The sequence below is a fragment of the Lentzea roselyniae genome (assembly GCF_039537795.1).
Taxonomy (GTDB): domain Bacteria; phylum Actinomycetota; class Actinomycetes; order Mycobacteriales; family Pseudonocardiaceae; genus Lentzea; species Lentzea atacamensis.
The window spans coordinates 1-99,120 of sequence record NZ_BAABBE010000032.1 but is presented as its reverse complement, the minus strand read 5'-3'; the positions used below and the strand labels follow the sequence as shown (position 1 = coordinate 99,120).

Genomic DNA, 99,120 nt, shown 5'->3' with positions numbered 1-99,120 from the left:
CGCTGCTTCAACCGGCTCAAACAGTTCCGCGCGATCGCCACCCGCTACGACAAGACCGCCCTGTCCTACCAAGCCATGATCGACCTGGCCACCCTCACCCTCTGGCTTTGAGGACGGGCCCTAGCACGTGCAGCTCGCCGCGTGTGGCGATGTGCGAGAAGGTGTGCTCGGGCGGGGGGACCGCCTTTGACGTACGGGGCGCACCGCTGTGTCCACAGTGGATAAAAGGGGAAGTGCCGGGAAAAGTACCGGGAAACCGTGCGTCCGAACGTCAGCACAATCCCAAATTTCCGTCGTAGGTTCACCGTTCGTGCTACGGCGGTTGCACTCTGGGTACGGTACGCGGGCAGTCCGCTGACCGTGCGGGCCCGGCTGCGGTGAGGAGGCACCATGACCGTCGAGCATCCGACGACCGAGTCACCCACCGGACCGCTCGCGGCGAACGTCGTCGGCCGTCGCCGTGAGATCGACCGCGTGTCGCGCGCGCTCGACGCCGCCGCCGAGCACAAGTTCTCCCTGTTGATGTTCGAGGGGCCGCTGGGCGTCGGCAAGTCGACGCTGCTCGACGCCGCCGCGGAGGTCGCCGCGGCGCGGGGATTCCACGGGGCAAGCGCTCTGCTGGCGCCGGAAGGCTCCGGATCACCCCTGCACGTGGTTCACCGGCTGCTCGACGACGTGCTGATGAACGTTCCCGGCGACGTCGTCGAGACGGTGGTGTCGGTCGCCAAGGCGCAGGGTTTCGACCTCGTTCCGTGGTTGACCGAGGCACAGCCGCCGACAGGGCAGGACGATCGGCGGGTGTTCGCTTCCTTGGCGCGGGTGGTGGGAGCGCTCACAGCGCGCGTGCCGCTCTGCTTCGTCATCGACGACCTGCAGTGCGCGGACGCGTCCTCGCTGCGCTGGTTGAGTTATCTGGCGGAGCGGCGACTCCGGTTGCCGGTGGTCTTCCTCCTCGGCCGGACAGCGGGAGCCCCGGTCGAACACGCGCTGGCGCTGGCTGAGCTCGGCATGGCGGCGGAACGCGTGCGGGTGGACGGATTCGGCCTCGGCGACACCGAGAGCTTCTTGCGACGGGTGCTCCGGACCGAGCCCGAACCGGAGTTCGTGTCGACGTGCGCGCGTCTCACCGGCGGCATTCCGCTGCTGTTGAGGTGGTGCGCGGTGCCGTCGGCGGAGGATTTCGCGGTGTGCGGGACGCCGGAACTCGGCATGGCCGTGCTCGCGCGGCTGAACCGGCACTCCAGCGAACTCGTGCGGCTAGTCAAGGTGCTCGCCGTGCTGGAGACGCCGACGCTGGAGCTGTCCGCCGCCGTCACCGGCCTCACCGCGCCCGCGGCCAGAGACGCGGTGGTGCACCTGGTCGGGCTGGGGTTGCTCGCCGACGATGTCAGCATCGCGTTCGCTCACCCGGTGGTGCGGGACTCCATCGCGGCCACCGTGAGCCACCTGGAAGCCGACGGCATGCACGCCCGCGCTGCTCGCCACCTCCACGAGGCCAGCGCACCGGACCTGGTCATCGCGCGGCACGCCGTGCGCACCCATGCGCGCCTCGGCGTCGGCATAGCCGAAGCACTGCTCCGCGCAGCCGACCTGCCGCTCACCGACCGGGATCCCGCACTCGGCACCGCCTTCCTCACGCGGGCGCTGCGCGAGGCACTGCCGCCCGAGCTGCGCCGCCATCTCCTGCTGCGGCTGGCGCGCAGCGAGGTTCACCGGGACCCGCGCAGGGCGGCCGCGCATCTGAGCGAAGCGCTCGACTACGTGGACGACCCCCAGTCGATGTGCACGATCGCCTGCAGGCTGGCGCAGATCCTGCAGTTCGAGGGTCACTACGCCGAGGCCGCCGCGGTGCTCCGGCGTGCGATCACCGACGTCGGTGCGGCGAACCCGGCGGTGGTGGCCCAGCTCCGCCTCGCGCTGCACGCGGTCGTTCCCGGCCGGGCCGCCGAGGGTGCGATGGTGGGGGACTGGCGCAGGTTTCCGGGGGCCGGGCGGGAACTCGCGGCGCTCGTCGCGGGCATCGACGCGACGACGGGCGAGGACCTCGTCCGGGGCCGGGAGGCCGCTCTGGTCGCGCTTTCCCGCGGCGTCAATTCGATCCTGCACGAACCGCACCAGCTGGTGGCGACGATCGACTCCCTGATCCGGGTCGACGAACTGGACTCCGCCCTGCGGCACTCCGTGGAAATGGTGGACGAGGCACAGCGACGGGGCTTGGAGTTGCTCGGCGCGCTCGGGCACACGCTGCGTTCCAGGGTGCACCGCCACCGAGGCGAGCTGCCGGAAGCGATCGCGAACGCCCAGCTCGCGGTGGCCGACGTGCGGCGCGCCGGTGGCGATCCCCGGCACTTCACCTTCGTCTACGCCACCGAGGCGCTGGTTCGTGCCCTGGTGGAGGCGGGTGATCTCACCGGCGCGGCGACCGCGGCGGACGCCGTCGGCCTGACCGGGCTGCTGCCGGACAGCTGGCACCACGCGTGCTTCCTGCACGCCAGGGGAGTGCTGCGGATGCGGCAGGGTGACGTCGAGGGCGCGCTCGTCGACCAGCTCGCGAGCGGCGAGCGGCTCGCCGTGTGGAGCGGTCGCAATCCGCCGCCCCGGTCGTGGCGCTCGAACGCCGCGATGGCGTACCTGCGGCTCGGTCGTGAGCAGGACGCGCGCCAGCTGGCGGTGGAAGGTCTGGAACTGGCGCGGCGGTGGCAGGTTCCGTCGTCGATCGCGCGGGCACTGCTCACCGTGGCCGCCGCGACCCGAGGACCGGCCGCCGAAGCGAGCCTGGCCGAGGCCGAGGCGGTGCTGCGCGGGTCGCCCGCGCGGCTGTTGCACGCGCAGGTGCTGTTCGCACTGGGCACGCATCGGTGGCAGCACGGCCGCAGCGACCTCGCCCGGAGGGATCTGGTGCTGGCGCGGTCCCTGGCCCGCGAATGCGGAGCCACCCCGCTGCTGACCGCGATCGAGGATCTGCCGGCCGACGCACTCCTGCCCGGCGAGGCCGAGGCACCGGTGCTGCCCCGGCGGGCGAGCGTGCTGCTCACCCAGCAGGAGCGCAAGGTGGCCACCCTCGTCGTGGCCGGCGCCTCCAACGACGAGGTGGCGCGCCAGCTCGACGTCACCCGCCGCGGTGTGGAGGCCCACCTCACGAACATCTACCGCAAGCTCGGCGTCCGCAGGCGGACCCAGCTGCAGTCCGCACTCGCCGACTTCGCGAGCTGACCAGTGCGTTCTTCGGAATGACCGGCTGTTTTTGCTTTCTGCTCATTGTGTGCTCGGGTGCGTTTCGCGGTCGAACGACCGGTGATCCGTTTTCACGGTCTCACGAATAGAAATTCGATCTTCCTGGAATTTGCAGCCCGATTGCGGTGGTGCTTGCGCCATTCGTGGCCACTGCACCCTCGCGGTATGCGCTCGGTGGGTCCACGTCCGAATGGTCGCAGGTCGGTGTGCGGCAGACGGGTGACGCAGGGGTCTGTCACTAGCGTGTTCGCGTGACCGTCTTTTCATTTGCGACAAAACTTTCTCGGTACGTTTACCGGACCAGCTGCGTCGGCGGACCTTTGTGCGGCCGCTGAATCTGCTTTCGTCCCTCGATCACACTTGATGTTTTTGGGCAAACTTCACCCGATCGGGGACATTGCGGAGTGGATTCTCTGCGGACTCTCTGCGGCCGCTGTGGAGTTCCACAGTTCCACAGCGGCCGTGAGTTCTAGCCTGGCTTCAGAACGTGATCCACCCCCCGTCACGTTCGAGGCGCACGAAGCGCAAGTGGAAGGACCCTCTAAATGACAGACCTGTTGGCAGCGGAGCGGCGACCCGAGGTCCCGCTGAAAAGGGTCTCGCCCGACGTGGCGGAGTCCAGGGAGCGCAAGGGTGCCGCGACCAAGGTGCTCGCGGTGCTGGAGGCGTTCAGCGCCCAGGGCGGATCGATCTCGCTCGCCGAGCTCACCGATCGGACCGGGCTGCCGAAGTCCACGGCGCACCGGATGCTGTGCTTCCTGCGCGACGCGGAGTTCGTCGAGTCCATCAACGGCCACTACTACCTCAGCAACAAGGTGTCGATGCTGTCGGCGGGCCAGCCGACCGCGCTGTCGCCCGGCGTGCGGGCTCGGCTGATGCCGTACCTCGCCGAGCTGTACGAGCTGACCCACGAGGTCGTGCAGCTGATCGTGCGGGCGGGCAGCAGCGTGCACGTCATCGAACGCATCCACGGCTACCGCGCCATGGGCATCGCGGTCCAGCGCGGCGACAGCCAGCCGCTGCACCGCACCGCCGCCGGCAAGGTGCTGGTCGCGGACAGCGGCTGGTGGGGGCCCGGTTCGCAGGAGATTCTCGCCAAGGAACTGATGACCGTGCGCGCAACTGGAATCGCGTACGAACGAGGCGAGCTGCAGGCCGGCATCTGCGGTGTCGCCGCAGCCGTGCGCGGGCCGAAGCTCGAGCCGGTCGCCGCGATCTCCGTGATCGGCCCGTCCGGCCGGTTCCGTCCCGAGGCGGTCGCGCCGCACGTGCGCCGGATCGCCCAGATCGCGAGCCGTGAGGTCAACGCGGCTTTCCGGATGGCGACCTTCGACAGCCCGGCGAGCTGAGGACGGCTTCCGAGGTGGACGCACGGGAACGAGACCGCCGCGCCATCGACGCCGTCCGGGAGTTCGTGAGTGGTTCGCTGGGCCGGACGAGCGTGCATCCGCAGGCACTCGCCGAGGCGATCGGTCGTGGCGCGGGTGCTGTGGCCTGCGTGCTCACCGTGCTGGGAGAGCGGTTCCACTGGAGTGTGGGCGACGGAACGTGGTGGGAGGGCACGGTGAAGTTCGACGGCGCCGCCCAGGGTTCTGTCGCACTCAGCCCGGCCGGGGCCGGTCAGCTCGACGGTCTGCTGCCGGTGCTCGGGCCGCTGCTGATGGAGATCAGGCTGAGGCTCGAAGCCGACCAGGTCCGGCGCCGGGGTGACGCGGCGCATCAGGAGCTGGCCGACGGCAGGTGGCGTGCCGCGGCGCAGATGGACCGGGAGCGCCGCGACGTGGAGCGCGACCTGCACGACGGTGCACAGCACCACCTCGTGGCCCTGCAACTGGCGGTCGGACTGCTCAGCCACGCGGTGTCCGCGGGCGACCGGGGCACGGCCAACCGGATGCTGGACGGCCTGGAGGGCAGGTTCGACGACGCGGAACGTCAGATCACGCGCACGGCGGCGGGCATCCTGCCGATCGCGCTCGTCACCGGCGGTCTGGTCGCCGCGCTCGACGCCGAACTGCGGCACCACGACGACGTGGTGCTCCAGCTCGACCCGACTCTGCGCCGCATCGGTGCGGCCGCCGAGACAGCGGTGTACTTCGTCTGCATGGAGAGCGTGAACAACGCGCACAAGCACGCGCCCGGAGCGTCCATCACGGTCTCGGTGCGCGACACGGGCGACACCCTCAGCTTCGAGGTGCGCGACAACGGCCGTGGGTTCGCCGACGTGCCACCGGACGCCGGTCTGCACCACCTGGTGAGCCGCATGGTCGCGGTGGGTGGCGATGTCAGCATCCACTCGACGCCGGGCGCCGGCACGGTGGTCGCCGGCTTCGTGCCCCACGACCTCGCTCGCTGTCCATGACCTTCTTCGCTGTCAACGACTTCTCGCTGGTTCCGGCTGCGGGGCGAGATCGGCCGCGATGCCTTCGCAGGTGCGGACGAGCACTTCACAGGCAGCTCGGACGCGCGGCCCCGCGGTGAGGTGCTCACCGCGGGCCCGCCACCGACTGGCCGCCTGCCATGCCGCGGTGCACAGCTGTGCGGCGTCCGCGGAGGGCGTCAGTCCCAGGCGCTGGTTCGGACTGGTGCCGAACGCACCGAGGAGCTGGACGGCCTCGGCGCACACCTCCAGCGGTCCGAACCAGTTCGGCGACGGCGCCTCCCACTCGAGCTCGTCGAGCAGCTCCAGTTCCACGATCTCGTGTGCCGTGGCCGTGATGCGCTCAACCTCGTGCACCAGCGGGTGGTTCGGGGGCAGATCGCCGACGGCTTCGCGGACGGCGGCCAGTGCCCGGCGGGCGGCGATCAGCTCGAAGCGCGTCAGGAACCGGCGGGTCAGCGCCTCCTTCAACGCCGCCAGTCCGCTCAGCTCCCCGACCACGTCCGCCACGCTCGCGTCCTCGCGCGTCGCCTCCTCGACGAGGCGCGCGTCGTCCTCGCTGAGGTGCCCGGTGCGCCCGGTCGCCGACCACAGGGCCACGCGCGGGTGCAACGGTGCCGGAGGCTCGACGAGCTCGACGCGGTGGCGGCCCAGCCGCAACGCCCGGCGAAAGGCCTGGTCTGCGGGAGCCAGGCACAGCACGGCGTCCACGGCGGCCGCGTCACCGTTCACCGGGGAGGTGAGCTGGGCCGCCAGCGCGGTGTCCGCCTCACCCGGCAGGTCGAGCAGGATCAGGCTGGAGTCCGGGGCCGCCGCGCTGCCGTGCAGGTGCCAGGCCGGGGTGTCCGAGTCCGGCAGCCTGGCCCCGATCAGCGCACCCACGACGGTGCTGTGCGACGGGCCGACGACGGCGACGCGCACTGGCCGGTTCAGCCGTTCCGCGATCGCCGTCCAGCGTTCGCCGGCCGCTCGATCGGCCGCCGCGAGCCAGCCGCGCTCGACGAGTGCGCGCACCCGCAGGAACAACGAGTCGCCCGGCGCGCAGCCCGCCTCCGCACCGGGTGCGCTCAGCCGCTCCGGGAGCTCGATCGACACCGTCGCGACTCCGTTGTGGACAGTGGTCGTCAGCGTGCCGCCGAGCACGGTGAGCCTTTCGGCGTCGTCGCAGAGCACCTGCCGCAACTGCGCCGCGGGCCCCGCCCAGCCCGGCGCGGTCATCACGACGCGCAACACGCTCTCCGCGCGGGCGCAGTCGACCACCACGCGCTCGGCGCCACCCGGTGCGGTCAGCGGGTGCAGCACCGCGGCGGCCGCGTGGTAGAGGCCGGACTCGATCTCCCAGCTGACCCGGTGCCCGAGATCGCCGCGGAAGCGCACCGGGCGGCGTAGCACCATCGCCAGTTCTTCCAACGCGGCGCGCGGCCCGCGCTCCGGCAGCATCGCCGGGTGGACACCGCGCACGACGGTGCGGAAGGCACCGACCAACTCGTCCAGCGCGTCCCGCAGCCGGTCGGCTGCTGCGCCCGCCGCCCCTGGGTCGAGCTCGGTCCCGGCGAAAGCGCCGCGCAGCTCGCTCGCTTTCCTGCGGACGTCGGCGAACTCGCGGCCCGCGAGCGAGGTGATCGAACCGACCAGCCTGCGCCGCTCGAGCTCGCGCACGCGGGCGACCCGTTCCCGTGCCACGCGCAGCTCCGAGTCGAGTCGGGCGGCGCGGGTGGCAGACCTGTCACGGTCGCCGCGCAGCCGTTCCATCCGCACGGCCACACCGATCCAGCCCGCGGTCTCCTCGAGCACCTGCCGGTCCCGGCGGGAGACCTGACCGCGTTTGCCGAACATCAGCCACCCTCCACCCGCTACCGAGCGCACCTCGGTGGCGCGGTGCGCCGCCAGCGCGGCGTCGAGATTCGCGGCCGGCTCGATCCGCACGGCGGGCCAGCACGCGACGGTGGCGGTCTCGTCGTCGTCGAGCACGCAGTACGCGGCCCGTCCGTCGACCACGGTCGCGAGGTTGCGCACCAGCGCGGGAACCAGCAGTGCGGGGGGACACCCGGCGGCGACGAGATGAGGTTCCCGGCCGCGAGCCCGGCGCTGCCACATCGGTCAGACCTCGATTCGCCGGGCACGCAGATAGGCCAGCACCGCGAGGACACGGCGGTGGTGCACGGACGGATCACCGGAGAGGCCGAGCTTCGTGAAGATCGTGGCGATGTGCTTCTCCACGCCCTTCAACGACACGTGCAGCTCGCTGGCGATCGCGTTGTTCGTGCGGCCTTCGGCCATGAGCCGCAGCACGTCGTGCTCGCGGTCGCTCAGCATCGCGATCGGGTCACTCGTCTCGCCGACGGGACTCTGCAGCAGCCTCTTGGCGAGCACGGGTTCGATGACGATCTCACCGCTCGCGATCCGGTCCAACGTGTCCATCAACACCTGGACCCCGGCGATGCGCTCCTTGAGCCGGTAGCCGATGCGCTCCGTGCCTATCTCGAGAATCCGCATCAGGTAATGGGTTTCGGCGTAGTGTGACAGCAGCAGTAGGCCGACGTGCGGGAACCGTTTGCGGATCTCGGCCGCGGTCGTCAGGCCGCCTTCCGGTTCCGGCTCCATCCGGATGTCGAGCACGGCGACGTCGACCTGCTCCGTGGCGACGAGCGGGAGCAGTCTGTCGCCGTTGGGAACGCAGCCGACCACCTGGTGGCCCGCTGCTTCGAGCATGAGAACCAGGCCTTCGCGGAACAGTGCGCCGTCCTCGGCGATGGCTACCCGCATCGGATCACCGCCCAGTGTCGTTTCGGCTCCGGCTGGTCCTGGACCTGGTGGGTGATGCTCACCCGGACGAACTTGCGGCTGCCGCGCACTTTCACCGTGGCGGCGGTGCCTGGCCGCAGCGACCGCAGATGATCGGCGATCAGGAGGCAGGCTCGCGACTGAGTGATGAGATCGCTCTCACCGCTCAGTACGTCCAGTGTGAGGAGGACCCTCTGCTTTTCCGCCACGGTGCGCACCGCCGATTCGATGCCCGAGCTGCGCAACACCGGCGGGTACAACCTCTCGCCGAGGTTGCGCAGTTCGTCGAGCATCTGCTGCACCCCGGTCTGCGCGGTGTCGATGCGGGCGCGCAGAGACGGGTCGTTCGCGGACATCGAGATCAATGCGAGCTCCAGTGCGAGCGAAGAGGCGCGCAGCGCCGGTCCGTCGTGCAGCACCTGCTCGAGTTCCTCGCGTCGCTGGGAGAAGACGGCGCCTGGGTCACGCAGACGGGTGGGTCTGGCATTGATCCACCGTAGCGTTCTGCGCAGGAAGCCCGTCACGCATGAAGCGTGGTTCGTTCCGTCGGTTGGGACAATGGGGTTTACCCGAAGGGCTCGTAGGGTTTTCCCTACCATCCGAGCCTGCCGTCATGTCCGCTGCGGGCGAGTGCTCTCAACACTTCTGGAGTTCGGCATGGGATACGGCCTCGGCATCGACCTCGGCACCACTTTCACGGCCGCCGCCGTGTGCGGGGACTCCGGTACCCAGGTCGTGGCCCTCGGCCGCGGTGTGGTGACCTCGTCCGTCGTCTTCGTGCGCCCGGACGGTCGGTTGCTCACCGGAGACGCCGCCGACGCCGCGGCCGCGAGCGATCCGACGAGGGTCTCACGTGGACACAAGCGCAGGCTCGGTGACCCGACGCCGATCGTGATCGGCGGCGCGGCGTTCTCCCCGCAGGCGCTGCTCGCCGCACAGCTCAAGGACGTCATCGCCAAGGTGACCAAGCTGCAGGGCGGGCCACCCGAGCAGGTCGTCCTCACCTGCCCGGCGGTGTGGGGGCCCTACCGCCGGGAGCAGTTCGACGAGGTGCCGCGGCTCGCCGGGCTGTCGAACGTGCGGATCGTGACCGAACCCGAGGCAGCCGCAACGCACTACTCGGTCGAGCGGCGGCTGGGCGACGGCGAACTCGTCGCGGTCTACGACCTCGGCGGCGGCACGTTCGATACCACCATCCTGCGCGCCCGCTCGGACGGGATGGAGATCCTCGGCACGCCCGAAGGCATCGAGCGCATGGGCGGCATGGACTTCGACGAGTCGCTCATGGCACACGTGGACGCGGCTCTGGACGGTGCGCTGAGCGCGCTCGACCCCGCTGACCCCGAGAGCGCGGCCACGCTGGCCGCGACGCGGACGAACTGCGTGCAGGCCAAGGAAACGCTCTCGACCGAGCCCGAAGTGACCATCCGCGTGCCACTGGCCGGCGACGAGCGCGAGGTCACGGTGAGCCGGATCGAGTTCAACGAGATGATCCGGCCGTCGGTCGCGCTCACCACCGAGGCGTTGCACCGCACCATCAACTCGGCGGGACTGCGCACCGAAGACCTCGCCGGGGTGCTGCTCGCCGGTGGTTCGTCCCGCATTCCCCTGGTGCCGCAGGCGGTGTCCGAAGCGTTCGGCAAACCCGTCCGCGTCAGCCTGCACCCCAAGTTCACGGTGGCGCTCGGTGCGGCGGCGGTGGCGAAGTCCGTCGCGGTTTCCGCCGCCCCGGTCACGGATCCGCGGCAGGGTCACCCTCCGCTGGATGGCGTCGCGATGCCGCAGGGGAGGCGGATGCCGCCGGCGCCAGGCGTGTCGCCGGTGCCCACGGCACCAGCGCGGCGGAAGCTGGTCAACGGTCCGAAGTGGTTGCTGCCCGCGACCGCGGCGGCCGTCGCCCTGCTGCTCGTGGCGTCCGGGCTGTTGTACTTCTCCGGCAGCGGAACCGGTGAGACGCCCGCCGTGCAGGACGTCGCGAAGTCCGGCAGCGAGGTGTCCGATTTGGACATATACCACCGCAAGGACATCGACCCCTTCGTCTCGATCATCGGTTCGGAGGAGAACTGGGGCGGTACCCACGTCGGCAGCGACGGAGTGGCGGCCCACGCCGCGATCTCGGTGGCTGCCGAGGACGGCCTGCGGGTGAGCTGGAAGGGCGGCCAGAGTGCCCAGTTCTACCTGCAGAGCATCAGTTCCGTGACGGACGTGCGGCCGTTCATGGACAACAAGGGTGCCATCGTGGTCGACCTGACGTTGTACTCCGCGCCGACCGCCCGGACCACGCTCGCCGTGCACTGCCGCTTTCCCTGCTCCGCCGAGGGCAACTTCACCCAGGTGCTGCAGAAGCTGCCCATCGGTAAGCGTTCGACCGTGACGGTGCCCGTGTCCTGCTTCAAGGACAAGGGGTTGGACCCGGTGCACGTGAACACGCCCTTCCTCGTGGCCACCGCGGGTGTGCTCGACTTCTCCGTCGAGCGGATTCGCTGGGTCGCGGGTGCCGCCGACAAGACGGACTCGGTCAAGTGCGCCGACCTGCAGTGAGGTCCGGTGCCGAGGTGACGTCGACCGGCCGCGAGCCCAGTGCGCGCTGAGCTGCTTAGTCCAAACGGGTGACGTTGCGCCACAAGGGTGACCCGGCAGCCGCCGATTGGCGTTGGCGAGTGCGAAGAGCTGTGTCAAGGGCCGGCCGAAGTGGAGGAGCGTGCGATGCCGTGCCGAGCACGCGAGGTGCATGCCAGTGATGGTTGACTTCGTCGGGCGCCGGAAGGAACTCGATCGCATCACCGGCGTTCTGGACGCCGCCGAAGCGCGCACCCCGATCGTGCTGCTGCTGGAAGGCACGACCGGCATCGGTAAGACGACCTTGCTCAACGCCGCCGCGGAACTGGCGCGCGAGCGCGGGTTCCAGGTGGGGCTGGCCAACGCGTCCCGGATGGAGAAGGAGTTGCCGTTCGGGGTTACCCGCCAGATGTTCGAGGATGTGCTGAGCGACCTGCCGGGCGACGAGGCCGAGTCGGCGTTCCGCGTGGCGGGCAGCCGGGGGTCGGGAGTCATCAACGCGACACCGGCCGATCCGCTGGAGGCGTTCGAAGAGGTGGACGTCCACCAGGCGCTGCGCGGGTTGTACCGGCTCACCACGACGCTGACTCCGCCCAAGCCGCTGTGCTTCATCGTGGACGATCTGCAGTGGACGGACGTCCCTTCACTGAGGTGGCTGAACTACCTCGTCTGCAGGGTCACCCGCATGCCGCTGGCCGTGCTGCTGAGCCAGACGACGGGCATCTACCCCGAAAGCCCGCTCCTGATCGCCGAGCTGGACTTCTACGCCGAGCGGGTGAAGATCGGCGGATTCGCCGACGGGGAGATCGCCGAGATGACCGAGAAGCTGCTCGGCGTCCGGCCCGCACCGGAGTTCATCAGCGCGTGTGCCGAGACGACCGGCCGCAACCCGTTCATCCTGAGCCAGCTGCTCGCCACCATGCGGGACGGTGCCACGCCACCGGACGAGGCCGCCGCCCGAGATCTCGCCCGGCAGAGTCCGGACGACCTGGGCGGGTCGGTGCTGGCACGGCTCAACCGGCAGTCTCCGCACCTCGTGCGCATCGCCAGGATCATCGCCGTGCTCGAGCCGCCCGGAGTCGAGCTCACGGCGGCGGTCGCGGGCACGGGTGCTCCGGAGGTCGCGGACGCGGTGCGCCAGCTCGTCGGGATGGGGTTGCTGGCGAACAACGGCAAGCTGGCCTTCACCCACTCGATGATCCAGAACGCGATCGCGAACGCCGTCACCCACACCGAACGCGACGAAATGCACGCCAGTGCGGCGCGGTACCTGCACGAGGTTCAGGCGCCAGACCTCCTGGTCGCCAAGCACATCCGGCGGACGACCGCGAAGCTCGGCACGTGGGCGGCCGCAAATCTGAGCAGGGCGGCCAAACTCGCCGTCGTGGACGGCGACCCGGTCACCGGTGCCGACCTGTTGTCGCGCGCGTTGAAAGAGGACATGGCGCCGAATCTCCGCAGGGATCTGCTCATCAGGCTCGGGCGCGCGGAGACGTACTTCGACCCGCACCAGGCAGCGGTGCACCTCACGGCCGCCATGGAGTACCTGGTGGAGCCGCAGGCGATCCTGGGCGTCGCGTGCAGGTTGTCGCAGGTGCTGTACCTCGACGCGAGGTACGACGAAGCCCGGGAAGTGCTGACCACGTCGATCGACAAGGTGGAGCCGGTCGATCCGGTCGTCGGGGGGCTGCTGCGCCTCGCGCTCCGGGTCACCGTGCCGACACCACATCGGGAGCCGGTGCACACCCATCCCGCCGAGATCGATCCCACCTGGCGTGAAGGCGGGGTGCGCGGCCGGCTCGCCGGAGCGTTGATCGCCGACTACACCGGAAACGCGGGTGAGGAGTTCGACCTGTGCCGGGAGTCGGCCCTCGTGGCGTTGTCGGGAGGCGTCGTGGCGATCATGAACGACCCACAGCGCCTGCTGGCCGCGGTCAACGGCCTGATCCGCACGGACGAGTTCGATCTCGCACTCCGCCACAGCGACGAGATCGTGCTCGAAGCGCGTCAGCACGGCCTGGAGATGCTCAGCGTGCTCGGCTACACCTTGCGCTCCCGCGTGCATCTCAGCATGGGAGCGCTGGCGGCGGCGGCCGAGGACGCACGGCTCGCGGTGGCTCCCGACCAGCAGTCGTGCGTGCACTCCGGTCACCTCAGCCACGTGCAGACCGTCGAAGCCCTCGTCCACAGCCTGCTGTTGCTCGGTGACGTCGAAGGCGCACAGGCGGCGATCGAACCCGTTGGGCTGAGGGGCACGCTGCCCCGCAGTTGGCAGCACACCGCACTGCTGCACGTGCGGGGGTTGCTGCGGTTCGAACTCGGTGACGTCGAAGGTGCTCTGGCCGACCAGCTCGAGTGCGGTGAGCGCCTGCTCGCCTGGGGCGCGCCCAACCCCGCTCACCGTCCATGGCGTTCGCACGCCGCGCTGGCACAGCTGCGGCTCGGCCGACGGCAGGAGGCACTCCAGCTCGCGCTGGAGGAACTCGAACTGGCACGCAGGTGGGGTGCGCCGTCGAGCACGGCCCGCGCTCTGCTCGCGGTGGCCGCCACGACCCGCGATGCCGCCGCCCTGCCCTGGTTGAACGAGGCGGCGTCGGTGTTGACCGGATCGTCCGCGAGGCTGTTGCGGGCGCGCGTGTTGTCCGAGCTCGGCACGGTCAAGTGGCGGATCGGGCAGCGAGAAGCCGCGCGCGAGAATCTCGCCCAGGCGAAGGTCTTCGCGGAGGCGTGCGGATCCGTGCCCCTGTTGTCCGCGCTCGCGGAGCTGCCGGCCGAGGCGGTGTGCAGGTCCAAGGCACTGCCTGCGGCGCCGTTGCCTGTCGGGACGGGACTCACCCCGCACGAGTTCCGGGTGGCGAGCATGGTGGTGGAGGGGCACTCGAACGTCGAGATAGCGGAGAAGTTGTACGTGACCCGGCGCGCCGTCGAGTTCCACCTCACCAACATCTACCGCAAGCTCGGCGTGCGCCGGCGCACTCAACTGCCATCGGCTCTCAAGGTGCGACCAGGCGTGGGTTGATCCGTCGAGCCGGCGTGCGCTCTGTGGAACGGCGCGAACGGTGGAGTTGCGGTTGACGCGCCGTGGCGCTCGGGAGCGGTGAGCGCGTTCCCATCGGGCAAATCAGGCATACTGGCGGGACTTGATCCTCCCCTCGCACTACCCAAAGGAAGATCATCGGGCTCGATTCACCACAGGCGTGGGACTACTCGTGCAGAGGCGCATCGGGGATGTCGTCCGCGTGCAGCAGGCACAGGTCATTGGTCGTCGGTGACTCGATCGTCCGCATCCGGCGTGCATGCCGGGTCACCGCCGCGTCCAGCACCTGCCGGGCGTAGCGGCCGTTGCCGAACGACGCACCACGTGTCACCGCGGTGAAGTGCGCCCGCAGCGCGGCCACGGCCGGACCGCCGAGCTCGTAGCTGATGGACGTGGCGTGCTGGTTCACGATGGTCACCAGCTCGTCGACCGTGTAGTTCGCGAACCGCACCCGGTGCGAGAATCTCGACTGCAGACCGGGGTTCGACTCGAGGAAGCCCTCCATCTCCCGTTCGTAACCCGCGGCGATCACCACGACGTCCTCACGGTGGTCCTCCATGAGCTTCAGCAGCGTGTCGATGGCCTCGCGGCCGAAGTCGTGGCCACCGCCCGCGGGGGCGGACAGCGTGTAGGCCTCGTCGATGAACAGCACCCCGCCGCGAGCCCGGTCGAACGCCTCGGTGGTGCGCCGAGCCGTGTGTCCCACGTACTCGCCCACGAGATCCGCGCGGCTCACCTCGGTGACCTGCCCTTGTGCCAGCACGCCCATCGCGGTGAGCACCGAGCCGTAGAGCCGGGCCACCGTGGTCTTACCCGTGCCGGGAGGGCCCGCGAAGATCAGGTGCCTGCTCAGCGACGGCACCGGCAACCCGGCGGCCTGCCGCTGCCGGGCGGAGGCGAGCAGGTCGACCATGCTGGCCACCTCGCCTTTGACCTCGTCCAGCCCCACCAGGCTGCGCAACTTGCCCATCAGCTCCTCGACGCGTTCCTCGTCGACGCGGCCGGCGCCCGCCCCCACCGCGGCACCTGGCAGCGGGCCGATGTCGTCGGGCAACAGGCGGGTCAGCGCCACCGGGCTCGCGGACTCGTCGTCGGCGAGCCGGTAGGCCTGCCTGCCGATCATCTCCTCGAACACCTTGCGGGCGGTGCGGCCGTTGCCGAACGAGTCGTCGCGGGGCAGGTTCGTGAAGTAGGTGTGCAGCGCGTCGCGGGTCTCGAACTCCAGGCGGTAGTCGTGCCCGGTGCACATGCCCTCGACGATGGTGACCAGCTCTGCCGAGGTGTAGTCGGTGAACTCGATGGTGCGGGCGAACCGGGACGACAGACCGGGGTTCGCGGCCAGGAACGACCGCATGTCGTTGGTGTAGCCCGCGACGATCACCACGATGTCGTCGCGGTGGTCCTCCATCAGCTTGACCAGCGTGTCGATCGCTTCGCGGCCGAAGTCCGGCCCGCTGCCGCCACCGCCCTGGCTGAGGGTGTAGGCCTCGTCGATGAACAGCACACCGCCGAGCGCCTTCTCGAACTGCTCGGTGGTCTTGATCGCGGTGCCACCGATGATCGACGCGACCAGGTCGGCGCGTGCGACCTCGACCAGCTGACCGGTGCGCAGCACGCCCAGCTCGGTGAGGATCTTGCCGTAGAGGCGCGCCACCGTGGTCTTACCGGTACCGGGAGCACCCGCGAAGACCAGGTGCCCGCCGAGCTGGGGGGAGGGCAGCCCGGCCGCCGCCCGGCGCTCGGCCATCTGGTGCAGCCGCACCAGAGTCTCGACCTCGCGCTTCACCCCGCTGAGCCCGACCAGCGCGTCCAGTTCGGACAGCAGCTCGTCGAGCTCCGGCTTCGGACCGGTCTTCTTCCTGTGCTGCTGCGGTGTGGCGGGTTCGCGGCGCATCGGTTCGGCGGGCTTGCGCTCGGGGCGCTTCGGCGGCTCCGGTGCGAGGGTGACCTCGACCTGGCCGGGGGAGAGCACCTCGACGTCCTCGCCGGTGTTGCCCGCGACCTCGCAGCCGTCGAGCCTGCCGGTGGTGTCGGCGTCCCAGCGCACACCCCCGCCCGCGCACTCGCGCACGGAACCACCGACGACCACGAGGTGCGCGCCGGAACGAGCACCGACACCGCGGCCTCCGGTGCCGTTGACGACGACATCGGTCAGCCGCACCTCTGCCTTGTCCTCGGCGACCACACCGTCCGCGGCACCACCCTGGACGGTGCAGCGGGTCAGCGTCGCCTTGGCCCCGGCGATGAGCACCGCGTCGTGGCCGGACGAGCCGAACGTGCACCCGGTCAGCTCGGCGGTGGAGTTCTCCAGCACGTGCACCGCGTGGCTGCCCGCCGAGTGCACCTCGACCCCGTCGAGCGTCGCCTTGGCGCCCTGCACCAGCACGATCGCCTGTGCGGTGGTGCCTTCGATCCGGCAGTCGCGCAGCACCGGCTCACATCCGGCGGCGATGAGCACTCCCACACCGTCTACTTCGGACAGCGTGGTGCCCTCGACGGTGAGAGTGCTGTTGTCCTCCAGTACGAACGCGGTGCCGGTGATCCGTTCGACGGTGCAACCCTTGATCGAGCCACCCGCTCCGTCGGCGGCGAGCACGGCACCCTGCGAGTCGTTGATGTGGCAGTCGACCAGCCTGGGGACGCCGCCGCTGCGCGCCACGACGGCGGTCGTGCCGACGTTCCGGAGCGTGCACCCGCGCAGCTCGGTGCGGCCGCGGTCGAACACCAGCACGCCGGCGCCGCCGGGATTGCGCACCTCGCACCCCTGCGCGCGCAGCTCCGCACCACCACGCACGACCACGGCGACAGTGCTGTCGGCCTCGACCACGCACTCGTCGGCCTGCAGCGAACCACCCCGCAGGTCGACCGCGGTCTCTCCGCCGTGGTGGGCGAAGACGATGCCCGACACCGTGGCACGTTCGCACGCGAGGCGCAGCGCGGGGGCACCGCTCGCCTGGATCCGCACCTCGCCCGCCGCACCGGAGGCCGACAGCGTGACGTCCCGGTCGAGCACCACGGACTCGCTGTAGACACCCGGCCGCACCGAGATGACGTCTCCGTCCGCGGCGGCCGCGATGGCGTCGCTAATGGTGCGGAAGCAGTCCGGTTCGGACACCGAAACGCCGAGCATCGAACGGACACCGGTCATCCTGCCCGCCACAGCGGTTCCTCCTCGTGGTTCGGGTCGAGCGCGGCACGCACGCGATGGCGTTCGAGATGGGTGAGCCGGCTGACGGGCGTCCGGCCCGCCGCGTGCGCCGCGAGCTCGGCCGCCGGCGAGATCATGTGCCTGTCGAGGTAGTGGATCGTGGCGTCCGACCAGATCACGAGCCCGTCCGACCGCAGCCCGCCGGGCACCGGCCCCGCGCTCGGCACGACGACGTCCGGCAGGTCCTGCGGTGCATCGAGCACCTGTTCCCCCGCGGAGAGGAACGCGACGAGGTCGTGCCGGATCCGCTCGTCGAGCATGAGCTCGTGCCCCGGCAGGAAGTACGGCCCGTCTTCGGTGGCCCCGTCGAAGGTCCGGGCGATCCGGATCGGGGTGGCCGGCGAGCCGCTCCACAACATCCGGGCCGCGAGCAGCGCCTCCTCGTGGTACTCGGGCAGTGCGCTGAGCGGCGCGAAGACCTCCACTCGCGGTGACCGCTCCCGCGCGGCGAGCAGGGCCCGTTGCACTGCTGCCGTGACAGCGGGCAGGTCGGCCTCGCTGTCGGCCTGCACGAGGTACACCGGGGCGGTGCCGTCCCGCATGGTCACCCAACAGGCCTGTGCGCGCTGAGCGGCCACCGTGGCCACCACGGCCCGATCGACCGGATCCTCCTGCGCGATGGGCATCTCGAAGTGCCGAGGCTTGGGCGACATGTCGAACTGCCGCAGGCTGGTGAACATGTCCTCCAGCCGCGCGGTCGCTCCTGCGGCCAGCGTTTCCCTGGCCACCGTGAGCCACCCGTCCGGCGCACACCCGGCGAGCGCGAGCAGACGTCCGTGCGTCACTTCGCCTCCAACGGCCCGGACCAGCACGGAGCCCCGCGCAGCGGAGTCGCCGCCCTGGCCACCACGGCGGCCTTGAGCCGCGTCATCGCCTGCTCGGCCGCGACTCCTTGCTCTGCCAGCAACACGCGTTCGTCCTCCACCAGCAGCACCCTCAACCTCGTGTGCGCGGGCAGCACCACGTCCGACCGCTGACCGTCGAGCAACCCGTCGAGCCTGCGTCCGGTGGTGGTCCAGATCAGGAGTTCGGCGCCGGTGACCGGGATCGGCGGCAACGCGCTCACCGCGGGCGTAGGGGCCTGGAGGGTGAGGACGTCGCCTTGGACGAACCCGGTTGTGCCCGGTACGCCTCGCACCACCACGCCTCGGAGGGTCGGCATGCGCCTCAGACCTGCGGTGAGGCAGGTGTGGAAGTCCTCGTTGTACTCGTCGTCCGGGTTGACCGCGAACACCCGCACCGCGGTCAGTTCCGGCATCAGCGCTGCTGTGTCGCCGCCTGAGCGCAGGCCGGGGCGTTCGGCGAGCAGCTTCGACACCACCCTGGTGGCCATGTCGTAACGGTCGCCCAGGGTGGTTCGGAGTCTGGCTCGTTGTTCCGGGGTGCTGCGGGCGTCTGGCGGCACCAGCGGGATGGGGCGGTGGGTGGGGGCCGGTTCGGTTGGGGCTGTTCGGGTTTCGGGTTCTGGTGGGGTTTCCTGGCGGTCGGTGGGTGTGCTCGCCGGGGCTGTGTCGCCCGTGGTGGCGGGTGATGGTGTTGGGATGGCGCGCGTGGGGGCGGAGGGCACCAGGGAAGGGAGACCGGTGCCGGTCGGGGGAGCGGCGTTCGGTGGGGCCGCAACGGTCGGGGATGGTGTGGCCGGGGTCGGTGCGGCTGATGCCGGGGTGAGCGGTGGGGAGGCGACCGGAGCCGGCTCGACTGGAGCAGCTGCGACCGGCTCGGTGGTCTGCCGGGCAACCCGCGCAGGTTCGGGCACCGCCGCCGAGGTGGCAGGTGCGGTGTCCGGCGGCCGGACCGCGGGAGCGCTGGTGGCCGGTGCACTCGGCGGAACCACAGCCGCGGTCACGGCGAGCGACCGCACATCAGCCGGAGAAGCCGGCCGGAGGTCAAGGCAACCGTCCTCATCGGACAGTTCGGTCGCGAGCGACGCGTGCGTGGCGGGTTCAGAAATCTCGTTGCCGTCGACCGGCGCCAGCGGACTGAACTCCGCGACACGGTCTGACCTGTCGGCCGCCGCGAACTCGGCCTGCACGACCGGCTCCACCTCGACCGGCTTCACCTCGGTCGCGGCGGTGGTCGTCGGACGTGCGGTGTTCGCTGCTGTTCTGCTCGAGACCTCCGCCTTCCGGGCGGCGAGAGCAGGCCGGGGCGCGGGAGGTTCGGCGGGGCGCTGTCCGGCGGTCGGCGGCGCCAGCAGTGGCGCGGACGGCAGCAGACGACCGTCCGCCGTCACGACCAGGGCGGGACGCTGCTCGCTCCGCAACCAGCTCAGGTTCTCGACCCGCCCGGAGAGTTCGGGCACCTGCCGCGCGGCGGTGACGGCGAACGGCGAGCAAGGCAGCACCCGCAGGCAGTTCCGCGCATCAGCGGGCAGATCACGAACCAGGCCACCCAGTGCGGTGACGACGGACTCCGGGACCGCCTCGTCGGCCGCCAGCACCAGGTCCGCGGTGGCACCCGGCGGAGCGGACCACAGGCGGTCGAAGGGAAGAGCGTCAGGCCGCATGACCAGACCGCGCGGCACCACCTCGACCCGCCAGCCCGGTGCCAGCCGGTAGACGGCCGGGGTGATCTGGGGGAGCGACGGTGCGGGCGCTGTCCAGCGTTCCAGCGCGGGCCAGGCTCCGGGCAGGTGGACGCTCTCCACGGCGAACGGCCGCCACGTCGCACCAATCGGTGGTGCGTGCTGGGCGCGGACGGCACCGCTCATCGCGTCGGCGACGGCCTGGGCCACGTCGTGGTCGCCGTAGGAGGTCAGCACGGTGCGGTCGCGGGCGGCTCCGGGCAGCGATCGCAACAAGCCGGTGATCGCGGACACCGACGGCGCGGGTTCGCCGGGAGCGCCGATCACGACGGTGAGGCGCTGGGAGTCCGCGGCGAGCTCCAGCAACGGGTCGGCGGGACGGGCCGGGCCGCCTGGTGCGCGCACCCACAGGCCCATCGGGATCTGCTCGACGCCCTCGGGCGGGGTGGTGGGGAGGTGTTCCTGCCACCACGGCGCCGGATGGCGGGGACCGGTGCGGCGGCCCGCTCCGCCGGGGCGGTACGAGACCCAGCCCGCGCCCGGTCCCCAGACGAAGAAGGTACCGTCCGGCAGGGCGTGCAGGTCGTTGTCGGGGGCCACGACCTCCACGCCCAGCCGGTCGGCGAGCAGCCGGGCCGGCGGCACGTGCCCGGCCGGTCCGCAGGCGCCCAGGTGCGGTGCGAGCAGGCGCAGGCCGCCGCTCACGTGTTCGTCCAGATCGGCGATCACCCACGGGTCCAGCCGGGACACCGCGTCCACGGCGGACTCGCCCACGACGACGGCCGTCCGGTGCTGTTCCGGGGCCAGCGCCGCCGCCAGGGCCTCCGCTTCCCGATCGCACCCCTGCGTGCCGACCAGCAGCGCGTGCCCGACCCTCGCCACGGTGATCGTGTCGCTCAAGACGTCCTCCTTCCCCGAGCCTCACCATTCCCACGCGCTGGAGGTCCGCCAGGGTTCACGCGAGGACCGGCAACGGGCGTCCCTTCGGCGGGAACCGCATCTCGCGCGGTTCGTCGTCACCCGGTCCGACCACCAGGGCGATGATGTCGCGGCCCAGCAAGTTGGCGAGGAAGGCGGCCTGGACGGGTTCCGCGATCAGGCCGACGAGCCGCAGGCCGCCGAACGACCGCACCAGGCGCCCGAGCGTGCCGGGTACCGGAACGTCCTCGCCGTTCGCGAGTGCGAGCCGCATCCGGTGGTTGGCGACGTCGTGCTGGTGCACGGCCACATCCGCGTCGGCGTCGTGCTGTTCTTGCAGCAGCAGGTCATACGCCTCCCAGGCGTTCCGCTCCACCACCATGCGCCGGTAGGCGTCCGCGATCTCGGGACTGATCCCCTTGGGCGGCACCGGTGGCGGGATGTCGCGGCCGAGGTAGGCGCCGTCCGGGCCGAGCGGGATCGCGTAGACCCGTTGGTACTCCGCGAACTTCTCCGGCGCGATCGGTGCGATGGTGCCGGCCTGCGGGTCGGCCAGGGTCACGATGCCCTGGTGGTTCACCAGGTTCCAGGCGTGCCCGGCGCCACGTCGCGGTACCGCGATCACGATCGCGTCCGACCCGTGGCCGCCCTCCGTGACGCGCTTGACCGCCTCGCGGAACGCCGCCTCGCCCGACCCGAGGAACTCCGGGGTGTGCCGCATGACCTCGCCGAGCACCGTGGTCGCGCCGGCGGGTTCGTTCGCCGACGTCGCCGCACCGGCGACGCGTGGTGTGCCCCGGTACGTCTCGTGGAACGCGACCGTCGCGTCGACGCAGTTCACGTCTCGCCCGGCGGCGCCGCGGTCGCCGTTGATCAGGCCGACCCAGCGCTCCGGGTCGGTGAACCGCTCACCCGGCCGCACGACGGTGAGCAGCGCGTCCGTGTCCTCCTGGGAAGCGGGCACCAGCCGTTCCGGCAGCGGCGGCGGATCGGACGGTGCCGACTCGGTCGCCGGACCGTCCTTCTCGAACTCGTCCCGATCCCGCACCCGGCCACGCACGTCCGCCGCGACCACCTGGGTGTCCGAAGTGGACTGAACGGTCTGAGCCCCCGCACCAGCGGCTTCCGACGGCGGCGGCAGCGGGTGCACTGGTCCGACCGGGACGTCGTCCACCACCAGCCGGTAGCCCGCCACGTGCTCACTCCGCACCCCGCCGGGGAACACGACCTCCCGCTGGTTCGGATAGGGCGACGCGATGTCCAGCGTCGCGTTGACGTCGATGCCACCGGGAGCCCGCAGCACGTACGCGTACCGGTAGCCCATGTCGTGTTCCCGGCCGGTGTTGGCCTGCCTGAAGTCCGACATCGCCTCGGCGGACCGCGTCGTGCTCAGGAATGCCGTGTCGGCGTGCCCGCGCGCGACGGAGTCCAGCAGGTGCCGGTGGACACCGGTTCCCGGCGGGAGCAGACCGCCCTGATCGGCCACCTGTCGCGGTGACCGGCTGCTGAAGTGGTAGAGCTCGTCGCTGTCCGTCCGCCACCGCGCGTACTCGTCGGCGAACCCGGTCGGCTGTCCCGGCATCGCCACCGAGTCGCGGTCCGCCGGCGGAAGCGGAGACGTCCGGCCCACCTCGGGATGGCTGGTGTCGCGGGCCAGGCTGTACGCGACCGGCGCGGTGCCGACGTTGTCCACGTACCACTCGAACACGCCGGTGTCCCGCTTCAGCCTGCCCTCGCGGTCGGTGACGAACTGGCCGTTCGACGGACCGTGCGACTGGTGGACGCCGACCAGGTTGGCGCCGGTGTGCCGCGCGAAGACCGGCTCACCGTGGCCGCGCACCTCCCACCTGCCGTCCGCGGCCGAGTGCAGCACACCTCGACTGCCTGGGCGCTCTTCGAAGGCGGTGGACGGCTCGCGCGGCTCCTGGTGCCGCAGGGAACCGACGGCGTCGGTCGGACCCGCCGGAGCGGCAGGGCCGGACGGCCGCGCGGCGATCGGTCCCGGCTGCGTGCCGAACCGGGCGGCGAGCGTCTCGGACAGCCACACCGCGAGGCCCTGCTCCGGGCGCAGGACGGCGTCGGCGACGAGTGTGATCAGATCCTGCCTGGTCGGTGTGTCGACGCCGTGCCGCAGGGCCTGCACGTTGTGCGTGCGGTCGACGATCTCGGCAGCGCGCTGTTCGACTGCCGCGCGCTCCGCCGGGGTGAGCTCGGCCTGCAGGATCCGCAGCTGCGCCGCCTGCTCGCGCACGTCGCGGACGGACCACAGCTCGGGGCCCGTCACCGGCGCGCGCCAGACGTCGATCACGACGGACCGGCGCCGCTCGTCGAGCGTGGTGCCCTCGCCGCGTGGCTCGGGGTGCCTGCCCTCGGACGACGTCCGGATCGGCAGCACGTCCACCGGCACGAAGTCCCGGTCGTGACCGGCGCGGTCGGACAGCCAGCGGTACAACGCGGTGCGCACCGCGTCGGCGCGGTCCTCACCCGTGCTCGTGGCACCGAACCGGGCGTTGCCGTACCCGGTCACCTGCACCCGTGGGAACTCCAGGCCGACCCTGGTGTTGTGCTCCAGCTCCGAGTACAGCAGCTCGGCGAAGTCCTCGACCCGCTCGCGGCCGCGAGCGTCGAGGCGGTGGTCGCCCTTCCTGAACGGCACCGACGTCGTGGTCGGCGGTCCGTCCGGCCGATCCCGTTGCAGCAGTTCGGCGAGCACGTCCCCGGCACCGTTGATCGTCGCGTTCGGGTCGTGCGGCGGCGCGAACGCGTCCGGTGACTGCCCGGACGGTGGCGTGAGCTGCTCGGGTGACTGCCGGAGCTCCGCTTCGAGGTTTTCCAGCCGGCTCAGCATCGAGGTCAGCGCGGACATGTCGGTCGCGCTCGTGTCGTTGCGGACGACCAGACGGCGAGGCCGCTCACTGTTCTCGGTGTTCGAGCGGCCCGCGGCGTTGGCACCCGCGCTGTTCGCGGACAGCATGGTGAGCTGCCGGGAGACCTGCGGCGGTGAGTCGGAGACGAGCCCGTCCGCGGTCTGTTGTCGCGAGACCGCCGGCGGTGAGTCGGCGGAGTGCCGGTCCGGCGTCGTGGACGACCGCGACGCCGAGGTGGACTCGGACTCCGGCACGCCTGTGGGAACCTCCGCCAGCCGGTCCATCAGCCTGCGTGGCAACGTCACGTGCAGGTGCGGTTCCAGCCCGGACGTGGCGTGCAGGAAGCCACGAGCGAAGTCGACGCAGTTGTACGCGGCGATGTTGTACTTGTGCTCGAAGTTGTCCAGCGCGTAGTTGTAGCCCGCGGCCAGCTGGTCCGCGTTGATCTTGTACGGCCCGACGATCCTGGTGTGGGCGGGATCGGCCCCTTGGCGCGACCTCTCGGTGCGCAACCCGCCGACGACGCTCACGAACGGCGTCAGCGGCCCGTACCGCACGCTCCGGGAGGGCCCGAACCCGAACGCGCGCTCGGTGCGGTTCGGCAGCCGGACGGAGAGCCAGGCGTGGCCGACGTCGCCGCCGATCAGGTTGTCCCGCCAGCGTTCGGAACCGATGTCGGCGAGCACGTAGACGTCGATGTTCTGCGTCGTGCGGTCGGTCGCGTGTTCCGCGTAGTCGCGGATCGGTTCGAGGAGAGCCTCGAAGTCGGCCATCGAGTCGGGCGGCGGGTCGTTCTTGCCCAGCTGCGGCTCGGCGGCACCGGCGTCGGAGTCCGAGTCGGACCAGTCGACCGGCTGAGCACCGTCTGCCTGCGCCTGGACTGCGGGCGCCGGCCGGTGCGGTCCGGCCTCGCCGGGGTCGCTGGGCTGGTAGCCGCCGTCGCTGCCGTCCTCGATGGGACGCCGCAGCCCGTTGCGCCGAGGTTGCTCGGGTCCGCCACCCGCGAACGGGATCGCGCCGACGTTGGGCCGCGCGGCGATCTCGCGGAGGAGCCGGAGCGCGCCCGCCGTGTCACCGGGATGCGCGTGCAGCCAGTACGACACACCCTCGAGCAGCTCCTGCAGGCGCGGACCGATCACCGGGTGCCGCAGACCTGCCTCGCGCATCAACACGGCCGCGCGCACCCTCAGGTCACCGCGCAGGGTCTCGGGCAGCGACGCCAGTTCGGCGCGCGCGATCTGCACGACCGCGTTGATCTCGGCTTCGGTCCGCGCGACGGGCGGCTGCACATCGCGGTGGGCGCGGGATGCCACCGACTCGGTGACCTGGTCGGCCCGATCGGGGTGGTTGCCCCAGGCGCGCACGTCCGCCACGGCCTGGTCGTGAGTGCGTTGCGCGCGCAGCACCTCCTCGTCGAGGACGGCGAGCAGTTCGGCGTCGTCCGAACTGCTCGCGCCGTCGTCGTCGAGCCGCGCCGCGACCTCGGCGCGCGCCGCGATCGTGGCCGACAGCTCCAGCTGCGCGTCGAGCAGCACCGCCCACGCGCCGGACCTCGTGGCGAGGAACTCCGGATCATCCGTCCGCGCCGGGTCGACGGGGACGGGACCGGCGTCCTCGTCCAGAACTCGTTCCGGTGCGGCCAAGTCCTCCTGCCGGGCCGAGGCGACCTCGGGAGTGCCGCCGTCCGCGGGGCCTGCTCCGGCCGGCGGAACCGCGCCGGGGTCGGGCAGGCCGCCCAGCTGACGCGCGACCGCGATCGCGCCCGCCGGGTCATCCGGGTGGGCCCACAGCCAGTAGGAGACGCCGTCGAGCAGCTCCTGGAAGCGGGGGCCGACCGGGCGGTCGGGCAGTGCGGCGGCGCGCACCGCGTCGATGGACCGCAATCGCAGGTCACCGCGCACCTCGTCGGACAACGAGGCCATCGCGGATCTCGCGGCCGCGACGAACCCGCCCGGCCGCGGATCGACCGGCTGTGTGCCGCGCGCGTCGAGCAGCACCGTCGCGAGCTGCCCGGCGGTGCTCGCCCCGCCCTCGTACAGCCAGTGGCTCATCACGGTCACTGCGGTGACGTGGTCCGAGTGCGGCACCCGTTGCGTCCAGCCCGCGTCCGCGAGCACCTCCTCCGCGCGGCGGCGCAGTCCGCGCACGACCACACCGGACAGACCGCCGAGCGCGATGATCGCGCGTTCGTGCATCTCCTTGATCGTGTCGCCCAGGTCCGGTGACGGCGGCCGGGACACGGCGGGGGTACCGGCGGGGAACGGGGAGGTGCCGCGCGCGCTGCTGTCGGCCGATGCGGGCAGCGCCACGTCGGTGGGGGATGGGCCCGCGTCGGGCGTGGTGGCACGTGAGACGCCCGCGGCGGGGGAGTCCGGTAGCGGAATCCCCGTGGCAGACGGAGAACGCGACGGACCTCCGGTGGCCGGATCCGCCACCGGGGCGTCGGCACCGCCATTCGGCGCCGGCGTGACCGCGCGCGGCGAGTCGGTCACCTCGGCGGCGTCCCCGCTCACGGACTCGGCGCGCGGCGGTGTGTAGGGCGGGCTGATCGCCTTGCCGTCCGGGCTGAACACCCGGTGCGGCCCGGACGTCGGCACGAGCCGCCAGCCGGTACGGGTGAGCTGGAGGCCGTCGTCGCTCGGGGTGACCAGTCCCGCGTTGCTCAGCGCCCTGAACGCCGTGCTGAAGTCGGCGCGCTTGACCCCGAACGCCTCCAGGGTCTCGTCGTTGCTGCGCGAGTCGTGCAGCGTGCGGAAGCCGCCGGAGAACGCCAGCACCCGCACGACCTGTTCGACGAGCGGCTTCTCCTTCGTGGAGAGCTTCGGCAGGGCCGCGTGGACGTTCGCGATGATGTCGTCAGCGTGCACCGCGAGCAGCTCCTCGACGGTGAACTCCTGCGTGGACGGCCCGGTGGACGTCCCCCGCGACGGCGGGAAGGTGTTGTCGCGCAACGGTTGCCGTGGCGGCTCACCGGGGCGCTTTGCCCGGCGGGACTCCGCGGGCGGGCCGTAGTCGAGCGGGTCGTTCCACTGGCTCATCCACGGCCGCAGCGCCGTGACGACCTCACCGGGCACCTGCAGCTCGGCGAGCGCCCGCAGCCGGGCGAACAACCTGTTGCGGTAGCCGCTCAGGTCGGCGACATCGTCCGCGTCGACCACCGCGCGGTCGGCTTCGACCGCGTGGACCACGTCGCGGAACGTGTCGTTCCGATCGCCGTGGTCGACGTGCGCCCGAGCGGTCAGCATCAGCCTGCCGAGCATGAGGTCGACCCGCTCCGCCTGGCTGAGGTGGAACAGCGTGGCGCCGTCGAGGTTGGCGATCGCGTACTCGTCGAGGCGGTCGCGCACGGCCGCCTCGGCGTGCTCCTGCACGCGGTGTGCGACCGTCAGCGGGTCGGCGTGCCACGGCACGTCGCGGTCGATCAGGTCGATCGCGTCGAGGAAGTCGAACAGGTCCTGCGCCACCTTCTTCAGGCTGGCCTCGCCGCGCTTGGTGCGGGTGAGCATCGTCTTCGCCTTGTCGGCGCGGATCTCCTCGAGGCTGAGCACGTCGACCCGCGCGCGGGTGCCGTCGGTGCCGTGCTCGACGATGCGCGGCGGGCGGTTCCGCGACACGACGGCGATGCTCACCTCGTGGCCGAGCCAGTTGTCCGACCCGATCGACGCGATGCCGACCTGGTGGAACAACTCGACCTTGCCACCCGCCGGCACCTCGTTGTTCTTGCGCGCGGCCTGGTACTTCCGCTGCTCGTCCGCGCTGAGCACGTCGTTGACGACCGTGACCACCCGCGCGCCCGCCGACTCGTCGAAGTCGGCGAACCCGGCCGCCTCCTGCAGAACCCGGAAGTCGAGGTCCTTGATCCCGCGCTTGCCGCCGTGCCACGCGAGCGCGGCGCCGCCGGACAGGTAGGGCCGCAGCCCGTGCGCGTTCAGGAACTTCGTCAGCGCGTCGGCCACGTACTCCACCGACCGCGCCTTCGCCGGTGCGGCGGTCGTCCGTTGCGCGATCTCGGGCAGCGCGACACTGATCTCGCGCGTGTCGAACACCGAACCGTCGTGCTTGGCCGCCACCTCGTTCTTGCGTTGCCTGCCGGAGTGCTCGGTGCTGCCCACCGCCCGCAAGGACGCCTGCAACGCCGGCAGGTCGATGGCACCGTGCGAGGCGCGTGAGCCGCGCGAGCCGCCGCGGTGGTGGCCGCGGGTGAGCTCGCTGGGCGCGCCGCCGAAGAGTCCGGGACTCACCAGCACCGTCCGCTCGAGCCACTCGCTGTGCGCCTGGTCGAGCTGGGCGGGATCGTTCCCCCACGTGCGGAGATCCGCCTCCGCCCGCCGCACGCGCTGGTGCGCGGCGCGCACGTCGGCGTCCACGTGGTCGAGCCGCTGCGGATCCCGTGAGCTGCCCGCACCGCCGTCGGACAGGCGGGCGACGAGTTCGCTGCGGGCGGCTTCTGCTGTGTCCAGGGACTGCCGAGCCTGGAGAAGGGCGATCCACGCGTCGGCTCGGGTCTGTGGGAATGCGGGGTCCGCGGGGACGTTCAGTTCGACCGCGGTGCGGTGCCCCGCGTTGTCGTCCATGATCCGCAGCCACTCGGCCGCGGTCCTCGACAGGGCCAGTTCGGCCGGCTCGGTCCCGTTGTCGCGCAACGCCTCGCGCACGTCGTGCGGAGTGATCGGCGCGCCTGTCACCGGTGTCGGCAACGGGTTGACCACCGCGATGCCGTGCTGTTCGGCGAACCTCTCGACGCGGTCGCGCAGGTCGTCCGGCACACCGTCGGACGGGATGGAGAGCTCCTGCACGTCGCGGTTGAATCGCACTCCTCCGTACACGTGCACTTCCACGATCATGGACCGTTGCGGCGTGATGCCTGGCAAGCCGAGTGCGTTGCGCACGATGGCTTCGACGAGGGTCAACCGCCTTCCCCTGATCATGTCGTGCAGCAGGTCGGACAGGTGTGCCCTGGGGTGACCGCTCGCCTCGAAGGTGTAGAACGACCGCCGCCGGACGTCCTGTGCGAGCAGCAGGTGGCTTTCACCGTAGTACTGAAGTCCCTCGAAACCCCTGGTGCGGTCATAGTTGATGTTGAGAGCGCCGAAGACGGCGGCTTCGCGAGGTGTGAAACCGTGCCTGCCGGAGCCGGCGTCGTCCTTGTCCCGGCGCCAGCGCGGGTAGTTGTCACCGCGGGACAGGTCGGTGTTCCGCTGGGTCCAGAACGCGAGTCCCGGATCAGCCTCGAGCATGGCCTTCAGGTAGCGCGCCTGATACGGCCTGCGCTGCTCGGCCTTCTCCGCTGCGGCGAGCGCTCCTCGGGCCCGCCGGTACTCGGCCCGCAGCGCGCGGGCTTCGGGGCTCGCCCACTCCCTGGAGTCCTCGTCGACCGCAAGCCGGAGCCGCTCGGTCCCGGCGCGCAGTGCGGGAAGATCGTGCGCAGGCCGATCCAGCTCGGACAGCGTGGTCGAATCGACGATCCGCATGCCCACCACTGAGGCGGGCAGGTACTCGGCGCCGGGCTGGGAGATCGCCGCGGCTTTGCCGTCGTCGCCGAACAGCGTGCTGCCGGTGAAGCTGATGGTCAGCGGCGCGGTCGAGAACCACTGCTCGGCGCGAGCGAGCACCTGTTCCGCCACGCCGGGTTCGGTTGCTCCCAGCATGTCCCGCAGTGCGGCGACGACCTCGGCCCTCGCCTGCGGATCGGCGGGAACGGAATGGATCTCCCGAAGATGCGCGTACTGACGGCGGGTGAGGTCGCCCGCCTGTGGCGATCCTGGCGGCGGGATGATCGCGGCCGCGGTGCGCGGGTTCCGCTGGGGTGCGGTCAGCTCCGCCGCGCCGTCGTGCGCGGCAACGGCGGTGTTTTCGGGTGTGACGGGAGTCGGATGCGTCTCCTCGGCGGGCACGAGGGTGTCGCGCAGCTCGTCGAGCTCGGCCTGGACCGGGTCCGCGAGCGCGAGGTGCAGGGTGTGCTGGGTGTCGGTCCCGCTCATGCCCGCGGCTGCGCGGATGCGGTCTCGGAGTCGCTGTCGAACGTGCACGACGCGTTCGTGGTAGGCCGGTCCGATCTCACCGGGAAGGTTCGTCAGCACGAACGAACCGAACGTGTGGGGGTCCTGCCTCAGCTCACCGGTCTCCACCTCGGCGCGGGTGTAGGAGAGCATCTCCGCTTCGAAGCGCCGCTGCAGCAGGTCCATGGTCTGACCGATGCCGAGCTGCGCGCGTTCGGCGACGGTCTCGATTCGCCCGGCCACGACCACGGGGTCGAGTCCGTCGCGGATCAACGCCGTCAGCGGGTCGTCGGACACCAGCGCGGACACCACCCGAACCACCACGGGTGATCCGAGGTCGTCGCTGTGCGCGCCGATGATCCTGCGCGCGAACACGGGCTTGAGCAGCGGGTCGTTGAACGACTCGGCCACGGCTCGGGCGACGTTGTCCAGCACCGCCGCGACCCGGAGCGCCTCGTGCGAAGAATCCTGTCGGGGCCTGCCGATCTTCGACAGCGTCGAGAGGAACGGCAGTGCGGCACTGGGCACCCGGCCGTCGAGCACGTCGAGCACGCGCATGGTGTGCTCGCGCACGGTCTGGTCCTGGCGGATTCGCACGTCCGGGTCGTCGAGCACCATGCGCGCGACCGGGATCTTCCTGACCCGGTCCACCACGTTCCGCTCGCGGACGGGTTCTGCCGCGGGCCGGGTACCGCGGGCCAGTGCGGCATCGGCGGTTGCCTCGGCCGGTGCGGATGGCGTCGTCGCTTGGTCGAGTGTGCCGTTCAGCGTGCTGACCTGACGATCCACTTCGGACTTGGCGGTCCACCAACCGCCCTCGGCGGTGGACGCCGCCTCCCTCGCCGTGGCGGCCTCCTGTTCGGCCTCCGCGATCTTGGCCTCGATCTCCTCCCGTGCGCGGAGGGCATCGGTGAGTTGCTGCTGAGCGGACTCGCGGTCTGCGCCGGCGGCGAGTTCCGCCGTGCGCGTGGTGACCTCGACGTTGGCTCGGGTGAGGTCCAGCTTGAGGTCGTCGAGTGCGCGTTGGGCCTTGGCCGCCGCGGTCTCGGCTTTCCGCCACGACTTCGCGGTGTCCTTGACCGCGTCCTGCGCGGCCGTGAGATCGCCGGGCAGAGCGGTGCCGAGCGCGGACTCGGCCGCGGCGGTCGTCATCCGCACGCCGGCGCCACCGGGCACGGCCAGGTCCATCACGCCGCGCCTGCCGTCGATCTCGGCCACCACGCGGTACTCGACGTCGAACCGCACCAGTGCGGTGCGCTCGACGTTCTTGAACGCGTTGGTGCGGGTGTGGCTGCCACCGCCGGAGCTCGTCTGGCTCTCCTCGCCACCCTGGCGGGCCTCGGCGCCGTTCACGCCGGTGTTGGTGGTCGGGTTCGACGCGAACAGGCCGCCGCTGCCCGCGGAGACCGCCACGTCGTCGGTGTCGGTGCGCTTGGTCTCCTGTGTGGTCGTGGTGGTCGACGAGCCGGACAGCTTCACGGTGACGCCGTCGCTGATCGCGTCCAGCTTCGGGTTGACGAGCTTCGCGTAGACGGACAGCGTCGCGCGCCGGCCGCCGATGATCGTGGTCGCGACGACACCGGGCACCGCCAGCGGGCCGGAGAGCATCGCGGGCAGGTTGGCCTGCAACGACTCCGGGCTCAGCGCCGAGTGCAGTGCGAGCATCGCCGCGGTGCCCTTCCCGGTCACCGAGGTGGTCGCGCCTGCCTGGTGCAGCGCCACCACGGCCGCGTCGCGGAGCATCCTGGTGCCGCGCAGCCTTTCCACCGATGCGGTGTCCGGGAGTTCGGCGGGATTCGAGTCCAGGCGGTGGGCACGTTGCCAGGCGCGCGCGTGCACGTCCTCGCCGCGACTCGGCGGTTGCGGTACCGCGTGCGGCGCGAGGTCCTCCGGCAGGGCACCGACCACGCCGGTGCGCTGGTCGTCCGCGAGCAGGCGGACGCGCATAGGGCTTCGGGCTTCCTGCGTCACCATGCCGACGCCCTGGTTGCCCTTCTCCACCAGGAGTTCGAACCGCAGCGGCACGTCGTAGCGGACGGCCGGACCGGAGCCGATGCGCAGGTGCGCCACCTGCTCGGCGGTCGCGGTCGTCGAGGTGCTGGCGTTCGTCTGGCCCGCGTTCGCGGCCACCGCACCACCTATCGCCGCGCGCAGGTCGTCGTCGAGGTGCCGCAGGCCGCTCACCGGCAGCCGGACGCCGGCTCCCACGCCCGTCGCGGACTCCGTGCTCGTCGTCCTCGTGACGGCGCGGGTGGCGGCGAACTCCATCTCCGCACCGTCGTTGACGGTGCCCGCGAACACCGGCTCGCCCGGGATCGCCCGCAGCGTGATCGTGTACGAGTCGCTGGTGAACGTGCCGGGGTTGTGCACGAGCAGCGGCACACCACCGTCCACCAGGCTGTCCACCAGCGCTCGCGTGCTCGCCGGCGTCGTGAGGTCGTTCAGCCGGCGCAGGTTGTTCATCGTGTCGTCGAGCACGGAGTCCGGCAGCAGGCCGGACGCGAGTTCACCGAGGCTCTCGCGGAGAGCGGGAACGATGCCCGTGAACGACGGCATCGTCTCCACCATCGCGAGCCCGAGCGACCCCGGCGCTCCGGTCAGTGCGGCAGGTCGCGCCATCACGCCGTGTGGGTTCACCGCGGTGTCCGGCTGCTTCGGCAGCAGGTCGAGCGAACGGGCCGTGGCCTCGTCGACGCGGACGAACACACCGCCAGGCAGGGTGACGGTCGAGCCCCCGGTGCGCGTGTCCGCCTTGTGCAGCACGCTTTCCGTGCGCGACTCGGCGACGACGGTGAACACGGCGTCGTAGCGCACCAGCACGGTGCGTTCGGTCGACGCCGTCACCTCGTTGCGCTCGATGCCGGCGGCGATCTCGGTGGCGTCGGAGTCGGTCTTCGACCACGGCGTCCACTTGGCACTCACGGCGGGCGCGGTCATCTCCGCACCGGAGCGCACGGTCACGCCGGCACCGGTGTTGACGTCGACCGAGCGGGTGTTCGTCGTGGTGCCGCCGACCTTGTACCCGCCGGTGTGCGCCCGCTCGGTTTCCGCACTGTCCGAAATGGACACCAGAGTGGCGTTGATCAGGCGTGCGGTCACGCCCAGCGCGCCGACGCGGTCGGCGGTGCGCCGCCCGTGGCGCAGGCCGCCTTCCTGCACGCCCTGGTCCACCAGTTGGCGCAGCGTCGCCCGCACGTTCTCCGGGCTGAGCATCCGGTCGATCCGGCCGCGCGCGACCGAACCCGGCTGCACCAGGGCGGAATCCCCTCCCGCGGCATCGATCAGCGCCCTGATCGCGGCATCACGAACCGCTTGGACGTGAGCGACGGCCTCGACGTGCAGCCACGGCACGTCGGTGCGCTGGTGCGCGGCGAACAGCGCGGTGATCGTGGGTGCGGCAGCCAGGTACTCCCGCTTCGGGTCGCCTGGTCGCAGCGGCGCGGGGTCGGTGTCCATCGCGGTGCTGTCGGGCATCCACACCTGAACCGTGCCCGGGATCTGGTTGCCGGGGACGTCCACCGCGATGGACTCCGGCGTCACCTGGTGCGGCGAACCCGGCAACAGGCGGCGGGTCCAGGCGCGGCCGCGGGAGAACATCTCCATCTCGACGTCGACCACGACGTCGTACTCGAACACCTGGGCGTTCGGCGTGCCCGTGGTCATGGTGGCGCTGGTCGCGGTCGGACCGGCGGCCGACTTGGCCGACGACGACGCGGTGTACTTGGCGCTCGTGGTCAGCGCGGGGAGCACGCGGGTGGCGCCGGAGAGCACCGGAACCGTCACCCTGCCCTCGACCCCTGCGTTCCAGCCGGTCTGCATGGTGGCCGAGCTGTCCAGCTTCGGTCCGCTGGAGATGTTCGTGCGGACCTTGCGGCCGGTGATCTCGCCCAGGTGTCGCGGTTCCCCGGTCAGCCGGGCGCGCACGGTGATGGTGACGAAGTCGTTGGTGGTGCGGCCCTGGCGCTTGAGCTGCACCCGCACCCCCGGCCCGAGCAGGCTGTCGAACTGGTTGCGCAGCGCGGTGGGGGACAGCGCGGTCGCGAGGGTGCGCAGGTTCGCGGCGGTAGCCGCGCTGTCAGCGGCGTTCGTGCCGCCCTCGCGCGGTTCACCGTCGGCGTTGAAGGCAGGCAGGAACGACTCGAAGCCCGGGATCGCGCGAACGGCCTGCTCGGCCCGCTCCAGCACCTGGTCCGCGGGCGTGAACACGCCCGCACGGACGTTGCCCGCCGAGACACCCGTCGCGAGGTAGGCGGGCGCGTGCTTCGGCGTCGCGGTCGGCTTCGCCACGGCGTCGGCCGCGAGGTCCTTCGGCACCTCCAGCTTCGCCGCCGCCGCCTCCGCGAGTCCCATCCGCAGGAATCCGGCGGCCCGCAACGTGACGGGGTCGCCGTGCGGCGTCTCGACCACGAGGCTCAACTCGACCTCGTAGAGGCCGACGTCGCCCTTGATGCCGACGCCGGTCTTGACCGAGGAGGACACGCCTGCGCTGGTGGTCGTGGTGACCTTGCCGGCGACACCGCCGGTCACTCCGGCCAGACCGCCCGTCTGCCCGAAGACCGCGGCGCCGCCGCCCAGCCCCAGCCCGAGGTCGACACCGGACTTGCTCGCTGACGACAGGTTCGTGCCGAGCGCCAGACCGTCCTGCTGGCGCATCGAGGCGGTCGACGTCGTACCCACCAGCGTCGCCTTGACCGGCACCGCGTGCATGCGCACGATGCCCACCCGGCTGCCGTGCGGGCTGACCAGGTCGGGGGAGATCACCCAGCCGCGCAGTGCGGCGGCGAGGTTGTCGCGGATCGTGCCGGGACTGAGGAACTCCCGCAGAGCGGCGCGGCCGGGCGCGCCGGGCTTGGTGATCGAGGGGTGCAGACCCGCGCCAACCTCCGTGATCGCGTTGTGTACGTCGACGTCCACAACGGACTCCACCACGGCCATGTCCCAGGCCTCGGCGGAGCTCACGTCTCCTGGGGTACGCTCGGTGTTGGCGAGGTCCGACCGGTCCGGCGCGGTGAGCGCGGTCAGGTTGTCCGGCACGACGAGTGTGACGGTGTCGCGCACCGTGCTCGTGCCGACCCGCACGCCCGGCCCGTCACCGACCTCGAAGACCTGGACGTGGTAGGTCACCGGGACGGTGGTGGACTTGGCAGCGTTGTTCGGTCCGATCGCCCGCTGGTTGCTGCTCGCGGTGGTGGTGCTCGCGCTTTGGGCGGCGCTGGCCGGACTGACCTTCGCGGAGACCGACACGTACGGCCCGACACCAGTGGTGATGAGGCCGCCGGTGGTGACGTCACCGCTCGTCGTGAGCGCGTCCGTGGTGCCGGTCGTGGCGCTGTTCTGCACCGTGATGTCGGCCTTGACCGGCTGCGGGAGATCGGAGAGCGTCGTCAGATCGGCGGGCGGGCGCAGGTCTGCGGTGATCGTCACTTCGTAGGCGTGCTTGCCCACACGCACCGGGAACGTGCGGCCACCACCGAGGAACGACTCGATGTTCTTGGTCAGAGTCTCGCCGATGCCGTCGACACCGATCGGGATGGCGCCCGAGTGGTGCGGCAGCGCGTTGCGCACGGCCTGCTCGACTTCCGCGCCACCGCGCACGTCACGAGCGATGACGGTGCCGAGTGCCTTGCCGTCCTTGATGAACCGCGGCAGGTCGGGAGCGGGAGCGTTCGCCGGTGCGGGCGCTCGGCCGGAACGGGCAGGGGTCTCGCCGGCTTGCTGTGCTCCGGCCTTCGGCCGCACGAGACCGGCTTCGTCCAGCCAGCTGCCGAAGATGTCGGGAGTGGGCTCCGAGCCGAAGGGGTCGACGCCGTACTTCGCGACGCTCACTTCGCGCGCGACTTCGGTGATCTGGTGGTCCCACCCCACGCCGCGCGCCGTTCGGCTGATGAGGCGCGACTGGCCCTTGTTGTCGAGGTCTCCCAGGTACTTGCGCTCGTGCGGTCGGCGCACGCGATCGGCTCGCAGTTCGTCTGCGAGCGAGGCCCACACCATTTCGCTCGACTCGGGCACGGTCGTGACACCAGCGTCCGCGGCGGCGCGGATCAAACGGCTGCTGAACGCGCGGGCACCCGCCTTGCGGGGGTCGGGCCCCGGTTCGGTCGTCGCCACCTCGGTGTCCCTGCTCGGCGCGTCCTCGGTCCTGGTGAGGTCGGTGCCGCGCCGTTGGATCAGCCAGGCCTGACGTCGCAGGAGCATGACGCCTTCCGCGTCGGTCTGGTCATTCATCAGCGAGCTGTCGAGGTGCACGCCCTGCGAGCCGCCCATCCGGCGCAGAGTCGCTCCCTCGCCGCGGAAGGTCATCTTCTTGCGGCGGAAGATCCGGTCCTTCTGCCGGTACTCGTCGACGAGGCCGAGGCCGTGCCCGATCTCGTGCGCGATGCCCGCGGCGGTCTCGTCCACCCACCAGTTCACCTGGTCGCTCACGTGGTCGGCTTCCGTCCGCACGTGCACCACGTGGTGGGCCTCGTCCGGTGAGTCGACCAGTTCCACCGTGACGTTCAGCTGCTCGCCGCTCGGCAGCCGGTTGCCCTGGTTGAAGAACTGCTCCACACCGCGCACCATCCGTTCCCGGACGGCATCCATCTCCTCCGGCGTCGCGGCCGTCGTCCGCAAGCCCTCCTCGGCAGAGGTGATCTCGGACTCCGGGGTGGTGAGATGCACCCGCACGGTGAGGTCGCGCACCGGCGTGCCGTGCACCGTGAACTGACGCTGGTCGTAGGAGATCGCCGCCCAGGCGTACTTGATGAGGTGCCGGGTCGACGTGGTGGCCGGGTCGATGTGGGCGCCGCTCACCACGGTCACGGGCGCTGCCGCGCGTGCCCGCGCGAACTGCTCGCTGCTGTTGTCGACCGGGTTGTCGGGCGCGAACCAGTCCGCGGTCGTCGCCTCGCTGTGCCGCCACGTGTCGTCGTCGATCACCGCACGCGGGGTTGGCCGGTTCGGGTCGAGGTTCGACCTGATCAGGTCAACCCGCGCCTCAGCCTGGTCCAGGTCGGCGTTGACCGCGGCCAACAGGGTTTCTGCTCGGTGGCGGGCGGGTGAGTCGGAGCCCTGGTGCGCGGCGAGCTCCAGGAGCAGCTGGCGTCGCTGAGTGCGGAACGCGATGACGTCCTGCTGAGTCGCTTGCAGCTGCTGCTCGACGACGGACCGCATCGCCGTGTCAGCAGCCTTCTCCACGTCGTGGACGCGTAGTGCGGAGTCGATGTAGGCGTCGATGATGTCGTTGGCGTAAGGGCTGTTGACGTCGAGCGCGTCGAGGTCCGAGGCCGCCGCGTCCAGGTCCGCACGGGCGTGGTTGAGCGAGACCAGCGCGCGTTCTACCTCGCCGTGCAGCTCCTCGGCGGTGGCGCCGTCCTGCTGCCCGGTGCCGACCAGGTCCGGGACCGGGTCGGAGTCGAACGGGTCGATGCCGTACCGGGTGATGCTCAGCCGGCGCGCCAGTGCGGTGGCCGCCTGGCCCCAGTCGCGGCCCATCGCGATCGCGTCGACGATCCGCAGGTACTCGTGGTCGGTGTGGCCCAGCAGGAACTGCCGTTCCTCGGCGGGCAGGGTGAAGTCCGCATACAGCACCTCCGCGAGCTCCTGCCACAACTGCCGGTTGTCCGCGGGCCGGTCGGACAGGTTCGCCCGGTCCGCCGCAGCGAGGAAGCTGCTGCCGAACGCGCGACCGGTCTCGGTCGGGTCCGACCTGCCGCTGCGGACCGGAGTATCCACAGTGGACTCAGGCTGGCCTGGTGCCTGCCTGTCGATCGGGGAGATCTCGTCGTCGGTCGAGGCCTGGCGGGAGGCTGTCTGCATGGTCCAGTTGCCGAACAGCTGTTCCTGAGCCTGCCGCATCTCGTTCGTGTCGAACTGGGGCAGCTCGCTCGGTTGAACGCCGACCTGAACACCGGCCTGCTCCTCGGCGTAGACGAGCCGGGCGACGTCACCGGGGCTGAACCGCACCAGCGGTTCCGCGACCTGCGAGCTGCGGCGGTGCGATGCCAGGATCTTGTGAAAGCTCTTGCGCTGGAAGTCCGTTTGCGGGTTCCAGTACATGTGAGCTCCGTGCTGGACCCCCGAGTCGCGCCGGGTGAGCAGCCAGATGACCCGGTCGTAGTCCTCCGCCGCCAGCTGGGTGCCGTCATCCGGGTGCCGGATGTCGAAGAGGTCGTGGTCACCGGTGATGGCGCGCTGCCCGGTCTGCGTGTTCGCCACGACCACGCCGTCGTGCACGCCGTACTGCCCGCTGCCGACCAGTTCAGCCATGTCGGCCGCCAGCTCGGCCTGTTCCTCCTCGCGCTGGTGGTACCGCTGCTCGACCGCCTCGCGCACGTCCTCGGGCAGCGCGGCGAGGTCCGGGCGGTGTGGCGCGAAGAAGCCAACGAGACCGATGTGCTGCGCCTTCGCCCCGAGGTGGACATCGATCGGAGTGATGGTCTTCGCCTTGATGGCGACGGGTTTCGGCATGGCGCCGTGTTCGAGCCAGCGCACCGCGAGCGGGTTGGTCGGCCGCACGTCGATGACGAGCTGCAGCCGGTCCGCCATGCCCTGCAGGCGCTGCTGGTTGATCAGCGGAATGCCGAACTCCGAGGTGATCTGAAGCCGGTCGGGCACACCTGGTTCGGTCGAGGCCCGCGACCACTCGCCGCTGGGCCTCGGCACGGTGGGCACCTTGGCGTCGAGCTCGTTGAACAGGTCCGCCACGAACGTCTCGGCGACCGGGCTGGCTTCGGGCAGGACGAACTCCGGAGCGGAGGCGGTCGTGGCTTCATCAAACCGTTGCCGCGCCGCGTCGTGCGCGGGTGTGCCGGGCTCGTGCTGGGTCATCTCGGCGTGTGCGGCGTTGCGATCGGCCCGTGCGGCGGTTACCTCCTCCGGCGCCGCCGCCGGCTCGGCCTGGTCCGCAACGGACCGGACCTCCCGCACCTGGGTGGTCTCGGGATCCGGGAGAGTGGGCGGTGCGGCGGGAACCGGGGCACGACGCGGATCGGAACCTGTCGTGGCCCCGTCGGCGGAGGGTTGCGCGCTGGTCGCGGTGTCGTCCGTCAACCTGAGCTCGGCGCGCAGCGCCTTCGCGTCACCGCCACGTGCCACGACCTCAGACGCCTTCTGCCACAGCTCACGCAGCGCGTGGTCCGGTGCATCGGTGCTGATGCCTGCCCTGCCGGCCAACGCGACCAATGCGTCGCGGTCGGCCTGGCCGGGAAACGGCGAGCGCCGGGCGACGTCGTCGAGCACCGTCAGCGTCCTCAGGTGCGTCTCACTCGCGTCCCTGATCCGGAACAGGTGGAGCAGGCGTCTGGTCTCCGAGGCGGTCACTCCGCCGGAAGCGCTGATCTCCTGACCCAGCGCGGCCGTGAAGTCGTGGCCGTTGCGGCCGGCGAACTCGTTGAGGTAGCTGACGATCGCCTCGGCCTCGGCGAGTGTCGTGACCTTGCCCGCCCGCCGGTGCAGGTCACCCCAGTTCACCACGATCTGGGAGACGTCATCCCAGCCGAGGCCACCGTGCACCTGCGCCTCGAAGTAGTTGCGCAGCTCGAGGTGTCCATCGCCCTCGGTGATCTGGTCGCGCAGGACCGGGTCGTAGCGGAAGCCGGTGACGCCGGCCAACGCCAGCCGGACGTTCTCCTCGGGGCCGTGCGCGAGAAGGCCGAACACGTGCGTGGCATCGGTGTACGACTCGATGCCTCCCGTGCCTTGCGTGGTGCTCGCCCTCGGCGTGTACGTCGTGCGGCCACGCACCTCTTCCTTGAGGCGTACCACCGCCGCGCCTTGCTGGAGTGCACCACCACGTTGCAGCCTGGACGTCAGCGCGGCGTACGAGGGCAGCTGCTCCGGTGCGGTCGGCTGGTAACGGTCCGCGCCGTTCCTGCCGAGCACCGGCCCGTATCCCTGCTGCTCCTCGACCCGGCCCCGTGCCTGCGCGGCGGTGGCGCGCCCCTTCTCGCTGACCTCCCACGAGTTGGGGAACCGCTCCCTGCCGGTGAAGATCTCGGCCCACGTCCGCGCGTCGCCGTCCACCGGGAAGTCGCTGAAGTCGATGTTGCGCACCATGTCCAGCGTCTGCACGTGCTGGTGCGCGGCGTCGAGGATGCGGCGCATCTCGGCGGGGTCGTCCACCGGGTACGACGTGCCCAGCGCTGTGTTGAGCGCGGTGACGCGTTCCAGCGCGGCAGTCCTGTTGGCTTCGTGCGCCCTGGCGCCCAGAACAGCAGCGACCTCGAGGGCGGTGCGCTGCACCTTCGTCAGCTGGGACAGGTCGGCTTCGGTGCGTTGGGCGAGTTCGGCAATCTCCGCGACTGCCTCGCGGTGGACCTGCCGGCTGATCGTCCGGTCGTCCGGGAGGGTCACACCGTCGTACGGGTCAAACCCGTACACGGAAATGCTGACGTGCCGGGCAACGTTGATCGTGCTCGGTTGCCACGCCTGGCCGCTGCGCACGCGTTCGGTCGTCTCCGCGTACGTCTGGTCGTCGACACCCCGCAGGTACGGACGGTCCTGGCGACCGCGGTGCCGGTCCAGCTCGTTGGCCAGGCGCTGCCACACCTGCTTGCTCTCCACGTGCTCCGCCGGTGGTGCCGCCGCGTTGAACCAGGATTCGAACGCACGCGCGGTGGCGGTCAGCACCGAGTTCCAGCCCAAACGCGGGACGGACTCCTGCTCGGCGCTCGGTGGCACGGTCTTGTTGTGGTTGCTGGCGAACGCGCGGGCCCGTGCCGTGGACACCGCGGGCTTCGCCGCAATCGGTCCGTGATCACGTCCGTTCGTCGCCGAGGCGTCCCGGAGCACCGGTTGGTACGAGCTCGACTCGGGTTCGGGCAGCGAGGCGGTGCCTGTGAAGAACTTCTCGATGAGCCACAGGTGACGGGGGCGCAGCTTCCGCGTGCCGTCCTTGCGGGTGCTCATCAGGCCACCGTCGTTGATGACCCCCCGGCTGAGCTCCGACCAGCGGCTGATCGTTCGGTTCTCCGGGTTCTCTGTCTCGAAGTACTCGTCGATCAGGCCGAGGGAGTGCATGATTTCGTGGACGGCCGTGTCCATGCGTATGTCGGCTGGCCAGTTGAACTGGTTGGCTCGGGTGCCGGTCTTGACGAGCCGCACGACCTGGTGGGCTTCTTCCGGTTTGGCGACGAACTCCACGTTCACGTGCAACTGCTCGCCGGACGGGAACCGGTAGCCCTTGTTGACGTACTGCCGCAGGCCCTCGTGCACAGATGCTTCGATCTCGGCCTGGGTCGCGGCTGACTGCTGCTGCCGATCCACGTGGATCTTGACAGTGATGTTGCGAACCGGCGTGTCGCCGACCTGGAAGGCTCGCATTTCGTACGCGACAGGATGCCGGTACGCCCGCGGGTTCGTCGGCTTCCACTTCTTGATGAACTCCCAGAGCGTGGTGTCCACCCGAGACACGGGTGCCTTGTCGCGGAAGGGTGTCATCTGCTCCCACGACACGGGGTTCTTCGGCTCGAACCAGACCGCGGTCTCGGCCCACGAATGCCGCCAGAACTCGTCGTCGATCACCGCGGGCTTCTCGCGCCGCAGCGAGGCGGCGTCCCTCGCCCGCGCCCTGCCTGCCTGTGTCAGTTCCTCCTCGGCCCGCTCCGCGTTGGCCTGCGCCTGCTCGTACCGCTGTTGCGCGGCCTGCTGGCGCTCGAACGCGGCGATCCTGGCTTCCTCGTCCGCCTGGCCGGAGCGGGCGATCACCTCCGCCTCCTCGTGCACGGCGAGGTGCTCGGCCGCAGCCGCCTTGAGCTCGGCCTGTGCGACGGTGTTGGCCTGCCTGGCTTCCTGGAGCGCGGCCTCGGCCACCGCCTGCTTCTCCAGCGCACGCGTCTCCTCAGCGCTGATTCCCGACCGCTCGGGGGGTGTGTCGACGAGCGGCGTGGTGAGTTCCGCGCGGATTTCGACCGCTGGCGCCTGCGGGTCGGACGTGTGCTCGGTGCTGACTTGGACCTCGACGTCCTGCGGGCGCACCTGCGTTTTGCGCAACGCTGTGCTGAGCGCATTGCGCAACGCGGTTGCGACGGCGTCGGCGCGTTGTACGGCCGTGTCGAGGGAACCTGCAACGGTGTCGAGCGTCGAAGCGGTCACGTGCAGCACTGGTGGTGCGAGGCGTAGAACGCTCCGTCGCACCGCCGCACGTGCGACGTTACCGGCGATCGTGGTGATGCGCCTCAACTGCTCGGACGAGAGCTTCGTGCTGTTGTGCTGGAACGACACGGTGGTGCTGCTCATCACCGCGGTGGAGGGCGTGTTGCCGGCTGCGGAGGTGTCGGGCGGGGCGGGCGCCCGGCTCGGTTTGCGGAGCTGCCCGCCGTCGGGAAGCGGCTGGCGCGTGGTGCTGCCCGGTACTTCCGAGCTGTCGATGAGCGATCCTTCGGTGCCGCTCGGTGTGGAGATGTGGTCGACCTCGTTGGCGGGCGCCGCCACGGCTGCGCTGCTCGTCGCCTCGTCGAACTCGGTGGAGCCCGACTCGTCGGGAACCGGCCCGTCGTACCAGGCCGACACCAGGGCGTCCAGGTACGCGGCGCGCAACGGTGCGCGTTCCCAGAGGGTTTCGGGGTCGAGGAAGTAGTACATCGCCGCTTCGGCAAGGTCTTCACTCGCGTTCTTCGCGCCGTACCGGGTGATCGGGCGCTCGGCCGCGAAGTTGGGCCAGCCGTCCGCGGTCCACGCCCCGACCTCGGCGCTGAAGGCGGCCAGTTCGGAGCTGAGCACCTCGGCGATGTGGCGGGCGTGCGACGTGGTCGCCGGTCCCGTGAACAGGTCCGGGTGCCGCTGCCGGAGTTCGCTGATCGCGGCGGCGTGTTTCGGGGCCTCGCTCCGGAAGCTGTCCAGGTCCGCCAACCCGGCCCTGATCGACGCGGTGAAGTCGTCCATCACTGTCTCTGTGCCGTCGTGGGGACGCTCGGCGCCCGGCACGAGAATCGGCCGCCCGTCGCTGTCCCAGGTACCGAACTTCGCCGCGAAGTCTGCCTCGGCGTAGCGGAGCAGGCCGTGCGCGAGCTCGTGGGTCGCGAGAGCTTCGACACCGCGCATGCCCGCACCGAAGTCACCTTGCGCCGGGACGTTGTAGAGGTTGAAACCCCGCACTGAGCGGAAGTACTCGCCCATCGCGCGGAGGTCGACCCCGTCCCTGTCGAGGCTGAAGGTGACCGCACTGACCGAGGCGACCTCCTGAGGGGCGTCGGCGCGATTGGACTCGGTGCGCGCTTCACCGAGAATCGGTGCGAAATGGGTGAGTGCGGCCTGGACGCCGCGCAGTTCGTGGATGTGCCACGGGCGCGTGCGCACCGCATCCGCGTCGCGTGCCGGAGCTGACGGTTCCGCCGCCCTCTGCACCTCGACACCGACGCCGGAGTCACCCGTGACGCCGTACTCCTGTTCGAGCTCGGTGAGGATGCTGGCCGCGACGGCGGCCGTGATCACCGGGTCGTCGCCCGCCGGGACGCGCACCTGCTCGGACTGGTGCCTGCCCGGCAGGGCGACGCCCCAGGGCGCGGTGTGCTGTTCGATCTGCAGCCAGCGGAACAGCTCGAGCCCCGCCGCGTCGCGCACGTCGGCTGGCAGGTCCGCGTCCTGGTCCAACTGCAACGCGACCAGAGCGAGCAGGCCGTGCAGCTCGGCGTTGTCCGCCGCATCGCCCGCCTCGGCCACCGGGATGCCGGTCGCGATGTGAGCGGCGAGCCGCAGTTCGTCGGCTTCTTCCCGCGGCCGCGCGGCGAGGTCGTGACGAGCCTGGTCCAGTCGGCGCTCCCAGGCCCGCTGCCACGATGCCTCGTCCGATGAGTTCGCGGGCAGCAGGTCGTGGAAGTGCACGCTGTAGTCGCGGGCACCCGTGGCCGTCTGCGGCGTCGACGACGGCGCGCCCAGCAACGTTTCCGCGACCTGTTCCGCACGGAGCTCGCGTTCGTGCGCGGGCAGGTCCTGGTCCTGCTGGAGCTGCCGGGCCACCGCGTCGACGGCATCCTGGTACTGCAACGAGGCCTCGACGGACGCGAAGTCACCGCTGATCAGTTCGGGCTCCGGGCCGTACCGTGCGGCGACGATCTCCGCCGCTCTGGCCTCGGAGTGGGCCGTTTCGCCGTTGTCGTCCGGGGACAGGCCCGCGGCGAGGAACTCGCCGAGGGCGTCGTGGTGCAGCTCAGCGGACACCGGACCGGCCAGCCCGAGCTCGGGCGAGGGCGCCAGGCTGCGTGCGGGCAACTGCCAGCCGTCGTAGTCGAACCCTGTGTTCGAGTCGAGGCCTGGGCTGATGCTGCGCGCACGGGGACCGCCGCCCAGCGCCGCGGCCAGCTGGGCCCAGCCTCCACCGAAGTCCGCCGACTCGCGCCCGTCGATCGAATCCGCGTCGGCGGACCCCGGTTCCCGAGCAGGAGGGATGACTCCCGCGCGCAGCGACTCCGCGATGCTCTCGGCGTGTTCCCGCGCCGCCGCCGGTCCTTGTTCGACGAGCACGGCTTTGGTCTCGTCGATGTAGGTCACCACGGCCGCGTTGGTGGCTTCGAGGTCGGTCTCGATGCCGAGGTGGGCCTGGTACAGGTCGAACTCGTCGGCCAGCACCATCGCGCGGCCGAGGACGTCGGTGTCCCGCGACTTGAAGCCCAGCGCGCCCGCGAGGGCGTTGCGCAGGTCCGACACGTCCGGTGCGTCGTCGTCGGGTCGGGTGAACTCGGCTGGAGGCTGGGACTGGTCGACCAGCCCGATGGTCCAGAGACCACCTCCTTCGTGGCTTTCGTCGGCCTGGAAGCTCCGGAACGCCACCTTGAACCGCGCGCCCGGTCCGAAGATCGCCTCGCTGTACCGGGGCTCCAGCGACACGTCGCGGACGGCCCGGCCGGTGTTGGACTGCACGATGAACCGCACGTTGCCGGTGGTGATCGACTCCACCGACGTGCTGGTGAACCCAGACTCCGTGACGACCTCGTCGGGCGTGTACCTGGCCAGCACGGTGGGGAGGTCGGCTGCCTCCACGTCGATGCCGCGCACCACCACGCCCTGGTGGACGGGCAGCTGGTTCAACCCGGAGGTGATCGTGCGTATGTACGGGGCGAAGGTGCTCAGCGCCCGTGCGTCGCCGGTCCGCAGCGCGTCGTTGACCTCGGCGTAGAAGTCGACCTTCGTGTACGCGTGCACGGCGACGAGGTCTTCTTCCTCCATGCCGGCGAACCGTTCGTCCGGTACCACCAGCTCACGCACCTCGGGTGCGTAGAGCTCGTAGTTCTCGAAGCTCTCCCGGAACTCGCGGCGGTCCTGTTCGGACGATCGGAAATCCGGTGCGGCGTGGAAGGCCGCGGCGGACAGGTCCGGTGTGGGGACGTCTGTGCGGGACGGCCCACCGGCGCCTCCGATCTCGAACTGGTCCACGGGCGGGCGAGACGATCCGGGCGGCAGGTGTCCTGTCCGGCGCCGGGTGCCCAGCAGGTCCGCCAGCTCGAGTGCGTGCGCCTGCGCCTCGGTGGGTGGGCCGGGTATCCCGGCCATTCTGGCCGCCACCGCGTACACGACCGCCCGGTACACGTCCCGGTAGGCCGCGTCCTCGGTCGTGTCGGTCGACTCGTCGAAACGCGGCGGCTGGTGGGTCGACGCCACGATCAGGGAGGCGGAGCGCAGCACGTCCTTGGCATTCGGAAGATCGCGCAACAGCGCGGTGGTGCGTACGCGTTCCCCGAGGACCTCGGACACCGCGTCGAGCGGTAGTGCCGTTCCGTCCGGCGCGTGCGCTACCCGTGGCGCGGTCGGCTGTGCGGCGTCGACGGATTTCCCCTTTGCCTGCCTCGTGGGCGGTGCGGGTGCGGTTTCCGCGGCCAGGGTGTCACCGGACGCGCGATCGTCCACAGTGGACCATGCGGCTGTCGGACGCGGCAAGGCTGTGGTGGTGTTCAGCCCGGCGGTCGCGGTCTGCGACGTCTGGTCCACGGTATCCGCGGTCGGGGCAGGTGCGGCTGCGTGAGCACGGGTGGACGGCAGTTCACCGGATTCGACCGCGTCCTTCTTCGACGCCCGTGGACGCTTCGGCTTCGGGGCGATCGGGCGCTTCGTGCTGCCGGGGGGCGTGACGGTCGTGTTCGCGGACTGCTGGGCTGCCGTGGACTGTTGGGCTGCGGCGGACTGCTGGGCCGGTTGCCCCTGCGGCGTTGTGCTCGGTCCGACGACCGGTGCGGTGGTCTTCGGCGTTGTGCTCGGCGCCGTCGAGCCGGCGCTGGTCGTGGCAGGGTTCGTGCCGTTCGACGTCGGTGGGGTGGCGGTTGTCGGCTGGGTTGCGGGACCGGCTCCCTGAACGGACTGCGTCGTTGCCTGGCTCGCGGTGCTGCTGGGTGTGGTGAGGGGAGCGCTGACAACGACGGGACTCTGGCTGTCCGGTTGCGTCGACCGCGGGTCGGCGGTGACGGAGCCGGTCTGGCTGACAGCGGCGGGTGCCTGACCCGTGCCGGTGGAGGCGGTTTGCGGTTGGTCGGCGGAGGGCACTACGACAGCGGGGTTCCCGGCCGCAGGGCCCGGCGTGCCGGTGTTCACCTGTGGGCTGCTCGTCGGTGCGGCCGTCGTGGCGGACTGGCTGGAGCTCGTTCGCGAGTCCGAAGCGGTGGAGGACGGAACCGGGTTCTCGGTGGTTTCGTTGCGGCGGAACGGGTTGGTGTCGCTGGACGGAGTCGTGGTGGCAGCCGTCGTGGTGTCTTGGCGGTAGGGGTTGTTGCTGTTGAGCGGCGTCTGGGGTGTGTCGGTGGTGGGTTGGTTGGTGGGGGAGGGGTTGTTGTCGCTGGTGGTGGTGTCTTGGCGGTAGGGGTTGTTGCTGTTGAGCGGCGTCTGGGGCGTGCCGGTGGTCGGTTCGTTGGTGAGGAAAGGGTTGGTGTTGCCGGTGCCCTTGGTGTCGGTGGGTGCTGGAGTCGATGGCGTGGTCGTGGGGGCCGTGGTTCCGGTGTTCGTGCTCGGGTTGGCCACGGCGGATCCCGTGCCGGACGAACTGGTTCCGGCGGTGTTGGTCGTGGAACCGGTGGTGCCGCTGCCGGTCGTCACCGTGCCCGCACCTGACGGGGAGCCGGTCGGAGTGGAGCCGACAGGGGTGGTCGCGGGTGGCGTGGTCGCCGGACCCGTCGCACCCGATCTGGAACCGGAGTTCGCACCGGCGCCAGAGTGCGTGCTTCCGCCGGCACCTGTACCCGTGCCGGAACCTGGGGCCGTGCTGGAATTCGAGGTCGCGCCAGAACTGGGGGCGGTGCCGGTGTTGCCGCCGCCAGAGCGCGCACCACCAGCCGGAGGCTGCGCGGTGGTCGGACCGCCGGCGGGTGTCTGCGACTGAGCATAAGTTGGCAGCGGTGCCGGGTCGTCGGCGCTGTAGGGCGGCAGTTGGTCCACATCGGACTCAGCGGCCGCCGGCGCGGTCTTGGTGTCGGGCGAGGTGGGGTTGGGGTCCTTCTCGCTGTACGACGGCGGCTGTGGCCCGTGCATCATGTGCCCGATGCCGGTACCGGCGGCATTGGCGGCACCGGATATCGCGCCCGAGGCCGCGGAGAACGGGTTCCACTCGACCTTGCCCTCGGTCATGTAGACGTAGAGGAACTCGACCAAGGACTCCTGGAACGCCTCCATGCCGATCTCGCTGATGACGCGCGGAGCGATCTTGTGCCAGTCGGTACCTTTGACGATCTTGCCCAGGGCCTCGTCGAGACCCTTGCCGCCCTGTTTCCCCAGCAGCTGGCCGAGCGGGCCTAGGACCACGCCGAGGGCACCACCCAATGCGCCGATCTGCAGCTGGGTGAGGGTCTTCTTCTTGTCCCACTCGTGGCGGGTGCCCATGGCGAACTGGCTCGCCTGCGCCAGCGCGTCGATGGCCACCTGGAAGGCGATGCCGAAGATCTGGGCCTGGGCGGCCCTGATGAGCAGGCGGCCCAACATGCGTTGCAGCAGGAACCGGACGATGGCGATGCGCACCGCCAGCCAGACCATGGTCGCACCGCCGGTGAACGGCGCCATCGCGATCGCCCACGCCATCTCGGCGACCAGGGTCGCGATCGAGATGATCGACACCAGCTTGACGTACTCGACGTCGAGCGCGAGGTTGCGCAGGAACGCCGCCAGCTCCGCGAACTGCACCGCCGCCGAGGCGATGTAGGCCTCCTGACCCTCGACGAACGGGGCCATGCGGTCGGCGAAGGCACGTTCGGCCGCGCCTTCGAAGTCGGCCCTGATGGTCGTGACGGCGCGCAGGATCTCCGGGCTCAGGTCGCCGGTGAGGCGCCTGGCCGCGGTGTCCCACGCGTCCGCGAGCGCGCGCAGCTGGTCCTCGTTCGCCTCCGGCCACTCTTCACCGGAGAGCACTTGGAACAGGCTGCGCACCTGCTCGGAGACCATCATCGCCATGTTCGCGGACCTCCGTGCTACTGCTGCTGGTCTGCGATCGCGGCGGCCTGGTTGTTGGCGTCCTCGAACGTCTTGCCCGTGTTCAACGTGGCTTCGGAGGCCTCGTGCACCACGCGCTGGAGCAGGTTGATGAACTCGATCGCGCGCTGGGCGCCGGGCAGGTAGCCCTGACCGAACGTCTGCCCCATCTCGTCGTTGCCGCTGCCACCGGCGTAGCGGTACGCCTCGACCGCTGCGAGCAGGTCGCTGGAGATCGAGTCCGCCAGCGACGTGATGCGGTCCAGGTTCACGCCGCCGCGGAGCAGGCCCTCGACGTCGACGCTGATCTTGCTCATCGGCCCGCCTTCCCGTCCAGGCTCTCGAGCGCGGCCGAGAACATGGCGTCGATGTCGGGGCCCGCGGTGCGCAGCTTGTCGAAGTCCATGCCCTGCGGCAGGAACGCCGACACGAGCTCGGAGCTCTTGCGGCCCGCCTCGTCCTGGGCGCGGTTGACGACGTCGACGAGCTTCGCCGCCAGTTCCTTCGGTGCCAGGTCGCGCCACCGCCTGCCGGTCAGCTTCAGACCGGTGAGCTTGCCCTGGGCGTCGACAGTCGCCTCGATCATGTGGTCGTCGCTCGTGGCGGTGGCGCTGGTCGAACTCAGCTTGCCGACCGCGTCGGTGATCAGGCTCTGCTGCTCTCGCAGCTGGGCCAGCGCCTCTGCCATCTCGTTGTGCAACGGGGCGGACATGCGGTCGTTCCTCTCTCGTACCTGGTCACGTGCTGGAGCTGGCCTCGGTGCCCTGGCTCGCGGTCCGTTCCGCCGCCGCTCCGCGCGGTGCGGCGGAGCGGAGGTGGACGTGGTTCTGCACCACCGGTTCGTCGTCGGACACCTCGTCGGAGTCGAGCAGGCCGATCACGCCGACCCCGGCTCCGCTGTTGGTGCCCCAGACCTCCTCGTCTTCGGAGAGCCAGGTCTGGCGCTCCCGCTCCTGCTGCTGGTTGTTGTTGCCGGTCGGCGCACCCATCCCGCCCATCGGCGGCATGAACGGCATGCTGGTCTTGTTGTCTCCACGCGAGCCGCCCGCCGAAAGGTTCGCGGTCGTGCCGGAGTTGCCGCCGGAGCCGTTGCCGTTCCAGCCGCCGGTGGAGCCGGTGCCGGACCCGTCCAGGCCCGAGGACGAGCCCAGATCGGACGTTCCGGAGCCGAGGTGCCCGGTCGTGCCGGGCAGGTCGGCGCCGCCGAGACCACTGCCGCCGACGCCGCCGCTGCCCAGCAGTCCCGCGCCGCCCGTGGGCAGCTGGTCCGCGGTGACGCCCGGCGGCAACTTGGACAGGTCCGGGCCGGGACCGAAGCCCATGCCGCCGTTCTGCAGCTCGGGCGGCAGTGTGCCGCCGGTGCCGCCCGAGCCGGTGAGGTTGTCCAGCCCGCCGGCGCCGGGAGGAGGCGGCAGCGTGAGGTTGTCCTTGAAGTCGGGGTTCCACCCGGTCCCACCGGGCCCGCTGCCGAGGCTGCCTCCCGGCCCACCCGCACCGTCGGGGAGCTTCGTCTGCCAGTCGTCCAGTGCGCCGGTGCCGGTGCGGTCGCGGGACGTGCCTCCGTTTCCCTTGCCACCGCCCGGAGGCGGAGGAAGCCACAGGCCCGGCGGCGGCACGAAGCCTGTCCCGCCAGTACCGCCGGTGCCCGACCTGAACGGGTCGTCGTCGAGTCCGCCGCGACCGGGAGGACGTGGCGGTTTCAGGCCGTTCCCACCCCCGCCACCACTGCCGAGCGAACCGGCGCCGGGAGGCGGCGGGAGCTTGAGACCGTCACCACCCGCGCCACCGGAACCGGACGAGCCAGGCGGCGGCAGCTTGAGTCCGCTGGTGCCTCCGCCCGGCGGGGGCGGCAGCGCGCCACCGCCGGTTCCGCCGGAACCACCGGGGAGCTTGAGGTTGTTCGCGCCACCGGTGCCACCGCCGGAAGGTGGCGGCAGGTTGGCGCCACCGGTGCCACCGCCGGGAGGCGGCGGCAGGTTCGTCCCACCGCCCGAACCACCGCCGGGGGGCGGTGGCAGATCCGACCCGCCACCCTTACCTCCATCGGGCGTGGGGCTACCGACGGTCGGCGGCTGGTTCGTCTTGAGATCGCCGAGCGAACGCCCGTTGACCGTGTACGACTCGTTGAGCGCCGCGATCTCCGGTCGCGCCTTGACGGCCAGCTTGAGCATCTCGGCACGCATGTAGTTGCTGAGCGAGCTGTTGAGGGAACTCCAGAAACCGCCACCGGTGAGGTCGCCGACGAGCGTCGGGAACCCTTCTGGCAGCGCGGTCTGACCGGGATAGGTGACCGAGCTGTAGCGGGACAGCGCTGTCCTGATGAAGTTGTCGCGCGTGCTCTCGTCGTTGCCGACCAGGTCCAGCTGGTAGTTGCCCCTGCCCTTGCTGAGGCCTGCCTCGGCGATGAAGTCGAAGATGTTGGCGATGATGGCGTTGTTCGCCTGTGCCGCGGCGTTGCGCAACGTGTCCGCGTGCTCGAACCAGGCGTTCGTCATCTGCTGGGCGAAGCGGCTCAGCGAGCTGGCCGTGTTCTTCAGCGCCTCGACCGTGTTGGGGGAGCGGTCCTCCATGATCTGGCTGTGCAGGTCGTTGAGGCGGAACGACAACCTGCGCAGGTTCTGCCCGATCGCGTACGCGGCCTTGCCCTTGAACGCGGAGTCGTCGCTCTCCAGGCTGGTCGCCCAGCGCTGCACGATGTCGTTCGTGCCGTTGAGCCAGTGTGTGTAGTTGACCACGAGGTGCTCGCCGTCCCACATGCGCTGGACGTCCATCAACCCGGACCGGCCGGAGGCGACCGTGTTCACCAGGGTCTCCATCTCGGCCACACCGCTCGCCCACTGGGTGAACGTGTCGTGCCCGAAGTCCGCGCCGAAGTAGTACTTGTCCCAGGCCCGGTACCAGATCGAGTTGCCCTCGTTGGCTTTGGAAGCGAACCGGTACCAGCCGGATCCACCGCTTTCCGCCGATTTCAGGATCGCGTCGAGGTCGGTGCCCTGACCGGTCACTGCGAACAGGATCTGCTCGTACGACGCGCCGGAGAAGTCGCCGGTCGCCGGGATGGAGGGCGGTGCCACGGTGTTCCCTTTCCTGGTACCGGGTCGGTGCCCGGCAGTGGCTCAGAGCTTGGGGGTCGTGCTGACGCCACCGGTGTTGAAGTCCGGGTACTCGGACACGAACCGGGCGACGTCGTACTGGGCGAGGTCGTCGGTCTCCTTGAAGACGCTCTTCGCCGCTTCGAGCGCGTTGCGGAACTTCACGATGTCCTGGCGCAGCTGCTCCTGCTGCTGCTCGACGGACCCGCCGAACTCCTTGCCCTTCGCGACCAGGGTCTGCGCGGCCTGCCACTGCTGGCTTCCCGGCTGCAGCGCGAACTCGGAGTCCAGCACGTCCGGGCCGACCGTCGTGGCCTTGCGCAGCAGACTCGCCTCGATGTCGTCCATCACCTTGATGAGCTGGTTGTACTTCTCTTCGTCGAACGTGATGTTCGATGGCATTGGTGTTTCACCTCCGGATGTCGATGTGGTTGCAGCACAACAATGAATGACGCCGGATGTCTGCAGTGGACATCCGACGCCCGCGCGGTCAGCCCATCATGATGCGGGCGCCGGTGTGGTCGCCTTCCACGAACGTCGCGTGCACCTGGGCCGACGCTTGGTGCTTGCTGGCCAGGCCCTGGCTCATCTGGGCGTAGTGCCCCTGCCACTGGGTCTGCAGGTCGCGCCACAGCGGCGTGGCCTTACCGGATGTGGCCTGCTCGATCCCGGCGAGCACGCGCTGGAGCTCCTCCAGGATCTGGCCGACGGTGTTGACGTGCATGCGCAAGGTGTCGTTGGCGTCGATGACACCGTCGTTGTTGATGTCGAACGAGGAAGTCATGAGGAGAATTCCTTTGCGTGGTAGGGAAGTGGGGAGATCAGAAGTTGGTCGGGGCCTGGGCCTCGGCCTGACCGGCGGCGAGCGCGGCGGCCTCGGCGGTGGCGCGGTTGGCGGCGAGCAGCGCCTGCGCCTTCTTGTTGAGCTCGTCCAGGCCGTTGACGACCTTGCCGAAGTTGGCGTTCCAGTCCTGCAGCCCCGCACCGAGCTTCTGGCCCGCCGCGGAGTTGTTGACGAACGGCAGCTGCATGGCGACCGCCGACACCTGGACGTTGGTGGCGCCCATCCGCTCGATGGCGCCCTGCGTACCACTGATGATCTTGACGAGGTCGTCATCGCTGAACTTGAAGTTGTCGGCCACGAATCTCTCCTTGGTTTCCGTGTGAGGTGGTGGGTCAGGTGATGCGGTTCAGGACCGGACCCGTCGGGAGCAGCGCCAGCAGGTCGGCGGGGACCGGCTGGGCCGAGTCGAGGGACAGCCCCAGAGCCGTGGCGGAGTCGGGGTTCGCCACGGGGAACTTGGCACCGGATTCGGTGACGAGGTAAATGCCTTCCCCGGCGACACCGGGTGCGGGCCGGGTGCGGACCAGCAGGCCCGCGCCGAGGGCGATCTCGATGCGGTCTGCGACGCGGTCGTCACGGGTGACACCCGCGGGGTCGGCGCCGCGAGCTGGGCCGCTCGGCAACGGCGCGGTGAACAACGCCGCGCGGTCGTCCTGCCAGCGCACACAAGGTGCGTTCTCCTTGGTGTCCAAGGAAGTCGGAGGGGAGGAGGGTAGCTCGGCCTGCCACGGCGGAGGGGGCAGCACCTGCTGTCCGGCCAGCTGGGCCGGCGTGATCTCCAACGGCCGCGCGTCCTGTGCCGCGGGATTGGCGGCGACCAGTGCGGACACCGTCGCGGTGACGGGCACCAGGCCGTCGCGCGTCACCACGTAGGCGATGTCGCCCACCGCGTCCGGCACCTGCACGAGCTGACCCACCGTGGTCGGCTGACCGCCCACCACGGGACCGGGGCCGCCGCGGTCGAACCTGAGCGCGCCGAGGTCGGGTCCGGCGGGCAACGCGTTGAGCCACGCGGGTGTCACGCTCACCGCCGAGGCGGAGTCGAGCCCCAGCGCCCGCGGTGCCCACGAGTCGGCCACCCGGAACCGGCGGTCGCGCCACACCAGGTGCGGCTGGTCACCTGCCCGGACGAGCACCGCGCGGTCACCGGCGGGTGTTGCGCCCGGCACGTCACCGATGTTCAACGTGACCACAGAACCGTCCTGCTTCGTGCCCGCGCAGACGGTCCACGGCTGCGGCCCGGACTTCTCCGGCAACGCGTCCGGTGCGCCGGGGATGCCGATCGGGGTGCCCTGCGGCGTTCCCGCAAGGTCGCGCGACTTCACCTTCGCGACCGCCATGCCGTCACCGAGCAGCAGCCGTGCGGAGGCGAAGTTCAGCACGGGCCGCAACCTGCCGTCGATCAGCAGGTACCGGCTGCCGGTGTCGCCGTTCACCACCAGGGTGCCCGGCTCGCGCCACTTCCCGCTCGTGCGACCGGTCAGCAGTCCGACCACGAGCACGATCGCGATGACGACACCGGCGACCGCGAGACCGGAGATCAGGCCGACGGACGTCCGCCGCAGCGGCCGGTCGACCGAGTCGGGGTCGGTGCGCAGCACCGCCGCGACGAGCCGGTCGACCAGGAACGCGTGCGCGTGGACCTGTTCCCGCCTACCGTACATGGGTTCCTCCTCTCTCTGGTCTCACCTGTTCCACGCGACCCGCGGCCACGAGGGTTCACGCGAAGATGTTCATCACAGTCGTGTACACATCGGACAGAGACAGGGTGAGCGGGATGACTGCGAGCGCACACACCCAGTGCGCGATGTCGCCCCAGCTTCCCCAGCGCGGCACGAGTTTGCGGCCGGGCAACAGGTGTGCGCCCGCCAGCGCGGCGAACGCGGCCGCCAGCAACCCGACCAGCACGAGCGACCACCACACCACGGGCAGGTGCGAGGCCCACACGCACACCGTCGTGGTGAGACCGGCGGCTGCGGGCACGATCGCGGACAACCGGTGCCACACCGCGGAAAGTTCCCTGGCGTGCAACAACAACAGCCCGGCCACGGCGACGACGAACGCGGCGGCGTCCCACTCGTGCCGCGACGCCACCACCACGAGCCCGGCGGTCGTCACCACACCGAGCGCCACCAGGAACGAGGTGAGCAGCGCGTCGGCGCGCGCCGCCTTCGTCAGCACTTCGTCGCTGGGCAACGGATCCAGCCCCTGCTGGAACTCCTCGGCCGTCGTCGGCACCGCTTCGACGGTCAGCCCGGCGGCACGGGTGGCCACCGAGGGCGCGAGCTTGATCAGCACGAGCGCGACCGTGACCGCGATGGACGCGGCGGCGACGGAACCCAGCCCGCTGAACGCGGCGATCGCCCCGGTGCCCGCGACGAACGTGCCGACCACGGCGAGTGCGGAGAACGGCGCGGTGCGCTCGGTGAGCAGGAACCGCGCGGCACCGGCGGCCACCGCCAGCGCGACCCCGGCGGCGAGCGCACCGGGTTCGCTGAGCCAGTGCTGAGGCGTCGCGCCGCCCATCGGCACCGCGAGTCCCGCGACCGCCGAGGCGAACACCGCCACCCCCGCCAGCACTGCGGCGGACTCCTGGTCGCCGACCACCCTGCTGACCACCGCGGCCCCCGCGAGGAGCAGCAGGGTGAGCACACCGGCGCCGAACGCGGCCGCCCACCCGGTGGTCGCCAGCGTGGTGATGAGCACCGCGGCCGCGGCGCAGGTTCCCATTGCCGCGACACAGGTCCGGCGGGTGAGCGCGGGCCGCCAGGTGTCCTCGCGCTTGGACAGTCCGGTGTGCACGCCGTCCACGAGGTCGTCGAAGTCCGCCAGTGGCAACAGGTCGTCACGGGGCCGCAGGTGCAGCACGTCACCGTCGTACAACCCGGCGGCCGCGGTGCCGCCCTCCTCGTCCAGCGGCGGCTCACCGAGGCGTTGCAGCGCCCAGCCGCCGTGGGCGAGGCCGCTGGTGGCGAGCGCGGGGTCGAGGTGGCCGAGCAACGTCGGCATCAGGTCGGTGAGCGGAACGTGGGCGGGCACGGCGAGCTCGACACGGGACGTGGGCCCACAGATCGTGAGCCGGCACATCTCTCCGGAGCCCGCGGTCGCCGTGGTCTGAGCGGGGGCCATGTCCCGTCCACGGTTGGCCGGCCGAGAAAGGTTCACGCCCGCGCGGTTCACCCTCCGGCCTGCGAGTTCCCGGCGCCGTGAACCTTTCGCGGGGTCGGCACGCGTGTAGGCGGCAGAGGCGGACACCAGACCGAGGAGCCCACGCCATGAGCACGACGTTGTTCCGCAGGCAGGCGCGTGAGCAACCGCCGGAGATGCCCGGCGGTGAGCTCTCGCTGCAGGAACCACCGGTGCTGCCGGAGACCGCCGCCGGTGGCCTCGGGCCCGCGCTCGTGATGCTGCCGATGACCATCGGTGGCGCGGTGATGATGCTGATGATGATGGGCCCCAGCAATCCCGCGATGGGGCTGGGCGGCGCGGGCATGATGGCGGTGATGGGCGTCGTGATGGTCATCAGCCAGGCCGGACGCGGTGGTGCGGAACGCCGTCAGCGCATGCGCGGTGAACGGCGCGACTACCTGCGCTACCTCGGGCAGACGCGCAAGCAGGTGCGGTCGGTCGCGGACCGGCAGCGCACGGCGCTGGCGTGGCGGCACCCGGATCCCGCTGGGCTGTGGTCTGTCGCGATGACGAACCGCCTGTGGGAGCGGCGTGCCGCGCACGGCGACTTCGCCGAGGTCCGGATCGGGCTCGGCCCGCAGCGGCTGACCATGACCATGACACCGTTGAGCACGAAGCCGGTGTCGGACCTGGAACCGTTGTCCGCGCGTGCGCTGCGCCGGTTCATCAACGCCTACACCACCGTCGCGAACCAGCCGACCGCCCTGTTCCTGCGCGGGTTCGCGCAGGTGCGGTTCAGCGGTGACGAGGACGCCGTGCGAGGACTCGTGCGATCTCTGCTCGCCCAGCTCGTCACCTTCCAGTCACCCGAGGACCTGCGCATCGCGGTGTGCGCGAGCGACGACCGGGTTCCGCAGTGGGACTGGGTGAAGTGGCTGCCGCACGCCCAGCATCCGTCCGAACAGGACGGTGCGGGTCAGGTGCGGCTGCTGGCGGACGGCGTGGACGGGCTCACCGAGCTGCTGGAGGCCGAGCTGAGCGACCGCGCCCGGTTCGAGGCGGGCGCGTCGCCGGGCAGCGAGGAACCGTACGTCGTGGTGGTGCTCGACGGCGTCGAGGCACCGGTCGAGTCACGGCTCGCGGGTGCCGGGTACCGCAACGTCGTCGTGCTCGACGTGTCCGGCGGGCTCGGTGCCACCGGCGGCAAGGGCAGGCTGCGGCTCGAGGTCCAGCTGGACCAGATCCACATGCTGCGCACCGACCGCAACGGCCAGGAGTCGCGCACCGCGTTGTGCGTGCCCGACCAGCTGAGCGTGGCCAAGGCGGCCGCCCTCGCTCGAGTGGTTGCCCCCTACCGGCTCGGCGGTGGCACCGAGGTCGTCGAGACCATGGTCGCGGACTTCGACCTGCCCCGGCTGCTGGGTATCCCCGACCTGGACACGTTCGACCCGAAGACGTTGTGGCGCAGCGGGTTCGGCGCGGACCGCCTGCGCATCCCGCTGGGGATCGCGGAGGACGGCACCAAGGTCGACCTGGACATCAAGGAGTCCGCGCAGGGTGGCATGGGGCCGCACGGCCTGCTGATCGGCGCGACCGGATCGGGCAAGAGCGAGCTGCTGCGCACTCTCGTGCTCGGGCTCGCGATGACGCACTCCTCGGAGATCCTCAACTTCGTCCTGGTGGACTTCAAGGGTGGCGCGACGTTCCTCGGCCTGGACCGGCTGCCGCACACCTCCGCGGTCATCACCAACCTCGCCGACGAGGCGCCGCTGGTCACCCGCATGCAGGACTCGCTGCACGGGGAGATGAACCGCAGGCAGGAGCTCCTGCGCGCGGCAGGCAACTACAGCTCGTTGCTGGAGTACGAGAAGGCCCGGCTGTCCGGCACATCGCTCGATCCGATGCCGACGCTGTTCGTCATCGTCGACGAGTTCAGCGAGCTCCTCGCCGCCAACCCGGACTTCGCCGAGCTGTTCGTCATGATCGGCAGGCTCGGCCGCTCGCTCGGAGTGCACCTGCTGCTGGCCAGTCAGCGCATCGAGGACGGCCGCATGCACAAGTTGGAGAGCCATCTGTCGTACCGGATCGGCCTGCGCACGTTCTCCGCGATGGAGAGCCGTTCGGTGATCGGTGTCCCGGACGCGTACCAGCTGCCCAGCGCGCCGGGCAACGGTTACCTGCGCAGCGACGTCGCGACGCTGTCGCGGTTCAAGGCCGCGTACGTCTCGGGCAAGCACCGCCGCCGCACCCGCGAGCAACGCCAGGAGGAGGTGCGCAGGCAGGTCGTGCCGTTCGGCGTGACCCGTGCGCCGCTGCCCTCCGCCGCCGAACCGGAACCGGTGCGCGACACCTCCGTCGAGACCAGCGACTCCGTGCTGGACGTCGCCGTCGACAAGCTGCTCGGCCAGGGTCCGCCCGCGCACCAGGTGTGGCTGCCGCCGCTGACCACACCGCCGTCGCTGGACCAGCTCCTGCCGCCGCTCGAACCGGATCCCGACCTCGGTCTGTGCGCGGCCGGCCTGGCCGAACGAGGCGGGCTTACCGTCCCGGTCGGTGTGGTGGACAAGCCGTTCGAGCAGATGCGCGACCTGCTGCGGGTGGACCTTTCCGGTGCGGGCGGCCACGTCGGCATCGCGGGCGGTCCGCAGTCGGGCAAGAGCACGATGGTTCGCACGCTGATCACCGCGCTCGCACTCACCCACACCCCGGCCGAGACCCAGTTCTACTGCCTGGACTTCGGCGGTGGCACGCTGGCGGCACTCGAAGGACTGCCGCACGTGGGCGGAGTCGCCGGTCGCATGCAGGCCGAACGGATCGCGCGCACCATCGCCGAGGTTCAGGGCGTGCTCTCCCAACGGGAACAGCTCTTCGGCGACCACGCGGTGGAGGGCATGGCCGACTACCGCGCCCGCCGCGCGGCGGGGGAGTTCGCCGACGACCAGCACGGCGACGTCTTTCTCGTCATCGACGGCTGGGGCTCGATGCGCACCGACTACGAGCAGCACGACCCGGCTGTTCGCCAGCTGGCGCAACGAGGTCTGGCATACGGCGTGCACATCGTGCTGACCGTGAACCGCTGGTCCGACATCCACAGTGGACTGCGCGACTCGCTCGGCACCCGGCTGGAGCTGCGGCTCGGTGACGCGATCGACTCGGTGATCGACATGCGCAAGGCGGCCCAGGTGCCCCACGCGCCCGGTCGCGGCCTGACTCCGGACAAACTCCACTTCCTCAGCGCCGCACCGCGCATCGACGGCCACGCGGGTGTCGACGGTCTCGCCGACGCCACCCGCGACCTGGTGCAGGCGGTGGCGGAGAGCTGGCCGGGCAAGCCCGCGCCCGTCGTGCGGATGCTGCCCGCCGTGCTGCCCGCCGCCGAACTGCCGGAACCGACCGCGAGCAAGCAGGTCGCACTCGGCGCGGGTGAGCTCGACCTGCAGCCGGTGTGGCACGACTTCACCGCCCGGCCGCACCTCACCATCATGGGTGACACGGGCAGCGGCAAGACCGGGACGCTGCGGTTGATCGCGGCGGCGTTGCCGAAGATGTACACGCCGGAACAGGTGCAGATCGTGGTGGTCGATCCGCGCCGGGGGTTGCTGGAGAGCATCCCCGACGCCTACCGCCGGGCAGCGGCGGTGTCGAGCGCCGCCGCGGCCGAGGTGATCGCACCGCTGGCGATGGAGCTCAAGTCCCGCGTGCCCGGTTCCGACATCTCCCCGGCCCGCCTGCGCCGGCGCGACTGGTGGACCGGCCCGGACATCTACGTGCTCGTCGACGACTACGACCTGCTCGTCGGTGGACTCGGCGGCCCGCTCGATCCGCTGGTGGAGTTGCTGCCCCAGGCCGGGGACATCGGGTTGCACGTCGTCCTCGCCCGTGCGGCGGCCGGCTCCAGTCGCACCGCGATGGACTCGGTGGTGCGGCGGCTGCAGGAGTCGAACACGCCCGAGCTGGCGTTCTCCATGCCTCCCAACGAGATGCCGTTGCTCAACGGCACCCGCGGCCGTCAGCTGCCGCCCGGTCGCGGACTCATGACGACGCGGCGGGACGGGATCGGCCTTCAGGTCGGCTGGCTGGACGAGGAGACGTCGTGAGCCGGCCGTTCGCCGTGGCGGTGCTCGTCGCGCTCCAGCTCGTCATGGTGCCGGCGGGAGCCCACGCCGCCCAGAACTGCGCGCCCGCCGAGGAAAACGTGATCGCCGAGCCGTCGTGGGCCCAGTCGAGGATCGCCCCGGAGCGGGCCTGGCCGCTGACCGAGGGATCTCGCCAACTCGTCGGGATCGTCGACACGGGGGTGAGCGCTGGTGCTCCCGCACTGGCGGGAGCGGTGCTGCCCGGCACCGACCTCGGTACCGGCCGCGGCGACACCGACTGCTCCGGCCACGGCACGTTCCTCGGGGGACTGCTGGCCGCCCGCCCGCGCGCGGGCACGAAGTTCGCCGGTGTCGCGCCGGGCGCGCGGGTCCTGCCGGTGCGGGTGACCGACAACCCCGCCCAGGTGGACGCGGCGCGACTGGCCAAAGGCGTCCGCGCCGCGGTGGACGGTGGCGCCACGATCGTGGCTGTCGGGCTGACCACGTCCGTCGACGACGGCGCACTCCGTTCGGAGGTCGCCAACGCGGTCGCGCGCGGGGTGGTGATCGTGGCCTCTGTCGCGACACCACAACAGGGGCAGCGCTCCTTTCCGGCGGCACTGCCCGGAGTTCTGGCCGTCGCCCCGCTGGTCCGCACCCCGGCGGCGGGAAACGTCAGGCTGGGTGCCGATCCGGTGCTGGCGGCACCGTCCGAGGCGCTGGTGAGCATCGCGCCCGCCGGTCAGGGGCACCGGCGGGGAAGCGCTCCCGAGCTGGCGGTGGCCTACGTGGCGGGCGCGGCGGCTCTCGTCCGCGACTACCACCCGGACCTGTCCGCCGCGGGCGTCGCCGAACGGCTGCGCACGACCGCTGACCGGCAGGCCGGCGCGGTGCCGAATCCGTTGACGGGCTTCGGTGTCGTCGACCCGGTCGCCGCGGTGACGTCCGTGCCCGTTGGCACTGGCACTGCCCGGAAGTCATCGGCAGAACAGCTGAACGTACCCGTGGCAATCGCCCCGGACGCGGCACCCGTGCACCGGGCGCTGTGGTTCGCGGGGGTGCTGCTGGTCGCGACGTTGCTCGTGGGCGCGAGTGCCGGCCTGCGTGCGCTCGGCCGGTTGCGGGGTGGGGAAAACCCTACTGCGGCCGGGAGCGGCCCCTCGGCGGAGTAGAGGGGGCGCCCACCCGTTCCGGAGGGGCAGCACCACCGACTTCCGCGCGCCGAACCGAGATTCTTGTTCCAACAGTCAGCAACTGGCGGAGCAGGAGGAGCACGGATGTCGGCCATGGAAGCGATCATCACCACCCACGGTGCCGGACTGCTGGCCTACGCCACCAGGCTCTGCCGCGGCGACTTCCACCTGGCCGAGGACGCCGTGCAGGAGACCTGGATCAGGGCCTGGCGGCATGTCGACCGGCTCACCGAGAGCCAGGGCTCGGTGCGCGGCTGGCTCATGCGCGTGGTGCACAACGTGATCGTCGACCAGTACCGGTCGCGTGCGGCGCGGCCGACCGAGATCGAGATGCCCGAGGCCGACCCCACCAGGGATGACGAGCACTGCGACGAGGTGCTCAACCGGGTCGTGATGGACAAGGTCCTGGAAGACCTGCCCACCCCGCACCGGGAGACCGTGGTCGAGGTCTACTTCGCCGACCGCACCGCCGCCGCTGCCGCCGACGTGCTCGACGTTCCGGTGGGCACGGTGAAGAGCCGTGTGCACAACGCCCTCCGCATGCTGCGCGCCAGCATGCCCGACGAGACCCTGCTCGAAGCCGCCTGACCCGACCGGAGGAGTGCGAACGATGTGGGACGAGTTGAACGACGACATGCAGTCCGAAGTGGACGATGACACGGACGAGTTCGCCACCCTGAGCGAGCTCACGAGGGCAGGCGAGAACTGGGCACTCGAGGACGGCGTGATCTCCGCACGCGCGTGAGATCGCGATGAACGGTGCGGAACAAGTCATCCGCTCGGCGGCAGATCCTCCAGCGCGGACGGTAACTGCGTGCGCCGGCGCACGCCGAGCTTCCGGTAGATGTTGGTCAGGTGGAATTCCACGGCCCGGCGCGTCACGTACAGCTTCTGCGCGATCTCGTCGTTCGAGTTGCCGGCGACGACGAGACTGGCGACGCGGAACTCGTGCGGAGTGAGCGCCGCGGTCGTCGAGGCCGGAACCGACGGCAGCGCCTCGGATCTGGTCACGGCTTCGGCCGGCAGGATGGCCAGCTCAGCGAGCAACGGGACCGATCCGCAACTCTCCGCCAGCACTTTGGCCTGAGCCAGGTGGTCACGGGCGACCTCGCGTTGCCCGAGCTTCCAGCGGGTTTTCCCGAGCTCGAACAGCACTCGCGCTCGCACCAGCCGCGCGGGGGAGTGCTCAAGGAGCGTGGCGGCTTCGGTCAGCCAGGGCACGGACGCGGCGTCGCCGGTGGCCGCGGCCACCGTGAGCAGCGCCCGGCCGGTGGTCGACGGCGCACCCCACCTGCGGGCCAGTTCGAGTTCCTCGAGCGCCAGGTCGAGCGCCTGCTGTGGCTTGCCCAGCTTGATCTGCGCGAGTGCGGCGTGCGAGCGCCACGGGCGGTACGCCGGGTTCGGCGCACCCCAGGCGACCAGTCGCTCGCCGCACTCGAGCTGGTCGGCCAGAGTTCCTTCGACGTCACCGAGTGCCATCCGCAGCACACCGCGCGCGTGCAGCAACGCGGTGTGCTGCCAGCTGCGCGGCAGCGCTCCCACCAAACCGATCGACTCGATCGCGTCGCGCGCACCCTGGACATCACCCAGCCAGACCAGTGCCCGCACGAGTGCCTCGATCGTCTGCACGTGGCTGAAGTGACGCGGGTGCACGCCGGACTGGCGGTCGGCGGACAACGCGAGGCGGGCGTCCGTGGCCGCGTCCGCGAGCGATCCGACCTGCAGGTGCACCTGCGAGCGCAGGGTGTAGCCGAGCACGCTGAGCAGGCCGATGCCCTGCTGGTGGGCTTCCAGCACGACCTCGTTGCTGTACCGGAGCGCGAGTTCGAACTCGTCCGTGCGCAACAGGCTGTTGACCGCCGCGAGCAGGCGCTGCGGATCGTTCATGATCGGGCCGATGCCGCCGGACAGCGCGACGAGCGCCGCCTCGCGGCACAGCTTGAGGTCCTCGCCGGAGTTGCCGAGGTCGTCCGCGATCAGCGCCGCGATCAGCCGGCCGCGCGGACCGCCGTCCCGCCAGCTGCTGTCCATCTCGTTCGGCGTGATGTCGCCTGCCTCCGGGTGCGGTGCGGGCACCGTCACCCGCAGCGCGAGGCGCAACTGGTCGGCGACGATCGGATCGACGGGGTCGACCTTCTCGATGGAACGCGTCAGCACGTCCCGCGCCTCGTCGTATCTCGCGTCCAGGTACAGCACCTGGGCCAGCCGGCAGGCGACGCTCAGGATCGCCTCCGGGTCGACCAGGTACTCCATGGCGTCGGTGAGGTGCACGGCCGCCTGGTGCGGGTCGAAGTAGGTCTCCGCGAGTCCCAGCCGGATGAGCAGGTCCTTGCGCAGGTCCGGAGCGATGTCCTCCTTCAGCGCGCGGGACAGCATCCCCGCGCCGGTCACCGCGTCACCGTCGACGACCGCGAGGTCCGCGGCCCGGCCCAGCGTCGCCGCCGCCCACGAGCCGAGTTTGGCAGTGGTGCGCCGGACGTGCTTGGCCACCAACAGATCGGGCGCCTGGACCTCGTGCAGGTGTCTGGCCGCGCGGGCGTGCAGCTCGTCGCGCTCGGTGTGGCTGACCGCGTTCACCACCGCGGTTTGGATCATCGAGTGGGTGAACTTGGGTCTGCCCTGGTCGACGAGCATCCCCATGCCGATCAGCTGCCGCACCGCGTCCGCGGCTTCCGGATGACCCACCTCGGCCACCGCCGCCGTGAGCTCGATGCCCGGCGGCTCCAGCACGGCGATGATCCGGGCGATCCGCACGAGAACAGGTGACTGGCGGTTCAGCCGCGCCAGCACCGAGTCACCCAGGTCCTCCGGGCCGTGGTGGGAGAGATCGCGAGCAGCCGACTCGTCGGGTCGGGCCGCCCGGTGCCGCATCGTGGTCAGGAGGTGGTTGAGGATGAACGGGTTGCGCCCGGTCGTTTCCGCGCAGGCCGCGACGAAACCGGGAGAGGGCTCGGCGCCGAGCAGCTGTTGGGTGAGCATCGCGATCTCGTCGTCGGCGAACCCTCCCAGCTTCAGCCGTTCGGCGTAGAAGTCCAGCTCGGCGACCAGCAGCGGATCGTCGGGGTAGACGCCCGTCGTCCGGCTCATCATCACCGCGAGCGGCATCCGCACGACCCGGCGCACGAGGTAGTTCAACCACCGCAGGGACGGCACGTCGGTCCACTGCAGATCGTCCACGATGAAGCAGAGCGGGCCGCGCCGGCTCAGCGCCGAGATCAGCCTGTGCAAACCCTGGAACGCCTGGTGGACGTCCATGTCCTCGAACCCGTTCAACGGATCCGCGGGCGTCGCGTTGATGACCCCGTAACCCCGGCTGCCCGCCGTCCGGATCACCGCTTCGATCTCGTCGCCCGTCAGGTCGCCCAGCACGTCCTCGAAGACCTGGCGCGTCACCGCGAACGGAAGCTCCTTCTCCAGCCTGGACGCGCTCGCCTTGCCCACCTGGAAGCCGCGGGCACGAGCGATGTCGGCGGCCGCGTTGAGCAGCGTCGTCTTGCCTATTCCGGTAACGCCCTCGAGCAACAGCACTGCGGGAGCGTTCGCCTCGGCGCCGTCCAGTGTCGCCGCCACCCGGTCGAGCTCCTTGCGACGGCCTACGAGTTCAGGCATCCGTACCGCCGATCAGATGCCGCATGACACGCTCCGCATCGGCGCTCCGTCCATCGTCCGATGGTTCAGTGACATCTCTTCGTACTGGCTTATGGCCTTCTGGATGGGCGCTGTGTCGGTCTTGTAGTACAAACTTCACTCTTATGGGGGAAAGGGTGTGGATTCTGGCGGATGAGTTATACCCAGCCCTCGTTCGGTGGTCGAGTCATGCCGCAGGTTACGGTCCGGGCTCTTTTGTGGCAAAACGCCCGCTTACGGCCGCAAGTCGCGCGAAAGATGCGGTGCCGACGCGTGTGTACCCGTAACGCATCGGCCGTTGAAGGTGCTCAACTGGGTTGATGCGGCGAAATTCGGGTGGCTGCCAGGAGAAGGCGATAAACGTCCATTTAGGACTTCCGTGTGGCCGACCTCCGCCGGGTGTTTCCGCGTCGGAGCGCGGTGCTGTGCGGGTCCGCGGCCAGGACGGCGCAGCGGACGGCGTCGGCGGCGCACAGCCACCGGTTCGACGGGCTGGGTGCTCGCAGCCACCGGCTGCCCGTGGTCCGGGCGTTCGACAGCAGCGGCAGGCTCACCGCGTCCGGCGCGTTGAGGTAAAGCACGTCTCGGGGGAGTCGCTCCGTGCGAACACCGCGCCGTTCGGATCGGCGAGGAACACGGCTCGCGGCCACTCGTGCGCGGTGATGATCACGGGTGTGCGGCCGCGTCCCTGTTCGAGGTGGTGCAGCACCCGCTCGCCCAGGTGGCCGGGCACCGAGATGGCAACGGTGTCCCGGCCCAGGGGAAGTTGCACATCCTGGCTGGTGGTGACCACCGGCCAGGCCATGTTCTCCCGGTACCAGCGGGCTGCGTCCCTGATCGGTGCGGGTGTGATGGCGCCCATGTGCACTCCTCCTCGCCACGTCGACGTCCGTTATGACCACGGCGGGCGTGCCGACGATGGTTCGGTCGAGTGGAACGGACGGTGAATTCGGGTGCGTTGGCTTCGCGCTGGAGTGCGCAAACCCTGCGCCGGGCCGTTCCGACGAATGTTTGGCAACGAATAAGTAACCTGGGCGGGGATACCCACTACTGGTATTTGTGAACGGCAATTCGGTGAAGATGCCCTCCTGGTCGGCGACATTGGACGGCAGGGCCCGCTCGGTCGGTTCGATTCCGCGGCTGAGCCGTTGTTGCGGCTGCGTGTCGACGAGTTGTCGTCTTCAGGTTCGGGAACGTTCCGAAAGGTTCACGCGCCTGTGACGGGCGGCACTCGGACCGCCGGTGAATCGGCGTCGGACTGCCCGCTGGGGTATGAGTTGGTTCGTGGTTGCGCACGCCTTACCGTCGGACCTCTCCGGTTTCGTCGGCCGCGTCCAGGAGCAGGCCGAACTCCGCGAGTTGGTGCTCAGCCGACGACTCGTGGTGGTCACCGGCGCTCCGGGGGTGGGCAAGTCCAGGCTGGCCGTGCGGGTGTCGGGTCAGGTGAACCGCTCTTTTCCCGGCGGTACCTTCCACGTGGACCTCGCGGCGGTGCCCGCGCCGGTGCGCGCGATCGCAACGGCGCTGGGCCTGCCGGGCGGCGCGATGGACGACGTGGCCGGGGCCCTCGCGGGCAAACGGGCGCTCGTGGTGCTCGACAACGCCGACCACCTCGTCGCGGTGTGCCGCGGCGTCGTGCGCGAGCTGCTCGGTGCGCTGCCGGAGCTGCGCCTGGTCGTCACCAGCCGGGAGGTGCTCGGTCTTCCGGGTGAGCAGGTGATGTCACTGCTGCCGATGCCGGTCGGCGACGCTCACGACCTGAGCTCGGCGTTGCGGCTCGACTCGGTGGTGCTGTTCGCGGAGCGCGCTGTCGCGGACGATCCGAACTTCGTGGTGGACCAGCACAACTGGTCCGAGGTCGTCGAGATCTGTGCCGGTGTGGACGGCCTCCCGCTCGCGATCGAGTTCGCGGCGTCCTGGTTGCGGGTGTTGCCGCTGGCCGAACTCACCGCGCGGCTCGACGATCGGCTGGGCATGCTGGTCGGCAGGCGCCGCGGCGTGTACACGAGGCACCCGGACATGGTCCAGGCGATCAGCTGGAGCGCCGACCGCTGCACCCCGCGGGAGCGGCTGCTTTGGGCGAAGCTGTCGGCCTTCGCCGGCGGGTTCGGCCTCACCGCCGCCCAGGCGATGGGCGGTGGTTCTCCCGTGCTCGAACACCTCGCGGCGCTCGTGGACAAGTCGCTTGTCTACGTCGTGCACGAGCCGGACGGCGCGAAGTACCGCCTGCCGGGGGTGATCCGCGACTACGGACTCGGAATGCTGGCGGAGACCAGACTGGAGCCGCAGATCCGCGCCCGGCACCTGGAGCACTGCGCTCGCGTCGCGTCGACGGCGGAAGCGGCGTGGCGGGACGGATGGCGCCAACCGGAGGCACTGGCCGGACTGCGCGACGGTGTGCCGGATTTCGAGCAGGCGCTCCGGTTCGCACTGAGCCGGCCTGCTCATCACGAGGACGCCCTGCGGCTGGTTGCGGCGTTGCACCCGCTCTGGCTGCACCAGGGGCACGCCGGACTTGCTGGCCGCTGGCTCACCGCCGCGCTGGCGACCTGCCCGCGACCGGAGCCGGTTCGGCGGAAAGCGCTCTGGGTCGCCGCCGTCGCCGCGAGTCTGCGCGGGGAGCAACCACTCGCGAGAACGCTGGCCGCGGAGTGCCTCGGTGCAGACGACGTCGACACCGAGGCGGTCTCCTCCGCGCTGCTGGCACAGGCCTGTGCGGCGATGGCCGATGGTCAGCCCGACACGGCGCTCCGGCTGCAGGAGCAGGCCGCAGGGCTGGGCGGCTCACCGGTCCTGCCGCTGGCTGTCGTCGCCATGGCCGCAAGCGCCTTGCTGCATCGCGAGTTCTCCGCGGCCGCGGCACTGACCGGGCAAACGCTGGAGCGCTACCGCGGTGGTGCCGACCGCTGGGCCGAGGTGTACCTGCGCTACGCGGCGGGGCTCGCCGCCTGGCATCTCGGCGAGTGCGAGTACGCCCAAGCCGCGGAACTCGCACTCGGAGGTCTGCCGGTCGCCGTCGAGCTGGGCGACCGCGTCGGGTTCGCACTGCTCGCGGAGGTGGGCGCGCTCGCCGCGGCGGGACGACGGCAGTACGACAGGGCGCGCCGGTTCCTGGACGTCGGTGAGCGGATCTGGCCGCTGTCGCACCGTGATTCGCTGCTGGGCTCCGCGGCGTTCCTGCGCCACCATCAGGACCACGTGGCCGAGATGCGCTCGAAGGTGGTGCGCGGTGACGAGATGGTCCTGTGCGGCGGTCCGGACGCTTCGTCCCTCGCTGCCGCGGCGGCCTTCCTGCTCGAGCCGTTGCCCGCGGCGGCACCCGGCCGGGCCAAACGGACGCACCCGCTCACCGCGCGGGAACACCAGGTCGCCGAGCTGGTGTCGAAGGGACTCACCGACAAGGCGATCGCGGCACGTCTGGGGATGGCGCAGCGCACGGCGGAGACGCACGTGCAGCGCATCCTCCGCAAACTCGGTTTCAACTCGCGGTCCCAGCTCGCTGCCTGGGTGGTGGACCGCTGACGGGCAGGTGCCCGAGGGTTCCGACATGTGGAACGCCAGTGTTGTGCCGGTCAGAACGGGGTTGTTACCTCGTGCTGGAGCGCCCGGCCGAGGCGGAGAACGGAGACACCACGCATGGCCGACGTCGCCCGCTTTGTCGGACGCAGGACGGAACTCGCCGACCTCCGCAGGAGGTTGGCGCGCGGGCGCCTGGTCACGTTGCACGGGTTGGGCGGTGTCGGCAAGACCCGGATCGCCGCCCAGGCGGTGGAGCAGGTGCGCCGCGGCTTTCCTGACGGTGTGGTGTTCGTCGAACTCGACGGCCTGCACGAGCCCGAACTGCTGCCCCGGTTCGCCGCCGAACGCTGTGGGCTGACCGAGAGCACCGACGACCAGGTCGGGTTGCTGGCGAACCACCTCCGCGACAAGAACCTCCTGCTCGTCATCGACAACTGCGAGCACCTGGCCGACGCGGCGGCACGGCTGGTCACGGTGCTGCTCGCGGCCTCCGCCGGCCTGCGCGTGCTCGCCACGAGCAGGCACGTGCTGGGCATCGAAGGCGAGCAGGTGCTGCGGGTCGAGCCCTTCTCGGTGCCGGAGGCCCGCACGCGTGCGGAGGCCGCCGAGCTCGACGCCGTCAGCCTGTTCGCCCAGTGCGCGGCGGCGGAGCGCCCCGGTTTCGAGGTCGGCGAGGACAACTGGGCCGCCGTGCTCGACCTCTGCCGCAGGCTCGACGGGATTCCGCTGGCCATCGAGATCGGCGCGGCGCTGCTGCGGTTGGTGCCGCTGCCCGAGATCTCGGAACGGGTCGCCCGGCAGAACCCGGATCCGCGCCGTTCGCTCGACTCGGTGCTGGAGTGCAGCTACGACATGTGCACCGCGGCCGAGAAACTGTTGTGGCAGCGGCTGTCGGTGTTCGCGGGTGGTGCTTCGCTGGAGGCGATGGAGGAGATCTGCCGGGGCGACGAGGTGGCGGCCGCCGACGTGCTCGGCCTCGTCGCCGGCCTGATGGACAAAGCCGTGCTGCACCGCGACGGCTCCGGCGCGCGCTACCGGATGCTGGAGATCGTCCGCGAGTACGGTGAGCGCAAGGCGGAGGCCGCCGGGGAGCTCGCGACACTGCGCTGCCTGCACCGCGACTACTTCAGCTCCCTGGCCGTGCGGTGTGAGCGCCGGTGGGACGCGGGCATCGACCAGGCGTGGGTGTCCGCCACGGTGATGAGCGAGCACCCCAACATCCGCGCCGCGTTGCGGTTCTCCTTCGACACACCGGGGGAGGGCGTCGCCGGGCTGGCACTCGTCGCCTCGCTCGGCTTCTACTGGCTGCACTGCGGGTTTCTCGCCGAAGGCAGGTCCTGGGTGACCCAGGCGCTCGCGACGGCACCGAGCAAGAAGAACCGCGACTACGCCAAAGCGCTGTGGATCGACGGCTACGCCTCCTACGCGGTGGGTGATCACGCGCGAGGTGACGCCGTCATCCCGGAGGTGCTCGAATGGGGACAGGTCCGCGACGACCACAAGATCATCGGCCTGGCGCTCACGGTGATGGGAGGCGGCGCACTCGTCCGGGGCGAATCCGTGCGGGCGGTCGACCTGTACCGCGCGGCGATCGAACACCTTCTCGTCGCGGGCAACAAGTCGTACTCACTCGTGGCGCACGTCGGGCTGCTGGTCGCGACCGCGTTCAACGGTGCCCTCGGCGAACTGACCGAACGGGCGCGGGAGACGGTCGAGTTGGCCGACGCGAGCGGCCACGACTGGCCACGTGCCTACGTGACGTTCGCGGTGGCGCTGGCCAGGTGGTCGGCGGGCGAACACGAGGACCTGCTGACCGACATGGCGAGTGCCGTGCGCGGCGCGGAGAACCTGCACGATCGGTTCGCCCTGGCACTCCTCGTCGAACTGCTGGCGTGGATCCACGACTCGTGCGAACTATACCCGCGGGCGGCGAAGCTGCTCGGACTCGCGGGCAGGCTGTGGGACTCGATCGGCAGCAACCTGGTGCAGGGATCGCGGGCCTGGGTCGGGCCGCACCAGACGTGCCGCGATCACCTGGAGGAGGTGCTCGGCACCGCCGTGTTCGAGCGCGCGGTCAAGTCCGGGGCGTCCCACGGCGTCAGCATCGAACAGGCGGTGGAGTTCGCCCTGAACTCGGGCGCGGACGTCGCCGAGCCCGAGCGCGGTGGTGCACAGAGCGGTCGGGGACCGCTCAGCAAGCGCGAGACGCAGGTGGCATCGCTGGTGGCGGAAGGACTGACCAACAAGGAGATCGCGGCGAAGCTGCTGGTGGCGCCCCGCACCGCGCAGACCCACGTCGACCACATCCTCACCAAGCTCGGGGTCGAGTCGCGCAGTCAGATCGCCGCGTGGGTGGCGAAGCAGCAGAAGGGGCGCGGAGGCGCCGGTGTCAGCAGCCCTGGCTCTCCCGGAACGCTCCAGGCGTGAGCCCGGTCGTGCGGGTGAAGAACTTGCCGAAGTTGCTGGGTTCGTCGAACCCGAGCCGCCACCCGATCGCGGCGGCGGGCAGCGTCGTGTGCACGAGCAACCGCCTGGCCTCCAGCGCGACCCGTTCGTCGATCAACGCCTTGGCGGAACTTCCGGTGGAGGCCTGGCAGATCCGGTTGAGGGTGCGCAGCGAGTAGCCGATCCGCGCGGCGTACTCGGCGGCGTTGTGCGTCGTCGTGAACGACTGCTCCAGCTCCTCCTGGAACCGCCGGAAGTTCTCGTCATGGTCGCTCACGCCGGTGTCGCCGGGAAGTCTGGCCAGGCGCAGCAGGAGCGCACCGAGCAGCTGGCGGACGAGTTCCACGGTCGTCCTCGACTCCGCCTCGTCGTCGATCGCGCGCTGGTACTCGGAATTCAGCTCGGCGGCGGCGTGCAGGACGCCCTCGCGGTCGATCTCGCCGGGGTGCCACACCGCCGGTCCGAAAGGGCTGAGCACCGGCCGGATCAACGGTAGGTCGGGGGGAAACGCCGGCGTGAACAGCACCAAGTACGCGTCCAGGGGAGCGAAGGCGGGCACCGGCTGCGGAAACCGCAGGACACGTCCGGGGTGCACGTAGGTGACGGTGCCGACGTCACACGGATGGTTGACGAAATCCACCATCGCTTGTCCGGTGCCGGACTTGAACAGGAAGAGCTGGTGGAAGTCGGTGCGGTGAACCGCGGCGAGCGTGGTCGGGCTGAGCCGGTGGGTCATCTGTCCCAGCGTGACCACCTCGATGGCGAGGCTCAGCCGGTCCGGGTTCTGGAAGCTGAACGCCGTGACGTCCTGAGGCTGTCCGATTTTCACCATAACGACGCAGGATATTACCTGGCCGCCGGATGCTTTGTGAGTGACGCTCGTAGACACCGAAGGTGGTGACACACCGGTGCGATGGGACGGTCGGTTGTGAACAACGAAACCCTTGTGCTGCAGGCGATCAGGGAGTTGTACGACGACCGTGATCCGTCCGCTGTGGACAGGTGGTTCGCACTCGGCTACCGGCAGCACAGCGCCTGGGCGGCGGACGGGCCGGATGCGTTGCGTGGTCTCGTTCTCAACCTCTCCGACAGCTTCCGGTACGACCTCGCACGGGTGATCGTGGACGGCGAGTTCGTCGCAGTGCACGGCACCTACCACGGGTTGGCGCTGGCGCCGCTGGTGGGGTTCAACCTGTTCAGGGTCGAGGAAGGCAAGATCGTCGAGCACTGGGACGCGCACACCCCGGAGGCCGGACCCACGGCGAGCGGATGGTCCCAGACCGACGGGCCGGACGAGCCGAATCCCTTCGCCGACACCGAACTCAGCCGCGCGATCGTGACCGAGTACGCGGAGCACGTGCTGGTGAAGGCCGACTACTCGCTGCTGTCCGACTACGTTTCGGAGAGCGTCTTCTTCCAGCACAACCCGTGGATCGAGGACGGCCTCACCGCGTTCGGGCGAGCCGTCCACCAGTGGCACGAGCAAGGCGTCAGGTACGGCTACGACATGGTGCACCGGGTTGTGGCCGAAGGGGACTTCGCGCTCGTACAGTCCAGCGGGACGTTCGGTGCACCCGTCGCCTTCTGGGACCTCTTCCGCGTCGCGGACAACCGGATCGTCGAGCACTGGGACGTCATCGCGCCGATCCCGGACGAACTGCCGCACGACAACGGAGTCTTCTGATGACCGCTCCGGTTCTGCCCCGCCGCGGGACTTCGTGACCAACGAGGACTGTCACTTCACGACTACCGCGACGCCGTTGAACTGGACCGGACCTTCCAGCCACTGGCCCCGCCGGCCCACCGCACAGGTGGGCGGAGCTGACCAGGAGAGCGCTCCACCTGCTCACCGAGGACGGTGCGACCGGGCCGTTCGCCGTTCCCCGCGGACGCCGGGAGCAACGACGACTGCTGCGGTGCCTGCTGACGGTCCGCGAACCCGCCGCGATGAACCTCGACCTGGTCGCCGTTCTCGACGAACTGCTCGGCGGGGAACAGGCCGCACGCCGGCGGTTCGGCCCGGCGCGGCCAGCGCCGATCCGGACCGTCCTGCCCGGACGTTCGTTCCCCGCTGACGGGAAGATCTCGTTGTGGCGCGGGGACATCACCACGCTGGCCGTCGACGCGGTCGTCTGCGGCGCGAGCGCGGGCCTGCTGGGATGTTTCCGCCCGCTGCACAACTGTCTCGACGACGTCGTGCACCGGCTGGCGGGTCCGCGGCTGCGCGCCGACTGCCACCTCATCACGACCGGGCCGGACCGGGCGGCGCAGGGGGCAGCGCGACGATCGCCCGTGGCTACCACCTGGTGGCGCGGTACGTCCCGCACGCGCTGGGGCCGGTTGTGTCCGGCGCCGCGCGGCGGGAGCACGACGACGCTCTGCTCGCCACCTACCGGTCGTGCCTGGACCTGGCCGCTCTGGTCGAGGACATCCGCACGATCGCGTTCTGCTCGGTGAGCACCGGCGCCTCGGGCTTTCCCCGGCCACGCGCGGCCGCCATCGCGCTGCGCGCGGTCGCCGAGTGGACGACGTGCCGTCCGGGGCGCTTCGACGTCGTGGTCCACTGCGTGCTCGACGCCCAGAACTTCGCGGTGTACCAACGGGTCATCGATGCCTGGGACGGTGGAACGCCACCCTCGACCCAACACTGACGGCCCGGCTTCAGGGGGAACGCGCCGCACGCGTTCCACCAGAAGCCGGGCCGTCAGCGCCTCGCACCCGCCTTCAGGGGGTGAGGACGAGTTCCTCGATGTAGTCAGGGGTTCCGTGGCTGGTGTCGACCTCGCGGTACCGCGCGGTCTCGGTGCCCCAGTCGAGGTGACCGCGCATCCACGCGCGCAGTCCCTGCAGATTGCGCTCCCACATGGCCGGGTCGTCCGCCAGGAGGCGGCGTTCGGCCTCCAGGAAGTCCTGTTCCCGGCGGGCCACCATGTCCTTCCCGGTCTGGATCGCCTTCTCCCACGGCACGCCGTGGCGGTTCGCCAACACGATCACCAGGTTGTGCACGTCACCGCGGGCGAGTTCCTTGTCCACCGCCACGACGTCGTCGGTCCAGCACACCACGTCGGCCGCGGCCAGCACGGCCTCCTGGTAGTCCGGGTTGATCCAGTCCTGCTCGGCGAGCAGGTCACCGGTGGCGAGCTCGGTCAGGTCGAGCGTCGCGAGCATCGACCCGGCCCAGCGGCGGTGCGGGATGTAGGCGTCGAGGGTGGGCACCCGGCTCGCCGCGCGGTTGCTCGCCTCCCAGCGGCAGGCCAGCAGGTAGGTGCGCACGTGGTCGCGGAAGCGCAGCCACCACGTGCCGTGGTGCCGGACCCGTAGGCAGATGTTCGCCAAGCCGCGCGCCAGCGGCGCCGACGAGGTCGTGCGTCCGCTCAGCACGGCGTGCAGGGGCTCGAGCAGGATGTCGAGCGCACCGGGGTCGCGACCGAGCGCGCCTTCGTCGCACTGGTCGTCGAGGACGAACAACCAGGAGAGCCAGTCGGTCACGATGTCGCGAACCTCTGGCCTCGCCTCCGGGTACACCCAGGCGGACAGGCGACCGGCGCCGATCGCGTCGAAGTGCTCGCACGCCGCCTCGGAACGCACCATGCCGAATTCCCGCACCCACTCACGGGTCCTGCTCTCCGCCTCGGGGTGCCAGTCCGCAACCTGCACCGCTGGAATGGCGAAGTCGCGGACGAGATCGTTGATAGCCACAGAAGTCCTCCCGACGAAAGGGTTTGCGGCTCCACAGTCGTGCATGTCGATCCCGCTGACATCGAGAGAAGTACGTAGGTGCTACGCAACAGGCCGGTGCGGGCGCTGAAAATGGAACGAGCTCCTTGTCCTGGCCGGGCGGTCGCGCGACTGTGCTCATCGAGTACGGCCCGACCGAGCAAGGGAGTACACGTATGCCGACGTCGATTGCCACGCTTCCGGACCTGTGGTGCCCGTTCCCGTCCGAGAACAATCCGCACTCCGACGAAGTCGACGGCGAGAGTTTCCGGTGGCTGAACCAGCACGGCCTGCTCGAAGACGAGCTCAAGATCCAGCGCCTGCGGCGGCAGCGCAGTGGCGCGCTGGCCGGGAGGACCAACCCCGAGGTCGATGCGACCATGCTGCGGCTGCTCAGCGACTGGTACGTGTGGCTTTTCGCGTTCGACGACGGCTACTGCGAGAGCGTCGAGGCATCAGGCGGTTCGGCGGCCGAGGCAGCACTGACGATCTCCAGGCTCACCCGCGCGCTGGACTCCGATCTGCAGGTGCTGGGCGCTATGGAGCCGTTCGCCAGGTCGTTGCAGGAGGTGCGTGACCGCGTCGACGCGGTAGCGTCGGACTTCCAGCTCGAATACTGGAAATCGACCGTGCGCGACTACCTGGCGGCGCAGATGTGGGAGGTGGCCAACCGCGAGGCGGACCGGATTCCTGATCTCGACGAGTACCTGACCATGCGCAGGCACACGGGCGCGACCTACACCTGCCTCACGCTCATCGACGTGACGATGCGGCTGGGGATGTCCCTGCACGACGTGTGCGACGCGGAAATGCGCTCGTTGCTGGACATCACCGCGAATCTGGTGAGTTGGGACAACGACCTCTACTCGCACGCCAAGGAGATGGCGAGCGACCAGGGCAGGCACAACCTCGTCGGGGTGCTGGCACACCACCGCAAATGTTCCACCTCGGAGGCCTGGGAACTCGCGACGGCCATGCGCGATCGGGAGATGAGGAACTTCGTCGCCACCTGTGCGCAGGTCGAGGACAACGCCGAGCCTCAGACCAGAAACTTCGTGCGCAGTCTCGGTTTGTGGCTGCGCGGCCACATCGAGTGGTCCCGCGCCAGTTCGCGCTTCGAGGTCGCGTCGTGACCGCGGCGACCGCGCCCGGCCGTCTGCCGGGCATCGGACACCTGCTGCCCCTGATGACCCGACCGATGCCGTTCTTGCAGTCGTTGGCCGATCTGGGGCCCGTGGTGCGCATGTACCTGTGGCGGCAGCCCGTGTACGTCCTCACCTCCGCGCAGCTGGTCCACCGCATGCTGGTGCGGGACAGCGCGAAGTTCGAGAAGGGCTTCGTGTTCGACAAGGCCAGGGCGCTGCTCGGCAACGGTCTCTTCACCGCGGACGCGCAGACGCACCTGAAGCACCGGCGACTCGTGCAGCCCGCCTTCCACCGCGACCGCGTCGCGGAGTACACGGAGCTCATCATCGAGCAGGCCGACGACGCGGTGTCGTCGTGGTCACCGGGTTCGCTGGACGCGCGGTTGCGGATGGGTGAACTCAGCACCGACGTGGTCACCACGGCTCTGTTCTCCACCGCCTTGACGGCAGAGCAGAAAGCCATCGTCGTGCGTGCGCTGCCGGCTGTACTCACCGGATTCATCCAGCGCGCCCTGTACCCGCACCCGGTGCTGGAGAAGGTGCCGCTGCCGACGAACCGGCGGTTCGACGCCGCGGTGCACGACCTGCGTGCGGTCGTGGACGACATCGTCGCCCGCTGTGCACCGGAGGACAGCAACGTGGTCTCCCTCCTGCTCGCCGCGCGGGACGAGCACACCGGCGAGGGCATGGACGCGGTCCAGGTTCGCGACGAGGTCGTGTCGCTGCTGCTGGCGGGAGCGGAAACCTCGGCCACCACGTTGACGTGGTTGCTCTACGAGCTGGCCCGGCACCCGGAACTCCAGGACGAGATCCGGCAGGAGGTCGCCTCCGTCACCGGTGGCGGCTCGCTCCAGGTCGACGACGTGGCTCGCCTCACCCGCCTCGGTCACGCACTCACCGAGACGCTGCGCCTCCACACGCCGAACTGGATCCTCATGCGGCGGGTGATCGAACCCGTCGAGTTCGACGGCACGCGGCTGGAGCCGGGAGCAGAGATCCTCTTCAGCCTCTCCGCGTTGCACCGAGACCACGCGGTGTTCGCCGACCCGGCGAAGTTCGACCCGGACCGGTGGCGCGAGGGCACCGTGCCGCGCACGTCCTTCATGCCTTTCATCACGGGCAACCGCAAGTGCATCGGTGAGTCCTTCGCCTGGAACGAGATGGTGGTCATCGCCGCCTCGGTGGTGGCCAGGTGGCAGCTCGTCCTCGAACCCGGCTGCCGAGTCCGCGAGAACGCCACCTCCGCGACCGTTCAGGCGGGCGGACTGAAGATCTCCGTCGCACCTGTCGCTCCTGTCTCCGTTCCGCGCAACATCAGCAGCGTCGCGCCGAAGTGTCCGATGCGGACGTCCGATGTGGATATACAGCTGCAGCCAACTCTTGTTCCAGGTGAAGGGCAGGGCTCGCGATGATCTCCACCGCCGCTCCCTCGGCCGCCGACGTCCTCCGCCTCAGTGCCGCGCAGGTCGACGGACCGCTCAGGTCGGCTGTCGGTCAGCTCCCGGCACCGCTCTGCCTCGGCGCGGGCTTCCACTTCGGCTTCTGGGACGCCGCGGGCGGCCCCATCACCGCTGCGCAGGGCAAGATGGTCCGCCCAGCGTTCGCCTTCGCCGCGGCGCGGGCGGTGAACGGCGGTGCGGTCAACGACACCGCGTTGCGCGCCGGAGTCGCGGTTGAACTGGTGCACAACTTCTCGCTCGTGCACGACGACGTGATGGACCAGGACCGGACGCGCCGGGGCAGGCCGACCGTCTGGGTCCAGTTCGGTGTGCCGTGCGCGATCCTCGTCGGCGACGGACTGCTCGCGCTCGCCAGCCAGGTGCTGACCCAGGAGGGCGATGTCGGCGCGGCGGCGATGTGTGCCGAGCTCAACTCCGTGGTCGTCGACCTGTGCCTCGGGCAGCAGCAGGACATGAGCTTCGAGGAAACCCTGTTGGTGTCCCCGGAGAGCTACCTGGAGATGGCGGCGGGCAAGACCTCCGCGTTGCTGGCCGGTTCCTGCGTGCTGGGTGCCATGGCGGGTGGCGGGACGCAGCGGCAGGTCTCGGCGTTGCGCAGGTTCGGCCACCACGTCGGGCTGGCGTTCCAGCTCGTCGACGACGTGCTTGGCATCTTCGGCGACCCGGCGGTGACCGGCAAGCCGGCCGGTGCGGACCTCTTGCGGTACAAGAAGAGCATGCCCGTGCTGGCGGCGATGCAGGCCGGTTGTGCGGCGAGTGACGAGCTCACCGAGCTGTACCGCACGCAGGCGATCACCGAGGCGCGGCTCGCCCGCGCGGTCGGCCTCGTCGAGCGCGCGGGTGGCCGCACCTGGACGCAGACCGAGGCCGAGCGCCAGTACCGGCTCGCGCTCGACTGCCTCGAGGAGATCGGCGGCGACGCGCGCGCGGAGGCGGAGCTGGCCGCTCTCGCGAACCTGATGATCAACCGGAACAGGTGAGAGGGCGCTCGCCCGTGCCCACCCGGTGCTGCTCGCGTCGCCCCACCAGGAGCGCGCCAGTGGCCTACGTGATGGCTCAACCCTGTGTCGACGTCATGGACAAGGCGTGCACGCAGGAATGCCCCGTCGACTGCGTCTACGAGGGTGATCGGTTGCTCTTCATCCACCCGGAGGAGTGCGTCGACGACCTCGGCTCGCCTGGTGGTACGGGAGGAAAGCCGTGGCGCGGCAACGACCCGGAGTTCGTCAGTGCACCGCCGGTGCACGTGTCATGAGCCGCGGGACGTGACACTCACCGGCACCAGCGCGACCTCGTCAGGTCCGCTGTTCACCTCCGTGGTCGACCCTCTGCACGCCGCACTGGTGCTGCACGACCAGAACACGACCCGCCAGCAGGACCGGTTCCGGACCCGGTTGTGCTTCGAGCTCGCCACGCACGGCGTGGCGAGCTTGCGGGTCTGGGACACGACGACCGAAGCGGTCAGGTCCGGGCTGGCGCACCTGCGCACCAAAGTGCACGCCGCGCCCGCGGCGATGGTCGCGATCGGTCCGACGTGTTCTGCCGCGCTGCGCCACACCGCCCATCATCCGTCCGAAGTGGACAGATTGGTGCTGCTGAACCCCGCACCCGCGGACGAGGACGAGGACAGTTGCGGTGGCGTCGTCTCGTCGACGCTGATCGTGCACGGAGCGGGCACGGACCTGCCCTCCGGTCCCACTCGCGCGCTGGCGCAGCGACTCGTCTGCCGCACCGCCTGGTGGAGATCGCGGTACTGCAACGCTCCTACTGGCAGACGCCGGTGATCGACCTGCTGGCGCAGTGGGTTCTCACTGACCTGGTCGTGCCCGCCGGGGACGACGGGCGAGGTCCTGCGCTGTTCAGTCCTCGCGCTGCGCGGCGACCCAGTCCGCGACCTGCGCCCGGGAAATCGCGTTGAGCTTCCCGAGGATCCGGGTCACGTGCGTTTCGGCGGTGCGTTGGGAGATCACCAGCGTGGCGGCGATTTCCCTGTTGTTCAACCCTTGCGCGATGAGCTGCGCGACCTCGGCCTCCCGGGGGGTGAGTCGTGCTCCCCGCGCCTGCACGCGCGCCGTCGAGCGCCGGTGGTCGAGGATGAAGTCGATGGCCTGGCCGAGGCTCTCGCCGTACGCGGCGCCGTGGTCGAACTCCTGGTGGAACTCCTGGTCACCAAGTGCGTCGAGCGTCTTGCGCGCGCACTCGGACCTCGGCACTGACCAGGTCGGGGACGTCTGCAGCGACCCGGTGTTCATGATCGGACGCAGCCGGTGCGCCGTGCCGAGCAGCTGGGCCGCGGCGCGGTGGTCCCCGGCGGCCGCGGCGATCCATGCCAGCAGGTCGATGTGCAGGCGGGCCGCGACCACGTTGTTGAAGGTCTTCGCGTTGCGGAGGCCGGCGCAGGACGTCCTGCGCGCCATGCTGTAGTCACCTCCGAACAGCGCGGTGAGCGCCAGTCCGTAGTAGACGATCGACTTCGTCCACCGCTGGCCGCGCCGTTCGCACAGCTCGAGCACGGCACGACCCCGCGCGACCGCGGTGTCGAGATCACCCGTGTAGGCCGTCGAAATCGCGACCACGGCACGACTGACGGACTCCTGGCTGCGATTGCCCGCCCGCTCGAACGACGCCGCGGACAGCTGGCACATCTCCATCGTGCGCTGCGGGTCGTTGTCGACCAGAGCGACGAGACTGTGTGCCATGTGCGCGAAGCCGGCCATGTCCGCGTTCTTGTTCTGCACCGCCCACTTCAGCACAGCGTCAGCCTCACGCGTCGCCGTCTCCACATCGCTCGTGACGCACGCGGTGTGCGCGACGAGCCATCGAGCGCGGGCGCGGTGGTAGGAGGGCTCGCTGATGGCCGACAGCGCCGAGGCCGCCCAGCGACGCCCGGCCGCGACATGGCCGCAGTGTGCCCAGTAGAAGTAGAGGTGCGAAACCAGCCGCAGGCCATCGGCGGTCAGCGCGGCGGCGGCACGCGGCCGGAACGCATGTGCGAGCGCGTTCTGCACGTCCTCGTGTTCGCGCACCAGCCGCGCGTACACCGCGGCCTGGTCGTCCCCGTCGGTCCAGGCGGTTTCGTGCCGGTTCGCGAACTCCACGTAGTACCGCAGGTGCCGCGCGGCGATGTCGTCGTACTCCCCGGCGGAGCGCAACTTCTCCCGTCCGAACTGACGAACGAGGCCGAGCATGTGGTACCGCACCACGCCGTCGCGGGCCTCGCCGCGGACGACCGACGTGTCGACGAGCCGGTTCAGCAGGACGTCGAGCGGGACGTCGCCGAGATCGCCGCACACCGCCCGGACGGCGGCCAGGTCCGGTGCACCCGCGAAGTACGATATCCGCGTCCACAGCGCTCGTTCGGCCGGCGACAGCAGGTCGTAGCTCCAGCCGATGGCCGCGGTCAGCGTGCGCTGCCGCTCACCCGCACCGTGGCCGCCTTGCGACAGCAGATCGGCGGAACCCGCGAGGTGGGCCGCCAGCTCGGTCAGCGAGAGCGTCCGCAGCCAGCGCGCGGCCAGTTCGAGCGCGAGCGGAAGACCGTCCAGCCGGACGCAGACGTCCAGCACCTGTTCCCAGTTGTCGGTGGTGACCGCGAAATCACGTACGGATTCGGAGGCCCGCTGTTCGAACAGCCGCACGACGTCCAGCGACCTCGCGTGCTCGAACGTCGACACCTCCGGCGTGGGGAGCGGTTCCACCCGCACCACGTGCTCCCGTGGTGAGCCGAGCACCTGTCTGCTGGTGGCGAGGACGTGCACTCCCGGTGAGTTCGCGAGCAGCTTCTCCACGACGGGCAGGCACAGGTCCAGCAGGTGTTCGCAGCTGTCGACGACCACGAGCACCTCGCGGTCGGACAGGTAGTCCAGCACCACGTCTATCAGGTCACCGGAGGACTGCGAGAGGCCGAGCGACCGGCTCATCGTCTCCAGCAGCAGGTCGAGGCCGGGATCCACCAGCCCGTCCAGCGCCACGAACGCGGCACCGTCGCGAAACCCGCTCTGCAGCAGCTGCGCGGCGCGGACGGCGAGCCGGGTCTTGCCCGCTCCGCCGGAGCCGGTGAGGGTCACCAGCCGGCTCGCGTGGAGAGCCCGGCGGACCGCGCCGAGCTCGGTCCTGCGTCCCACGAAACCGGTCAGCGCCGCGGGTGGCCCGAAGGGCATTCGTTCCTCCCGTACCGTCGGCTCACACCGCTTCCTCGCCGCTCACGCGCAGCTGCTCCAGGTGATTTCCCGGGTAGAGGCAAGTACATCCGCTTTGTGGCGCACCGGTGCCGGTCAGTGCTCGGCCAGGTAGCGCGCAAGGCCGCGGCGCAGCTTGCACGAGGACGTCTTGGGGAGACTGCCGGGGCTGAGCACCCGCACCGCGATCGGTCGCACTCCCGTCATCCTGGCGACCTGGGCGGCGATTTCCCGCGACAGCCGGGCTGTCAGCGCGTGGTCGGTGACGTGTGCGGATTCGACGACGACGGCGAGGCTTTCGCGGTTGGCGGCGTTCAGGTGCCGCACGGCGACCGCATTGCCTGCGCGCACCCCGCAGATCGCGCCGACGGCCTGCTCGATGCCGGTGGGGTAGAGGCGGCGGCCGCCCACCGTGATCACGTCGTTGGCGCGGCCGCAGACGACGACGTCGCCTTCAGCGAGATAGCCGATGTCGCCCGTGCGCAGCCACCCGTCGTCGTCCAGTGCCGAGGTGGTGCCGTTGTGGTCGAGATAGCCTGCCGCCACCACAGGGCCGCGCACCTCCAGCTCGCCCACCTCACGGGCGGCGAGCGTGGTGCCGTCGGTGCCGACAGCGCGCACCTCCAGTCCGGGCAGCGGAGGCCCCAGTCGCGTCAAACGCCTCGCCTCCAACGCATCGGGGTCACTCGTCGTGGCCGCGTTCGCGTACTCCAGCTGCTCCGGGTCCACCAGGTCGACGGTCACTCCTCGCGCCGGGCTCGCGCTCACCACGAGCGATGCCTCGGTGAGGCTGTACGCGGCCTGGACGCTGTCGGGGTTCAGCCCGAACCTGGTGCCCGCGGCGATCAGGTTCTCGGTGGTGTGCTCGTCCACGGGCTCGCCGCTGTTGAGCGCGATCCGCAGCCGGGAGAGGTCGAACCCGGAGGAGTCCGGCACCTCGGCCAGGTGCTCGGCCAGCAGGGCGAACGCGCAGTCGGGCGCGCTCGTGACCGTGCCGCCGTAGTCGTGCAGCAACCGGGGCCACAGCAGGGGGGTCGCCAGGAAGTCGGCCGGCGTCACCTCGACCAGTTCGAGTCCGAGCACCATGGGCAGGACCAGGGATCCGGCCAGACCCAGGTGGTGGAAGAGCGGAAGCCACGACTCCAGCACGTCCTCACCGGGCGTGAGACGCAGTCGACGGCTCAGTGCCAGGACGCTGTTGAGCAGGGTGCCGTGCGTGATCCGCACCGCCTTCGGCGCCGCCGTGGTGCCGCTCGTCAGCTGCAGCAGCGCGGTCGAGCTCTCCTTGGCCGCGGCGGGCAGCAGCAGGTCGCTCGCCGTGCCGGTGACGAGATCGGTGAGGCGGAGACTTGTGACTCCGCAGTCTTCCAGCGCCAGTGCCGCGGCGCCGAAGGTGGCGCCGAGCAGCACCACGTCGGCCCGGACGAGCTCCAGCGCCGCGAGGGTGTCCTGCACCCACGTGCTGAGGTTCGTGCGCGGCGTGGGCTGGTGCAGCACGGTGACGCTGGCTCCGACCAGCCACGCACCCTGCACGGATGCCGCGACCAGATCGGGTTCGACCGCGAGCACGGCTACCGCCGCTCCCGGACGCAGACCGCTGCTGGTCAGTGTGGCGGCGACACTGCGCGCTCTGGTGTGCACTTCGGCCCACGTTCGCCGGCGCGGTGTGTGCGGTTCGCCCGTCACCATTCCGGTCTCGCTGGTGCGAGCGGTGGCGAGCAGCAGGTCGGTCAACCGGCTCATTCGGTACTCCTCTGCGGGCCGCGCGTTCGGAGATCCCGGGCGTTGCTCAGTCCGTGCCGCGCACGATCACCGGTTCGAACAGGCCGCTTTCGTCGGTCCAGCAATGGCGCAGCGGAATGCTGCACAGGGTGGGAAAGTCGTCGTCAGTCAGCTGGTCGTCGTGCGCGGGTGCGTCCATGGCGTTCATGACAATCTCCTGGTGAAATGGGGAAGAACACACCACAAAGCTAGACGCGGTGACGTGTGGTGCCCACCATCACGTCCCATCGAACGGGACAGCTGCCGCCGGACGATTCGTGCCGACGGCCGGAACGGAAAATCGTTTCCTGCTGGGAAAACCGACCAGCGTCACAGCCGGCGGCGGCCCGGAAGGCGCGAGGATTCCTGCTTCCCGCCGGAAGTGATCATCTGATGTGGACGGTCATGCCGGAGCTGGGCTCGAGGTCGAGCGCGTCGGCCCGCAACCGCCAGCGGTCGGTGGCGGAGGTGGTCGGCCATCGCGCCTCGGGAGCGTGCGTCACGCGGTTCCGGCCTGCCTTCTTCGCCGCGTAGAGAGCGTGATCGGCGGCCCGCATCAGTTCCCCCAGCGAGACCTCCCGCTCCGCGGGCGCCATGGCGACACCGACCGACGCGGTGCGGCCGGCGACGAACACGGGTAGCTTTCCCGGTCCGCCGTCGCACAGCACCTCGATTCTGGCGATCTCCGCGCGGGTTCGCTCCGCGACGACGCCCGCGTGCTCGCCGTCACCGAGCAGCACGACGAACTCCTCACCGCCGAACCGCCCGACCGGATCCTCCGAGCGCACGACTTTCCTGAGCACGTCGGCGACTTCCTGCAGCAGGGCATCACCGGCCATGTGCCCGTACGTGTCGTTGACCTGCTTGAAGTGGTCCAGGTCGATGACGAGCACGGTCGGCCGCGTGCCCTGCGCGCGGGCATCGGCGATACGGTTCTCCGCGAGTTCCGTCCAGCGCGCTTTGGTGGCGAGACCGGTGCCGCCGTCGTGCCTGCCGATCTCGACCTCGCCGACCAGATGTCCGTGCGCCAGCACGAGAGCGAGCGTGAGTATCACCATGAACGGCGGCGCGGCCGTGGCGGTCAGCACCACACCCAGTCCGACGCCGGTGGTGACATGGACCAACCCGTCGCGGTCGCCGAGGATGGTGTGCAGCGGTGGCCGCGACGCCGGAGCGGACAGCACGACCGCGCCGGCGGTCGTCACCACCTGCTGACCGATGTACACCAGGCCGCTCAACACCAACGCGATCTGGACTCCCGCTTCCGCCGGGGTCGTCGAGCCGGACACGGTGCGGAACACCGCGTGCGCCGCGCAAGCCGCCAGCACGACCGACGCGGTGCTGAACGTGAACAGGAACAAGGGCTTGCGCACGACGAGCTGTCGCACGCCGCGGACAGCGAGGATCAGAGAGATCGCCAGCACCGGTGGCAGCAGCATCGCGGCGGGGATGAGGAACACGCCGCTCATGTCAGCGGACCCGCGACCGTGGGTGCGCCGTCGGCGCCGCCTGAGCGACGACGCCTGCTGGATCTGAGCGGCGGCACAGAGGATCCCGAACCGCAGCCACTCGTCGCGGGAGATCGGCAAGCCCGCGGTCAGGTTTCCCGCGACCGCCAGCACACCGGCCAGGTCGACCACCGCGAGGTAGAGCACCAGCACCACGGGGAAGTTCCGCAGGCTTCCGGCGAAACGCCGGTCCGTGCCGTGTTCGTCGTCCAGCAGCGGATGGGACCGGGTTCGGTGCTCCGCCTGTGGTCGCCGCACGTCGCGTCTCCTCGCAGTTGGTCAGCTCGTCGCGCAACGGCGTCACAACGTGGAGCCCGTCAACCGGTGCACTGGATCGCGACGCTAACCAGAGCACGTCGCTGCCTCCACCGGCGCGTTCCAAGTTCCGGCACGCACGCGGCGCGATTGTGACGCTATGTGTGGAGAAGTGTCGGGCCACGGCTGCGCGGTCCTCGGGAAAGGGGGCGCGGAGACCGTGCTCAGGACCATGACAACTCGTGACGGTTGTGCACTCGCGTTTCACGAAGCGGCGGTGAGGGTGTTCCTCTCGTGCTGCTGCACGGCTGGTCGTAGTCACAGGCGACCTTCGACCGGTTGCTGCCGCACCTCGTACCGGAGCACCGTGTGATCACCTTCGACCTGCGCAACCACGGTCGGTCGGGACGTTCCGAGGGCGGTTACCGGGTGAGTGCGCTGGCGGCGGATCTGGACCAGCTGCTCACGCACCTCGGCGTCGCCACGGCGCACCTGCTGGGGCATTCGATGGGTGCGTCGGTGCTCTGGTCCTGCCTGGAGCTGTACGGATCGGCCCGCGTGCGCTCGCTGGTGTTCGTGGACGAGCCTGCCGCGTGCGCTGCGGCGCCGTGGTTCATCGCCGCCGACAGTCGTGACGCCGGGGTGATCCTGAACCACTCGGACGTGGGGGACTTCGTGTCCTCCCTGGTCGGGGACAACGCCGCCGCGGTTCGCCGGGCGTTCCTGGAAGGCATGCTGAGCAAGGATCTTCCCGCGGCGGACCTCGACTGGCTGTACGAGCGGAACCTGCTCATGGCGCTGCCGTGGGGAGCGAAGCTCCTGCTCGACCACGTGCAGCAGGACTGGCGGGACGTCCTGCCGGGCATCGCGGTGCCGACGCTCGTCGTCGGTGGCTCGCACTTCCCGTTCTTCTGAGCGCCGGAACGCTTCGCCGAGGTCCTGCTCGGCTTTCTGGCCAGGCAGCTCCGCGCCACCGCGTGAGCGTCATGGGTCGCATTGGACCGAGTCTCACGCGGAAAGTCCACTAAGGAGCATGTCGTCGAGGTCACCCGGTCAGCAGCGTGGGCTCGCGGTAGCGGTGGGACCGGAGGTGCCAGTGCAGGCTGCCGGAGATCCACCACTTGAGCCCGTTGACGAACGTGACGAGCTCCGGCGCGGCGCCTGGCCTCGTCAGCTTGCGCCGGAGGTCGTCGAACTCGACGGTGCGCGCGCTGACCATCTCCGCCGCCGCGTTGAGTGCGCCGGACCAGCTCATCCCGGTGGCGTTGTGCAGCACCGCCACGAGGTTGGTCATCTCGCCGTGCCGGACCTCCTTGTGCACGGACAGCACGTCGTTGCTCCAGCAGACGACGTCGTTCGCCGCCAGCCGCAACGCCTCGACGTCGGAGGTGATGTCGGTGTGCCGGGCGTGCGGCATGCGTTCGATCAGGTCGACGCAGGTCTCCACCGCACCGCTGCGCCGCCGCAGCGCCACGTACGCGCCGAGGTCGGGTGCGCGACCGTCCCTGGCTCTCGCCGCATCGGTGGCGTACGAACGCGCGTACTCCTCCGCGTGCTCGCGGAACCTCATCCGCAACGACGCGGGCATCGGCTCGGCGAGTTCCCGCCACAACTCGGCGAGCGCCCTCGTGACGGCGGTCCGCGGAGTGGTGGGGGTGTCGAGGTCCAGCGGCAGCAGCGGCAGCACGCCGCCGTCGATGCCGCCATCCTCCGGGGTGCGGTTCTCGTCGAACTCGTCGTCCGCGACGAACAACCACGCCAGCCACTTCGCGTAGGGCAGCAGATCCGGTGCGTCGGGGTAGACGTAGGCCGCGCACTCACCGAACGCGGCGGCGACGAACCGCTCGCGCACGGTGGGATCGTCGAGCAGCCCCGCGTCGTCAGCCCAGGTCAGCAGTTGCTCCTCGACCTCGTCGAGCGAGACGTGTGCGTTGAGCCGAACCGGGTAAGGGCACCAGAGATCTGGTGCCTGCGTGCTGATCACTGAACGCCTCCACGACTCGGGTTCCGCTGGGACAGGGTCGGTGGCCCGCGTCATGCCGGCACGAGTGCGCGCACGCGCATCTTCAACCCGCGGGGCTGGAGGTTGGCGAACAGCTTCGTCTCCACGTTCGCGTCCTCGGCGAGCTCCAGATGCAGCTTCCGCACGAACGTCGTGATCGCCGTGGTCATCTCGAAGCGCGCGAATCCGTCACCGATGCACTTGCGCCGGCCGGCGCCGAACGGGAGGTAGGCCTCCTTCAACGCGGACGGCCGCACGTTGTGCCATCGGTCGGGGTTGAAGTTCAACGGGTCCTTGTACAGGTCGGGATCGCGGTGCATCGCGGTCGGAGCGAAGATGATCTCGGTGCCCTTGGGCACGTGATACGGCCCGAGGTGCGTGTCCACGATCGCGCGTCGCATGACGACCCACGCCGGGGCGTACAGGCGGAGAGCCTCGCTGATCACCTGGTCGGTGAAGGTGAGCTGGTTGAAGTCCGCCATCTCCACGTCGCGGTCACCGAGGACGGCGAACGCCTCGTCACGCACCCGCTGCTGCAGCACGGGGTCCTTCGCCAGCCGGTAGCAGGCCCACGCCAGCGCCGACGCCGTCGTCTCGGTGGAGGCGAGCGGGAACGAGACCGCCTCGTCCTTCACCTGCTCGTCGTCCATCCGGTAGTTCGTCTCCTCGTCGTTGGCACGGCACATCAAGGAGAAGATGTCGTCACCTTCACCACCGTCGGTCGCGCGGTAGGAGGCGATCACGTGCTGGAAGACGTCGCGCAACTCCCGCGAACCCCGGTGGAAGGTCCGGTGTCCCGGCAGCGGTACCCACTTCGGCATCCAGGTCGGGTACATCACCTCGGTGAGCAGACCCTGGAGAACGGCAGGCGTGGCCCGGAGCACCTGGTCGCGTGCGTCCTGCGAGAGCTCGGTGCGCATCAGCGTGTCGATCGTGATCGACAACGTCATCTCGTTCATCTCGCGCAGGAAGTCGAGGGTCTCGTCCTCCTGCCAGGAGTCCGCCCGGCTGTGCGCCGACCGCACCATCACGCCGAGCCAGCGGCTCAGCGACTCGGTCCGGAACGCGCGGGCTGGAGCATGCGCCGCTGCCTCAGGTGGAAATCTTCCTCCGAGGTCAGCAGACCCTGGCCGAAGGCGAACTTCGCGCGCTCGAAGATCGTGCCCTTGTGGTAGCTCTTGGCATCCGTCACGAGCAGCTGCCGCAACAGCTCCGGCGAGTTGACGATCAACATCGGCGTGGGACCCGCGTAGAACTTCACGAGGTCACCTGCGGAGCGGACTTCTTCCAGGTAGGCCATCGGATGCTTGATGAACTGGAGGAGATGCCCCACCAGTGGCCTGCGCCCTGGTGCGACCGGGATGTCCTGCGCCACCGTTGCTGAAGTGAGCATGTGCCGAGGCTGCGCCACTGTGTGGTGTTCGGCAATTTACTCGTTCCAGCCTTCGGAATGAGCACCCGGTCCGCGTATTCGTCCGACCATCCACTTCGGACACGCCGATGATCGTCGTGCCATCAGATGACTCCCACCCTCATCGCGTAGGCGACGAGCAGTGAGCCGCCGCGATGGTCACCGGTGCACGGAACGAGGACGGCGGGCTCGCTGAGGAGACGCGGGCGTACGTCGAGCCCGCGCTGAGGCTGCTCGTCAGGGCCGATGCCGAGGCCTTGCTGCGTTCAACGCCAATGCGTGAAACCTCAAGGGCGGGCGGTTGGTTGCTTTGGTATGGCGCGAACGGGACGTTGGTGCTGATAGATGGCGCGAACGTGCTTTTCGCGCCATTCAAGCGCGGCGCAGCGAGGGTGCCCCTGGCGTCACCTGTGGCGGCAACTCGGCGACGCGTCGGCTGGAGCAGGGTGTTGCCCGGCCGACGCGGCACCAAGGCGTTGCGAGCTGATGACGGTCAGATCCGGTAACGCCAGAGGTTGAACCCTCCCGCATCACGTTTCGCGCAGTAGTAGTGGTAACCGTTGCTGGGCACCTGGGTGTTGTAGATCCGCGCTTCCCGCTCGCACTCCGCTTGCGTGGAGTAGGTATGGACGTGCTCAGCGGCGAGCGCGGCGGATTCGAATGCCACGAAAGCCGATGCCGCCAGTGTCACTGCCAGGATCGTCCTGGTCGCTGCCCTGATCATGTTCAGATTCTGACCTTTCGCGCACAGTTGCCGGCTCGGCGGCCGTTCGTCCGAAGAGGACGTTGACCACGCTAGCTCGACGAACGGGAACCGCGCACCGAGGCGGTTCCGCCCAGTGGGACAGGATCCCGCGCATGTAGAGACCTGACTGTGAGGACCGCGACGGCGGCCGCAGGGCAAGGCAGTCGCCGCCGCGCGGCGGTTCAGTGCAATCCGGCGAACGCGGTCGCGCCGACCTTGTCGCGCTCCGGCGTGAACACCGCGGCGCTCCTGGCGTACCGGGTGGGGGGCCACGAGAGCAACGACGAGCCGATGGACATGCCGCCGCCGAACCCGCACAGCAGCACGAGGTCGTTCTCCGCGAGCAACCTCTTGCGGTGCACGAGGTCCAGGGTGATCGGGATGGAGGCGGCGCCGGTGTTGCCGTAGTGCTCCAGCTTGACGTGACACGTGGCGCCGTCCAGCCCGAGCTTGGGCCACACGTCGCTGAGCATGGTGCCGTTCGCCTGGTGCGGCACGAAGTGCTGGACGTCCTGTGCCGCGACCGACGTGTCCCGCAGCAGCGCCTCGACCTCGCTGCTCAGACTGGCGTCGACGAAGCTGCGCACCGCACGTCCGTTCATCGTGAAGTAGTGCTGCCCGTTGGCGACGGTGGCCGCCGACGCCGGTGTCCTGCTGCCTCCGGCGGGGACACCGATCAGCTCGTGCTGGTCTCCTCTCGTGGTGAGCCGGGTGCCCAGCAGGCCCTGACCCGCCGCCACCGGACCCAGCAGCACGGCACCCGCCCCGTCACCGAACAGAATCGCGGTCTTGCGGTCCGAGCGGTCGAGGATGCGCGAGTAGACGTCCGCGCCGATGACGAGCGCGTACCCGTGAGGCTGGTCGTGCAGCAGTCCGTTCGCGACGGACAGCGCGAAGACGAAGCCACTGCAGACGGAGTTCACGTCGAACGCCGCCGCGTTGGTCGCACCGATCAGGTGCTGGACGATGCTCGCGGTGGCGGGCTGCGGGTGGTCCGGTGTGGATGTCGCCACGACGAGGTAGGACACCTGGTCGGCGGTGATGCCCGCCTGGACGAGCGCGGCTCGGGCGGCAGCCGCGGCCAGGTCCGACGTCGCCTCGTGCGGAGCCGCGCGGCGCCGGGAGCGGATCCTGGTCTTGCGCGTGATCCACTCGTCGGTGACGCCGGCCTCCGCGGCGACCTCGGTGTTGCTGACCGAGTGGACAGGCAGGTAGCTACCGGTCCCGATGATGCCGATGGGCTGGCGCATGGTGTTCCCGCCTTTCTTGGCGAGGTGGGGAGGGCGGGCGGTGGTCAGCTGGTCTCGTAGAGGCGCTTGTGCCCGGACAGGCCGGCGAGGCGGAACGGGCCGGTGGTCTGCTTCGGAGTCAGGTGGTGCCCGCCGTCCTGCGGCAGCGACCGCTCGTGCAACTCGCGGTAGGTGCCGTGGCCGATCGGCTGCCGCCGGTGGACGATCGCGCGGTGGGCGTCGGTGCGCAGATGCTCCAGGTAGCCCGGCACGACGATGCCGCCGAAGAACTCGGCGACGCAACCAGATCCGTAGCTGACGAAGCCGATCAGCTGGTCGGTGAGGTCGCTCGAGTGGTCGAGCAAGGAGGCGAGCGCCACGTACATCGAGGCCGTGTACGAGTTGCCGAGCACCTCGTTGTACGCGGTCGTCCGCCGGAGCATCTCCGACATCTGGTCCTCGTCGAGGTCGTGGCCCGTGGTGTTGAACAGGTGCCGGTGCGCCTTGTAGGCCATCTTCGTGAACGGCTGGTGGTAGCAGAACGCGCTGAACTCGCTCAGCGTCCGGCCGCCCTGCTCCGTGTAGTCCTTCCAGACACCCTCCACCGCCTGCAGGTAGGCGGCGATGGATTCCTGACCGTTGACCAGCGCGGTGCTGAGATAGTTGGGCCGCCAGAAGTCCATGACGTCGGCGGTGTGCAGACCGGACGGCGGGTCGATGCGGATCAGCGCGGGGTCCGCGCCGACGAGCATGGCCACCGCCGCGGCACCCTGCGTGGCCTCGCCGGGGCTGTCGAGCTCGTACCGCGACACGTCGCCGGCGATCACGAGGACCTGCTGCGAGGGATCGCGCTGAACCAGGCCCAACGCGAACTGCAGTCCCGCCGTGCCGCCGTAGCAGGCCTGTTTCAGCTCGACGACCCTGGTGGACGGCTGCAGGTTCAGCAGCGAGTGGACGTAGATGCCCGCGGCCTTGGACTGGTCGATCGGCGTCTCGGTGGCGAAGACCACCGTCCGGATCCGATCCGCACCCCATCGCTCCACGATCGGTGCCGCGGCGGCAGCCGCCATGGTGACGATGTCCTCGTCCGCGGCGGGGATGCTCATCGAGCGCTGGCCGATACCGACGTGGTACTTGCCGATCTCGACACCGGTGTGCGCGGCGAGCTCGGTGTGCGGGAGCACGAACTCCCCTGTGGCGAAGGACAGGTCATGAATGCCGATGGTGGTGTTCGTGTTCACGACTGGCTCCCGATCTTCTCGGTGGAACGTTCCATGTGGACGTGGGCGCGCATCAGCTCGCCGGGGTTCGTCTGCGCGGCCATGAGCGAGAGCTCGCCGCACAGCACGGTCGCCGCGGCGAAGACGGCGAGCCTGCGCGCGTTCTCACCGGGCTCGCGCTCGACCCGGCAGCCCAGCCGGGTCATGTTGGTCTCCACGAACGGCAAATCCTTGCCGTTGCCCACGCTTCCGACGATGAGGTTCGGGATGGTGCAGGAGAAGTAGAGGTCGCCGTCGCGGTCCTCGGCCAGGGTGATGCCCTGCGAACCCTCGACGATGTTGGCCGCGTCCTGCCCGGTCGCCAGGTAGAAGCCCTGCAGCATGTTCGCGTAGTGCGCGTTCGCCGACCGGATGCCGCCCGCGAGCAGCGTGCCAACGAGGTTCTTGCGCACGTTCAGCTCGGCGACCTTCGCGGCGGTGGTGTGCAGCCGGTCCCGCACCACCTCACGCGGCACCGTCAGCTCCGTGACCACGTTCTTGCCCCGGCCGAGGATGCCGTTGATGGCGGTCGCCTTCTTGTCGGTGCAGTAGTTCGCCGAGATCGAGCCGTAGCTGATGCCGGGCGTGGTGTCGAGCAGGTGCGACAGCAGGCGGTCGGCTGCCAGCGTGGCCATGTTGTGCCCGGAGGCGTCGCCGGTGGTGAACTCGAACCGGATGAACAACAGATTGGCCGTGATCTCGTGCCGGACGGCGACCAGGTTGGCGAAGCGGCTGCAGGTTCGCACCACGTCCTGCAGTTCTACGAACCGCGCTTCGATCTGCCGCGCCGTGGTGAGCGCGGTCTGTGCGTCAGCGGCCTCCACCAGGACGGAGCGGGTCATCCGCTCGTCGACGAGCGTCGCGATGATGCCGTCCGGCACCAGCCGGGACATCTTGGCGCCTCGTCCGACCGACGGCCACAGCGGTGACTCGTAGGTGGCGAGCGGAACTTCGAGCTCTTCGTTGACGACGTTGCCGGTGATGCGCAGAGGTCCCACCCACCGCATCGGAACGCCGGCGATCGCGTGCTCTTCAATCATGATTCTGGTTCTCCTGTTCCTACGGCACGGTGGGGAAGGGACGCGCGAAGCGATGGACGTCGATGCCGCGATCGGCGCAGAAGTCGCGCAGCTCGCCGCGGATGCGCACCTCGCACCGGGAAAGATCGGCGGGCGTCCGCGCGCCGAGCACGGTCATGATCGACTTGATCTGGTCGAGCCACGCGGTGATCTGGGCGATCAGCGCGTCGGGGCCGCCGTCGAGTACCGTCTTGAGGAACGTGCCGGCGACTCCGACCGCACTCGCGCCGAGCGCCAGACCGCGCACCACGTCGAGGGGATGCCGCACACCGCCGGAACCGAACAGCGGCAACCCGACGTCGGAAGCGTCCAGCAGACAGGCCGGAGTGGACTGACCCCAGTCGCCGACGTGGGCGTAGTCACCGCCCGCGCGCCTGCTGTTCTCGATACGCGCGAAGTTCGTGCCACCGCGGCCGCCCACGTCGGCGACTGTGACGCCCAGCTTGCGCAGGCACAGCACGGTCTCCCGGCTGAGCCCGAAGCCGACTTCCTTGACGAACACCGGTACGCCGACGCTCGCGACGATCTCCTCGATCCGCGGCCCCCACGCCGCGAACGATCGATCGCCTTCCGGCATCACGATTTCCTGAACGGTGTTGAGGTGGATCTGCAACGCGTCGGCGGCCAGCAGGTCGACCGCCTGCCGAGCGTGCGCCACGGACGCGTTCGCGTTGATGTTGGCCATGACGAACCCGTCCGGGTTCTCGTCGCGCAGCACCCGGAAGGTGGGCGCGCTGGCCGGGTCCTTGAGGTAGGCGCTCATGGACCCGCTCGCAATGGCGACTCCGGTCTCCCGCGCGGCGATGGCCAGATCCCGGTTGATGTCACCGGTTTTGGTGCTGCCTCCGGTCATAGCGTTGATGTAGAGAGGGGTGTTCCACTCGACGCCGGCGAACCGGGTGGTCAGCGACACGTCCTCGCGGTCGATCCCGGCTAGCGCGTGGTGGATGAACGTGACGTCGTCGAACTCGTTGCCACCACCGGGCCGGTGCTGTTCGACGGCGAGCCGGACGTGGTCATTCTTGCGGTCAGCGATCACCTGCGTGAGTCCTCTCCGGTTCGTACAGCTTGATCGGCAGTGGCACCACCCCCGCGGCGAGCCAGCGGGCCCGCACGCGGTCGAGGACGCCTTGATCTGGTTCCAGCAGCGCGATTCCGCAGTCGCCGCCACCCGCGCCGGACGGTTTGGCGGCTCCGCCCACGGCCTCGGCCGCGTCGCACATGGCGGTCAGCTCGTCGGTGAAGATGCCGAGGGCGCCCTGGTCGTCGACGGTGGCCAGCAGGCGCCGCGCGCGGCGGATCTCCTTGAGCACCATGCGATCGTCATCCGCTTCCAGCGCGTCCACCAGCGCGTCGACGCAGGCACCGCTGCGGCGTACGAACTCGCGGTACGCCTGGCTGCCGCGCCAGTCCTGTACGGAGCCGCTGCCGACACGGTCCGAAGTGGACGCGGGATTCCCGGTCCAGCCGACCTCGACCGCGAGCCCTCGCGGAGCGGGCAACCGGCGGACCGCGAACCCCGGCCACGGGGCTTCGAGCGCCGCCCTGACACCCTTGCGGCGGCTGAGATCGGCCACCGCGGTGCGATCGGGCGCCTGGTAGACCATCCAGCCACCCCAGGTGCTCGCCGCGAGATCACCACCGGAAGTGCGCGCGTCGAGCCGGACGGATGCCAGCAGCGCCAGCCGGAAGCGATCCTCGGTGGTGAGCGACATCCCGCAGAACGCGAGCAGTGCGTCGATCGTCGCCACCGTGACCGCGCCGCTGGAGCCGAGGCCGATCTTCACACCGGCGTGGTGCAGTCCACTGTGGATCGACAGCTTGACTCCGGGTAACGACCGCCCGTACTCGGCCAGCAGTTCACCCACCGTCTCGACCGCCGATACCACGTGCGGCATGCCGGTGTTCGCCGGGAATCCGTTGTCCTGGCGCGACAACCGCAGTGACTGGTCCGCGATGTCCGAGTCGATCACCAGGTCGTCGTCGGCGGAGGTGGCGCCGACGGTGATCTCCCGATCGACCGCGGCCAGCACGGCGGGCGAACCCGGCTCCAGCACCGCGTACTCACCGGCGACGAACAGCTTGCCCGGAGCACTCCGCACGGCGGTCACGGCCGCACCACCAGCCGGGCGGCGGGACCGGCACCGGCCACCGCGGTCGGGCACCCCACCGCCGCGTCGACGGCTGCGGCGACGACGTCGGCGTTCGCGCGGTGGCAGAGGATCTTGACGTTCGGCCCGGCGTCCATCGTGTAGTAGGCGGATACCCCGGCCCGCCGCAGTTCCAGCACCGCGTCGAGCACCGCGACTGTATTCGGAGTGAAGTACCGCACCGCCGGACGTGCCGCCAGCATGGTGGCGTGCATTCCCAGCGCGTTGCGCTCGGCGACCTCACCGATCGTATCGAGATCGCCGCGCGCCACGGCGTCCTGCATCTCCTTGAGATCCGCCGCGGCCGAGTCGGCCCACGGCCGGAACAGCGGGGAGGTCTCGACGGTGCGCCGCATCGCGTCCCTGCTGGTGACTGTCTTGTGGCCGGTGTCGACCAATGCGACCACCATCACCGGGTCGAACTGCGGGTCCTCCTTGGCCGGCACCGGTTCGGCGTAGGAGCTCTCGTCGTCGTGGCCCGCGCGCCACAGCGCGAAACCACCGAAGATCGACCGTGACGCCGACCCCGATCCCCGCCGGGCCAGCCGCGACAACGCGGCCGGGTCCAGGGAGAGCCCGCAGGCCGACGACGTCGCCAGCGCCAGCGCGGCGAAGGCGCTGGACGACGAGGCCAGCCCGGCACCGGTCGGCACAGTGTTCGTGCTGTCCACCACGGCTCGCCCGGTCCGGCCCGCACGGGAGCGCACCAGGTCGAGGAAACGGGAGACGCGCCGCTGTTGCTCGCCGGCCACGGGCGCGCCGTCGAGCTTCACCTGGTCCTCACCCGCCTCGGTGCTGAAGCGGACCGTGGTGGTGGTCCAGAAGGCGTCGAGGGTCATCGACAGACTGCTGGTCCACGGCAGGAACAGCTCCGGGTCGCGCTTGCCCCAGTACTTGACCAGGGCCATGTTCACGTGAGCGATCGCGGTCGCCTGCACCTCAGCGCTCATCGCGGCCGAACCTCCCCGCACCCACGGTCCAGGTCCGCACCGCACTGGCTTCGCACATCGCCTGGCTCACCCACCAGGCCTCCTCCGGCCGCTGAACGAGCGCGACGAGGCAACCACCGAGCCCACCACCGCTGACCTTGGCTCCAAGCGCTCCCGCCGCCACCGCGGCGTCGGCCATCGCGTCGATCAACGTGGTGCTCACGCCGATGTCGCGCAGTGCGGCGTGGCATTCGGTCATCGACCTGCCGAACCCGGCCGCGTTGCCCTCCGCGAGGTCCCGCACAGCCGAGCGGACCAGACGGGAAACCGTGCCCACGAACTGTTCGCGCGTGCCCGGCCGCTGCTCGAAGGCGTTGCGCACCAGGCGAACCGCGTCCTTGGTCTGTCCTGCCACGCCGCTGTCCGCGATGACGAACAGCCCGTCGAAGCCGATGCGCACCTGCTCGGCGGTGCCGTTCTCGAAGAGCAAGGGGGAGTCGGCGCCCGTAGTGATCGCGTCCACACCACTGGCCCGCCCGTGCACGACGTTCTCTGCGGCCTGCACCAACTCGTAGAGCTTCCGGTCGTCGAGTTCACGACCGAGCAGGTCCGCCAGCGCGAGCACGGCCGCCCGCGCACAGGCGGCACTGGAACCGAGCCCCCGGCCCGCCGGGATCTCGCATCGCAGCAGCACCTCGATGCGCCAGCCGCCGTCACCCGCGGTCAAAGCGTCGGCGACCTGCCGCAGCCCTTCGTTGGGATACGGCACCGCGCCGACCGCCCCGTCGAGCAGGACTGAGGTGGCGCCCGGCTCGGGGAACCGGGTGGCGACCGCGGTGACGCCCAGCCGCGGCACCGGTACAGCCAGCGCGGGGGAGCCGTGCAGCACAGCGTGTTCACCGAGCAGGATGGCCTTCGCGTGGGCGCGGCCGAATCCTGTCGCGACCTGCGCGGTCGCGGTCATGGTCCGGTTCTGCGAAGTCGAAAGTTCCATCAGCAGTCCCACCTCACGGGCAAGCGGAGGTCGTCGAGCAAGATCGGAAAATCACGTTTGCGCATTAGCGGCCTGTCCACTGATCACCTCATGAGATACAAGGTCGGTGCGAAAAGCGTGCTGTCACCCTCAGTGCGAAACATCCGTGCGCACCACAATTGCTCCCCTTGAGGGTTTGGGAGAAGGGGTTGTTCGGCAAAGCTGAGAAGCTGGCTGATCGCCGAATTCAAGGCGCCCGTCGCACTGTGTCGGGGTCTTGCTATGTGGTCCTCTCTCCCGTATTCGAGTTAAGTCCTACCGGGGGCGGGTCAGGCTGACTAGGTGGCTGTTCCACATGCAGGAACGCTCACGACAGGACCTCATTTGGCAGGAAATGAGGCGACAGGGCTTGCGCTGCGCTGAGCTGGAGGTATTGGTGGGCGTTCTTGGCAATGCCGCTACTTCTTCAGATGTGACTTTCTGCCCGTTCAAGCCTGCACGCCGCATCGGCGCCGGTCGTGTCCTCGTCGAAGCGGCATGACCGTCTGCTGATGAACGTGCCGCAGCTCCGGTCCGGGTTCCACACCTGGTTCCTCTGACAGGGACTCCGGCGAATGTAAGTCGTCGATACAGCTCGTCGGCACAGTTCCCCGTCCACCGTGGCGGGCGAGAGGGGAAGTCGATGACGGGAAAGATTCGGGTCTGCGTCCGAGGGGACGGGCGCCTGTCCTGGACAACGGGCGACTGCACGGAGTCGAAGCGGTCGTGGACAAGGACCTGACACCGGCCGAACTCGCGATCGTTCTGAAAGCCGACCGCCTGCTCCTGCTGGCCGACGCGCCCACCGTGATGACGGGCTTCGGCCTGTCGGACGCCGAGCCGCTGCAGCGGCTCGATCTGGCGGAACTCAAGGAGCTGACGTTCCCAGGTCTGCTGCACGAGTAGGTGACAGTTGTAGTCACGCAGCCTGACTGGCTGGCGTGGTCATGATTGCTTCGTATTCGATGGGGGTCGACCGGCCGAGAGCGGCTTGGCGTCTGCGGCGGTGGTAGGTGCGTTCGATCCAGGTGACGATCGCGGTCCGGAGTTCGTCGCGGGTGGGCCAGGTGCGCCGGTTGAGAACGTTGTTCTGCAGCAACGCGAAGAAGCTTTCCATGGCGGCGTTGTCTCCGGCTGCGCCGACCCGACCCATCGAGCCGGCCAGCCCGTGGCGTGCGAGCGCACGGACGAACTTTCTGGACCGGAACTGCGATCCGCGGTCGGTGTGCAGAACGCGGCCGGCGACATCACTGCGGCGGGCGACCGCGTTGTTGAGCGCTGTGACGGCGAGGCGGGACTTCATCCGGAAGTCGATGGAGTAGCCGACGATCCGGTCGGAATAGACCTCCTTGACCACGCACAGATACAGCTTGCCCTCGGCGGTGCGGTGTTCGGTGATGTCGGCCAGCCACAGCAGGTTCGGCGCCGTGGCGGAGAAGTCGCGCCGGACCAGGTCGTCGTGGACCGGCCTTCTTCCCATTCTTGCGGCGTTTCTTGCCGAACGCACTCCACCAGCCCATGGACGAGCAGATCCGCCACGCGGTCCGATCCGACATCGACAGGCGGCATTGCCAAGGTGCTCGGCCGATGTTCGACGCCATCGAGTTCCACGGCTTTGCGCAGGACACCGTCGAGACGCTGGCCGACCACGCGGGCGTGCCCGTGTGGAAGGCCTCACCGACTCCTGGCACCCCACCCAGATGCTCTCCGACATCCTCACCATGACCGAGCACTTCAACGGCCAGATCGAGGACATCAAGTTCGCCTTCGTCGGCGACGGCCACAACAACGTCGCCCGCTCGCTACTCATCACCGGCGCCTGCTCGGCATGGACGTCCGCATCGCCGCCCCCACCGAGCTGCAGCCACCCGCCGACGTGACCGCCAATGCCCACGAACTGGCCGCGGAAAGCGGCGCCCGCGTGCTCGTCACCGACGACCCCGAACAGGCCGTCGCCGGCGCCGACTACATCTACACCGACGTCTGGGTCAGCATGGGCGACTCACCCGAGGCCTGGAACACCCGCGTGCCTCTGCTGACGCCCTACCGCGTCACCGCCGAACTCATGAAGGCCACCGGCAACCCCGACACGACGTTCCTGCACTGCCTGCCCTCCATCCACGACCGCACCACGACCGTCGGCCGCCGGGTCCACGACCAGTACGGCCTCGACGGCGCCGAAGTCACCGACGAGGTGTTCTCGTCCCCGGCCTCGGTCGTCTTCGATCAGGCCGAGAACCGCCTCCACACGATCAAGGCGTCATCGTCGCCGGGCTGGCCTCCTGATGCGCATCGTCGTCGCACTCGGAGGCAACGCCCTGCTGATGCGCGGCGAACGCGCCGACGCCTCCGTCCAGCTCCACCACGTCGAAGCAGCGGCGCGAGCCCTCGCGCCGCTGGCCGCGGAACACGAACTCGTGGTGTGCCATGGCAAGGGTCCCCAGATCGGCCTGCTCGCCCTGGAAAGCGAGGCCGACCCGTCGCTCACCCGCCCGTACCCGCTCGACACCCTCGGCGCCGAAACCCAGGGCATGATCGGCTACTGGCTCGCCCAGTCCCTGCGCAACGCGGGCGTCCGCAAACCCATCCTCGCCGTCGTCACCCAGACCGTCGTCGACGCGGCCGATCCAGCCTTCGCAGCCCCGACGAAGTTCATCGGCCGGATCTACGACCGCGCCCAGGCCGACCGGCTCGCCAAACAGAACGGCTGGACCATGGCCGAGGACGGCCCGCACTGGCGCCGCGTCGTCCCGTTGCCTGAACCACTGCGGCTGGTCGAACAGGAGTCCATCGAGCAGTTGGTGGCCAGCGGCACGATCGTGGTCTGCGCAGGCGGGGGAGCGCCGGTCGTCGACAACGGGCAACTGCGCGGCGTCGAGGCCGTCGTGGACAAGGACCTCACGTCGGCCGGGCTCGCGATCGCACTCAAAGCCGACCGCCTGCTCCTGCTGACCGACGTGGCCGCAGTGATGACCGACTTCGGCATGCCGGACGCCGAACCGTTGCGCCATCTCGACTTGGAGGCAGCCTTACGCACGTCATCGGGACGGAATCGCTCAGGCAGGTCGCCGCGGTGGACAGCGTCGCGTATGTCGTTCACAAAACGGCTCATGTGGGCGCCTCCGGTGGAGGCTGGATGTCGGCTTCCCTCTCAGCGATGGTATCGAGGGCTGCGCGAAGTGGAATTCGTTCCTGCCCGATCCGTCTGTGCCCGGCCCAGTCCGGATCGAGAAGGCGGTGATAGACCGATCGTTCGGTATGTCAGTTGCGGGAGCGGTTTAGTGATCAGTTCAAAATGAGCTGGCGTGTCGGCTTTGCTTGCGGGACAGGACATTCCAAGATCACGGCGTGCGCGAGGAGGTCCTGACCGACGAGCTGTGGGCTCGGCTGGAACCGTTGATCCCGGTATGCCCGAGGCGTTTCCGCTATCCGGGCCGCAGGCGTGCCGACGACCGGGCCGCGCTGGAGGGCATCCTGTACGTGGTGCGTAC

The 99,120-nt window shown here is 70.2% G+C and carries 59 protein-coding genes and 3 pseudogenes; 26 read left to right on the top strand and 36 right to left on the bottom strand.

Annotated elements, in window-relative coordinates; translation table 11 throughout:
- The 4 genes and pseudogenes from ABFX45_RS38040 to ABFX45_RS38025 all read left to right on the top strand — a co-directional run.
- Positions 1–111, top strand: a pseudogene (locus ABFX45_RS38040) (IS5/IS1182 family transposase); the annotation flags it as partial.
- Positions 112–390: 279 nt separating this feature from the next.
- Positions 391–3,213 carry a BREX system ATP-binding domain-containing protein gene (locus ABFX45_RS38035; protein ID WP_346135533.1) on the top strand — a complete coding sequence of 941 codons (2,823 nt, stop codon included), beginning with the start codon at positions 391–393 and terminating at the stop codon, positions 3,211–3,213.
- Positions 3,214–3,779: 566 nt separating this feature from the next.
- Positions 3,780–4,583 carry an IclR family transcriptional regulator gene (locus ABFX45_RS38030; RefSeq protein ID WP_346135531.1) on the top strand — a complete coding sequence of 268 codons (804 nt, stop codon included), beginning with the start codon at positions 3,780–3,782 and terminating at the stop codon, positions 4,581–4,583.
- A 14-nt stretch (positions 4,584–4,597) separates the two neighbouring features.
- Positions 4,598–5,593: a sensor histidine kinase gene (locus ABFX45_RS38025; protein ID WP_346135529.1), complete on the top strand. Its 996-nt coding sequence runs from the start codon at positions 4,598–4,600 to the stop codon at positions 5,591–5,593.
- Between the two features lie 12 nt (positions 5,594–5,605).
- On the opposite strand, the gene ABFX45_RS38020 is transcribed toward ABFX45_RS38025, so the two are convergent.
- The 3 genes from ABFX45_RS38020 to ABFX45_RS38010 are packed head-to-tail and all read right to left on the bottom strand — an operon-like array spanning position 5,606 to position 8,919.
- On the bottom strand, positions 5,606–7,708 hold the full coding sequence (locus tag ABFX45_RS38020; RefSeq protein ID WP_346135527.1) for a hypothetical protein: 2,103 nt from the start codon (positions 7,706–7,708) through the stop codon (positions 5,606–5,608).
- 3 nt (positions 7,709–7,711) lie between these two features.
- The gene (locus ABFX45_RS38015; RefSeq protein ID WP_346135525.1) at positions 7,712–8,377 is read right to left on the bottom strand and encodes a response regulator transcription factor; all 666 of its coding nucleotides are present in this window, start codon (positions 8,375–8,377) and stop codon (positions 7,712–7,714) included.
- The gene (locus ABFX45_RS38010; protein WP_346135523.1) at positions 8,368–8,919 is read right to left on the bottom strand and encodes a histidine kinase; all 552 of its coding nucleotides are present in this window, start codon (positions 8,917–8,919) and stop codon (positions 8,368–8,370) included. The genes ABFX45_RS38015 and ABFX45_RS38010 overlap by 10 nt, the downstream gene beginning before the upstream one ends.
- Positions 8,920–9,025: 106 nt before the next feature.
- On the opposite strand from ABFX45_RS38010, the gene ABFX45_RS38005 reads away from it, so the two are divergent.
- Together ABFX45_RS38005 and ABFX45_RS38000 are read left to right on the top strand one after the other, a co-directional pair.
- The gene (locus tag ABFX45_RS38005) at positions 9,026–10,936 is read left to right on the top strand and encodes an Hsp70 family protein (protein WP_346135521.1); all 1,911 of its coding nucleotides are present in this window, start codon (positions 9,026–9,028) and stop codon (positions 10,934–10,936) included.
- Between the two features lie 199 nt (positions 10,937–11,135).
- On the top strand, positions 11,136–13,973 hold the full coding sequence (locus tag ABFX45_RS38000) for a helix-turn-helix transcriptional regulator (protein ID WP_346135519.1): 2,838 nt from the start codon (positions 11,136–11,138) through the stop codon (positions 13,971–13,973).
- A gap of 184 nt (positions 13,974–14,157) precedes the next feature.
- Here the strand turns inward: ABFX45_RS38000 and ABFX45_RS37995 are convergent, their stop codons facing one another.
- The 12 genes from ABFX45_RS37995 to eccD form a co-directional block, all read right to left on the bottom strand.
- Entirely contained in the window at positions 14,158–17,151 is a 2,994-nt protein-coding gene (locus ABFX45_RS37995; RefSeq protein ID WP_346135517.1) for an AAA family ATPase, read from the bottom strand.
- A complete protein-coding gene (locus ABFX45_RS37990; RefSeq protein WP_346135515.1) occupies positions 17,136–17,984 on the bottom strand; it encodes a hypothetical protein in 849 nt (282 codons plus the stop codon). The genes ABFX45_RS37995 and ABFX45_RS37990 overlap by 16 nt, the downstream gene beginning before the upstream one ends.
- Positions 17,981–20,623 (bottom strand): hypothetical protein, encoded by a 2,643-nt coding sequence (locus tag ABFX45_RS37985; RefSeq protein WP_346135514.1) that lies wholly within the window; start codon positions 20,621–20,623, stop codon positions 17,981–17,983. Before ABFX45_RS37985 ends, ABFX45_RS37990 begins: the two co-directional genes overlap by 4 nt.
- 55 nt (positions 20,624–20,678) lie before the next feature.
- Positions 20,679–47,846 carry a scabin-related ADP-ribosyltransferase gene (locus ABFX45_RS37980; protein WP_346135512.1) on the bottom strand — a complete coding sequence of 9,056 codons (27,168 nt, stop codon included), beginning with the start codon at positions 47,844–47,846 and terminating at the stop codon, positions 20,679–20,681.
- 17 nt (positions 47,847–47,863) lie between these two features.
- Positions 47,864–48,181 carry a hypothetical protein gene (locus tag ABFX45_RS37975; protein WP_346135510.1) on the bottom strand — a complete coding sequence of 106 codons (318 nt, stop codon included), beginning with the start codon at positions 48,179–48,181 and terminating at the stop codon, positions 47,864–47,866.
- Positions 48,178–48,576 (bottom strand): YbaB/EbfC family nucleoid-associated protein, encoded by a 399-nt coding sequence (locus ABFX45_RS37970; RefSeq protein WP_346135508.1) that lies wholly within the window; start codon positions 48,574–48,576, stop codon positions 48,178–48,180. Before ABFX45_RS37970 ends, ABFX45_RS37975 begins: the two co-directional genes overlap by 4 nt.
- A 25-nt stretch (positions 48,577–48,601) precedes the next feature.
- Complete coding sequence (locus tag ABFX45_RS37965) at positions 48,602–50,938, bottom strand: hypothetical protein (RefSeq protein ID WP_346135506.1); 2,337 nt, start codon at positions 50,936–50,938, stop codon at positions 48,602–48,604.
- Between the two features lie 42 nt (positions 50,939–50,980).
- A complete protein-coding gene (locus ABFX45_RS37960) occupies positions 50,981–51,358 on the bottom strand; it encodes a hypothetical protein (protein ID WP_346135504.1) in 378 nt (125 codons plus the stop codon).
- A gap of 88 nt (positions 51,359–51,446) precedes the next feature.
- On the bottom strand, positions 51,447–51,740 hold the full coding sequence (locus ABFX45_RS37955; RefSeq protein WP_346135503.1) for a hypothetical protein: 294 nt from the start codon (positions 51,738–51,740) through the stop codon (positions 51,447–51,449).
- A 37-nt stretch (positions 51,741–51,777) separates the two neighbouring features.
- Positions 51,778–52,098: a hypothetical protein gene (locus tag ABFX45_RS37950; protein WP_346135501.1), complete on the bottom strand. Its 321-nt coding sequence runs from the start codon at positions 52,096–52,098 to the stop codon at positions 51,778–51,780.
- 34 nt (positions 52,099–52,132) lie between these two features.
- Entirely contained in the window at positions 52,133–53,464 is a 1,332-nt protein-coding gene (eccB, locus tag ABFX45_RS37945) for a type VII secretion protein EccB (protein WP_346135499.1), read from the bottom strand.
- Positions 53,465–53,519: 55 nt separating this feature from the next.
- A complete protein-coding gene (gene eccD / locus ABFX45_RS37940) occupies positions 53,520–54,929 on the bottom strand; it encodes a type VII secretion integral membrane protein EccD (protein ID WP_346135497.1) in 1,410 nt (469 codons plus the stop codon).
- A 146-nt stretch (positions 54,930–55,075) separates the two neighbouring features.
- On the opposite strand from eccD, the gene eccCa reads away from it, so the two are divergent.
- The 4 genes from eccCa to ABFX45_RS37920 all read left to right on the top strand — a co-directional run bounded on the left by eccCa (position 55,076) and on the right by ABFX45_RS37920 (position 60,943).
- Positions 55,076–59,026, top strand: coding sequence for a type VII secretion protein EccCa (gene eccCa, locus ABFX45_RS37935; RefSeq protein WP_346135495.1), 3,951 nt, complete (start codon positions 55,076–55,078; stop codon positions 59,024–59,026).
- Entirely contained in the window at positions 59,023–60,177 is a 1,155-nt protein-coding gene (locus tag ABFX45_RS37930) for a S8 family serine peptidase (protein ID WP_346135493.1), read from the top strand. The genes eccCa and ABFX45_RS37930 overlap by 4 nt, the downstream gene beginning before the upstream one ends.
- Positions 60,178–60,282: 105 nt before the next feature.
- On the top strand, positions 60,283–60,786 hold the full coding sequence (locus ABFX45_RS37925) for a sigma-70 family RNA polymerase sigma factor (protein ID WP_346135491.1): 504 nt from the start codon (positions 60,283–60,285) through the stop codon (positions 60,784–60,786).
- Positions 60,787–60,808: 22 nt separating this feature from the next.
- Entirely contained in the window at positions 60,809–60,943 is a 135-nt protein-coding gene (locus ABFX45_RS37920) for a hypothetical protein (protein ID WP_346135489.1), read from the top strand.
- A 26-nt stretch (positions 60,944–60,969) separates the two neighbouring features.
- Here ABFX45_RS37920 and ABFX45_RS37915 read toward each other — a convergent pair whose 3' ends face one another.
- Positions 60,970–63,807, bottom strand: coding sequence for a helix-turn-helix transcriptional regulator (locus ABFX45_RS37915; protein WP_346135487.1), 2,838 nt, complete (start codon positions 63,805–63,807; stop codon positions 60,970–60,972).
- Positions 63,808–64,206: 399 nt separating this feature from the next.
- On the opposite strand from ABFX45_RS37915, the gene ABFX45_RS37910 reads away from it, so the two are divergent.
- Positions 64,207–64,401 (top strand): hypothetical protein, encoded by a 195-nt coding sequence (locus ABFX45_RS37910; RefSeq protein WP_346135485.1) that lies wholly within the window; start codon positions 64,207–64,209, stop codon positions 64,399–64,401.
- Here the strand turns inward: ABFX45_RS37910 and ABFX45_RS37905 are convergent.
- On the bottom strand, positions 64,376–64,687 hold the full coding sequence (locus ABFX45_RS37905) for a hypothetical protein (RefSeq protein ID WP_346135483.1): 312 nt from the start codon (positions 64,685–64,687) through the stop codon (positions 64,376–64,378). The genes ABFX45_RS37910 and ABFX45_RS37905 overlap by 26 nt on opposite strands.
- Before the next feature lie 422 nt (positions 64,688–65,109).
- On the opposite strand from ABFX45_RS37905, the gene ABFX45_RS37900 reads away from it, so the two are divergent.
- Positions 65,110–67,347, top strand: a complete 2,238-nt coding sequence (locus tag ABFX45_RS37900; protein ID WP_346135481.1) for an ATP-binding protein — start codon at positions 65,110–65,112, stop codon at positions 67,345–67,347.
- Between the two features lie 114 nt (positions 67,348–67,461).
- Positions 67,462–69,771, top strand: coding sequence for an ATP-binding protein (locus tag ABFX45_RS37895; RefSeq protein ID WP_346135479.1), 2,310 nt, complete (start codon positions 67,462–67,464; stop codon positions 69,769–69,771).
- On the opposite strand, the gene ABFX45_RS37890 is transcribed toward ABFX45_RS37895, so the two are convergent.
- Positions 69,734–70,621 carry an AraC family transcriptional regulator gene (locus tag ABFX45_RS37890; protein ID WP_346135477.1) on the bottom strand — a complete coding sequence of 296 codons (888 nt, stop codon included), beginning with the start codon at positions 70,619–70,621 and terminating at the stop codon, positions 69,734–69,736. The genes ABFX45_RS37895 and ABFX45_RS37890 overlap by 38 nt on opposite strands.
- Positions 70,622–70,702: 81 nt before the next feature.
- Here ABFX45_RS37890 and ABFX45_RS37885 point away from each other — a divergent pair, with 81 nt between their 5' ends.
- Complete coding sequence (locus tag ABFX45_RS37885) at positions 70,703–71,473, top strand: nuclear transport factor 2 family protein (protein WP_346135475.1); 771 nt, start codon at positions 70,703–70,705, stop codon at positions 71,471–71,473.
- Between the two features lie 62 nt (positions 71,474–71,535).
- On the opposite strand, the gene ABFX45_RS37880 is transcribed toward ABFX45_RS37885, so the two are convergent.
- Positions 71,536–72,027, bottom strand: coding sequence for a hypothetical protein (locus tag ABFX45_RS37880; RefSeq protein ID WP_346135541.1), 492 nt, complete (start codon positions 72,025–72,027; stop codon positions 71,536–71,538).
- Between ABFX45_RS37880 and ABFX45_RS37875 the strand changes: the two genes are divergently transcribed.
- The gene (locus ABFX45_RS37875; RefSeq protein WP_346135473.1) at positions 71,949–72,440 is read left to right on the top strand and encodes a macro domain-containing protein; all 492 of its coding nucleotides are present in this window, start codon (positions 71,949–71,951) and stop codon (positions 72,438–72,440) included. The two genes, ABFX45_RS37880 and ABFX45_RS37875, sit on opposite strands and share 79 nt — an antisense overlap.
- 73 nt (positions 72,441–72,513) lie before the next feature.
- On the opposite strand, the gene ABFX45_RS37870 is transcribed toward ABFX45_RS37875, so the two are convergent.
- On the bottom strand, positions 72,514–73,488 hold the full coding sequence (locus tag ABFX45_RS37870) for a terpene synthase family protein (protein ID WP_346135471.1): 975 nt from the start codon (positions 73,486–73,488) through the stop codon (positions 72,514–72,516).
- A gap of 194 nt (positions 73,489–73,682) precedes the next feature.
- On the opposite strand from ABFX45_RS37870, the gene ABFX45_RS37865 reads away from it, so the two are divergent.
- The 5 genes from ABFX45_RS37865 to ABFX45_RS37845 are packed head-to-tail and all read left to right on the top strand — an operon-like array spanning position 73,683 to position 77,895.
- On the top strand, positions 73,683–74,639 hold the full coding sequence (locus ABFX45_RS37865; protein ID WP_346135469.1) for a terpene synthase family protein: 957 nt from the start codon (positions 73,683–73,685) through the stop codon (positions 74,637–74,639).
- Positions 74,636–76,063 (top strand): cytochrome P450, encoded by a 1,428-nt coding sequence (locus ABFX45_RS37860; RefSeq protein WP_346135467.1) that lies wholly within the window; start codon positions 74,636–74,638, stop codon positions 76,061–76,063. Before ABFX45_RS37865 ends, ABFX45_RS37860 begins: the two co-directional genes overlap by 4 nt.
- Positions 76,060–77,091, top strand: a complete 1,032-nt coding sequence (locus tag ABFX45_RS37855) for a polyprenyl synthetase family protein (RefSeq protein WP_346135465.1) — start codon at positions 76,060–76,062, stop codon at positions 77,089–77,091. Before ABFX45_RS37860 ends, ABFX45_RS37855 begins: the two co-directional genes overlap by 4 nt.
- A gap of 59 nt (positions 77,092–77,150) precedes the next feature.
- On the top strand, positions 77,151–77,366 hold the full coding sequence (locus ABFX45_RS46645) for a ferredoxin family protein (RefSeq protein WP_428834278.1): 216 nt from the start codon (positions 77,151–77,153) through the stop codon (positions 77,364–77,366).
- A 10-nt stretch (positions 77,367–77,376) separates the two neighbouring features.
- On the top strand, positions 77,377–77,895 hold the full coding sequence (locus ABFX45_RS37845) for a hypothetical protein (RefSeq protein WP_346135463.1): 519 nt from the start codon (positions 77,377–77,379) through the stop codon (positions 77,893–77,895).
- 75 nt (positions 77,896–77,970) lie between these two features.
- On the opposite strand, the gene ABFX45_RS37840 is transcribed toward ABFX45_RS37845, so the two are convergent.
- The 4 genes from ABFX45_RS37840 to ABFX45_RS37825 all read right to left on the bottom strand — a co-directional run bounded on the left by ABFX45_RS37840 (position 77,971) and on the right by ABFX45_RS37825 (position 83,816).
- The gene (locus ABFX45_RS37840; protein ID WP_346135461.1) at positions 77,971–80,271 is read right to left on the bottom strand and encodes an ATP-binding protein; all 2,301 of its coding nucleotides are present in this window, start codon (positions 80,269–80,271) and stop codon (positions 77,971–77,973) included.
- Between the two features lie 114 nt (positions 80,272–80,385).
- Positions 80,386–82,032: a long-chain-fatty-acid--CoA ligase gene (locus ABFX45_RS37835; RefSeq protein ID WP_346135459.1), complete on the bottom strand. Its 1,647-nt coding sequence runs from the start codon at positions 82,030–82,032 to the stop codon at positions 80,386–80,388.
- A 46-nt stretch (positions 82,033–82,078) separates the two neighbouring features.
- Positions 82,079–82,219 (bottom strand): hypothetical protein, encoded by a 141-nt coding sequence (locus tag ABFX45_RS37830; protein ID WP_346135457.1) that lies wholly within the window; start codon positions 82,217–82,219, stop codon positions 82,079–82,081.
- 217 nt (positions 82,220–82,436) lie between these two features.
- Positions 82,437–83,816 carry a GGDEF domain-containing protein gene (locus ABFX45_RS37825; RefSeq protein ID WP_346135455.1) on the bottom strand — a complete coding sequence of 460 codons (1,380 nt, stop codon included), beginning with the start codon at positions 83,814–83,816 and terminating at the stop codon, positions 82,437–82,439.
- A 336-nt stretch (positions 83,817–84,152) separates the two neighbouring features.
- Between ABFX45_RS37825 and ABFX45_RS37820 the strand changes: the two genes are divergently transcribed.
- Positions 84,153–84,728 carry an alpha/beta fold hydrolase gene (locus ABFX45_RS37820; RefSeq protein WP_346135453.1) on the top strand — a complete coding sequence of 192 codons (576 nt, stop codon included), beginning with the start codon at positions 84,153–84,155 and terminating at the stop codon, positions 84,726–84,728.
- Positions 84,729–84,858: 130 nt separating this feature from the next.
- On the opposite strand, the gene ABFX45_RS37815 is transcribed toward ABFX45_RS37820, so the two are convergent.
- The 11 genes from ABFX45_RS37815 to mvk all read right to left on the bottom strand — a co-directional run bounded on the left by ABFX45_RS37815 (position 84,859) and on the right by mvk (position 95,611).
- Positions 84,859–85,797 carry a terpene synthase family protein gene (locus ABFX45_RS37815; protein ID WP_346135451.1) on the bottom strand — a complete coding sequence of 313 codons (939 nt, stop codon included), beginning with the start codon at positions 85,795–85,797 and terminating at the stop codon, positions 84,859–84,861.
- Between the two features lie 50 nt (positions 85,798–85,847).
- Positions 85,848–86,843, bottom strand: coding sequence for a cytochrome P450 (locus ABFX45_RS37810; protein WP_346135449.1), 996 nt, complete (start codon positions 86,841–86,843; stop codon positions 85,848–85,850).
- 17 nt (positions 86,844–86,860) lie between these two features.
- Positions 86,861–87,208: a cytochrome P450 gene (locus ABFX45_RS37805; protein WP_346135447.1), complete on the bottom strand. Its 348-nt coding sequence runs from the start codon at positions 87,206–87,208 to the stop codon at positions 86,861–86,863.
- Positions 87,209–87,719: 511 nt separating this feature from the next.
- Entirely contained in the window at positions 87,720–87,950 is a 231-nt protein-coding gene (locus ABFX45_RS37800; protein WP_346135445.1) for a hypothetical protein, read from the bottom strand.
- Positions 87,951–88,153: 203 nt separating this feature from the next.
- Entirely contained in the window at positions 88,154–89,221 is a 1,068-nt protein-coding gene (locus ABFX45_RS37795; RefSeq protein WP_346135443.1) for a 3-oxoacyl-ACP synthase III family protein, read from the bottom strand.
- 44 nt (positions 89,222–89,265) lie between these two features.
- Positions 89,266–90,441 carry a hydroxymethylglutaryl-CoA synthase gene (locus ABFX45_RS37790; RefSeq protein WP_346135441.1) on the bottom strand — a complete coding sequence of 392 codons (1,176 nt, stop codon included), beginning with the start codon at positions 90,439–90,441 and terminating at the stop codon, positions 89,266–89,268.
- Complete coding sequence (locus ABFX45_RS37785; RefSeq protein ID WP_346135439.1) at positions 90,438–91,499, bottom strand: hypothetical protein; 1,062 nt, start codon at positions 91,497–91,499, stop codon at positions 90,438–90,440. The genes ABFX45_RS37790 and ABFX45_RS37785 overlap by 4 nt, the downstream gene beginning before the upstream one ends.
- A 19-nt stretch (positions 91,500–91,518) precedes the next feature.
- Positions 91,519–92,577 (bottom strand): type 2 isopentenyl-diphosphate Delta-isomerase, encoded by a 1,059-nt coding sequence (gene fni / locus ABFX45_RS37780; protein WP_346135437.1) that lies wholly within the window; start codon positions 92,575–92,577, stop codon positions 91,519–91,521.
- A complete protein-coding gene (locus tag ABFX45_RS37775; protein ID WP_346135435.1) occupies positions 92,567–93,649 on the bottom strand; it encodes a phosphomevalonate kinase in 1,083 nt (360 codons plus the stop codon). Before ABFX45_RS37775 ends, fni begins: the two co-directional genes overlap by 11 nt.
- Entirely contained in the window at positions 93,646–94,638 is a 993-nt protein-coding gene (gene mvaD, locus ABFX45_RS37770) for a diphosphomevalonate decarboxylase (RefSeq protein ID WP_346135433.1), read from the bottom strand. Before mvaD ends, ABFX45_RS37775 begins: the two co-directional genes overlap by 4 nt.
- Positions 94,628–95,611, bottom strand: coding sequence for a mevalonate kinase (mvk, locus tag ABFX45_RS37765; RefSeq protein WP_346135431.1), 984 nt, complete (start codon positions 95,609–95,611; stop codon positions 94,628–94,630). Before mvk ends, mvaD begins: the two co-directional genes overlap by 11 nt.
- 744 nt (positions 95,612–96,355) lie before the next feature.
- On the opposite strand from mvk, the gene ABFX45_RS46640 reads away from it, so the two are divergent.
- Positions 96,356–96,535, top strand: a complete 180-nt coding sequence (locus ABFX45_RS46640) for an amino acid kinase family protein (RefSeq protein ID WP_428834277.1) — start codon at positions 96,356–96,358, stop codon at positions 96,533–96,535.
- Between the two features lie 13 nt (positions 96,536–96,548).
- Here ABFX45_RS46640 and ABFX45_RS37755 read toward each other — a convergent pair.
- Positions 96,549–97,164: pseudogene (locus ABFX45_RS37755) on the bottom strand (IS3 family transposase); the annotation flags it as partial.
- 129 nt (positions 97,165–97,293) lie between these two features.
- Here ABFX45_RS37755 and ABFX45_RS37750 point away from each other — a divergent pair.
- The 4 genes and pseudogenes from ABFX45_RS37750 to ABFX45_RS37740 all read left to right on the top strand — a co-directional run.
- Positions 97,294–97,509, top strand: a complete 216-nt coding sequence (locus tag ABFX45_RS37750; protein WP_346135539.1) for a hypothetical protein — start codon at positions 97,294–97,296, stop codon at positions 97,507–97,509.
- Positions 97,458–97,829: pseudogene (locus ABFX45_RS46635) on the top strand (Rossmann-fold NAD(P)-binding domain-containing protein); the annotation flags it as partial. The gene ABFX45_RS37750 and the pseudogene ABFX45_RS46635, both read left to right, overlap by 52 nt.
- A gap of 85 nt (positions 97,830–97,914) precedes the next feature.
- The gene (locus tag ABFX45_RS37745; RefSeq protein ID WP_346135429.1) at positions 97,915–98,928 is read left to right on the top strand and encodes an amino acid kinase family protein; all 1,014 of its coding nucleotides are present in this window, start codon (positions 97,915–97,917) and stop codon (positions 98,926–98,928) included.
- A gap of 49 nt (positions 98,929–98,977) precedes the next feature.
- Positions 98,978–99,120: transposase (locus ABFX45_RS37740; RefSeq protein ID WP_346135535.1), on the top strand; the 143-nt coding region annotated here is incomplete at its 3' end.

Excerpts from the sequence above, each read along its gene's own strand:
- ABFX45_RS38035 (WP_346135533.1), top strand. The coding sequence starts at position 391 with ATGACCGTCGAGCATCCGACGACCGAGTCACCCACCGGACCGCTCGCG.
- ABFX45_RS38030 (WP_346135531.1), top strand. The coding sequence starts at position 3,780 with ATGACAGACCTGTTGGCAGCGGAGCGGCGACCCGAGGTCCCGCTGAAA.
- ABFX45_RS38020 (WP_346135527.1), bottom strand. The coding sequence starts at position 7,708 with ATGTGGCAGCGCCGGGCTCGCGGCCGGGAACCTCATCTCGTCGCCGCC.
- ABFX45_RS38015 (WP_346135525.1), bottom strand. The coding sequence starts at position 8,377 with ATGCGGGTAGCCATCGCCGAGGACGGCGCACTGTTCCGCGAAGGCCTG.
- ABFX45_RS38000 (WP_346135519.1), top strand. The coding sequence starts at position 11,136 with ATGGTTGACTTCGTCGGGCGCCGGAAGGAACTCGATCGCATCACCGGC.
- ABFX45_RS37980 (WP_346135512.1), bottom strand. The coding sequence starts at position 47,846 with ATGGCGATGATGGTCTCCGAGCAGGTGCGCAGCCTGTTCCAAGTGCTC.
- ABFX45_RS37975 (WP_346135510.1), bottom strand. The coding sequence starts at position 48,181 with ATGAGCAAGATCAGCGTCGACGTCGAGGGCCTGCTCCGCGGCGGCGTG.
- ABFX45_RS37970 (WP_346135508.1), bottom strand. The coding sequence starts at position 48,576 with ATGTCCGCCCCGTTGCACAACGAGATGGCAGAGGCGCTGGCCCAGCTG.
- ABFX45_RS37960 (WP_346135504.1), bottom strand. The coding sequence starts at position 51,358 with ATGCCATCGAACATCACGTTCGACGAAGAGAAGTACAACCAGCTCATC.
- ABFX45_RS37955 (WP_346135503.1), bottom strand. The coding sequence starts at position 51,740 with ATGACTTCCTCGTTCGACATCAACAACGACGGTGTCATCGACGCCAAC.
- eccB (WP_346135499.1), bottom strand. The coding sequence starts at position 53,464 with ATGTACGGTAGGCGGGAACAGGTCCACGCGCACGCGTTCCTGGTCGAC.
- eccD (WP_346135497.1), bottom strand. The coding sequence starts at position 54,929 with ATGGCCCCCGCTCAGACCACGGCGACCGCGGGCTCCGGAGAGATGTGC.
- eccCa (WP_346135495.1), top strand. The coding sequence starts at position 55,076 with ATGAGCACGACGTTGTTCCGCAGGCAGGCGCGTGAGCAACCGCCGGAG.
- ABFX45_RS37925 (WP_346135491.1), top strand. The coding sequence starts at position 60,283 with ATGTCGGCCATGGAAGCGATCATCACCACCCACGGTGCCGGACTGCTG.
- ABFX45_RS37920 (WP_346135489.1), top strand. The coding sequence starts at position 60,809 with ATGTGGGACGAGTTGAACGACGACATGCAGTCCGAAGTGGACGATGAC.
- ABFX45_RS37915 (WP_346135487.1), bottom strand. The coding sequence starts at position 63,807 with ATGCCTGAACTCGTAGGCCGTCGCAAGGAGCTCGACCGGGTGGCGGCG.
- ABFX45_RS37905 (WP_346135483.1), bottom strand. The coding sequence starts at position 64,687 with ATGGGCGCCATCACACCCGCACCGATCAGGGACGCAGCCCGCTGGTAC.
- ABFX45_RS37895 (WP_346135479.1), top strand. The coding sequence starts at position 67,462 with ATGGCCGACGTCGCCCGCTTTGTCGGACGCAGGACGGAACTCGCCGAC.
- ABFX45_RS37890 (WP_346135477.1), bottom strand. The coding sequence starts at position 70,621 with ATGGTGAAAATCGGACAGCCTCAGGACGTCACGGCGTTCAGCTTCCAG.
- ABFX45_RS37885 (WP_346135475.1), top strand. The coding sequence starts at position 70,703 with ATGGGACGGTCGGTTGTGAACAACGAAACCCTTGTGCTGCAGGCGATC.
- ABFX45_RS37875 (WP_346135473.1), top strand. The coding sequence starts at position 71,949 with ATGTTTCCGCCCGCTGCACAACTGTCTCGACGACGTCGTGCACCGGCT.
- ABFX45_RS37865 (WP_346135469.1), top strand. The coding sequence starts at position 73,683 with ATGCCGACGTCGATTGCCACGCTTCCGGACCTGTGGTGCCCGTTCCCG.
- ABFX45_RS37855 (WP_346135465.1), top strand. The coding sequence starts at position 76,060 with ATGATCTCCACCGCCGCTCCCTCGGCCGCCGACGTCCTCCGCCTCAGT.
- ABFX45_RS37840 (WP_346135461.1), bottom strand. The coding sequence starts at position 80,271 with ATGCCCTTCGGGCCACCCGCGGCGCTGACCGGTTTCGTGGGACGCAGG.
- ABFX45_RS37835 (WP_346135459.1), bottom strand. The coding sequence starts at position 82,032 with ATGAGCCGGTTGACCGACCTGCTGCTCGCCACCGCTCGCACCAGCGAG.
- ABFX45_RS37830 (WP_346135457.1), bottom strand. The coding sequence starts at position 82,219 with ATGAACGCCATGGACGCACCCGCGCACGACGACCAGCTGACTGACGAC.
- ABFX45_RS37810 (WP_346135449.1), bottom strand. The coding sequence starts at position 86,843 with ATGGTGCGGTCGGCGCACAGCCGGGCGGACTCCTGGCAGGAGGACGAG.
- ABFX45_RS37805 (WP_346135447.1), bottom strand. The coding sequence starts at position 87,208 with ATGCTCACTTCAGCAACGGTGGCGCAGGACATCCCGGTCGCACCAGGG.
- ABFX45_RS37800 (WP_346135445.1), bottom strand. The coding sequence starts at position 87,950 with ATGATCAGGGCAGCGACCAGGACGATCCTGGCAGTGACACTGGCGGCA.
- ABFX45_RS37795 (WP_346135443.1), bottom strand. The coding sequence starts at position 89,221 with ATGCGCCAGCCCATCGGCATCATCGGGACCGGTAGCTACCTGCCTGTC.
- ABFX45_RS37785 (WP_346135439.1), bottom strand. The coding sequence starts at position 91,499 with ATGATTGAAGAGCACGCGATCGCCGGCGTTCCGATGCGGTGGGTGGGA.
- mvaD (WP_346135433.1), bottom strand. The coding sequence starts at position 94,638 with ATGAGCGCTGAGGTGCAGGCGACCGCGATCGCTCACGTGAACATGGCC.
- mvk (WP_346135431.1), bottom strand. The coding sequence starts at position 95,611 with ATGGAACTTTCGACTTCGCAGAACCGGACCATGACCGCGACCGCGCAG.
- ABFX45_RS37745 (WP_346135429.1), top strand. The coding sequence starts at position 97,915 with ATGCGCATCGTCGTCGCACTCGGAGGCAACGCCCTGCTGATGCGCGGC.